Source organism: Nitrobacter vulgaris, from assembly GCF_002028545.1.
Classification (GTDB): domain Bacteria; phylum Pseudomonadota; class Alphaproteobacteria; order Rhizobiales; family Xanthobacteraceae; genus Nitrobacter; species Nitrobacter vulgaris.
Genome location: NZ_MWPQ01000040.1, coordinates 229,767 through 318,198, shown reverse-complemented (window position 1 = coordinate 318,198; position 88,432 = coordinate 229,767). Strand labels below are relative to the sequence as shown.

The window sequence follows — 88,432 nt, the reverse complement described above, 5'->3', positions numbered from 1 at the left end:
CGCCGCATCGCCACCAGATATGATCGTCTCGCAATCAATTTCCTCGCAGCCGTCTGCATCGCTGCGCTGGTCAGTTACTGGTTATGAGTCCGGACCCTAGTGCGACGCTGCTAATTTCCCTGACGTGTCGTAGATGAAATACCAAATTAGAGCCTGGAAAATAAAAATGCAGAGTAGATTGATCACTACGTCAATACCATGGGCTATGGAATTGTTTCGCCACAGCAGCTCTAAAATACGAACGCGCCATGGTAGGAGAAATGACGTTAAGTGCATGAAGAAAAGAGCGCAGCCGACCCAATAGAGAACTTCGATACCGGTCGCGGCTGTTTTATTGGCAGCATATTTTAAAGCGCCCAACAGGACGATGTTCTTCAAAATATCGAGCGCTGTTTTGCTGAATTCGCGCTTATCGTTTGCTGTCGCGAAGTCCGCGGCATCAAGCCTCCGAATCAATCGGTTCATCAGATTTTCCATCGTCGACTAGTAACCCAGCAACGCCAATACTGCCGATGGCAGCCCACGCGAAAGGTCTCCCCGCTGGGGAAAGCGTGGATTGTTTTTTTACCAAATCAGTGGGACTGTGAGGGCGGAGCGTGAGAACTCCCGCCAGCAGCCTAGCCGGGCTGCGCTGGCCCTAGAGCGGTGGCAGGGCGATCCTTGCCGGGATCAGACTTGCCAACGAGAACGAACGTGCCGATTGCCGTCGGCGCGACCGGCGTCACTATGCCGGGAGCGCGGCGGTTATACAAGACCCGCAAGGGAAAGGCCGTCGCGCATGGTCTCTAGCCATGTTCTCACCCTCCCGGCGCCAGCGACGCCCGCTGGCACCCGGCCGTGAGAAGCCGGTAATCTAGAGAAGCACCATGACAAACACGACCGATCGCCCAGCGACGTCCGCTGACGACCTCTACTATCCAATGGACGTTACACCCGAACAGTTCTTCCAGGCTTGGAGCCGCAGTGAGCGGGAGGCCTTGATCGAGCTGCTAATCGGCACTCTCGACACCACCGACGACTGCGACGAGGACCGCGCCGTCGACGACGGACCCTGCGACGAGGATCCGGACGCCGAGCCGCCGCTCGGCTGGACCGATAGGGAATCGCGATGGGGAAAGCCCGTCTTCACGGAAGGTGAGGACGAGCCGATTCTCGCCGCGGTGCCAGCAATCGATCAAGCGGAATGGGCCTCCGGCAACCAAGATGATCGCGAAGGTGATGGATGCGCCGATGACCGTGAGGACGTGTGCGAGGACGAAGGTGCGGAGCATGATGGCCGCGAGCCGAGTTTCGGCTGGTCTGACGTGGAGACTGCCCGCGGTCGCCATCCGAACCAGATGGGGGGTGATCAATGAGCAACGTGGTCACATTCCCAGGGAGCTCTACCGGCCGCGCACCGGCCAGCGAAAGCCCCAACAAGCCCTCGCAGGAAATGGCCTGGCGGAGCCGCGAACATGTTCAAAGCAGCATCAAGGAACACCGCGCGGCGTGGGATCGCTATGCGCAGGCGGTTGCCTGGGTGGCAGCAGTGGAATCGGGAAATCTGCCGGTAGGTCAGATCGAGGCCGCCAAACAGGACCTCGCGGAACTTCATGCTGAAATGGATTATTGCGCTCGAATGTTGCTCGTCTGCATGCCAACCGACGTGAAGGCGCTGATCGAGCTGCTTCTTTACCTGGAGCGAAATTTCACAATCCTACCGCAAGAGATCAGGCACGCTGGGGTGAGCTCGAACTCGCTCGCGTTCGACCTCTTACGCACTGTGCGGCTGAGCCTCCGAGAGGTGTTGAAGGCCAACAAAAGCTCATTGTAACGAGCGGCGGTGAGAAGCAAAGGAAGCCGCGATCGGCAGAGACTGGCGACACGCCGCTGGCCGCTCAGTCGGTGAGGCGAGGGCGCCGGGCTACGGCCCGGCGGCTACTTCGATTCACAAGTTAGCTTGCGCGTGTCTTGGCCGGCGGGTGCGCACCAGACCACTTCGCCGGTCCAATTGTTTAAGCGAAGGGCGGCGGGGCGGCCAGCACCGATCGCCTGCACGCTCCAATGCGAGGCGAGCATGATCGATGCGCCAATGATCAGCGCGGCGGAAACTATTGCAGCTGAGATATTCATCTATCTGACCGCGGTGTGTCGGGAGATACAACCACGCTGCAGCGATCGATGTCCATGCACACCGTGGCGGGGGCGCCAGTGCTTCCCACTTGCTTCCCAAGCAGCAAAACATGGGAAGCGTTTGCTATCCATCGCTTTGTAAACACAAGCCATTCTTAGTAGTTGACACATTTCCGGCTATCATATGGCCGTCGTCGCTGGCGTGGTCTTCTTCGCGGTGCGTGCGCTGTTGGCCCTGGTTCCAGCGTTGACGGCGACGTTTCCGATTAAGAAGTGGTCGGCGGCAGCGGCGCTCGTGGCAGCCGCTTTTTATCTTCTGCTGTCGGGCGCTGAGGTCGCGACCCAACGCTCGTTCTTTATGACAGCGGTGGTGCTGATTGCGATCATGGTGGACAGGCGCGCTATTACGTTTCGAACACTCGCGGTCGCGACGATGATCGTGCTTGCGATTGCGCCGGAGTCATTGATCCACCCGAGCTTTCAAATGTCGTTCGCGGCGACGCTCGGGTTGGTGGCGCTAGTTCAGGTCGGGATGCCGAAGATGCTTGCAACCCCCGATCACTCGCCGACGGCGAGGGCCGCTCTGTGGGGTGGACGCGAAATCGCCATGCTGGCGCTGGCGTCACTCGTGGCCGGACTCGCGACCACGCCGTATGTCGCGTTCCATTTCCATCGGGTGACGCCATACGGCATGGTTGCGAACCTGCTGGCGATGCCGGTGATCTCGGCGCTGGTGATGCCGGCCGGGCTTCTCGGACTTGCGGCCATGCCGTTTGGCTTCGACGGCGTGTTCTGGCGGCTGATGGACTTTGGCATCGAATGGATGGTCGCTGTGGCTCAATGGGTAGCGGCGCTTCCGGGCGCCATCGGTCATACGGCTGCTTTTGGAACGGGGCCGCTGCTCGCGGCGACCGCGGGCATCATTCTGCTCGGACTGTTGAGAACACCGCTGCGCTGGAGCGGCGCGGTTGTGGTCGCGCTGGCGATCGTGTGGTCATTTGCGGTGACGCCGCCGGATATCCTGATCTCCGCGGAAGGTCGCAATGTCGCCGTGAGGGGCGGGGACGGCCGGCTGCGCCTCATCAGTACGAGTAAGGACTCTTTCACGGTCAGGGAATGGCTTGCCGCCGACGGGGATGGGCGTGGGTCTGCCGACCCTACGCTGGCGGAAGGCGTCTCATGCGACGATGAGGGCTGCGTGGTCAAGGTGAGTGGAGGTGGACTTGTCGCGCTTACGCGGCGTCCGGAGGCGATGCAGGATGATTGTACGCGGGCGGAGCTCATGGTGACGCCGTGGCAGGCTCCGGAGGGGTGCCCAGCGCAGGTGATCGATCAAAACAGGCTGCGGCGTGAAGGCGCTCTTGCCTTGTGGCGAACCCCAAGTGCTTCAAGATCTGGTGCTTCAAGATCCGGCTTTGCTGTTGATGCCGTACGTCCTGTCGGCGTCGATCGTCCCTGGTCATCCGCTGCCGTCGATGAACAGTCGGCACAGCTGCAATCAAAACCGGAACCCCCGGCCGACGCCACGCCGGTGCCCGAGGATCTCCAGCCGGACGATTGAACGGCTTGTCCACGGTTGGAGCCTTTCGCTCCTGATGAAATCAGTACTTGCGGTAAATGCCGATCAGTCTGCCCTGGATCTGGACCCGATTGGGCGGAAGTATGCGAACTTCGTAAGCCGTGTTCGCCGGCTCCAGCGCGATCGAAGCACCGCGACGGCGGAAGCGTTTCAACGTCGCTTCTTCTTCGTCGATCAGGGCAACGACGATGTCGCCGGTATCAGCGGTCTGGTTCCGCTGGATCAACGCAAGATCGCCATCGAGAATTCCGGCATCGACCATAGAATCGCCGCGTACCTCAAGCGCGTAGTGTTCGCCGGTACCAAGCATGTCGGGCGGCACGCTGACGGTGTGGCTGCAGGTCTGCAACGCTTCGATCGGCGTGCCGGCTGCAATCCGTCCCATCACCGGTACGGCGACCGGACGTTCCACATCGTCGACGACAGCGCCGCCGCTGCGGCGGACTTTGCCCAGATTGCCTTCGATGACGCTCGGTGTGAAACCGCGACGGCCGCCGCCGCCGCTGGCGGCGAGTTCGGGCAGTTTGATGACTTCGATGGCGCGGGCGCGGTTGGGCAGACGGCGGATGAATCCTCGTTCTTCCAGCGCGGTAATCAGGCGATGGATGCCGGACTTCGAGCGCAGGTCGAGCGCGTCCTTCATTTCATCGAACGAGGGCGGCACGCCGGATTCTTTCAGCCGTTCGTTGATAAAACGCAGGAGTTCATACTGTTTGCGCGTGAGCATCCCGACCCAGTCCCTGGTTGATGGGTTCTTGCCAACTAGGGGACATCGGGCCTGCAGCCCTTATAACCCCGCGGCACGAACCTCGAAACAAATCATGAACATACACTATATGTTCGATATGTGTTCCGCAACCCTTTAATTTAAGGTCAACAAAGCGACGTTTTATGACAGCGAAAGCTTAATGATGGCGCAGGGCTCGCCTTTGCTTGCGGCCGGCGCAAATGGCGTGCGGATTACGAGAGCCTCTGCCGCAGCGAGTTTTCCCATCAGCGAGCTGTCCTGATGCCCGATCGGCGTCGCGACCGGCAAGCCGTCCGTCGAGGGTGTGAGTCGGGCGCGCAGATAATCCTGCCTGGCTTGATTGGCGCTAACATCGCTGCCGAGCAGCGCCGGTTCAATGCAGTGGTGCACATCTTCACGCCCCGATAGCGCGCGAATCAGCGGCACCATGAACAGAAACGCGCAGATGTAGGACGAGACGGGATTGCCGGGGAGGCCGATCACCCGCATCGGGCCTAGACGTCCGTGCATCATCGGCTTGCCCGGCCGCAGTGCGATCCGCCAGAACGCAATCTCCACGCCTTCCGCCTCCAGCGCACGCTTGACGAAGTCATGGTCGCCGACCGACGCGCCGCCGGTCGTAACCAGAATGTCGGCGCCGCTCTCGCGGGCGCGGCGGATCGCGGCGGTTGTGGCGTCCATTGTGTCGGCGGCGATACCGAGGTCGATCGCCTCGGCGCCTTCGCCTCGGGCGAGTGCGCGAAGCGCGTAGCCGTTGGACAAGATGATCTGGCCCGGACCGGGCGTCGCGCCCGGCAAGACCAGTTCGTCGCCCGTGGCGAGCATCGCTATTGTGGGACGGCGATGCACCGGCAGGTCCGGATAGTTCATGCCGGCAGCAAGGGAAAGATGGCGGTCGGTGAGATGGCTGCTGGCCCGGATCAGGACGTCGCCCTCACGAAAATCCACGCCGGCAGGACGAATGTTCTTTCCGGGAGCAGTGGCTTCCTTGACGATGACGTGGTTGCCGTCGCGTTCGGTGTCTTCCTGGATCACGACTGTATCGGCGCTGTCCGGCACTACGCCGCCGGTGAAAATCCGTAAGGCCTCGCCGGTTTGCAGCGCGCGCTCGAGCGGCCGTCCCGCAGCGATCTCACCGATCACCTGTAGCCGCGCTGGAATTGTCGCGATGTCCGCTGCGCGCACCGCATAGCCGTCCATCGCCGACATTGCGACCGGCGGCTGAGTCCGGCGCGAGGGGAGATCGCGCGCCAACACCCGGCGATGCGCGGATTCGAGAGCCACGGGTTCCTCCGGGAGCGGTTCGACTCCGGCAAGAACAGCCGCAAGGGCGTCGGCGACCGTCATCAGGGGCATGACCATTCTCCTAGAGCATTTTCCGGCCGTGCGATCAGCCGTAAGAAAATCCCCTCAATCAATAGCTTGCGCGTATTCTGATCGCAAAACCGGTATCCATTTTTGCGGAATACGCGCTAGGCGCGATGCGCCTGGCGGGCGCGTCAAACATCTACCGAACTCGCGGCTCGCATACAACGGTACTAAGAGCCAAAATGCCGCTTAACGAAGCGTTCGCGTGACGGCTATGGTTCTGAGGCGGTATCCGTCACAAGATAGTGGCCGGACTTGCCGCCCTTTTTCTCGACGAGGTGAATGCCCTCGATCCGGACGCCGCGTTCCACGGCCTTGATCATGTCGTAGATCGTCAGGCAGGCGACGGATACCGCCGTGAGGGCTTCCATCTCTACTCCGGTCGGGCCGGAGACTTTGACGCTTGCGCGGACGCGGCAGCCCGGAATTCTCCTGTCGGCCTCGATGTCGAGCGTGACTTTCGACAGCGCCAGTGGATGGCAGAGTGGGATCAAATCCGAAGTGCGCTTGGCGGCCATGATGCCCGCAATGCGCGCGGTGCCGAGCACGTCGCCCTTCTTGGCGTTGCCGCTTTCAATCAAGTCGAGCGTCGCCTTGGTCATGACGACCTGGCCCTCGGCGACAGCGACGCGCTCGGTTGCGGGCTTTGCCGAGACATCGACCATCCGCGCCTCGCCTTTGACGTCGATGTGGGTGAGGGCGAGTTTGTGTTTCCCGGCGGTCTTGTTTTTCTTGTCTGCCATGTCAATCAAATCCTGAGCTGGTTCTTCCCTCTCTCACGAGGGGAGAGGCTATTTTTTCAAGACCAGATTTTAACGTATAGTTTCAGCACTTTGTGAAGATTTTAAAATCTGGAAACGGGATAAAGCTACATATCGATAGCAAAACGGCTGATTGCTTTTTCAAGTTTCGACTTGCCTCTTTTGTAGAATTTAGATGTCGTTCTGGAAAGCAAAGAAAAGAATCTGAGGACAGGTTGTTCGAATCTGCTGATGCGCTCTTTGTGAACCCATCTATTGTCATGGCGACACGTGTCGTTGCCACGAGCTCCAGCAGGCCCTTCTGATCGGTTGCCGCCAATGCTGTCATGTCCCTGTTGAGCAAGGCGTTGAACGGTTGCTTCCGCGGCATCGTCATTTCACGACGGCAGTGGATCGTTTCGTGCGAACACCGATGAGATGCCGCTAGACCACACATTCGCTAGAAGGCCAAAATCTAATTGCCGTTGGCCGACCGTAGGATACGTCGAGCAGGGCAGGGTTGCTGATAAGGTTTGATGTTCGGCTGTTTTCATCGGCCGGACAAACGAAAACCCGTACGAGCCGCAGCATTGATTGAGAGAGGTATGGACGGCTGGTGGTTCTGAGGATTAATGTTGTTCCGGATACTGAAGGTTCTAATTTTAGACGCTTGTTACAAAAATGCGCTGATGCCCCGTTAATGTCAGTGGGTGTGGTCCGTGCTGAATGTGAGCAATATTGCGCTTCGCAATGCGGTTCGTGACAGCCGCATGATCTTAATTTCCGGCGGCACCTTCCGCATGGGATCTGACAAGCATTATCCGAAAGAGACGGCGGTGCACCGGGTTACCGTCGGCACTTTTTGGATGGACCGTGCTCCTGTCATCAATCGGCACTTCAGAGAGTTTGTGAGGGCGACCGGTCACAAAGTGGCGGTTGGGAGGTGGCTGCTGATTATCGTTCAGTTAGCAAGATGGTGAGTGTGGAAGTAGCGCGTCAATAGATTGGCCGGCCGTATTGCTGGCTGGTTGAAAAGTTCATCCAAAGGTACTCAAGAGAGGACAAGATGAGCAAGGACCATCAGAACACGTCGAAGATTGGCACCCTGGATCGTCGCAAGCTCTTGCTCGCCAGCACGTCGCTCGCAGCGGCGGCGCTCGGCGCTGCTGCGTCCACGCGCGTCGCTCAGGCGCAGGCGCAGCGGCATCCCCCGGCGCCGGCGGCCGGCCGCAAGCCGAACATCCTCGTGATCTTCGGCGACGACATCGGCGTTCCACAGATCAGCGCCTATACCATGGGCATGATGGGCTATCGCACACCGAACATCGACCGCATCGCGAACGAAGGCGCGATCTTTACCGATGCTTACGGACAGCAAAGCTGCACCGCGGGGCGAGCCTCGTTCATTCTCGGACAGGAGCCGTTCCGCACCGGCCTTTTGACTATCGGCATGCCGGGCGACCCGCACGGCATTCAGGACTGGATGCCGACCATCGCCGACGTCATGAAGACGCAGGGTTATGCGACCGGCCAATTCGGCAAGAACCATCTCGGTGACCGTGACGAGCACTTGCCGACCAAGCACGGCTTCGACGAGTTCTTCGGAAACCTCTACCACCTCAACGCCGAAGAGGAGCCGGAGGGCTACTTCTATCCGAAGGACGCTGAATTCCGGAAAAAGTACGGTCCCCGTGGCGTTATCAAATCTTCGGCGGACGGCAAGATCGAGGACACTGGTCCGCTGAACGTCGCGCGCATGCCGACGGTGGACGAGGAGTTCCTGGGCGCTGCCAAGGATTTCATCGGCCGTCAGGCGCGCGCCAACCGGCCGTTCTTCGTGTGGTTCAATTCAACGCGCATGCACGTCTTCACCCATCTTAAAAAGGAGTCCCTGGGCAAGACCGGCAAAGGCATTCATGCCGACGGCATGGTCGAGCATGACGGGATGGTGGGAGAACTGCTCAAGCAACTCGACGACCTCGGCATCGCCGACAACACCATCGTGCTCTACACGACGGACAACGGCGCCGAAATTGCGCTGTGGCCGGATGGCGCGATGACGCCGTTCAAGAGCGAGAAAGGCACAACATGGGAAGGCGGCATGCGCATTCCGATGATGGTTCGCTGGCCTGGCGTTGTGAAGCCCGGCACGCAAATCAACGAGCCCATTTCGCTGATCGACTGGATGCCGACGCTCGCTGCAGCGGCGGGTATTCCCGATCTCAAGGAGCGGATGAAGACCGGATTCCACGCCGGCAACAAGACCTTCAAGGTTCATCTCGACGGCTACAACTTCCTGCCGTTCCTCAAGGGAGAAACGAAGGAGCCGCCGCGCGACACGATCTACTACTTCGACCAAGGCGGCAACCTGAATGCGATCCGTTGGAATGATTGGAAGCTGAGCTTCGCGACAGCGAAAGGTAACATCGCAACAGGCGTTCGCGAGACATCAGCATGGGCGTTAATCACCAACCTGCGAATGGATCCCTACGAGAGAGGGCTTGAAGAAGGAGGTGGCGCCATCGAATTCCTTGCGCGCAACATCTGGCTGCTCGTACCTGTTCAGGCGAAGGTCAAGGAGTTCTTCAGCGACTTCGATCAGTACCCGTACCAAACAGGCAACTCACTCAATGCGGGCGGCATCAACTATGCGTTGCTGCGCCAGCAAGATGCGATGAAGCGGCTCAAAGATCTGGAAAGTATTAAGACACGCTGAGAGCCGAAATACCACATGCTGGCCGGGCAATGATGCCGGCCAGCATGTACGTTATTTGTCGAAGGGAACAAACCGATGGCTGATGCGAGCGTAGCGAGCCCTCCCACCGGTGCGGCGCCCGTAAAAGTGAGCTCATCCGCTGCCCGTGACGCCATCCTCGACCTGAAGGTGCGTATCGGCAAATCCGTCCTCGGCCAGGATCATCTGATCGAAAGCATGTTGATCGGGTTACTCGGCAACGGCAATCTTTTGATCGAAAGTCTGCCCGGCCTCGCGAAGACGCGCGCGGTGAAGTCCCTGGCCAAAAATCTCGCTGCTGATCTGTCGCGTGTGCAGTTCACGCCGGACCTGCTCCCGTCCGATGTCACCGGTGCGGAGATTTACGCGCAGACCGACAAGGGCGGGCAGTTCCAGTTTCAGAAGGGGCCGATCTTCGCCAACCTCGTGCTGGCAGACGAGATCAACCGAGCGCCTGCCAAGGTGCAGTCGGCGCTTCTCGAAGCGATGGAGGAGCGGCAGGTCACCGTCGCCGGCAAGACCTACAAGATGCCCGAGCTGTTCATGGTACTCGCGACCGAGAACCCGATTGAGCAGGAAGGCACCTATCCGCTGCCGGAGGCGCAGCTCGACCGGTTCTTGATGCACGTCGTCATCACCTATCCAGACGAGGACGTCGAGGGCGCGATCATCAAGCTCAACCGCGAGGAAGTCGCGCAAGCGTCAAAGGAAAAAGCAGCGGAGCCTGCCGCGGTGCCGCAGCAGGCAATCTTCGACGCGCGGCGCGAGATCGACGGTGTTTTCGTGTCGGATGCTGCGCAGCGCTACATGGTCGACATCATCTTCGCCACGCGGTTTCCGGCGCGCTACAAGGAGCCGCTCAGCAAATGGATTCAGGTCGGCGCGAGTCCGCGGGGCAGCCTTGCGCTCGACCGCTGCGCGCGGGTGCGCGCGTGGCTCGACGGCCAATCGTTTGTGACGCCCGATCATATCCGAGCGGTGATGCACGACTGCCTGCGGCACCGGCTGATCCTCACCTACGAGGCTTTATCCGAAGGCGTCACCGCCGATCAGGCCATCGACAAAATCGCGTCGCTGGTGGCGCCGGTGTGAGGAGCATGCGATGCCGGCAGCGAGCGCAGCGGCGGTTCCCGGCGTCTATGTCGATCTCGGCGAGTTGATCGCGCTGGAGCAACGAGGCCACCGGGTCTCGTTTCTTCCTCGTCAACCTGTCCACAGCCTGTTGTCGGGCCGATACGCATCGCGGATGCGTGGGCGAGGGCTCAACTTCGAGGAAATCAGAGACTATCGTCCCGGCGACGACGTGCGCTCGATCGACTGGAAGGTGACGGCGCGTTTACAGCAGCCCCACGTTCGCGTGTTCAACGAAGAGCGCGACCGCCAAGGCTTGCTCGTGGTCGACCAGCGGCTATCAATGTTCTTCGGTAGCCGCTTCGCCATGAAGTCAGTGACGGCCGCACAGGCTGCGGCGTTGGCCGCTTGGCGAATTCTCGCGGCGGGTGACCGCATTGGCGGCATCATTTTCAATGACTCGGAACTTGCCGAGGTGCGGCCGCAACGAAGCCGCCGGAACGTGCTCGAACTGCTGGGGCATATCGTTGGGCAGAACCAGGCGCTCGGCGTTGGGCGCGGCCTTTCGGGCGCACCGGCAATGATCAATCGTGCGCTCGACCGAGCGCGGCGGCTCGCGGTGCATGACTCGACCGTCATTGTCATCAGTGACTTCGATGGCGCCGACGACACGACCAAGCGTTTGGTCGGCGGCATGGCGCAGCACAACAGCGTGGTGGCGTTGCTGGTCCACGACCCGCTGCAAAGCGATCTGCCCTCATCGGCACGCATGACGGTCACCGACGGTGAATTGCAAATCATGCTGGAGGTCGGCCGTGACAGTGTTCGCAAAGGCATTCAGGAGGCGACTGACGCGCGGCTGCGTAACGTGTTCGCGTGGACGCGCGAGATCGGTGTGCCGGTGTTGCCTCTGAGCGCTGCAGAGAAAACCGCCCCTCAACTGCGCCGCCTGATGGGCCGTTTGCCGGGCGGCGGCGGCGGGGGAGGCGGAAATCCACCATCTCCGGAGGCGAGCCTTGGCTAGTTCTCCACAACCCGATCCAGTCGCCGGCCTGATCGACATTCCGCTGCCGCCGGCGATCAGTCTTTGGCCCCAGACATGGCCGCTGCGGATTGCGCTGGCCGTTGCCACGGCCGGCCTTCTCTTTGGTCTGTGGCGGCTGACCTATTGGTGGTATCGCAACCGCTATCGTCGAGCGGCGCTGACCGAGCTTGCGGCTATTCAACGCACGTGGAATCCGGAGAATCCTGCCGGCACGTCCATCGCGTTGGCGTCGTTGATCCGCCGCACCGCGCTGGCTGCTTTTCCGCGGGGACAGGTCGCATCGCTGGCTGGCCAGGCATGGCTGGCGTTTCTTGACCGAACCGCTAACACGCGAGACTTTTCCGAGGGTGTGGGGCGAGTGCTGGCGCGCGAAGCCTATCAGCCGATCGCTGACGATCCCCGCGCGCTTTTCGGTATTATCCGGCACTGGATCAAGGCGCACCATGCTTGAATTTGCCTGGCCTTGGGCCTTCGCCCTTTTGCCGCTGCCGTTGTTGGCCTGGTGGCTGTTGCCGCCTTATCGGGAGCGCCGCTCATCGGTCCAGATTCCGTTTTTCGCCCGTGTCGCCGAGGCGACCGGGCAGAAGCCGCAGCCCGGCGCGGTGATCTTGCGGCGCTTGCCCCTGCAGATGATTGTTGCCGTCATCATTTGGCTGCTGATGGTTTCCGCGCTGGCGCGCCCTCAATGGGTCGGCGATCCGATCACGCATAAAATCGCGGCGCGTGACATGATGTTGGCGATCGATATCTCCGGCTCGATGAGCCAGCCCGACTTCAAGGCGCCCGACCAGAAGATGCTGCAGCGGCTCGATGGCGTGAAGCAGGTCGTTCGCGACTTTATCGCCCGCCGTAAAGGCGATCGCATTGGCTTGATCTTGTTCGGGACGCGCGCCTTTGTGCAGGCGCCATTCACGCAGGATCTGCAGACTGTCCAGATGCTGTTAGATCAGACCGCAGTCGCCATGGCGGGCGAGCAGACGGCCATCGGCGACGCCATCGGCTTGGCGATCAAGACATTTGATACGAGCAAAACGAAGCAGCGCGTGCTGATCCTGCTCACCGACGGCAACGATACGGCAAGCCGGGTGCCGCCTGTGCATGCCGCTGAGATCGCCCAGCAGCGCGGACTCACGATCTACACGATCGGCGTCGGGGATACTGAAGCCTCCGGCGAAAACCGCGTCGATCTGCCGGCGCTCCGCGAAGTGGCGAGCACGACGGGCGGACGGTTTTTCCGCGCCGAGAACGGCGAGCAGCTCGGAGCGATCTATGCCGACATCGACAAGCTTGCGCCGGTAAAGGTGCAAACCGAGAGCTGGAGGCCGAAGCTGCCGCTGTTCCAGTGGCCGCTCGGTGTAGCCGTGGTGCTTGGTCTCGGACTTTGGACGGTATTGCTGCTGCGCGGCCTGACTTTCGGAGCGCCTAGCGATGCTTGAGCAGGCGGTCGAAGCATTTCATTTCCTTCGGCCGTGGTGGCTGCTCGCGCTCGTGCCAACCGGGCTGATCCTGGCGCTTATCTCACGGCGAGACAGTGTCGATCTGCAATGGCGAGGCGTCATTGCACCCAGCCTGCTGAAGCACATGATCGTTACGCCGCAGCGGCGGTGGCATATCAAACCCTCCTATCTTGTTGCGCTGGCGTTAGGACTAGGCGCCGTCGCGCTCGCCGGGCCGACGTGGCGGCGCGAGTTGCCGCCCTTTGTCGAGGACAAAGCGCCATTGATGATCGCGCTGGATGTTTCTGCATCGATGGGGCAGTCCGACGTTGCTCCGATGCGGCTGGAGCGTGCCAAGCAGAAGATCCTCGACATGCTTGCCGCGCGAGGCAGCGCCCGCACCGGCCTCATCGCCTACGCCGGCAGCGCGCATCTCGTCATGCCGCTGACCGATGATCGCCGCGTCATCGAGCCGTTTCTGGCGGCGCTGACGCCCGGCTTGATGCCGGTGCAGGGTAAAAACCCAGTCGCGGCTCTCGCACTTGCCGCAACGTCTCTTCAAGGCGAACCGGTTGCGGGGACTGTTCTCTTGGTAGCCGATGGCGTCGGAACCACGGATGCAAGCGAAATGCGAAAGGCCGCAGGCCGCAACGGCGTGGTGATGCTTAGCGTCAGACCGCCGCAGGACACCGCTGGTATCCCAGTCGACAACGTTGAGGTCACCGTCGACAAGTCGGACATCCAAGCTTTGGAGCGCCGTATCGACACCCAATTCGAGAGCGCCCAGGCGGAAGAAAGTGGAACGCGCTGGCGTGACGAGGGATTTTGGTTGCTTTGGCCGATAGTGCTGCTCGGTGCGCTCTGGTTTCGCCGGGGCATGACGGTGCAATGGGTCTTGGTACTCTTCCTGCTATATGGACACCCAGCCAAGGCGCAGCCCGCCGAAGCGCTGGCACGCTTCGCGAGCCTTTGGTTGACGCCGGATCAGCAAGGACGCATTGCCTTCGACCGCGGCGACTATGCGAGCGCGTCAAAACTGTTTGCCGATCCGATGTGGCGTGGAATCGCCGCCTATCGCGCCTACGATTTTCTGGCTGCCGCGGAGGCCTTTCGGAAGGTCGAGACGGTCGAAGGCCGTTTCGCACTCGGCAATGCCGAGGCACAAAACCATGCCTACGAGAAGGCGATCAAAGCCTACGACGACGTATTGGCGCAGCAGCCAGACAACGTCGCGGCAAAGACTAACCTCGCCATCGTCAAGAAAGCTTTTGAGGCTGCCGAGGAAAAACGGCGCAAGGATGAGCAACAAGACGCCGCCCCGCCTGATCTCAAGCCCGATGAAACCAAGATCGACGAAAAGCAGAAGGGTGGCAAACGCATAAAAGTTGCACCGAACGACATGACGACAGCTGGCGCCGCCGACGCCTGGATGCGTCAGGTGCAGACGACGCCGGCGGATTTCCTCAAACTGAAGTTCGCGATACAGGCGAACAGCGGCTCAACGCCGGTCGGGAGTTCGCCGCGATGAGAACACTGGCCGCATTCGCGCTATTTGCGCTGTCTGTCGCTAACGCAGATGCGCAACAAACTGTGGCTACTGAGCCGATCGTGCGCGCCAAGCTCGATCCCGCGACGGTCGTCGTCGGCCAGAGCGCGACGCTGACCCTCGACGTTCTGGTGCCCAACTACATGACAAAGCCGCCGGTGCTGCCGGCATTCCAGATCCGCAATGCCGTCACGCATGACGGGTCGACGATCAACATGTCGGAACAGGTAGACGGCGTGAGCTTTGCCGGAGTGCGGTACGAATTTCTGCTCTATCCGCAAGAGCCGGGCGCTTACGCCATTTCGGAGCGGTCGATGACAGTTACTTACGCGGTCGACCCTCCAGACTCGCGCGAGACGGTTGTGCGCATTCCGTCTTTGTCGTTCCAGGCAGTCATTCCCGATGCGGCGCAGGCGCTCGATCCATTCGTCTCCGCCCAACGGCTTGTTGTTCACCAGGAGATCAAGCCTTCGTCCGATCATCTCAAGGTCGGCGACTCCGTTGTCCGCACCGTCACGATCGAAGCCGACGGCACGCCGGCGATGCTGTTGCCGCCTCTGCCTCTTGTCCGCTCGCCTGTAGCCGAAGCTTATCCGGCACAACCGGAGTTCCAGGACAAGTACGATTCCCGAACCGGGGTGCTTGTGTCGCGCCGTATCGATCAGGTCACGCACATGCTGCAACAATCGGGTCAATTCAGTTTGCCGGCAATCGACATCGGATGGTGGAATGTCGGCGCAGGCAAAGTGGAGACGGCGCACCTGGACGCGATGTCATTCCAGGTCGTTGCTAATCCGGCCGCGCAAGGGACAATTTCCGACGGAGCCCGCGCGCGATGGAATTGGTCCGCCGTTCGCGATGGTATTGCCGAGCACTGGCTGCTGGCAGCGCTGATTGCAACCGCATTTGCCGTGATCGCCTGGTTCGCGCCGGCCGCGGCAAGATCGATCACGGCAGCGTATCAGCAGCGGCGGAAGACATATCTGCAATCCGAAGCCTGGTCGTTCCGTCGCCTTCGCCGCGTAGCAGGCAGCGGCGATGCTCGCACGGTGTACTTTGCAATGCTTGACTGGCTGCAACGGTTCGAACCCGTTGCGTCAGATCGCACGATCAAAGCTTTTAAGGCCGCAGCGGCCGATCCCGTGCTCGACTCCGAAATCGGATCGATCGAGCAACAATTGTTCGCGTCGCACCGCAACGCCGGTGAATGGTCGTCACGCCGCTTGCTGTGGCGAGTTGGGGCCGCGCGCCGCAACTTGCGTAGGCAGGTGGCCAGTCGCGGCGCAAAGCGGCAGTTGCCTCAGCACATCAATCCGATGGGTATTCCGAAAGCGTCAACCGAGAGTTGGCGCAAGCCGGCCAGATAATAGGGGCACTCACAATCTCACAAGCTCGAACGCAGGCTTTCTTCACCCAATCATCGTACTGTTTTCAAACGTTCAGGAGTTTCAAATGAGCAGGGAAGAAAAGAATAAGGGTCATGTTGCTGGCCCTAACGCGTCAACCTTCAATCGCCGCGCCATGCTGCTTGGCTCGTCATCGCTGGTCGTAGCCGCGGCACTGACATCGGAAGCCATGGCGCAGGCACACAGGACCAAGCCGGCGTCTCCATCAAATGGGCCGGCCGGTGGCAAGAAACCAAACATCCTGTTCATCATGGGCGACGACATCGGCTGGTTCAATGTCAGCGCCTACAACATGGGCGTTATGGGCTATCGCACGCCCAACATCGACCGGATCGGCAAGGAAGGCGCCGTTTTTACTGACTGGTATGGCCAGCAGAGCTGCACCGCTGGCCGCGCTGCTTTCATCACCGGACAGACGCCGGTTCGCACCGGCCTCACCAAGGTCGGTCTGCCTGGTGCAGAACTTGGTCTCGGGCCGCATGATCCCAGCGTCGCAGACGTTCTTAAGACATACGGTTATGCCACCGGCCAATTCGGCAAGAACCACCTCGGCGACCGCGACGAGCATCTTCCGACCGCGCACGGCTTCGATGAGTTTTTCGGCAACCTCTATCACCTCAATGCCGAGGAGGAGCCGGAGAACCCTGACTATCCCAAGAATCCGGAGTTCCGGAAGAAGTTCGGACCGCGCGGCGTCATCAAGTCGACCGCCGATGGCAAGATCGAGAATACCGGTCCGCTCAACACCAAGCGCATGGAGACGATCGACCAGGAGTTTCTTGACGCTGCCAAGGACTTCATCAACCGGCAGCACAAGGCCGACAAGCCGTGGTTCTGCTATTTCAACTCGACGCGGATGCACATCTTCACGCATCTGAAGGCGGCGTCGCAGGGCAAGACCGGCCTTGGCGTCTATCCGGACGGCATGGTCGAGCATGATGGCATGGTTGGCGAATTGCTGAAGCTCGTCGATGATTTGGGTATCGCTGAGAACACCATCGTCGTCTACACCACCGACAATGGCGCGGAGGCGTTCACGTGGCCTGACGGTGGGTCGACGCCATTCCGGGGCGAAAAAGCTACCAATTGGGAAGGCGCTTTCCGGGTGCCTTGCCTGATCAAATGGCCGGGCGTGATCCAGCACGGAACTGTGGTCAACGACATCTGCGCGCACGAGGACTTCATCCCGACGTTCGCGGCGGCCAATGGTGATCCAGACCTGGTCGAAAAGCTCAGGACGGGCTCAACGCTCAACGGTAAGAGCTTCAAGGTTCATCTCGATGGATTTAACTTGCTGCCCTTCCTCAAGGGCGAGGTGAAAGAATCGCCGCGCAAAGAGTTCCTCTATTGGAGCGACGATGGTGACCTGATGGCGTTGCGGGTGGGCAATTGGAAGGCGTCGTTTTTGGAGCAGAACACGGAGCTCACTCCAAAGGCTCCCATGGGACCGTGGACGGGCCAGTTCACCAAACTGCGCGCGCCCAAACTGTACAATCTGCGCGCCGATCCATTCGAGAAGGGCGATGACAGCATCAACTATGGCAAGTGGTTAATCGACCGGACTTTCCTGCTGGTGCCCGCGCAGGCTGTCGTCGCGAAATACATCGAAAGCTTCAAGGAGTTCCCTCCGCGCGCCAAAGCGGCAAGCTTCACCGTCGGCGATGTGATGGAAAAGCTGACAATAGGGAATCCGAGCAAGAACTGACCAGCACAACGGTTGGCGACGGACCGCGATACTGCGGTCCGTCGCGGGTATGGAATAGTGCCGATGTTCCGAGAAGTAGATTGCGGCGGTCAATGGCCTTGACGGTGTGGCGTTGTCGCCTGCCTGGGATCGGCTTCACAGTTCTAATCGAATTGGAGACGACACAGGCAAGCGAGATTTTCGCCGACCTCGTTCGCAACCGCGTGGTGCAGCCGCCATCCTCACCCGGACAGCGCTATAGCGTGCCGGGATCAGCTAACAAAAGGGGAGAAGGAAGCAAGACGAGGCTACGCATGCTTGAGCAGCGTGCGGGTTGCGGCGGTGACGTCGGCTTGCCGCATTAGGCTTTCGCCGACCAGGAAGGTGGAGATGCCAACCCGTTCGAGCCGCGCGAGATCGTCCGGCGTGAAGATACCGCTTTCTCCCACCATCAGCCGATCTTTCGGAATGTGAGGCGCCAGCGCTTCGCTGGTTTCGAGCGTCGTCTCAAACGTGCGCAGATTGCGATTGTTAACTCCGATCATCGGCGAACGCAGCTTGAGCGCACGATCCAACTCCTCGCGGCTATGAATTTCGAGCAGCACATCCATGCCGAGTTCGAGCGCAGCCGCCTCGATGTCTTTCGCTGCAGCATCGTCGAGCGCGGCCATGATGATCAGGATGCAGTCCGCTCCATGCGCCCGCGCCTCGACAACCTGATAAGTGTCGAACATGAAATCCTTGCGCAGCACCGGCAGCGACGTCGCGGCGCGGGCGGCGACCATGAAGTCGAGATGGCCCTGAAATGATGGCGCATCGGTGAGAACGGAGAGGCAAGCGGCACCGCCGGACTCATAGGCGTGGGCGAGGGAAGGCGGATCGAAGTCGGCGCGGATCAAGCCCTTCGAGGGCGAGGCCTTCTTGACCTCGGCGATCAGGGCATATTCTCCCTTGGAGAGCTTGCTGCGGATGGCTTGGACGAAGCCGCGCGGCGGCGAAGCGGCTTTTGCGGCGGCCGTGACGTCACTGAGGGAACGTGCGCGCTTTGCGCTCGCAATCTCCTCGCGCTTATAGGTTTCGATCCTGATCAGGATGTCGGCCACGTCACCGTCCTTACCCGTTGGAAACCGCAACCAGCTGCTTCAGCTTGTTCATGGCGCCGCCGCCGTCGAGTGATTTCGTGCCAAGCGCGATGCCCTCCTTCAGGTCTTTCGCCTTGCCCGCGACGATCAGGGCCGCCGCCGCGTTGAGCAGGGCGACATCGCGGAAGGCGCCGGGTTTGCCTTCGAGCACCCCGCGTAAGGAAATTGCGTTTGCTTCGGCGTCGCCGCCTTTCAGCGCATCGCCACCCGCGCGCGACAATCCCGCGTCCTCCGGCGTCACCTCGAACGAGCGGATACTGCCGTTCTCGAGTGCGGCCACGAAGGTCGGGCCGGTGAGGGTGATCTCATCCAAGCCATCCGAGCCGTGAACGACCCATACCGATTCGGAACCGAGGTTCTTCAGCACCTGCGCCAGCGGTTGCACCCATTGCCGCGAGAACACGCCAACCATCTGCCGCCTGACGCCGGCGGGATTGGACAGTGGCCCCAGCAGATTGAAGATGGTGCGGGTCGCGAGTTCGACGCGTGTCGGGCCGACATTCTTCATCGCGGGATGGTGCGATGGTGCGAACATGAAGCCGATGCCGGCCTCGTTGACGCAGCGGCCCACCTGTTCAGGGGTGAGGTCGATCTTGATGCCGAGCGCAGCGAGGCAGTCGGCAGCTCCGGATTTAGAGGATAGCGCGCGGTTGCCGTGCTTGGCGACGGGCACGCCGGCACCTGCGACAATGAACGACGCGCAGGTTGAGACATTCACTGAGCCTGAGCCGTCGCCACCGGTGCCAACCACATCGACCGCGTCCGTGGGCGCTTTGACTCGCAGCATCTTCGATCGCATCGCCGAGACCGCCCCGGTGATTTCGTCGACGGTTTCGCCGCGCACGCGCAGCGCCATCAAAATCCCGCCCATTTGCGAGGGCGTTGCTTCGCCGGACATCATACGGTCGAACGCGGATGCAGCTTCCTCACGCGTCAGAGTCGCGCCGGTAGCGACTTTTCCAATGAGAACCTTGAGATCGTCCATCGGATGCTTTCGGAATACGGGAGCGCGTCGGTCCCCGTCAGAAGTTGCTGGCGCCGATGATTTGCGCCACGGCCGCCTGGTTGATCGTGGTGCCAATCTCGCCTTCGAGCTTGACGATGTACTGGCCGACATATTCATCCGACAGGCTGCGCTGGATGCCCTCACGCAGCTTCTTCATCTCATCGGAGGCAAGATTGAGCGGCGGCACCGTCACGTCGGTGACGCGGAAAACGATCCATTCCTCGTGACCCGCGCCCGGAGCCTGGCCGGCTCCGCCTTTGACGACGCGGAATGCGGCGGCGACCACGGCGGCAGGCAATTCGGTCGTTGTGGCGTCGCGTTTAATAGCACTCGCGCTTTCGACCTTGAGACCGAGTCCGGCTGCCTCGTCGGCGAGCTTGCCGCCCTGGTCGAGCTTGCGGACCATGTCCGTGGCCTTGGTTAGTAGACGGCCGCTGATCTGGTCGTCGCGCCACCCCGCCTCGACCTTGTCCTTGACCTCGTCGAGGGTACGGTCGCGCGAGGGTGTGACGCCGAGAAGGTCAAACCAAACGAAACCATTATTACCGAGTTGCAGCGTTTCGTTGTCGACGCCGACATCGCTGGCGAATGCCTGCGCGATCAGGTCGACTCCCTGCGGAAGCCCTGTAACGGGTTTGCCGTCCGGTGCACGTCCCGACCGGTCGACGGCCTCGATAGTGACCGCGGTCAGTCCAAGCTTCTTGGCGGCCTCGATGACGGTTGCGCCGCCGCCGCGCTCGTCCTCCATTTTATTGTGGAGGTTGTTGATCTCGGAGCGCGCGCGTTCAACCGCGACATCGTGCTTCAGTTTTTCGGCAACGCTTTCGTACGTCGGCTGATTTCCTGGCTCGATGCGGCCGACCTTGATCAGCGCGACACCGAATTTGCCCTGGATCGGCTGACTGATTTCGTCGGTCTTCATCGCAAACCCTGCGTTGGCGATGGCGGGATCAACGATCTCGGATCTCGGGATCGTACCAAGGTCGATGTCGGACGCTGCAAGGCCGCGCTCCTTGGCGATATCGTCGAATGACGCGCCGCTGGTGATCTTCTCCCGTGCGGCCTGAGCGTCTGTGATGTTGGGGAACATGATCTGCCGGAGTTGCCGCCGTTCGGGCGTGGACAGCTTGTTCTTGCGTTCCTCATAGACCTTTCTGGTGTCGTCGTCGGACACCGCCGTCCATTTGGCGACCTCCTCGGGCGTCAGCATCACCAATGCGATCTTGCGATATTCCGGCGCGCGGAACTGCACCTTGTGGGCGTTGAAATAACTGGACAATTGGTCCGCCGTGGGAGGATCGATGCTTCCGGCCTGTGCCGCGCCGAGCTTGACGTAATCGATGGTCCGTTGCTCGTTCTGGAAGCGGTTCAGCGCCTCCAGCAACTTCGTTGAAGGTTCGACGCCGGCCGTCACCGTTCCCGCGATCTGGCGACGCAGCGTCGTATGCCGCTGCTCGGCGACATAGCGTTGCTCGGTGTACCCCAGCTGTCGGATCAGGCCGGCGAAGCGCGCCGGATCGAAGGCGTCATGAGCCCCCTTGAAGTTGGGATCGGTCATGATCTGGCGGCTGATTTCCTTATCCGAAACTGCGAGGCCCTTGCGCCGGGCGTCCTCATCGAGCGCAGCTTCCGCAATCACTTGCTGCAAAATCTGACGGTCGAGGCCGAGGGCCCTGACCTGATCGGGAGGCAGCGCGCGGCCGAACTGGCGTGCGATCTGTTGCAGACGGTCGGTGTAGATTTGCCGAAACTGCTCGGTCGAAATCTCGGTGCTGCCGACCGTAGCCAGCAACGACTGGCCGAAGCCATGAAAGATATCCGCGATGCCCCAGATGCCGAAGGCGACGATCAACAAGCCCATCACGATCGTCATGATGGCCTTGCCGAGCCAGTTTGATGAGGCGTTGCGTATTCCTCGAAGCATGGGTCCGTCTTTTGTAGGAGGGAAGCGGGTCGCACCTGAGCGGAAGCCGCGCGAGGGCGTCACCGAGTTGATAACGCATCATAAAGTGGCAAGCGCGCCGTCGCAACCTCAGTGGAACGCCTCGACCATAAGCCGCACCGGGTACCGGAGACTGGCCCCGGCCGATAACCTCTGCTAGCAAGGTCCGCCAACTTCGGCGTCGGATCGCCGGTATACCGAGGTGGCGCAACGTCAAAATCATCCATGAGAGATCCATGACCGGGCTGCGACCGCTGATTGCTGGAAACTGGAAAATGAACGGCCTCAAGGCTTCGGCCAGCGAGCTCGGCCAGATGATCGCAGGTGCGGACGGCCCCGCGCAAAAAGCCGATCTGCTGATCTGTCCGCCGGCGACGCTGGTATTGGCGTTTGTGGGTGCGGTCCAGGGCTCACCGGTGCGGATCGGCGGGCAGGATTGTCATCCCAAACCCTCCGGTGCTCATACGGGCGATATTTCCGCCGAGATGCTGGCGGATGCGGGCGCCACCGCCGTCATCGTCGGCCATTCCGAGCGCCGCGCCGATCATGCAGAGACCGACGCTCTGGTGCGGCAAAAAACCGAAGCCGCCTGGCGGGCGGGGTTGATCGCCATCGTCTGCGTCGGTGAAACCCAGGACCAGCGTGATGCCGGTCAGACGCTTGAGGTGGTCGGACAACAGCTTACGGGTTCGCTGCCGGACGGCGCGACCGCCACCAATCTCGTCGTGGCCTACGAGCCGGTCTGGGCGATCGGCACCGGACGCACGCCGACATCAGAAGATGTTCAGGAAGTCCATAGATTTATCCGCGAACAGCTCGCGGAACGGTTTAGCATGGAGGGGGCGAAAGTTCGTATCCTCTATGGCGGATCGGTGAAGCCGTCGAACGCTGCGGAGTTGTTGGCGGTTCCGAATGTAAACGGGGCGTTGATCGGCGGCGCCAGCCTCAAGGCGGCAGATTTCCTTGGGATCGCCCAAGCCGTTGCCTGACCGTTCATCTCGTGGTGCCCAGCGACCCTGCGGGGGTGACAACGTCGCGCCTGATCGTGTAGATACCGCCGAGTGTGGCGGTTCAGAAGTTCGCTTTCAGTGTCAGCGAGTCCGTCAGGCGAACTTCTCAAGCCCCGCAAGCAAGCCCCGCAAGATCGTGACTCCGGCTGGCGGGCGCGCGCTGTGATGGAAGGCCAAGATGCAGACCGTTGTTATCGTAATCCACCTGATCATCGTTTCGGTACTGACCATCATCGTGCTGCTGCAAAAGTCCGAAGGCGGCGGCCTCGGCATGGGCGGCGGCGCCGGATTTATGTCAAGCCGGGGCACCGCGAATCTGCTGACGCGTACTACGGCCTTCCTTGCGGCTGGCTTTTTCGTGACCAGCCTGTTCCTGTCATGGCTTGCGGGCGTCCATCAAAATCCGGGTTCGATCCTGGATGGAGCCCCAGCGTCGCAGTCCCAGCCGGCAGGAGGCGCGACCCCGGTAACTCCGCCCTCCGGCGGCGGCCTTCTCGATTCGCTGAAACAATCGGACCAGCCGGCCCCGCCGGCGCCCGCCGGTCCGCAAGCGCCGCGTTCGCAATAAAGCGGGGCATTGATGCAGAACCGGGATTACCGCTCTGCATCAAAAGCCTTTGCCAAGAGACTGCAATCGTTTGAATTTTGAAGTCACCCATAGCCGATCCGATTTCGGCTGACGGCTGGGATTGGTTTTGGCGAATCGTCTCGGGAGCCTTAAAGGTTGAGACCCATGGCGCGGTATATTTTCATCACCGGCGGCGTGGTTTCCTCGCTCGGAAAAGGTCTGGCTTCGGCAGCGCTCGGCGCGCTGTTGCAGGCGCGTGGCTACAAGGTTCGCCTTCGCAAGCTCGACCCCTACCTCAACCTCGATCCGGGAACGATGTCGCCCTACCAGCACGGCGAAGTGTTCGTGACTGACGATGGTGCTGAGACCGATCTCGATCTCGGTCATTACGAGCGCTTTACCGGGCGCCCCGCGACCAAGCAGGACAACATCACCACCGGCCGCATCTATCAGGACATCCTGACCAAGGAGCGCCGCGGCGACTATCTTGGGGCTACGATCCAAGTGGTTCCCCATGTCACCAACGCCATCAAGCATTTCATCCTCGACGGCAATGATGGCTATGACTTCGTGCTGTGCGAGATTGGCGGCACGGTGGGTGACATTGAGGGGCTACCGTTCTTCGAGGCGATCCGGCAGATCAAGAACGATCTCCCGCGCGGTGCTGCGATTTACGTTCACCTGACGCTGCTGCCGTTTATCCCGAGCGCTGGCGAGTTGAAGACCAAGCCTACGCAGCATTCGGTGAAGGAATTGCGATCCATCGGCATCCAGCCCGATATCCTGCTGTGCCGCACCGACCGGGAAATCCCCAAGGAAGAGCGCCGGAAGCTCGGATTGTTCTGCAATGTCCGGGAAAGCGCCGTGATCGAGGCGCGCGATGCAGATAACATCTATGCCGTGCCGGAAGTCTATCACGCCGCAGGCTTCGACGACGAGGTTCTGGCGGCGTTTGGAATCGAGCCGGCTGCGCCTCCGGCGCTGCAAGGCTGGCATGAGATCAACGAGCGCATCCGCAATCCGGAAGGAGCGGTGACAATCGCGATTGTCGGCAAGTACACCGGCATGAAGGACGCCTACAAATCGCTGATCGAGGCGCTGTCCCATGGCGGTATCGCCAACAAGGTGAAAGTCAATCTCGACTGGATCGAGAGTGAAGTGTTCGAAAACGAAGATGCCGCACCCTTCCTCGGACATGTCGATGGCATTCTGGTGCCGGGAGGTTTTGGCCAGCGCGGCGCCGAGGGCAAGATCAAGGCGGCGCGGTTCGCTCGCGAAAGGCGTGTACCGTATTTCGGCATCTGCTTTGGGATGCAGATGGCCGTGATCGAGGCGGCCCGCAATCTGGTTGGAATTGCAGACGCTAACTCGACCGAATTCGGTCCGACCAGCGAGCCGCTGGTCGGACTGATGACCGAATGGCTGCGTGGCAACGAATTGGAGAAGCGCGCGAAGGCTGGGGATCTCGGCGGCACCATGCGGCTTGGCGCCTATCCGGCGGCGCTTAGGCGCGGCAGCCGCGTCTCCGGAATCTACGGCGGGGCGCTGGAGATTTCCGAGCGGCACCGTCATCGCTACGAAGTCAACACGGCCTATAAGGACCGCCTGGAGCACCACGGACTACTGTTCTCGGGCCTCTCGCCTGACGGTGTGCTGCCGGAGATCGTCGAGTACGAAGATCATCCCTGGTTCATCGGTGTGCAATACCATCCAGAACTGAAGTCACGGCCGTTCGAGCCGCACCCGCTATTCGCCTCGTTCATCCAGGCAGCGGTGGTGCAGAGCCGGCTGGTGTAGCTAGAGCATCTCCGCTTCCGACCAAATTAGAAGCGACGCTCTAGATTGTTGTTTTGACGCGTTTTCTTCACGCGAACCGGTATCCACTTCGCTCGAAAACGCTATAGCTATTTTGCACACCCGGATGTCCGGTCGCCCTGACGCGCCATCGGCTTGCCGTTGATGAATACGCCATGGCCGCTAGAAGTGACCGAGCCGCCGCATCCGGTTCGGTCGCCGGTCACCGTTGCGGGTTTGCCGTTGATGAAGACGTTAGACGATCCCTCGATCAACGCGCCGCCGGTCGTAGAGTCGCCCTGACGTGCGGCGGGTTTGCCGTTGACCATCACGTCCTGACTTCCGCCGGTCACAACGCCCGACGATTGCGATGCTGGGTTTGGCGTCTGGCTCCGCGCCGGTCCCAGTTGAGCCGCACCGATAAAGGCATATGCAGAGACGGTAAAAACAATAAGGGGCAGTCGCATTTGGCCTCCGGGACAATGCCGCAAAGCTTATCAAACCGGTCCCGAGGGGGCTATGCTTCGCGCGCACGCTCGCATTCCGCGCATGCGGGTTGATCCCGCCGCTGCGGCCCCGCATGGTCCGCCGATAAAGGAATTCACCTTGAACCAGTCCGTCTCCGCAGCGCCCGTCGTCTCCGTCGGCTCCGTAACTTTCGGCCAGGACCAGCCCCTGTCGATCATCGCCGGCCCGTGCCAGATGGAAAGCCGTGCTCACGCAGTCGAAGTGGCCGGCGCGCTGAAGGAAATCGCCGCGCGGCTGAACATCGGCCTTGTCTTTAAGTCCTCGTTCGACAAGGCCAACCGCACCAGCGCTTCGGGCGCGCGGGGGATCGGGTTGAAGCAGGCGCTGCCGGTTTTCGCAGAGATTCGGTCATCGCTCGGATTGCCTGTGCTGACCGACGTCCACGAGGCAGCCCAATGCGCCGAGGTCGCGCAGGCGGTCGATGTGCTGCAGATACCTGCATTCCTGTGCCGGCAGACTGACCTTTTGCTGGCAGCGGCGGCGACCGGCAAGGTCATCAACGTCAAGAAGGGGCAGTTTCTGGCGCCATGGGATATGGGGAACGTGGTTGCCAAGATCACCGGCGGCGGCAACCGCAACGTGCTAGTGACCGAACGCGGCGCATCGTTCGGCTACAATACGCTGGTGTCCGATATGCGCGCGCTGCCAATCCTTGCGCGCACCACCGGCGCGCCCATCATCTTCGATGCGACTCATTCCGTGCAGCAGCCGGGCGGCAAGGGTACCTCGTCTGGCGGTGAGCGCGAATTCGTGCCGGTGCTGGCGCGTGCGGCGGTCGCGGTCGGCGTCGCCGGCGTGTTCATCGAGACCCATCCAGATCCCGATCATGCGCCGTCGGACGGCCCCAACATGGTGCCGTTGCGTGAGTTCGAGGCGTTGGTGCGAAGGCTGATGGCGTTTGATGCGCTGGCGAAGGCGACCGATCCGGCCCACCCGAAATGACATCGGTGCCCCCGGCAGCGGCCGAAAAGCACAGACTGCCGCCGCTCCTCAATATCATTGCTCTGGCCACCTTCGCGGCGAGCCTGTCGACGCGTGCGATGGACCCGGTGTTGCCGCATGTCGCCGACGATTTGTCGGTGACGGTCGCCACCGCAGCCGGCCTTTCGGCGGTCACCGCATTTTCGTTTGCAGTCGTGCAGCCGCTGATCGGCGCTGCAGCCGATATCTTCGGCAAGGGGCGGCTGATGTTGATGTGCCTGGTGCTGCTCGGCATTTCGAACGTCGTCGGCGCATTGTGCTCGTCCTACAGCGCGCTGTTCGCGACGCGCGTCTTTGCGGGGATAGCATCGGGCGGTGTTTTCCCGGTCGCGCTCGGCATGGCGAGCGACCTGGTGCCGGTGCCGCAGCGCCAGGTGGCGATCGGCCGGACCATCGCGGGTACGATGGGAGGCAACCTGCTGGGCGCCTCGTTTTCCGGCGTGATTGGCGATCTCGTCGGCTGGCGCGGTGTGCTTGTCGTGCTCGGAGCGCTGGTTTTTGCGGCCTCGATTGCTGTTGGGTTTGGATTTCACCGCGGCGACGCGATCGCAACCTCGCGGCGGATGAAGTTTGCCGATCTGCGACAAGGCTATCGGCAGATCTTCAGCAATTCCAACGCCAAGGTCTGCTACTCTGCTGTTTTCATCGAAGGCTGCTGCGTACTTGGACTGTTTCCCTACGTCGCGGCGTTTCTGTTCGAACTCGGTGAAACCCGGCTTTCGATCGCGGGCATCGTCATCGCCGGATTTGCCGTCGGCGGCCTGTTCTACACCATGACGATATCGCAGTTCCTGTCGCTGCTCGGCGTACGCGGCTTGATGATATCAGGCGCAATGATGGTGGCGGTGCAACTTGTCGCGGTAGCCTTCGGTCCGGACTGGCATATCCAGATGCTCAGCTTCATCCTGATGGGCTGGGGCTTCTACATGCTGCATGGCTGCCTGCAGGTGTTCGCCAGCGAATTATCCGAGCAGGCGCGGGCGACGGCATTGTCGCTGCATTCGTTCTTCTTTTACATGGGGCAGACTGCCGGTCCGATCGTCTATGGAGTGAGCCTTTCCTGGGCCGGAAAATTTCCCACGCTTGCCGCGAACGCCGTCGTCATCGCAATTCTCGGGTTGGCTTGTGCGGGGCTACTGACCGGGAGGGCCGCCTCACGCGCGCGTTAAAGAACCTCTGTCCGCTCAACCTCGGCCTCGGTAGGACGGGACGGCCTGATCGGGAATCCAGACGCCCTTCGGCGCCGTGCCTGTCTGCCAGAATACGTCGATGGGAATGCCGCCGCGCGGAAACCAGTAGCCGCCGATACGCAGCCATTTCGGCCTGACCGCGCTGACGATGCGCTTGCCGATTGCCACCGTGCAGTCTTCGTGGAAGGCCCCGTGATTGCGAAAACTCGCGAGATAGAGCTTGAGCGATTTCGACTCCAGCAGCCAGGACCCCGGCACATAATCGATTACCAAATGCGCAAAATCCGGCTGACCGGTGACCGGGCACAGCGCGGTAAACTCCGGCACCGTGAACCGCGCGACATAATTGGTGCCCCTCTGGGGATTGGGCACACGGTCGAGTTTTGCCTTCTCCGGAGAATCAGGCCACGCCACGGCGCGGCCGAGTTGCAAAGGAGACGATTTTGGCGAAGAGAGGAGCTTTCCTGGCATGATCGTCTCTGTCAAAGCGGGAGCAACAGAAGTGGAGCCGGTTTTGCATCGATTACGCTGCAAATAGATTTATTCGCGCATGATCTTTTCGCGAATCTCTGCTGATAGCCAATCCTGACGGGCTCGTCACGAGGGCGTCACGATTCACAGCCTTTCCCCCCCCCAAGCATTGCTGTAGAAGCAGCGCAAAATCTAGTGATTCAAGAGGTTCTTATGACTGCCATCGTCGACATCATCGGCCGCGAAATTCTCGACAGCCGCGGCAATCCGACCGTCGAGGTCGATGTGGTGCTCGAAGATGGGGCGATGGGCCGGGCTGCGGTGCCGTCCGGCGCGTCTACCGGCGCTTATGAGGCGGTCGAACTGCGTGACGACGACAAGAGCCGCTATAACGGCAAGGGCGTAAGGAAAGCGGTCGACGCCGTGAATGGCGAGATTTTCGATGCGATCGGGGGCATGGATGCCGAGCAGCAGGTGCAGATCGACGAGATTCTGATCGAGCTTGATGGGACCGCGAACAAGGGGCGACTCGGCGCCAACGCGATTCTCGGCGTGTCGCTGGCGCTCGCCAGGGCAGCGGCGGACTCTTTGGACATACCGCTGTACCGCTATGTCGGCGGCGTCACGGCGCGAACGCTTCCGGTGCCGATGATGAATATCGTCAACGGCGGTGTGCACGCCGATAATCCGATCGACTTTCAGGAATTCATGATCATGCCGGTCGGCGCCAAAACGTTCTCGGACGCGCTGCGCTGCGGTGCCGAAATCTTTCACACATTGAGAGCCGAGCTGAAGAAGGCCGGTCACAACACCAACGTCGGCGACGAGGGTGGTTTTGCACCGGACCTGCCATCGGCCGGTGCGGCGCTCGATTTCATCATGGGTGCGATCGTCAAGGCTGGGTACAGGCCGGGCGATGACGTGGCGCTGGCGCTCGATCCGGCTTCGACTGAATTCTTCAAGGACGGCAAGTATGTTTACGGAGGCGAGGGCAAGACCCGTTCGATCGAGGAACAGGCAAAATATCTCGCCAAGCTGGCCTCTGACTATCCAATCGTCTCAATCGAGGACGGTATGGCCGAGGACGATTTCGAGGGCTGGAAGATCATCACCGACATGATCGGCAAGACGTGCCAACTTGTCGGCGACGACCTGTTCGTTACCAACGTGACCCGGCTCGCCGACGGCATTCGAAATGGGCGTGCCAATTCCATTCTCATTAAGGTCAACCAGATCGGCACGTTGACCGAGACGCTTGCCGCTGTCGAGATGGCGTACAAGGCCGGCTACACCGCCGTGATGTCGCACCGCTCGGGGGAGACCGAAGACTCCACCATCGCTGACCTCGCGGTCGCCACCAATTGCGGACAGATCAAGACCGGATCGCTGTCGCGTTCGGATCGTGCCGCTAAATACAATCAGCTACTTCGCATCGAGCAGCAACTTGGCTCGCAGGCGAGGTACGCGGGCCGTGCGACGCTGAAGGCGTTGGCATAGCGCGACTACCAGGCGGAAGCAGCGGCGGACGCAGGATTTCCTTCAGAACGAGGACTCGCGCAGCATCTCGCCGCTTGAAACGGCGAAGAGGTTGCTCCGCTTACTGCACTGGGGCTTCGGAGACATGATCGCGCTTGGCAGGTCGCTTGACGCGATATGTGCCCCGGCCGACGGCCTGAAGCACGGCAGCGATCGCCTTGCGGTGGAGGGCTTCACCCTTGTCGACGTCAAAATGGCTGTATTGCCCGCCTTCGTTGAGGTTAGACAGGCTACCATGGAATTGCTTGCTTGCCTCGACCGGGCGCCCCCAGGCGGTGGGCACGTAGAAATTAATGATCCGTCGGACATTAGGTGGAACCCGGTCCGGCGCCGTCGGATCGAAGTTTACGATCAGCGCGACCGGAATTCTGCGCTCGTTGAGCTTGCGTGCCAGTGAGATCGTCGTATCCGCGCCGTAGGAATGGCCCATCAGGATGATCGGTTCACGGTTTCCGGCACGAAAATTAGCGGTAATGCTGTCGGCAAGCGAGGACCAGGACGTGTAGGACACGGCTTCGGCCTTCACGCCCGCTCTCTGAAGCTTCGCGGCCAGTTCGTCCATGCCTAGCGAAAATACGTTGAACAGGCCCCGCATAAGATAAACATGACCTGGCCTGTGTGGCGCTACAGTTTGCGCGAGGGCTGAATTCGCCATGAATCCGCCTAGCGCAAACAGGATAAGACCTCCGATTCCGGCACGCAGGCCGCGGCGAGCAGACGGACAATCAGTAGCCATCAATAAGTTCCATTTTGAATCGCTTGAAGACTCTATATTTCGCCTTCGCATTCTCTCGTCAATTGTGTGTTGCTAGAAATCTTGTGTGTTGTGATTGAAACGCCACAGATGGAGTGTTTCCAGGGAAGTATTCGAGGTCGAAGTTGGGTATCGTGTTCGCAGCCCGAAAATTTGCGTCGCTCTGCTTGGCTTGAAAAGACGACGACTACGGAAGTGGCGGGATGATCGCACGGCGGCATGTCTTTCATATTGGCGGATACGATCCGATTTCGCCGGAGCAGCAGCATCGTCGCTGTGAACGATCACTGTCGGTGTTTCAACGCACGTGGGGCGTGAGGGCCGAAATCGTAAGCGCGATCGAGGCGACGCCGGTTAGCGCGTCTTGGGTAATCGAGGCGTCCGGACCCAACTGGAACACGCGTACGTCCTATGAAATGTTGCGATGGGACGACTTGATCCTTGAGGATCACACGCGAGGCATGTGGTCGCGCCTCGGGCAGAGCCTCGTCACGCTGGCTGATTTCATTGTGACCGGCACACTGTTTCGTTTCATGTATGCAAGCTGGAAATACGCCGGCTTCTTTCTGTTTCCGTATCTGTATGTTGCAGGGTTCGCCGCGTGCGGCGCGGGCATCGGATACGGCCTGGTTCGACTAGCGGGTGTGACCGGGTTTGCAGCAGTCCTGCTGACTGCAGCGGTGACCGTGGGCGTGACGGCAGGTTTGCTGCACCTATTAGGCTGGCGATGGCCGATCAATCATGTGTTCGACGATTGGATCTTCTCGCGAGAGTTCGTCTACGGTCGGCGGCCGCGCATGGATGCCCGGATCGATCAGTTTGCGGGGCGAATCCTCGACCGGGTTCGCAACGCCGACGTCGATGAGATCGTCATCGTCGGCCATTGCCTCGGTGCCGCGCTCGTCATGGATTCGGTCGCGCGAGCGCTCAAGCGCGATCCTGAATTTGCCCGGTGCAGTCCTTCGCTGTGCATCTTGACCGTCGGCGCCACGATTCCGAAATTCTCACTGCATTCGCACGGTGGGTGCATTCGTGAGGCCACGCAAACCGTCGCCGACGAGCGCCGAATCCGCTGGACCGAATATCATGCCCGCGATGACGCCATCAGTTTCTATCGCTTCGATCCGGTGACATTGAAGCGCGTCAGCCGCGAGCGCTCCGACGGACGTCCGAACATCCGGCGCGTGCAGTTGCACGACATGATGGACAAGGCTAGCTTCCGGCGCCACCGGTTCAACTTCATGGTGTTGCACTACAAGTTCTTGATGGGAAACAGCGTGCGCGCCAACTACGACCATTGCCTCATCGTCTGCGGTCCGCTGTCGTTCGACGAGATCACGGCGCCGCGCGGCGGTGTCGACCGTTTCGGAGAGGACGGCTCGCTTCTGAAGCGCGCGTCATCCGAGGTGACCGCGGCCACGACCAGGCTGGCGGGCGCCGCCGTCGGCGCTGCGTAAGCGCGGCGGCGGCTGATGTCTTCGATCGCTCTAGGGCAGACGATATGGCTTATCGGCCTCGTCGCCTGGTTTATCATCCGCTATCCCTACGCCCGGCGGGCGCGGGGCACTGCGACGTTGCGGCGCGATGGTACCTGGCGAGAGCGCGCGCTTCTGGCGGCGTCTTTTGTCGGACTGTTTGCCATTCCGATGGTCAATCTCGCGACGGGATGGCCGCGCGCTTGCGCCTACGATCCGGGTTATGGTCTCGTTGTGCTCGGCGGCGTATTGTTTGCCTTCTCGCTTTGGCTGTTCCGCCGGTCACACAAGGATCTCGGTCGGCAATGGTCGGCCTCGCTCGAGGTGCGTGAGGGGCATAGGGTTGTTCGCACCGGTGTGTACCGGACGATCCGTCATCCGATGTATGCGTCGTTCTGGCTGTGGGCGATCGCGCAGGCCTGCTTGCTGCCGAACGTCGTCGCCGCCTTTAGCGGCATCGTCGCTGTGGCGGTACTGTTTTTCGCGCGTGTGCGCTTCGAGGAGCGAATGATGATCGAGATGTTCGGGGAAGACTATCGCCGCTACATGCAGCAAACACACCGTATCATTCCCGGCGTGTATTGACCGGAGGTCGAAGGCCCGGCCAAGTTCTTTGATGATTAAGTCTCTCGCAAGAGACTGCGCCCCGCAGCTTCTCCGCGTCGTCAGGTTGTAATCCAGCCGGCGTGAGTGCCGCACAACCATAGGATTTTCGATGGCATCCCAATCCAGCACCGCCGTTATCGTCGGCAGCCTTCGCAAAGAGTCATTTTCGCTGAAAATCGCCAAGGCTTTGACGACCCTCGCGCCGTCTTCGCTTCAGCTTGACGTCATCACGCTGAATGGATTGTCTTTCTACAATCAGGATCTGGAAGCGACGCCGCCGGCTGATTGGGTGAGTTTTCGTGATCGCGTCAGGAAAACTGACGCTGTCCTGTTCGTGACGCCCGAATACAATCGGTCCGTTCCCGGCGTGTTGAAAAATGCCATCGACGTCGGATCTCGTCCCTATGGGCAGAGCGTTTTCAACGGCAAGCCGGGCGGGGTTATCAGCAATTCGCCGGGTGCTATCGGCGGTTTCGGCGCCAATCATCATCTGCGCCAGTCGCTGGTTTTTCTCAACGTTCCGGTTTTGCAGCAGCCGGAAGCCTATATCGGCGGCATTGGTGATGCGTTCGATGAGAAGGGAGATCTCGTCAAGGCGTCACTGCGCGAGTTCCTCGCAGCCTATGTCAACGCTTTCGACACCTGGGTAGCTCGGTATAGAAAATAGCAACTTGGGTGCCCCTTGGTTGTTAGCGAAGCATTAACCGGACGACCGCATCGTCGAGCCATGGTTTCGCGCTCACGACTCATATCGCTGCTCACCGGCCTTGCTCTCTATGCGATGGCGGCAATGATCGTCGGCTATTTCGGCGTTAACGCCTATATCGGCAAGTACGGGCTGAATGCGCGGCAGGAGCTAGATCAGGAGATCGTTGCGCTGACGTCCGAACTGGAGCGGCTGAAGGCGGAGCGCGCAGAGGGCGAGAAGCGGGTCGCGCTTTTAAGGTCAAGCGGAATCGACCCCGACATGCTCGATGAGCGCGTCCGTTATCAGCTCGACTACGCCAATCCGCGCGATCTGATTCAGATCATCCGTCAGAAATAGGAACGCCGTTGGGAGCGCATTGCTCGCGGTATTCTATCCTTTTCGCAAAAGGCTTTTGTCTAATTTCAAAAACCGCTGATTTTCGGTCACGGAATTTCGTGGCGTATCAAACATCGGTAAGATCACGCGCTTTCAAGGTTGCCTGACTTGGGCTAGAGAGGGTGATCCTTTCTCGCATCCGGAATTGCCATGGTCGCATCCAAGAAGAGCGTCACGCAGGTGGTAGGCAACGGCTCGACTAGCCAGCCACCCCCCTCGTTCACGCGCGAGCAAGACCTTCACGCGTTACGCGAAATGCTGCTGATCCGCCGTTTTGAGGAAAAAGCCGGTCAGCTCTACGGAATGGGTGCGATCGGCGGCTTTTGTCATCTTTACATCGGCCAGGAGGCGATCGTCGTCGGAATGCAGATGTCGCTCGAGGAGGGCGATCAGGTCATAACGGGCTATCGCGATCATGGGCACATGCTGGCCTGCGGCATGGACGCCAAGGGTGTGATGGCCGAACTGACCGGGCGGCGCGGCGGCTATTCCAAGGGCAAGGGCGGCTCCATGCACATGTTCAGCAAGGAGAAGCGTTTCTACGGCGGCCACGGCATCGTCGGCGCGCAGGTGTCGCTCGGAACTGGCCTCGCCTTCGCCAACCGTTATCGCGGCAACGATCGCGTCAGTCTCACCTATTTTGGGGATGGGGCGGCCAATCAGGGCCAGGTCTACGAGAGCTTCAATATGGCGCAGCTCTGGAAACTCCCGGTGGTCTACATCATCGAAAACAACCGGTACGCAATGGGCACGTCCGTGACGCGCTCGTCGGCGCAGACGGATTTTTCCCGGCGCGGGGTGTCCTTCAACATTCCCGGCGAACAGGTCGACGGTATGGATGTTCGGGCCGTAAAAGCGGCAGGCGACAAGGCCGTGAAATGGTGCCGCGAGGGTAACGGTCCCTACATTCTGGAAATGCAGACCTACCGTTATCGCGGTCACTCGATGTCGGATCCGGCGAAGTACCGTACGCGCGAGGAGGTCGACAAGGTTCGACACGATCAGGATCCGATCGAACAGGTCCGCAACCGGCTGCTGGCGGCCAAGCTACCTGAGGACGATCTGAAGAAGATCGACGCGGACGCGCGCGAGATAGTCAATACGGCCGCGGACTTCGCGCAAAACGATCCAGAGCCCGACGCGTCCGAGCTTTACACCGATATTTATCGCTGAGCGCGCAAGCCTTTTTCGGAGCGATCATGCCAATCCAAGTTCTGATGCCCGCGCTTTCTCCGACCATGGAGAAAGGCAACCTCGCTAAGTGGCTGAAGAGGGAGGGCGAGACGATCAAGTCTGGCGACGTCATCGCGGAGATCGAGACCGACAAGGCGACCATGGAAGTCGAGGCGACCGACGAGGGCACGCTTGGCAAGATACTCGTTCCCGAAGGAACCGCGGACGTGGCGGTAAACACGCCGATCGCAACCATTCTTGCCGATGGCGAGAGCGCGGCCGATCTGGGCAAGATCGAAGCGAAGGCTTCAAAAACATCGGCCGATTCCGTCCAGGACGCTTCGAAGGAAGTTGCGGAATCACGTTCGCCGGTTGGCGAGGGCAAGCCGATGATCTCGGATCCGCAACGGCCTGCCGGACCGGCGATGGAGACTCCAGAGGATCCTGACATTCCTGCCGGCACCGAGATGGTGACCATGACCATCCGCGAGGCGCTACGCGACGCCATGGCCGAGGAGATGCGCCGCGACGACAACGTCTTTTTGTTGGGGGAAGAGGTCGCCGAATATCAAGGTGCCTACAAGGTGTCGCAGGGTCTCTTGCAGGAATTCGGCGCGCGGCGGGTGATCGACGCGCCGATCACGGAGCACGGTTTTGCCGGCGTCGGCGTCGGCGCTGCGATGGCGGGATTGAGGCCGATTGTCGAGTTCATGACCTTCAACTTCGCGATGCAGGCGATCGACCAGATCATCAATTCGGCTGCCAAGACGCTTTACATGTCCGGCGGACAGATGGGCTGCGGAATCGTGTTCCGCGGCCCCAACGGCGCCGCGTCGCGCGTCGCGGCCCAGCACAGTCAGGACTATTCGGCGTGGTACTCGCAAATCCCGGGCCTCAAGGTGGTCGCGCCGTATTCCGCCGCCGACTACAAAGGACTTTTGAAAGCCGCGATCCGCGATCCTAATCCGGTGATTTTCCTCGAAAATGAAATCTTATATGGACACACCGGTCCGGTGCCGAAACTCGACGACTATGTGCTGCCGATCGGCAAGGCGCGGATCGCGCGTGCCGGTCAGCACGTTACGCTGGTCTCGTGGTCGAACGGTATGACCTACGCATTGAAGGCCGCGGATGAACTCGCCAAGGAGGGCATCGAGGCCGAAGTCGTCGACTTGCGTACGCTGCGCCCGATGGACACCGAAACAATCGTGGCATCGGTGCGGAAGACCGGCCGCGCGGTGACCGTGGAGGAGGGCTGGCAGCAATCTGGCGTCGGCGCCGAGATCGCCGCGCGCATCATGGAGCACGCATTCGATTATCTCGATGCGCCGGTGACGCGCGTTTCGGGCAGGGACGTGCCGATGCCGTATGCGGCCAACCTCGAAAAGCTGGCGCTGCCGTCGGTGGCCGAAGTCGTCGCGGCGGCCAAGGCCGTCTGTTATCGGTGAGCGGGGTCAGTCATGCCGATTAACATTCTGATGCCCGCGCTGTCGCCGACGATGGAAAAGGGCAACCTCGCCAAGTGGCTCAAGAAGGAGGGCGACAAGGTCAGGTCTGGCGACGTCATTGCCGAGATCGAGACCGACAAGGCGACCATGGAAGTCGAGGCGGTGGATGAGGGCACCATCGCGAAAATCCTGGTGCCGGAAGGTACGCAGGATGTGCCAGTCAACAACGTGATCGCGGTGCTCGCCAGTGACGGCGAGGACGTGAAGGCTGCCGCCGGCGGCGGCGCGTCTTCGAAAAGCGAGCCGAAGGCCGAAGCAAAAGCAGAATCCAAAGCATACACGAAAGCTGTTAGCGGAGGTGCAACTCGAATCGCCGACCTTTCCTCCAGTGCGCCCGCGCCTAAGCCTGCATCGTCAGAAACTCAAGCGGCGCAGCGAGCGAACGGTCACGCCCGCATCTTCTCCTCGCCGTTGGCGCGGCGGCTCGCAAGCGAAGCCGGCATCGACCTGGCGCGCATTGAAGGCAGCGGCCCGCATGGACGTGTCGTCGCCCGCGACGTGGAGCAGGCGAAATCCGGCAAAGGCTTGAAGGCGTCGGCGACCACACCAGCAGGTGCGCCTTCGATCGCGCCTTCGATGTCGGACAAGCAAATTCTGTCGCTGTTCGAGGACGGCTCCTACGAACTCGTCCCGCATGACAACATGCGCCGCACGATCGCGCAGCGCCTGACCGCTTCGATCCAGAACGTTCCGCACTTCTATCTGACGATGGACTGCGACATCGGACGGCTGCTGTCCGCGCGCGAGGACATCAACGCGTCGGCGCCGAAGGACAAGGAGAAGAAGCCGCTCTACAAGCTCTCGGTCAACGACTTCGTCATCAAGGCGATGGCGGTGGCGTTGCAGCGCGTGCCGAATGCCAACGTCAGCTGGACGGAAGGTGGTATGCTTAAACACAAGCATTCCGATGTCGGAGTCGCGGTTGCGATGCCGGGCGGCTTGATCACGCCGATTATCCGCAAGGCGGAAGCAAAATCGCTCTCTGCGATCTCGTCCGAAATGAAGGACTTCGCCGCGCGGGCGCGGGCGCGAAAGCTCAAGCCCGAGGAATATCAGGGCGGCACCACGGCGGTCTCGAATCTCGGCATGTACGGCATCAAGGATTTCACCGCCGTCATCAACCCGCCGCACGCCACCATCCTCGCGGTCGGCGCCAGCGAGGAGCGCGCAGTCGTGCGGGGCGGCAAGATCGAGGCCGCGCACATCATGAGCGTAACGCTGTCCTGTGATCACCGCGCGGTGGACGGCGCGCTCGGCGCGGAGCTGATCGGCGCGTTCAAGACACTGATCGAAAACCCCGTGATGATGATGGTGTGATATGCGCAATAAAAGAAGAGCGCGTCAGCCAATTGGTGAGCGAGATTCTACGGCGCTCGCAAACAGAGTCATGAGACAGATTGAGACTATGGAGAAGGAAAAGGCCGCTCTTCGTCGTTACGAAGTTAGTAGCAGCGACAGACTTGAACTCGGGATGAAAACGTCGGGTTGGACGATATACTTAAGTAGACTTCGAACAGAACTTGCGTTGGCGAGGAAATGCAACTTTGTGTCGGCTGACGATATTGCGCGTGTTTGGAACGGCAAGGGATTTAAGACCGGCTACGGAAAGGTCTGGACAGCGCGGCTTGTGAAAATAGCCAAGACAGTCGTCGCCGACGCCGCAATTGAACAAATAACTACCAGGAAATAACTGATACGTCCTTCAACGTCATCATCATCGGTTCTGGGCCCGGCGGTTATGTCGCCGCGTCGCCCGCCGCAGAGCCGATGACGGGACTGGCGCGAATCGTGCGGTCTGCGCTTGGTAAAAGACGTGCAGGCTATAAGTCAGACTAAATCCTGTGAAGGAAAAAAGATGCGGACCTTCCTGATGTCTCTTGGTGTGGTTCTGGTCGCGGCGTCCGTGCAAGCAGCGGACATCAAGGGCGGCAAGGATCATCCGTTGCTGCCGCGTTATGACGGCTCGGAGATCACCCGGTACAAGCAGGAAGCGTTTACTGATTACAAGCTTGTGACCGCGCCCGTTAGAGATCACGGCGGAAAGGATAGGAATCCAAATTCCGTGACCCCGCTGGAGGGTAAGTTCACGCAGATCTCCTACAAGATGCCGGAAGGCCGCGCGGCATTGGAGGTGTTCCGCAACTACGAGCAGGCGATCAAGAAAGCCGGCTTCGAGACGCTCTTCACTTGCGAGCGCGAGGCATGCGGCGGGCGAAACTTCAGCCTCGCTATCGCCGGCGACCCGCTCTACATGCTGTTCGGAGACCAGCAGGCCGACCAGCGCTACATTGCCGCGCGACTCAAGCGGGCCGAAGGCGACGTCTATGCCTCGCTCTATGTCATCATGCACCGCTCGGGTGGTGGACCGCTCAAGGACCGTGCACTGGCGCTTCTCGAAATCACCGAAGTCAAGCCAATGGAGGAACGGATGGTGGTGGTGGACTCGTCCGCCATGCAGCGTGATATCATGGCACAGGGACGTGTCGCGGTTCACGGCATCCTGTTCGACTTCGACAAAGACACCATGCGTTCCGATTCGAAACCGCAGATCGAAGAGATCGCCAAGCTCTTAAATGAGCAGCCCAATATGAAAGTGCTGATTGTCGGGCATACCGATTCCAAGGGAGCGCTCGACTACAACCGCGACCTGTCGTATCGCCGCGCACGATCCATTGTTGAGACCCTTAGCCGCGACTATGGCGTCGTCGCGGCGCGTCTGACTCCACTTGGAGTCGGGATGGCCTCCCCGATGGCGACCAACCGCACCGAAGAAGGTCGTGCGCTGAACCGGCGGGTCGAGCTGGTAGACGCCACGAATTGAGGACAGAAAGCAGAAGCCATGCCTGATACCTCCTTCGACATCGTCATCATTGGCTCCGGTCCGGGCGGTTACGTCACCGCGATCCGTGCCGCCCAGCTTGGATTCAAGACAGCAATCGTCGAGAAGCAACATCTCGGCGGCATCTGCCTGAACTGGGGCTGCATTCCGACCAAGGCGCTGCTGCGCTCGGCGGAAATCTATCATTACATGCAGCATGCCAAGGATTACGGCCTGTCGGCGGAGAATGTGAGCTACGATCCGAAGGCCGTCGTGCAGCGCTCACGCGGCGTGTCCAAGCGCCTCAACGAAGGCGTCGGCTTCCTGATGAAGAAGAACAAGATCACCGTGATCTGGGGCGATGCATCCATCGATGCGCCCGGAAGGATCACGGTGAAGGCGGGCAGCGCCGATGCGCCGAAGGGCGTGCTGGGTGCGGGCAGCTATCAGGCCAAGCACATCATCGTCGCGACCGGGGCGCGGCCGCGCGTGCTGCCGGGGCTGGAAGGCGACCAGAAGCTGGTCTGGACCTATTTCGAGGCGATGGTGCCCGATCGCGTGCCCAAGTCCCTGCTCGTCGTCGGCTCCGGCGCGATCGGCATCGAATTCGCCTCATTCTTCCGCACCATGGGGGCCGAGGTCACAGTTGTTGAGGTGCTGCCGCAGATCCTCCCCGTGGAGGATGCCGAGATCGCCGGCCTTGCCCGCAAGCAGTTCGAGAAGCAGGGCATCAAGATCATGACCGGTGCCAAGGTGACCAAGCTCGACAGGAAGGCGGACAGCGTCGTCGCCACCATTGACGCAGGCGATGGCAAGCCGGTTACCGCCGAGTTCGAGCGGGTGATTTCGGCGGTCGGCGTGGTCGGCAATATCGAAAATCTCGGATTGGAAAAGCTCGGCGTGAAAACTGATCGTGGCTGCATCGTGATCGACGGCCATGGCAGAACCAACGTACCTGGCATTTACGCGATCGGCGATGTCGCGGGACCGCCGATGTTGGCGCATAAGGCCGAGCATGAGGGGGTCATCTGCATCGAAACCATCAAGGGGCTGAAAACGCACCCAATGGACAAGCTGCTGATCCCGGGTTGCACTTATTGTCACCCGCAAATCGCGTCTGTCGGCCTGACCGAAGCCAAGGCCAAGGAGGCGGGCAAGGACATCCGTGTCGGCCGCTTCCCGTTCGCAGGCAACGGCAAGGCCATCGCGCTGGGCGAGGATCAGGGGCTGGTGAAGGTCATCTTCGACAAGATGACTGGGCAATTGCTCGGCGCGCACATGGTCGGCGCGGAAGTCACCGAACTGATCCAGGGTTACGTGGTTGCGATGAACCTGGAGACGACCGAGCAGGAATTGATGCACACCATCTTCCCGCATCCGACGCTCTCGGAAATGATGAAGGAAGCGGTCCTCGACGCCTACGGGCGCGTGCTGAACATGTAAGAGCAATAGCGGGTTTGGACAGCAACCGCGCAGGCTCGGATTTAGCCTGCTCGGACTACCGCAAAACTGGACATTGCTCGGTCAGAATCCGCGCGAGTTATTGATTGAGGGTACATATCGCAGAGCAACAGAGCATGTTGCCCCGCGATATCGTTGTTGCCAGGTCGCAACACCAGCCGGTCATTTAACCCTACAAACAGGTGGCTCTTGCAGACGCCGCTATTTAGCCACACCCCTTCGTGAAGAATTTACCCGTCGGCTAAAAGGCTGGCGCTTTTGGTGGCTCGGACGTCCCGGAAGCGTCTTCAGAAAAAATGGCCGCTGGGAGGAGTGGGTTCGCGATGGACGTCGAGGCGGGCATCAAGGGCAGGCTGTCGAACCGTCACCTCGCGGAAGGTCAGAAGCGCGTGCCCGGCCGTTCGGGTTCGTATGGCGCGCGATGGATCGTTTCTCTTAACCCTGCCGGGCTCGCGATCGTTGTTGGCGACACGCGGATCGTAACGGCGGTCGGCCGGCCTTCTGACGTAAATTTGATTTTTGCCCGATGCCTTGACCGCGAGACCGAATGGCGGATCGGCGCGACTAATCCTACATCCGGCGAGCGCACAAAATACGCTCGGCAGTTTGGACAAATGTTTAGTGGTACCCTGACCTATTCGGGCGGGATGTTCGAGAAGTTGCGTTATGCGGATGGCTAGGAGCACAGCTTTTGCGTTGGCGTGGAGCGTGGCGTGCGTGAGCGCGTCGGCCTTTGCCTTCGATGGAACCGTGGCCGGACAGCAGGATGCCGCCGCGGCGCTTCCCGTAGCCTCTGCGCCCCTCGCTGGTGGGGAGACGCTGAAAAAGGCGGTGGCCCCGAGCGCGTCGTTGACAGCCCTGCAGTATGCGGCCGAGGGTGGGCACCCGATTGCCCAGTGGCGGCTGGGGCGTATGTACGCCAACGGCGATGGCGTCACCCAGGATGATCTACGCGCTTTCCAGTACTTCAGCCGTATTGCCAATGCGCATGCCGAGGACAGCCCTTCGGCACCGCAGGCCCCCGTTGTGGCCAATGCGTTTGTTGCGCTTGGACGCTATTACCTACAGGGGATTCCTAACTCGACCATCAAGCGCGACGCCGAGCGCGCGCGAGAGATGTTTTCCTATGCGGCCTCCTACTTCGGCAATGCCGATGCGCAATACGATCTGGCGCGGCTTTATCTGAAAGGGGTCGGAGCTCCTCACGATGTCAAGTACGGCGCTCGTTGGCTAGGTCTTGCGGCGCAAAAGGGCCAGCATCAGGCGCAGGCGATGCTCGGCAAGATGCTGTTTGTCGGCGATCAGTTACCCCGGCAGGCTGCGCGCGGGCTGATGTGGCTGACGCTGGCACGCGATGCCGCTCAGCCGGACGAGACCTGGATCACCGAGAGTTACAATAAGGCGATCGCGAAGGCTTCGGAAGACGACCGCGCCATGGCGCTGCAGATGCTGGAGCACTGGGTGCAGGGACGGCGGGACTAGCGCGGAAGTGCGGTAGCGGTCCGCCGTATAGCTCTGAAATCTCGAAAACAAGAAGACTGCGTCGCTAAGGCTGTCCGGCGGGGTCCAGCTCCAGATCGATCCAGACGGGAACATGGTCCGACGCCTTCTCCCAGCCGCGGACATGACGATCGATTCCTACTCCGCTGAGCCGGTCACTGGCCTGCGGCGACAGCAACAGATGATCGATCCGCAATCCGTTGTTCTTCTGCCAGGCGCCGGCCTGATAATCCCAGAAGGTATATTCCCCCGCGGCATCCGACACCGCTCGTAACGCGTCGGTCAGGCCCAGCCCGAGCAACGTCTGAAACGCTTGCCGTGTTTGCGGGCGAAACAAGGCATCATCGACCCATGCGGAAGGGTTGTACACGTCACCCGCTGTAGGGATGACGTTAAAATCGCCCGCAAGTACGAAGGATTCTTCGCTTTTCAGCTGCTCTTTTGAATACTCAATAAGTCGGGATATCCACTTGAGTTTGTAAGGATATTTATCGGTGTTCGGCGGATTTCCATTGGGCAAATAGAGACAGGCGATCCGGACGACCCCTTGTTTGAGTGAGACAACGCCTTCAAGGAATCGCGACTGTACGTCGTCGTCATCGCCGGCCAGCCGGGGCCGGGTTTCGTCGAACGGGAACTTCGATAGCAGCGCCACGCCATTAAAAGTCTTCTGACCGTGCGTCACCACATTGTAGCCGAGCGCCTCAATGGCTTCGCGCGGGAATTGTTCATCAACGCATTTGATTTCCTGGAGACAGACGACATCGGGCGCGGTCTCCCGCAGCCAGGCGAGCAGGTGATCCAGGCGCTGCCGGACCGAATTGACGTTCCAGGTGGCTATGCGCATGAGACGGTCCCGCGTGCGATGACCGACATGATCGGGCAATCCCGCGCAAAGGTCTTCTTTCGGCGGAGGAGCGGGTTAAACCCGCGCATGACATGAAAGCCTAGATCGAAAAGCTGGTGCCGCAGCCGCAGGACGCGGTGGCGTTCGGATTGACCACGCGGAACGACGCTCCGATAAGATCGTCAACGAAATCGACTTCGGACCCGCTCAGGAACGGGACGGAGGCTGGATCGACGAGCACCACTGCGGAATCTCGCGCGATCACCAGATCATCGTCCGCTTTGGCCCGTTCGATGTCGAATTTGTATTGAAAGCCCGAGCAGCCGCCGCCTTCGACGCTGATGCGCAACATGGCGCCGTTACCCTCGGATTTCAGGATTTCCCCGATCCGCCGCGCCGCGCGCTCGCTGACGGTGATGTTGGTTTCTGTCATCCTGCGACTCCGTATGAGATGGCGGATATTGTCCAATATTTTGAATTACCCGCAAGCCATAGTTAAGTGCCCGGACGACAGAATCAAACGATCGGAAGGGGGCAAGTGCCGTGGCAGTCGGAATGGCAGCTCCCCGCGCGCCTTTTGCCAGCGAGCCCGACCGCAGCCGCGGTCGGTTGTATGACGAGCCGCCGAGCCGGACCCGCAGCGCGTTCCGGCGCGATTGCGACCGGGTGATCCATTCGACGGCGTTCCGGCGGCTGAAACACAAGACCCAGGTATTCGTCTATCATGAGGGCGATCACTTCCGGACCCGGCTCACCCATACCCTCGAGGTGGCGCAGATCGCCCGCGCGCTGGCCCGGCAGCTCGGGCTCGATGAGGATCTGACGGAAGCGCTGGCGCTGGCGCATGATCTCGGCCATCCGCCGTTCGGCCACGCCGGCGAACGGGCGCTGGACCTCTGTCTCGGTCCGTATGGCGGTTTCGACCACAACGCGCAGACGCTGCGGATCGTAACCCTTTTGGAACACCGCTACCCGGATTTCGATGGCCTTAACCTCACCTGGGAAACGCTAGAGGGGATCGTCAAGCACAACGGTCCGCTGACGGATGCCGCGGGGAACGCCATTGGACGTTATCAGTGTCGCGGCGTTCCACTGGGTATCGTCGATTTCAACCGGACCTGCGATCTGGAGCTATGGAGCTTCGCCTCGCTCGAGGCGCAGGTTGCGGCCATTGCCGACGACATCGCCTATAACACCCATGACATCGACGATGGCTTGCGCGCCGGCTTGTTCGCTGTCGATGATCTTAAGGAAATGCCGTTAACTGACGGAATAATCGCCGATATCACACGCCGTCATCCGACGCTGGATCATGGCCGGCGCGGCGCCGAATTGGTGCGTGAGCTGATCTCCTATCTGATCATGGCCGTTTTGTCCGAGGCGGGCACGCGGCTTGCCGTTGCGCAGCCGCGGTTGGTCGATGACGTGCGGCGGCACTCTGCGCCGCTGCTTGCCTTTCCGACGGAGGTGGCAGAGGCCGAGACTCGGATCAAGGCGTTTCTCAAACAACGGATGTATCGCCATCTCCGCGTCGTGCGGGTGATGGACCAGGCCGAGACTATTGTTCGGGACCTGTTTGTACGCTACCGCGACGATCCGGCGGCGCTGCCTGCCGAATGGCTGCCGGAGAATGGCAACAACCGCGAATTCGATGCCGAAAAAGCGCGCAGGGTTGGCAATTTCATCGCCGGGATGACCGACCGGTTCGCTATCAACGAGCACAGGCGTCTTTTTGACTCGACTCCGGAATTGCGTTAGGCGGCGCGTATTCCAGGTCCACTCAAATCGCAGAAATCATGACCAATTCCAGTCCATCGCAGCATCTTTTCGCGGATGTGCTTGCGCGCGTGCTTAAGGCGTGCGCCGCGCTCGTGGAAGACGAAGCGCTGCCGGCCGGGCTTGATCTGTCGCGGATCGTGGTTGAGCCGCCGAAAGATGCCGCCCATGGTGACATGGCGACCAACGCTGCCATGGTTCTGGCGAAGGACGCCAAGACCAAGCCGCGCGATCTTGCCGAACGGATCGTGACAAAACTGCGCGCTGACGACTTGGTCGAAAACGCCGAGATTGCTGGTCCCGGTTTCATCAATTTGACCCTGAAGTTGCAGGTCTGGTCTAATGTACTGCGCGACCTGCTGCGCGAAGGCGAGGGCTATGGCCGCAGCGCGGCCGGCGCGGGCGAAAAGGTCAATGTCGAATACGTCTCCGCCAATCCAACCGGCCCCATGCATGTCGGACATTGCCGCGGCGCGGTGTTTGGCGACGCGCTGGCGAGCCTTTTGTCATTCGCCGGCTATGACGTCACGCGCGAATACTACATCAACGATGCGGGCGCGCAGGTCGACGTGCTCGCGCGCTCGGCATTCCTGCGCTATCGCGAGGCACTCGGCGAAAACATCGGCGAAATTCCGGAAGGGCTTTACCCCGGCGACTATCTGAAGCCAGTCGGGCAGGCGCTTGCCGACGAGCACGGCGACAAGTTGTTGAGGGCGCCGGAAGCCGAATGGCTTCCCATCGTGCGCGCCATCGCGATCGCCATGATGATGGAGATGATCAGGGGCGATCTCGACGCGCTGAACATCCGCCACGAGATGTTCTTCTCGGAGCGCTCGCTGATTGAGGGCGGTATGGACCGAGTCGCCGCCACCATCGATTTTCTGCGACAGAAGGGCGACGTCTATGAGGGTCGATTGCCGCCGCCGAAGGGCGCTCCGGTAGAGGACTACGAGGATCGCGAGCAAACTCTGTTCCGCGCCACAGCCTACGGCGACGATGTCGATCGTCCGCTGAAAAAATCGGATGGCGGTTACACCTACTTCGCCTCCGATATCGCCTATCACAAGACGAAATTCGACCGCGGCTTCCTCAACATGGTCGATGTCTGGGGAGCCGATCACGGCGGTTACATCAAGCGCGTTCAGGCAGCGATCAAAGCCGTTACCGCAGGCAAGGCGACGCTCGACGTCAAGATCGTGCAGCTCGTCAAGCTGTTGCGCAACGGCGAGCCGGTGAAGATGTCGAAGCGCGCCGGGGATTTCGTGACGTTGCGCGAAGTGGTCGATGAAGTCGGCTCCGACGCCGTCCGCTTCATGATGCTATTCCGCAAGAATGACGCGGTGTTGGATTTCGATCTTGCCAAAGTCATCGAGCAGTCGAAGGACAACCCGGTGTTCTACGTACAGTACGGCCACGCCCGCGGGTTCTCGATCTTCCGCAACGCGCGGGAAGTGTTCCCGGACCTTCCTGAAACAGATGCGGCGCGGAGGGATTTCCTCGGGGCGGCGGCTATGGAACGGCTGTCCGATCCGGCGGAACTCGGATTGCTGCGGCGGCTCGCGCTCTACCCGCGAACCGTCGAAGCGGCCGCGGTGGCACACGAACCGCACCGGATCGCATTCTACCTGTATGATCTTGCAAGTGAATTTCACGCGCTTTGGACGAAAGGGCGCGATTTGCCTCATTTACGCTTCATTATCAATAATGATGCACAAATAACCAGGGCACGGTTGGCGCTGGTTCAGGGTGTTGTCGCTGTTCTGGCATCCGGACTTGCCGTTCTCGGCGTTCACGCGCCGACCGAGATGCGATAGTGGTTTAGCCATCATGAAGGGGATCGTGATGGGCTTGATTGGCAGCTGTTTCGTTTAGAACGAGCGAGTTGGCGCCTTTCCGAAAGGGACGCGACATCACAATGGCTCATCGATATCAGGACAGACCTTTCCCGGAGGACGATGATTACGGGCGCGACGATCGGGGCGCGACAACTCCCCCCGAGCCGGATCCGCTTGCGGAACTTGCGCGTCTGATTGGTCAGACTGATCCCTTCGGCGATGTCAAACGAGTAGCACCGGTGGCTCCGGTGGATGATCCCGTAGATCATTTTGAGCCGCAGCCCACCGCAGAGGATGAGGTTCCAGCCAGTCCGCCGCAGTGGATTCAGAGGCGAATGGCCCAACCTGATCCTTCGCCGGAGCAGTTCGAATCCCCGCCGCATCCGGTTCTGCGGCGCGCGGCGGTTTATCCCGACAATCAGCATCAGCCGCCTGAGCCAGAGTCATATTATCAGGCTGACCGTTATGACGACGTGCTGTACGGGAGGCGGCCGGACGAGCAGCCGGCGTATGCGTATGGGGATCATGTTCCACGCGACGCGTATGAAGGCCAGTTTCCGCGCGAGACCTATACGGAAGCGCCATTCGGCTACGAGAACGGTTATGAGGAAGTTGATCCGGCGCCCGGGCGTCGCGGCAAAATGGCAACCGTGGTCGCGGTTTTAGTGCTCGCCGTGGTCGGTACTGGTGCGGCGTATGCTTATCGCACCTTTGTTGGAAATGCCCCGAAAGGTGAGCCGCCGGTCATAAGGGCCAACACCGAACCGAACAAGATTGTGCCTCAGCAGGCCACTTCCGGGGATGCCGTTGGCAAGTTGCTTCAGGACCGAATGTCCTCGGAGAACGGTACCGAGCAGATGGTGTCTCGCGAAGAGCAGCCAGTCAACGTTAAGGATGCCGTTAACGCCGGCCCGCGTGTTGTATTCCCGCCGTTGAACCAGAACGGCCATCCGCCGTCCGCAGCAAGCGTGGCTCCGAACATCAAGCCTCCCGCGACGGCGGCAAACGGAACAGTTGCTGGCGATGAACCACACAGGGTCAGGACCCTGACGGTCCGTGGTGATCCGGCCGATCTAACGGCGGCGGCCGTTGCGCGGCCTGAGTCCTCCGAATCTCGGCATACGACTCCCACGGGTCCTGCATCCGGGGCAAATGCGCCTCAGTCGGTGTCACCACAGGCTGCCGAACCGCGCACCCGAATAGCTTCGACCAATCCGACCCAGCAGGCGCCGGTCGTCGCCAGTACTGGGGGTTATTTGGTGCAGGTTTCCTCTCAGCGTAACGAGGCGGACGCGCGGGCATCGTTCCGGCACCTGCAGGGTAAATTCCCGGTGCTGGGATCGCGCGCTCCTTTAATCAAACGCGCAGACCTTGGCGCCAAGGGTGTCTACTATCGTGCCATGGTCGGTCCGTTCGGTTCCTCCGAGGAGGCCTCGCGTTTCTGCGGAAGCCTCAAATCGGCCGGCGGACAGTGCGTCGTCCAAAGGAATTAACGGCCGATTCCTTGACCGTCGCGGCCGATGAAGGCTAATCGGCCGCCATGAGTTCGCGCGCATTCATCACGGGAGCGTCAGGCCTAAGTCTGACAACGGAGGAGCGCGAATTCCTGCGCGAACAGCGCCCGTGGGGGTTCATTCTGTTCAAAAGGAATGTAGACAATCCCCTGCAAGTCGCTCGTTTAGTTCAGGAGTTTAGAGAAGCCGTCGAGGATAGCGATGCTCCTGTCCTGATAGACCAGGAAGGCGGCCGCGTGCAGCGGTTGGGACCGCCCCACTGGCCCGTCTATCCGGCAGGCGCGACGTTCGGCGTCCTCTATGACCGCGACCGCGACGCGGGGCTAAAGGCCGCACGGCTCAGCGCACAACTGATCGCGGCCGATCTCGCCGATCTCGGCATCACAGTCGACTGCCTGCCGCTGGCGGATGTTCCTGTACCCGGTGCGGATGCCGTCATCGGTGATCGCGCCTATGGCGCTGATCCTCACAAGGTCGCGACGATCGCACGGGCCGTTACTGAGGGACTAGAGCAGGGTGGTGTTCTGCCGGTTCTCAAGCACATTCCGGGTCACGGTCGGGCGACTGCTGACACCCATCACCGACTCCCGATTGTGGAAACCTTGAAAGACGATCTGGAGGCCTTTGATTTCGCTGCATTTCGTCCCCTTGCGGACCTGCCGATGGCGATGACCGCACATGTTGTGTTCAGTGCAATTGATGCCACCCAACCGGCCACGACATCTGCGACAATCATCGAACGGGTGATTCGCGGGACCATCGGGTTTCAGGGATTATTGATGAGTGATGACGTGTCCATGAACGCGTTGGCGGGATCGATCGCCCAGCGGACGAGAGCAATCGTTGCGGCTGGCTGCGACATAGTCCTGCACTGCAATGGCAATCTGGATGAGATGCGGCAGGTCGCCAGCGAAGCTCCGGAGCTATCGGGTTTTGCGCTGGACCGCGCCCGGCGAGCCCTGGCCAAGCGCAAGCCGCCGCAACCGTTCGACCGCGAAGCGGCGCGGGCGGAACTCGACGCGTTAACGGCAGCGGGGGCAGCGAGCGCATGAGCGCGGAAATTCTGTCGTTTGAAACAGGTCGGCCCACCGAGCCCGTCGTCATCGACGAGGTTGCGCTCGTGGTCGATGTCGAGGGTTATGAAGGCCCGCTTGACCTTTTGCTGGCGCTTGCCCGCCAGCAAAAGGTCGACCTGTCGAAAATTTCCATTCTGGCGCTTGCCGATCAGTATCTCGTTTTCATAGAGGCGGCCCGCAAGATTCGTCTCGAACTGGCCGCCGACTATCTGGTCATGGCGGCATGGCTAGCATTTCTGAAATCGCGCTTGCTGCTGCCGGAGCCCCCGACGCCGGATGGGCCCAGCGCCGGGGAGATGGCGACGGCGCTTGCCAATCGCCTGCGGCGTCTTGAGGCCATCCGGGAGGCGTCGAACCGCCTGATGAATCGTCAGCAGTTGGGGCGTGACATCTTTCCGCGAGGCAACCCGGAATCGATCGCTGAGATTCGCCATCCGAGATTCACCGCGACGCTGTTCGACCTGCTCTCCGCTTATGCCGTGCAACGGCAGCAGCGTGTATTGACGACCGTTCATATGGCCAAGCGAACGGTCTGGTCGTTGAGCGAAGCACGAGCCTCGCTTGAGCGTCTGGTCGGTCTCTCCGGCGAGGATTGGGGATGTCTCGACCAGTATCTGATGACCTTTGTTGTCGATCCGTCGCAGCGGGCTACCGTGTTCGCGTCGAGTTTTGCGTCTGCACTCGAATTGGTGCGCGAGGGTGTCATGGATCTGAATCAAAAAGAGGCCTTCGCACCGCTTTATTTTCGCAAGCGTGCGCGGCAGCCGGCACCCGATCCGATGGCGGGGCCGGACACCTCGACGCAGTAAGTGAAGAAGGAGAGCGAGCATGGCAAGCTTGGCGGAAATGCGCGTGGAGCAGCTCGAGGAATTTGAGTCGGAACGACCCGCAGCGCGTCCCGAGGAATTACGGTTGTTGGAGGCGCTGCTATTCGCTTCATCCGAGCCGCTGGATCAGGCCGCGCTGGCCAAGCGGATGCCCGACGGTGTCGACATCAAAATGGCCCTTGCCCAGTTGCAGGCGGACTACGCCTCGCGGGGCGTCAACCTGGTGCGCATCGCCAATAAGTGGACATTCCGTACAGCGGGCGATCTGGCGTGGCTGATGACGCGGGAAAGCACGGAAACCCGGCGTCTGTCGCGCGCGGCGATCGAGGTGTTGGCGATCATTGCCTATCATCAGCCTGTGACCCGCGCCGAGATTGAGGAAATTCGCGGCGTCGTCACCTCCAAGGGGACGCTCGACGTGCTGCTGGAGACCGGGTGGATCAAGCCGCGCGGCCGCCGCAAGACACCAGGCCGCCCGCTCACCTTCGGAACGACAGAGACGTTCCTGTCCCAGTTCAGCCTCGAAAATCTCGGCGACCTGCCGGGCCTGGAAGAACTGAAGGGAACGGGGCTGCTGGATTCTCGTCTGCCGGGCGGGTTCAGTGTTCCCACACCTTCCGACGATCCGACTTTGCGGGACGATGAGGAGCCGCTTGAGGCGGGCGATCTCGAACTGGCGCTAGTTCCGCCTCTGGATCCTGAAAGCGATAGTTCGAGCAGCGGCGGCTCGGCGCAGTAGGGTCTAAGCCTAGCTTGAGCTAGAGGCTCTCCGCTGCTGATCGGATCGGTCGCGGGTTCGATGTTTTTTTGGTCTGACGCGTTTTAGCCGCGATTTTTCGCGCGTGTTCCTCCGCCGCTTGCGTTGCCTGCTGGGCCTCCCCGCGCCGGCCGAACCCTCACCACCATAACCGTCACGCAGGTCGTCAGCGCGTAGTCAGGACCACCGTTCCATCATCAGATTCTGGTTGCCAGAATAGCCTATAAGTGTCTGAAAAAACGACGGGAAAAAACCGCCTTGCAGGGCTGCCGAAGGTGGTCTTCCGAGCCTCGATAAGCTATATGAATCCAAGTAGAAACCGACCGGAATCCTTCTTTGTCAGACACCGACGACACCAAACCCGGGGAGCCGCCGGCGCCTTCGGGCATTCGGCCCGTTTCGATCCTCGATGAGATGAAACGAAGCTATCTCGATTACGCCATGAGCGTAATCGTGGCGCGGGCGCTGCCGGATGCGCGTGACGGTCTCAAGCCGGTTCACCGGCGAATTCTCTACGCGATGTACGAGAACGGTTTCGAGTGGAATAAGCCCTATCGCAAGTCGGCGCGCACCGTTGGCGACGTCATCGGTAAGTACCATCCTCACGGCGACCAGTCGGTCTACGACGCGCTGGTGCGTATGGCGCAGAGTTTCTCGATGCGCGTGCCGCTGATCGACGGGCAGGGCAATTTCGGCTCGGTGGACGGCGATATGGCAGCGGCCATGCGCTACACCGAATCCCGCCTTACCAAGATCGCGCAATCGCTGCTCGACGATATCGACAAGGACACCGTTGATTTCCAGCCCAACTACGACAACAGCGAGAAGGAACCCTCGGTCCTTCCGGCGAAGTTTCCAAACCTTTTGGTCAACGGCGCCGGCGGCATTGCCGTCGGCATGGCTACAAACATCCCGCCGCACAATCTCGGCGAAGTCATCGATGCCTGCGTGGCGCTGATCGACAATCCCGCGCTGGGGATCGACGACCTCATCAACATCATTCCGGGCCCGGATTTTCCAACCGGCGGCATTATCCTCGGGCGGCAAGGCATCCGCTCGGCTTATCACCTCGGCCGCGGCTCGATCGTGATGCGCGGCAAGGTGTCGATCGATACGATCCGCAAGGACCGCGAAGCGATCGTGATTTCGGAGATCCCGTATCAGGTCAACAAGGCCAGTATGGTCGAACGTATCGCCGAGCTGGTGCGCGAGAAGAGGATCGACGGTATTTCGGACTTGCGTGACGAATCCGATCGAGAGGGTTTCCGCGTCGTCGTCGAGTTGAAGCGCGACGCCGTTCCGGAAGTCGTGCTCAACCAGCTCTACAGGTTCACGCCGCTGCAAACCAACTTCGGCGCCAACATGGTGGCGCTGGATGCGGGTCGGCCGCAGCTCATGAATCTGAAAGACCTGCTGACGCTGTTCATCGCGTTCCGCGAACAGGTCGTCACCCGCCGAACCAAATTCTTGCTCAACAAGGCGCGCGACCGCGCCCATATCCTGGTTGGCCTGGCCATCGCCGTCGCCAATATCGACGAGATCATTCGTGTGATCCGGGAGTCTCCCGATCCAACCACGGCACGTGATACCCTGATGTCGCGCGATTGGCCGGCGAAGGACGTGGCGGCGATGATCACGCTGATCGACGATCCGCGCCACCGCATGTCGCCGGACGGCACCGCGCGGCTGTCGATGGAGCAGGCCAAGGCTATTCTCGATCTGCGCCTGCAACGCCTGACCGCGCTTGGCCGTGAGGAAATTTCTGACGAGCTCGACAAGCTCGCCATCGAGATTGCCGATTATCTGGAGATCCTGCGGTCGCGCGCCCGCGTACAGGCCATCATCAAGAGTGAGCTTGGCGCGGTGAAGTCCGAATTCGCCACTCCGCGCAGGACGATTATCGTCGAACAGGAAGGTGAGGTCGAAGACGAGGACCTGATCCAGCGCGAGGACATGGTCGTGACCGTCTCGCACGCGGGTTATGTCAAACGGGTGCCGCTATCGGCCTATCGCGCTCAAAAGCGGGGCGGGAAGGGCCGCTCCGGAATGCAGACGAGGGATGAGGATTTCGTCAGCCGGCTGTTCGTGGCATCGACCCATACACCGGTGCTGTTCTTTTCATCTCGCGGACAGGTCTACAAGGAAAAGGTCTGGCGGCTGCCGATGGCGGCCCCGAATGCGCGCGGCAAGGCGATGATCAACATCCTGCCGCTCGAACAGGGCGAGCGCATCACCACCATCATGCCGCTTCCTGAAGATGAATCGTCGTGGGCCGACCTGGATGTGATGTTCGCGACCACCAGCGGAACGGTCCGCCGCAACAAGCTCTCCGATTTCGTCGATGTCCGGCGCTCCGGCATCATCGCGATGAAGCTTGGTGAGGGCGAGTCGATCGTCGACGTCCAGATATGTACTGAGCGCGACGATGTGCTGCTGACCGCCGCAGGCGGTCAGTGCATCCGGTTTCCGGTCACCGACGTACGCGTGTTCTCGGGCCGGACATCGATGGGCGTACGCGGCATCGCGCTGGCTAAGGGCGACCGGGTTATCTCACTGTCGATACTGCATCACTTCGACGCCACGCCGGCCGAACGCGCCGCGTACCTCAAACAGTCCGGCGCGATCCGCCGCGCTGCAACCGGCGAGGATATCGAGCCCGAGGAGGCGACGCCCGAGGCTGACGAGGCCGCACATACCGATCTCTCGCTGCCCGAAGGGCGCTATGTGGAGATGGGCGCCGCCGAGCAGTTTGTGCTCACTGTCACCGCACAGGGTTATGGCAAGCGATCGTCGTCGTTCGAATTCAGGGTTTCAGGACGTGGCGGCAAGGGTATCCGCGCGACCGATCCGACCAAACTCGGCGAGATCGGCCATCTCGTGGCTGGATTCCCGGTCGAAATGTCGGATCAGATCATGCTGGTGAGTGATGGCGGGCAATTGATCCGAGTGCCGGTGGAAGGCATCCGCATCACCAGCCGCGCTTCCAAGGGCGTTCGCGTGTTCAATACGGCGGATGATGAGCATGTGGTGTCGGTCGAACATATCCGCGAGGATGGCGAAAACGGCAACGGCGGATAGCGGGCTTTGCCCCTTTGCGCCAAATGCAAAGGCCGCTCGCGTCATGCGGGCGGCCCCTCCTTAGGCGATCAAGGAACGGAATTAAATCCGGATCAGCGATGCTCTGGCGTGACGAGCCGAGCTTCACGAACTACCGTTTTGGAGCCGGCGGCGCGAAGGCAGGACGTTTCGAAATTCGGCCAGGCTCGCTGTGAGCAGGTCGTTCCAACCGGGTGGATGTCCAGCCGGTCCGCTTTGGCGAGCGGAACGGGCGTGCTGGCGGAAACCTGGGGAGCAAAACCGGGAAGAACGGTGAGGGCGGCTGCGATGAACGCCGCGACCGCGACTGCGGAAAGAGCTTTGATCATGACGGTCCCCTGTAATTTGAGCCTGTCCGTTTGTTTTGGCGGCCCGTTTGTTGGGCGGATTGATAACCGACCCTGGTTTCGCGATATCTTCGCCAGCCATGAAAAGCGGTTTCATCATGCGAAGAATTGTTTCAACCTGGTCTTTCGGACGAAACAAAATCCTGAAATCTGTAATGATTTCAGTTGTCCCCTGACGTACGATAAGACGCGTACACCCCCGCAGCGGTTCGATCGGCGCCAAGAAATAAATATCGACGGAAGCCCCGAATATTGTGGAACCCGGCCTGCTTGCGGCCCCTGAACAGGCGCGCTAGAGGGGGTGATGCCACGCGTCGCGCTCTATCCGGGATCGTTCGACCCCGTCACCAACGGCCATCTCGACGTCGTCAGACACGCCGTCGTCCTATGTGACCGGCTGATCGTGGCTGTCGGCGTTCACCCCGGCAAGACGCCGCTGTTTTCGGCAGAAGAGCGTCTTTCGATGGCACGCTCGGTGTTCGAACCGATCGCGGTTGAAGCGGGCTGCGCCTTCGATTGCGCGACTTACGACGACCTCACAGTCGTAGCCGCGCATAAGGCCGGTGCCACGATTCTGGTTCGGGGCCTGCGCGATGGCACCGATCTCGACTATGAAATGCAGATCGCCGGTATGAACGAGACTATGGCCCCCGACGTGCATACGGTGTTCGTTCCGGCTTCGCCCGGCGTCCGCCCGATCACCGCCACACTGGTGCGCCAGATCGCAACGATGGGCGGCGATGTCTCAGCTTTCGTTCCGCAACTGGTCGCCTCGGAGCTCAAGACCAAATTCGCCGGTTGAATGAACCGATCTTCCTCTGATCCGGAGTTATCATGATTAGAATCCTTGGCCTCGTTGCCGCGCTGATGTTCGTGGTCCCCGCCCTTGCGCAGCCATTGCCGACCAGTCTCGACAAGCAGAACGCCATCGTGATCGACACCACGAAAGGCCAGATTGTCATCAAGCTTCGGACCGACATCGCGCCCAAACATGCCGAGCGCATCAAGCAGCTTGCTCGTGATGGCTTCTACAATAACGTTCCGTTCCATCGCGTCATGGATGGCTTCATGGCGCAGACCGGCGACGGCAAAAATTTCAACGGTACCGGTGGCTCGAAGTATCCGAACCTCCAGGCCGAGTTCTCCACCGTTCCGTTCAAGCGCGGCGTGGTCGGCATGGCGCGCGCGGGAAGTAATGACTCGGCGAATTCGCAGTTCTTCATCTGCTTTGACGACGCGTCCTTCCTCAACAACAAATATACCGTGGTCGGCGATGTCGTCTCCGGCATGGATGTGGTGGACAAGTTGAAAAAGGCGCCCGCCGGGTCGCGAAGCGGCACCGTCACCGATCCGGACAAGATGCTGAAGGTTCAGGTTGCCTCCGATATCAAGTGAGCGCAGCCCATGCGCTGGCTGACCGTAATGGTTGCGATCTGCATCGCCGGCGTATCACCAGATACGATGGCGCAGGACGGCGGCGTGGCGAATCTGGCCGCCATGTCCGCGCGCTTGAAGGGATGCTGGCAGCCGCCCGCTTTGCCGCGCGACAGTGCCGGCATGGAGATCACCGTGCAGTTCACATTCAGGCGGGACGGCAGCTTGTTGGGTCGGCCGCGGATTACTTACGAGAGGCACGACGCAACGGACGGAGAGCGTATCCTCTACCGGACGGCCGTGATGGAAGCATTACAACGCTGCGCACCGATGCCATTTACCTCAGGCATGGGCGAAGCGATTGCGGGCCGTCCCCTGACCATCCGATTTGACGATCGACGAACCCCTCCCAAAGCAAGAGAAGAGAAGAGAGCATGGCTGAAAACGAAAACACTTTGATCCTCGAAACCACGCAGGGACCCGTGACTATCGAAATGCGGCCCGATCTCGCTCCCGGTCATGTTGCGCGGATCAAGGAGCTGGTTCGTGAGGGGTTCTACGATGGTATCGTATTCCATCGCGTTATCGATGGCTTCATGGCGCAGACCGGATGCCCGCAAGGCACCGGTATGGGCGGCTCAGGCCAAAAACTGAAGGCTGAGTTCAACAGGGAGCCCCATGTGCGTGGCACCGCATCCATGGCGCGAGCGCAAAGTCCGGATTCGGGTGACAGTCAGTTCTTCATCTGCTTCGACGATGCGTCTTTCCTGAACGGGCAATATACTGTCTGGGGCAAAGTGATCGAAGGTATGGAGAACGTCGACAAGATCAAGCGCGGTGAGCCAGTGCAAAATCCTGACAAGATCGTGAAGGCCAGGATAGCGGCCGACGCTTGAGGCGATATTCCGACTCTTCAGACCGACGTGAAATGGCCGGATGCGTTCCGGCCATTGACGTTTCGGGCTAACGGGTTCAGTGACGAGTTACATCCGTCAGCTTGATAATTTCATGCGAACCGATCTCTTCGATTTCGAATTGCCGGCCGAGAGCATTGCGCTGCGTCCGGCGAGCCCGCGCGATTCCGCGCGGATGCTCGTGGTGCAGCCCGGGGCCGGTTTACGCGACCAACGGGTAAGAGATCTTCCAGAATGGCTGCGGCCCGGTGACCAACTCGTCGTGAACGATACGCGTGTCATCGCCGCTCAGTTGCATGGCCGCCGCATCGGTCGCGAGACTGAGCCGAGGATCGACGCCACGCTGATCAAGCGCCTCGACGGTTCTCGCTGGAGCGCATTGGTCAGGCCGGCCAAGAAGCTCATGACGGGAGACATCGTTCGCTTTGGCAACGAGGGACGGGTGTGCTTCCTCGGGCACCTCGATGCGCAGGTCGAAAGCAAAGGCGAGGAGGGCGAAGTGACGTTCGCCTTTTCGTTTCACGGACCCACGCTGGATCAGGCCATTGCCGATCTGGGCTCAACGCCGCTACCGCCATACATTGCATCAAAGCGCGCGCCCGACGACCGCGATGCTGCAGACTATCAGACGATGTTCGCAGCTCATGAGGGAGCCGTCGCTGCACCGACCGCGGGACTGCATTTCACGCCGGCGATCGAAGCGGCGCTACGCGAACGCGACGTGGGCCTTCATCGGATCACCCTGCATGTCGGTGCCGGTACGTTTCTTCCGGTCAAAGCCGAAGACAGCGCCGGGCATCGTATGCATTCGGAATGGGGTACGATATCCGCCGAAACCGCGGCCGCGCTGAACGCGACGCGAGCGAGCGGTGGTCGGATCGTTGCCGTCGGAACGACATCGCTTCGGCTTTTGGAAAGCGCGGCAGGCGACGACGGTCAAATCGCGCCGTTCACCGGGGAGACCGCGATATTCATCACGCCGGGCTATCGCTTTCGCGCGGTCGATATCCTGATGACAAATTTTCATCTGCCGCGGTCGACGCTGTTTATGCTGGTCTCGGCCTTTAGCGGTTTTGAAACCATGAAACATGCCTATGCTCATGCGATCGCGGGGGGGTACCGGTTCTATTCCTATGGCGACGCCTGCTTGCTGTTTCCGGACAGGTCGGACGCATGAGCCTCGCCAACCATTTCGAAATTCTCGGACGCGACGGCAGCGCTCGCACCGGACTTCTCACCACAGCTCACGGCGCGGTGCGCACACCGGCGTTCATGCCCGTCGGGACACAAGGCGCCATGAAGGGCCTCCAATGGCAAGAGGTGCGCGACGCCGGGACCGATATCGTGCTCGGCAATACCTATCACCTGATGCTGCGGCCCGGAGCTGAGCGGATCGACGAACTCGGCGGCTTGCAAAAATTCACGACCTGGGGCGGGCCGATGTTGACGGATTCCGGCGGGTTCCAGGTGATGTCGCTGGCCCAGTTGCGAAAGGTGAAAGAGCAGGGCGTGACGTTTCGCTCTCATATCGACGGTACCGCGATCGAACTGACGCCTGAACGCGCCGTCGAGGTTCAGCGGCTGCTCGGCTCCGACATCGCGATGCAGCTCGACGAATGCGTTCGGCTCCCCGCCGAGCGTACCGACATTGAGCGCGCTATGCAGCTCTCGCTGCGCTGGGCCGAGCGCAGCAGGCGCGCTTTCGAGGGCGCCCCCGCCGCCAACATGCTGTTCGGCATCGTTCAAGGTGGGGACAGCTCCGACCTGCGGCGCACGAGCGCGTGCAGGCTGACCGAGATCGGCTTTCACGGTTACGCCATCGGCGGTCTCGCGGTCGGAGAACCGCAGGCCATCATGCTCGCGATGATCGAGGAAACCGCGCCGTGGCTGCCGGTGGACCGGCCGCGCTATCTGATGGGTGTGGGGACGCCGGACGATTTGCTGGAAGCAGTCGCGCGCGGCATCGATATGTTCGATTGCGTCATGCCGACACGGAACGGACGCCACGGCATGGCCTTCACCCGCTTCGGCCAGATCAATCTTCGCAACGCCCGTCACGCCGACGACCCGCGTCCACTCGACGAAGAGAGTTCATGGCCGGCATCGCGAAATTATTCGCGCGCCTATCTGCATCATCTGGTGCGATCCGGCGAAACGCTCGGCGCGATGCTACTCTCCGGGATCAACATCGCATATTATCAGAGCCTGATGCAGGCTATGCGTACGGCGATTAAAGGAGGAACCTTTCAGCAGTTTCGCGAGCTGACACGCGAAGGCTGGGCGCGCGGCGATATCGCTATGCGCTGATGTCTGACTGCATCGGAAAAGATCGTATCAATTGCAGGCGATGCGTTGGACGACATGCTTGGTTACGAAGCCGTAACCGCATGTGTCGCAGCTCCACAAGTGGCCGATGACGTTGTCGGGCAAGTATGCGGATGCTTCCGCTGCAATCATCGAGTCGGCGCAAACCGGGCACGTCGGAAGATCGCTTCCGCGAGGCACGGAGTGCGGCAGGGCGGTCGACCGGATTTCAGCAATCGCTGGCATTCGTGACCTCCTTATGAAAATTAATCAGTCTGGACTTTCGGGCACGCTACACGCATCGTTTGACGATGTCGCAACACAAATGCGTTTCTTTTACGAATTCCAGTTCTGCAAGTATCGGGCTTGGCGCAACGTATTGCTGCCAGACTTTAGCCCCCGACACGCTGGCTGATCGTGATGAGCATTGTTCAACTACTCGAGGACGCTGACATGGATACAAAATCAAAGGTTGATGCACCGCACCATGCCGGCCGTGGCCGTGTGTTCGACAGCATTGTCGATACGGTTGGAGACACCCCGATCGTCCGGCTGCGCAGGCTGCCACAACAGCATGGTGTGAATGCAATCATTCTGGCCAAACTGGAATACTTCAACCCAGCCACGAGCGTGAAAGATCGTATCGGCGCGGCAATGATCGTGGCAATGGAGAAAGCTGGCAAGATCGATGCCGACACGGTTCTGATCGAACCGACCTCGGGAAACACTGGCATAGCGCTGGCGTTCGTTGCGGCCTCGCGTGGCTACCGCCTGAAGCTGGTGATGCCAGAGTCAGTCTCGACGGAGCGCTGCAAGATGCTGGCCTTTCTGGGAGCGGAAATCGTTCTGACGCCGGCGGCCGAGGGTATGAAAGGATCAATCGCCATGGCCGAGGAGCTGGTGCGCACGACTCCGCACGCCGTCATGCCGCAACAGTTCAAGAACCTCGCCAATCCGGAGATTCACCGGCTCACCACGGCCGAAGAGATATGGAACGATACCGGCGGGAACATTGATTGGGTCGTGGCTGGGGTCGGGACTGGCGGGACCATAACGGGGATTGGTCAGGCCCTGAAGCCCCGCAAGCCGTCCTTGCGCATCGTTGCAGTCGAACCCGAGGAGAGCGCGGTACTGTCGGGCGGACGGCATTCGCCGCACAAGATCCAGGGGATCGGCGCGGGTTTTGTCCCCCAAATCCTGGATCGTTCCGTCATTGATGAGGTCGTGAAAGTCGATAGCGCCACGGCATTGGAAACCGCCCGTGCCTTGGCGCGTAGCGAAGGCATTCCAGGGGGGATTTCGTCCGGTGCAGCTGTTGCAGCGGCGCTTGCCATCGGCCGGAGGCCCGGCAGCGAAGGCAAAACCATTCTTGCCGTCGTCCCCTCGTTCTCGGAGCGATATCTCTCGACGGCGTTGTTCGAGGGAATCTGACCAGAGTCTTTCACCGCTTCACGGAACGGTGAAAGACTCGATCTTTTTCTGACGTGCTTTTCTTCTCGCAACCGAATTGCACTTCGTTCGGAAGCGCTATACCGAAGACTGCGCTGAGATCAGGAACGGGACAGCGAGATATTGGCCCCCCTGAACTGACCGTCCGAACTGATGACCACGTCCTGCCGGTTGCCGTTCGTCTTCATCTTGAGCTTTGCCGTAAATGCGGGAGCGCTGACGTCGACGTTAAACTGGCCGTTACCGGCCCGTCCTTCGAGGGTTCCGCTAACATTGCGGCTGGTCTCGCGCCACTCTCCCGACAGAACGCCGTTACGAGCGAGCACATTGCTTCTGAGTTCGAATTTGTAACTGTCGCTGGCGCATAGCAGCGTCTGATTGAGGCCCTGGGCATCGCCACTCACGGCATAGGTGGCCTTGCAGCGGATCTTTTCGGTTGAGCCATCCTCGAGCTGGATACTGCCACGTCCGGTCCAGACACCCGCCAAGCCTTCAAACGGCCCCGCTCCAGCGGAGCTAGCGGATATCGACAGCATCACCACAGCGCCGAGCGCGCACGCGGCGGATAATCCTCGTGACATGATCCCCCCAAATCCCATTTGCATCATCCCATTATTACTGACGCGAAGCTTCCCAGCGCCCGCTACAAGGAACTCCTCCGGACGCTCCATTCCACTTCCCCGATCCAACATTACCGTTGAGCTGTCCGTTGGCGTAAGCGCCGCGGATGGATACCTTCACGTAACCTTGGTTTCCGACACTGCCGGTGATGTCAGCGCCTGCCGCCGAAACCTTACCGTCGGTAACGGTCAGAGGATATTGCGCCACCGGGTCGCAGGTGCCCGTCTTGGTGACGATTTTGACGTTCCAAAGCCCGTCATAAGTTTTTCCGGCAAGCGCCGGGGAAGCCAAGCCCGCAATCAGGCCACATGAAAAAAGAACAGCATGAATGCGAACATGACGCATGAACTAATTCCTCGATTTTCGTGATCGCCGCGTTATTCCGGCAGATTGTGTCCAAAATAGCGGCAGGGCGGATCGCGGCCGATAGCTTGAGGCCAGCGTCAGGTTCGCGCGCACGAAATAGTGTCTCGGCCGATATTGGCCAATCACTAATCAATTCAATATATTACCTCCGCGCATCAGTCGCGCACTTAAAGAAACTCCTGACCCGCCACTGTTGCTGTCCAGCAAAACCGTAACGAATCGGGCAGTTTATTGACCTTGAAACGCTCATACTCAGTTTCGGTGAGGAAGAATAGAGATCTTCAAAAGACGCCGTATCGAGGCTGGATATGACGATATACGGCTGCCGGCAAGCCAGAATTTCAGATGCTGTTCGTTGAGGATAGCGACATGCGGGCCCTATGCCTTCGACGATTGGCAACTAGAGATTACCCACCGTGTTGCTTCAAAGGAGTTCAAAGGAGAGAATATATTCAATCCGACCGAGGCCTAAAGTCAGGAGGTTTCTGGTCGGGAATACTCAAGGCCTCGCATGAAGGATGACGCACAGAAGAGCCTGCTGCAGTGGCTGGCTCCCGAATTCGCAGCGAACGGTCTGCTGCGGGACGAACCTTGGGTTCAGGCCTGTGCACATGAAGCTGAGAACATGTTCGCGGTCAGGCCATTGGCGATCGCGGCTGTGACCATGGTCGTGGCCGAACCTTTCGCGATCGATTATCTGCGGCAAGCTCCGGTCCTCGTCGTCGCGGCGGCGCAGGGCATGGAGTGTTTTCGCCCAAGCGAACGAGAATTTATCCAGCAGGACTGGCAAGCGATTGTTCATGATCGCCCAAAATTGCGCGATCTCTTGAGGTATTATGGACTTATCCGGCCCTTACGCGCGCTAAAAGGGCAAGCGTTTCGTGCTGGTCCCACCGAATATCAGACCATTCAGAATTTGTGCGATATCCCGCCCTCACCACTGGCGCAGGCAATTCCATCCGCGATCCGCAAGCAGCACAACTGGTTGCGCGCGCTGGGGGAATGGTCCGAGGCAATGTGTCGTCGTGAGCAGAGTGCGAAGGCCCTCTTTGACTGGGCAGTGTGCGCGATGGGTGATCATACGGCGAGCACGGCTGGTGGTTCCCTGGATCAGGCGTCCGCTGTTGCGGATTATGCGGCATTTCATATCGGCCGGTTCAATCGGCGCTGGAGTTATGAACGCGCTTACCGAGCGGCGCTCGAGTGGCACGATGAGCTCGCGCAAGCCAGCAGCGAGAAGGCGTACCTTCTGACCCACAAGATCGGGTGGAACGAGGTCATCGACTATGGAGACCTGCCGCGCAGGAGAATCATTGATGGGTACGAAATTGTAGCGCTTCAGTCAGGCGCGGCGCTTCACGCCGAGGGCGCGGAAATGCATCATTGCGTTGCGAGCTACGCAGGAAATGTCATACGCGGCTTCAGCCGAATTTTCTCGGTGCGCGGAGACGGCCAGCGGCTTGCGACGTTCGAGGTCAGTAAATCAGGCTTCCTGCTTGCGTCGGGCGAATTTCTTCAACTGCCTGCAAGAAAACGCTCGCCTTACAAGCTTATTCAGATCAAGGGACCATACAATTCCGAGGTCTCCCAAGACGTTGAGAAGGTGATTCAGGCGTTTATCTCCAGCCTGAACCAAGCCGCCCCAACGGTCGGTTGAGCAGTTTTGTCCCAGGTTCAATAATCCCAGGTCCAATAATAATGACAAAAGGCCCGCCATCCACGCGTGAGGGAGGCGGGCCAGGTCGAGTGAAGTCGGACGGTACCCGGCCAAGGGACCGCCCGGATCGGGCAATGCGCTGAGAGGCAGATGGTTCCTGAGATCGTGTACGATCTACTGCTGTCCCATCATCGACCAGATCGTCAGCATGACTAAGACGATCGCGATGAATTGCAGTACAACCCGGGTTTGCATCAGGTATTGCGAGCGCCACGGATTGCCGCCGCGCATCATGTTTACGAGGCCTAGCACCAATACGGCCGCGACGGAAGCCAGCGCGATCGGGATCATAATTTGACTTAGGAATTCTGTCATGCCGGTAAAGTCTCACGCTGTTTGATCGATTTAATAAACTGTACAAGAGGGAAGGGTTCCGCAACCGGAACCTTCTCGCCCCGTCAAAGGAAGTCGAGTTTGGCGACGATTTATACGACGCGGAGGCCTGAATTGCGACAAGGCTGGCGCGGATTATCGCCGTCGCTCTTGACCTCCAATCGTAACGGCGGCGCTGGCGCGTCGAACGTCTCGCCAAGGAGCGAAGCCTCGGAACTATCGCGCTCGCGCTCGGTTGATGCTTCAAACGGAGCGATCAAAGGGAGCGATTGATGGCGAATATTAGCGGCGACGCGGAAAATGAAGGCGCACTCCGAAATGCATCCGATCAGGTCAAGCGCGCCACGCGAGACTTGGCTGCTAACTTAACGAAATCCGGCTCAGCCGCTTACGATCACGGCTCCGATCTCGTCGCCAGAAGCCCGGGGAGTGCTCTCCTAACGGCAGGGATTATTGGTTTCGCGCTGGGCGTGATCTTGACCAAAGGCTCTCAGACGCCCCGGAACAGTCTTCAACGATATTACGATCGCTACACTCGTTAGCCGGTCTCGAGGCTCGCACCTCCAGTAGGGGCGATTACGCGACTTGGGCACGGGTCGGTATGCGAGTCCGCCCCAATGTCTATAGTGGTGCTAAACCGGCGAGAGACGCTGCAATCCCTCATCTGGACAAGTGCCGGGTGAATGCCGCTACGGCTCCAGTTACTGGTGATCAGGCGGTGTTGATAGCCGCGATGAGGCCCATGGCTACGCTCGAACCAATCCCAGGCGAAAGCGAGAACAAACATGATGGTGCAGCCCACGGCGCACGGAACAAGGAACGGGCCTAAGTCCCTAGACTCGAAAGGCTGGTCATGAAATGGCCCAGCCCGAAAACGAAGGCGGATAGGATGACGGAGCAGACGATAATTCGGCTCATTCTCGGATCGGATGCGAGGTGATTTACTAGTATAGTACCCGTTCGGCCTTGGGTTCTCATAGGGCTAAGATACGCGGCCTCAGACGCCATCCACGACAGCCTCAAACAAATTTCCTCCGCGGACAAAGCAAAAAGGGCCGGCACCTGATGCCGGCCCTTTTTGCTTTCAGAACCGCGAGGTTCGAGAGTAATCAGTATCCCGGGGCAAGCGGAGCGCCCATCGGAGCACCCCAGTTGAAGCGGTAGTTCAGACCGATCTTGATGGTGTGCTGGTCGTTGTGGAGGTTGCCCCGAACAAAACGCGGGCCCGGGCCCACGAAGTTCACAGTGCCGAGATCGTAGTACTGGTACTCGACCTTGCCTGACCAGTTCTGGGTGAACAGGTATTCGAAGCCGCCACCAAGGGTGTAGCCGTCACGGCCGCCGTTGCCGCCGAAGCCGTTGCTAAAGCGAGAGTCAGCCCAGCCGTAGCCGCCCTTGAAGTACAGCAAATTCGGACCCCAAGTGTAGCCGATTCGGCCGGTGACCGATCCGAGGCCACGGTTGGCGAAGGTACTGCTGGTATCGAGGAAACTGTAATTGGCTTCGATACCGAAGACCCAGTTCGGCGAGAACTGCGTGTCATAGCCGATCTGGCCGCCGCCCATGAACACGCCGTCGTTGTTGTTGACAGCACCGGGTAAGAAGATGCTGTTCGAGGAGTTACCGAAGGCACCGCCGATGTGACCGCCGATATAGAAGCCGGTCCAATTATAGATCGGAGCGGGCGGTAAGGGCGGTGCTTTGGTGTAGGGATGAGCTGCTAAATCAGCGGCGGACGCAGCCGACGCGCTGATCAGCACGGCTGCGGTCGCTAGAAGAATCTTCTTCATGAGGTAGCCTCAAAGCTGTAATCGATCGATACCGCTCAATATAACGGTAGGAGCTCGGGTGCGGCTGTAGCGTGTCTGCCACACACGGTTGAATTGTTGACGACCCGCTGCTGCAAAAAAAAGCCGCGCCATCGTGGGCGGGACTAAGGCTTCGATCTTGGACCGGACAGTTGCCAGCCTAGACAAACAGGCACAGATCAAGTCGCGCCATCTTAGAATAGGCGCTTGGATCTTGTCGTTGGCAGCCTTGAGCGGAATTGTTTTCCTAGCCGTGCGGTGGTGGTTTAGAACGTTCCCGCTGCCGAAAATGAGCGGTGGAATCGCGGGCTTGGTTGGTGAGCGCGGAGGGACTCGAACCCTCGACCCCATGATTAAAAGTCACGTGCTCTACCACCTGAGCTACGCGCTCACATGTCGCGCTGTGTAGGGGGCCAGTCCGCGCTGGTCAATAGCGCCCGTGCCTGCGCGGGATAATGCACAACACAATTAACCCATCTAAATCCAGGTCTTAGAGACAAAACTTTTCAGCAGCCTGCAAACGGCGGATGCCGGCCGGATCAGGTTGTTTCGCGCTGAATCTCGGAGCCGACGGGCGACGACCCGCCTGTCGGCATTGGCGCCGGCCGCAGTCCGATCAATTCGGCGCTGCGGATACGGGCATTGCGCCAGAATGAAAACTGGTTGATGCGTGATGTCTCAAGGATGGCAATGGCGACCGCTGACAGGAACGGCAGGCTCTGGAGCATCAGCACGCCTGCAAAGATGTAGATTTCGGTGACTTCCTTGTGCTGGTTGGATGCGATCAGCACCGCGGCCCCGACCAACAGGAGAACGCCGATCACCGCCTCCCAGAATGCTTGAAACTCAATCGACATCCGCGACAGCCCACCCTTCGAGGTCCGGGCGAAGGCAAGGTGCTCCGTGATAAGTCCCTGTGCGACCGCTCGCGATACGGTCCATTGCACTGACATGGCCGCTACCATCGCTCCCAACATCTGCGCAGTTTTTATCGGCACGCGAAGGCGGTACAGCGCCAGAAAATGGAGCAGAGACACAACGAACGCAGCAATGATTGGCAATGTCAGGATCTTGTCGGGGATGGCGATGTCGGCGAAGGCGACGATCGGCACCCAGATCAGGTTCAGGATCGCAACCACGACGCCGAGGCTTTCAGCGCCCAGCCAGTTGAGCCAGCCCAGGGTAAATTCGCGTTTCTGTTCTTGCGACAGGCGGCTCGCGCCCGGCAGAAAGCGACGCCAGTGCTTCTTGACGATCTGGAAGCCGCCATACGCCCAGCGATGCCGCTGCTTCTTGAAGGCTTCGTAGGTGTCCGGGAGCAGGCCGTAGCCGTAACGGGTGTTGGTGTAGTGCGTGACCCAGCCATGCTGGGCAATCGCGAGCCCGAGGTCAGTATCCTCGCAAATCGTGTCTCCGGCCCAGCCGCCGGCCATGTCCATCGCGGCACGGCGGATCAGACACATCGTGCCATGAACGATGATCGCGTTGGCTTCGTTGCGCTGGACCATGCCGATGTCGAAGAAGCCGGCATATTCTCCGTTCATGACGTAGTGCATCAACGAGCGGTCACCGTCGCGGTGATCCTGCGGCGCCTGAACGAGACCGACGCTGGGATCGTTGAAGGCCGGCACCAGATCCTTCAACCAGTCGGACTGCACCACATAGTCGGCATCGATGACGCCGATGATCTCGGCGTCAGCGGCGGTGCGCTCCATGGCGATGCGCAGCGCTCCCGCCTTGAAGCCCTCAACCTTTTCGGCGTTGATGAACTTGAATCGTTCACCAAGCGCGCGGCAGTGATCCTGGATGGGTTGCCAGAAGGCTGGGTCGGGTGTGTTGTTGATGATGACGACGCATTCGAAATTCGGATAGTCGAGGCGCGAGACTGCGTCGAGCGTCTGCTTAAGCATCTCGGGCGGCTCGAAATATGCGGGCACGTGAATCGAGACTTTGGACAGCGGTGCGTCGGTGGCCGCCTGGACGGCCACCGCCTCCTTGGTAATCAACCGCCGCGGGCGCTCACCGAATGCCACTGTCGCGATCTCCTCGATGCGGGCCATCGCGATCAGGATCAGCGGTACAAGCAAAATCAACCCGAGCATTAGTGCGAAAGCCGAGCCCAAAACGAAGTAATGGCCGGTCCAGTAGGCGAAAACCGTCGCAACCCAGGCGCCGACTCCGTTGGCGGCTGCCGACAGCAGCACAGCCTGCATCACGGTGGGACGGACGAGCCGCAGAATGGGCAAGGACAGCAGGACGCCGATCAAAAGTGCGATGCCGGCAAGTTTCCAGTAGGCTTCATTGACGACAGGGCCGCTCCAGGAAAATTTCGGTTCGCGATCCGCGTTGAGGATGCCCCAGTACGGGCCGACGCCACCTTCGAAAAACTTCCAGGGCTGGTCGATGGCTTCGACAATGTTGTACTCCATGCCGATCGACTGGGCCTTGGCCACAAAATTGCGAAGCGTGGCCGCTTGCTGGAACGGCCCAGGATCAGCGCTCTTGAGATTATATCCGGCGCTCGGCCAGCCGAACTCGGCGATTACGATCCGTTTGCCGGGAAAGGCGTCGCGCAGCTTTTGATAGATGATGAGAGCCTGATCAACGGCCTGCTTGCTCGAAAAGCCTTCCCAATAGGGCAGGATGTGTGCGGCGATGAAGTCGACCGACGATGCAAGTTCAGGATGCTCGAGCCAGATGTTCCAGATTTCACCTGTCGTAACCGGTATATTTACGGAACCTTTTACGCGCTGAATGAGCTTGATGAGATCTGAAACCTTTTGGTCACCTCGATAGATCGTTTCGTTGCCGACGACGATGCCATTGACGTTACCGTTGTGTTTGGCGAGATCGATGGCGGCGAGCATCTCGCGCTCGTTACGCTCGACAAACTTATCGATCCACGCGCCGACCATGACCTTGAGGCCGAATTCATTGGCAATGGGAGGCACAAGCTCCACGCCGCCGGTCGACGAATACAGGCGGATCGCGCGGGTCAGGGGCGCCAGCGCCTTCATGTCGGACCGGATTTTCTCGCCGGTAGGGATATTATCGACGTCCGGATGAGCGGTGCCTTCGAAGGGCGCGTAGGAGACGCTGCTCAGAACACCCTTGAAGTCAGGAGCCGGCTGCCTGTCCTGAAGAACTCCCCAGAGTGCAGCATGTGCAGCGGTCACAAGTAGTAGAACGGCGACGACGGCGCGCATCGCGACTAAACCATGAGGGGCGTGCCTGCCAGAAACGCGGACCTGCCCCTAGGCCCGACCGACACATCAGCAGACATAATTCTGCGACATAATTTTACAACTGGTATGACGCCGTGGCGTTTTGAGGGCGGTTCCGCGCTTTAGCCTCGAAAATCCAGTATCGTTCTTGGCGGTCGCAGCGGCAATTATTTCTTCGGCGCGGCGGGAGCTGGAGCCGGCTTCGGCGGAGGGGGAGTCGCGGGCGCGGGATTAGCTGCCGGGGAAGAAGCCTCAGCGCCAGGCTCGGACGGTTGTGCATCCGGATTGATCCAGCAGGTATGAACGCGGCCGCTCAGCGCATCTGGCGCTTTGGGGTCAATAGGTCCGAACCGGACCAGACAACGGAATGCCGCCTGGACGTGACCACCCGGACATCCGAAGCGATCGTAGAGATCGAGATGACGGAAGGCCGTATCCAGGTCATCGCGCCACATTAGAAGAACCACGCGGCGGCCGAGCCAGACGCATTCCGGATTTCCCGCCGGACCATCAATGACGCGCGCGGCTTCGACGAATTCGTCGGTTTTGCGCTGACTGTCTTTGGCGCCGTCGGCTCCATTTGTCGCGCTCCCCGCGGCTGGCTTGTTTTGATCCTGGGCTCGAAGATCGCCGCTTTGCGCGATCGCTCCGCCGATGCTGAACAGCAAGGCGAAGCCGGAAACGGCAAAACCGCGCAACAACGCTTTCTCAAACCCAAATAGCATTCGACGCATGAAAGTCCCCCGACTCTTGCCCGCCGCAACCGCGCAATCAGATGACGGGCAAATTGGTCCCCAATGCGGCGAGGCGCCCCGGTCGCTCCATCAGGATTCCCAAATGACGGAGATTTTGGATTTTGTCCAGCAGACGAGCGGCTTGACTGCATCGGGGTAACACGTGGCCTGAATGATTGTGGTCGGAAGGCGCTCCTCTTGGCAGAAAGGCCCCGACAAGCTAATCGGACGACTCTTGCGGAGGATAGGGCCGATTTCATTTCGTACGCCACTGGCGCTTCTCATCATTTCGCTAGGTTTGATCGCGGCAGTGTGGTGGTGGCTCGCCGCGCCGATCCAGCTTGCGCGGGCTCCGATCGACCCGGCAGCGAAACTGGAATGCGTATCCTATGCACCGTTCCGGGGTCAGCAGACCCCACTGGTCGCCACAACTGAGATTGCGCCTGAGCAGATTGCTGAAGATCTTGCCCAATTGGCCAAGATCTCGAAGTGCGTCAGGACCTACTCGATCGAAAACGGCCTCGACCGGCTGCCCGCTCTTGCCAAGAAGGTTGACCTCAAGGTCATCCAGGGCATCTGGCTCGGCAATAACCGGCTGAAGAATCTCGCCCAAATCAACATCGCGATCCGTCTTGCGAAGGAGTATCCCGACGTCATCACCGCGATCGTGGTCGGCAACGAGGTTCTGCTGCGCGGGGAAATGACGGCCTCCGATCTGACAGCGAACATCCGGCTGGTGAAGTCACAGGTGACGGTGCCGGTAACCTATGCGGATGTCTGGGAATACTGGTTGCGCAACCGCGAGGTCTATGACGCTGTCGATTTCGTTACCATCCACATCCTGCCCTACTGGGAGGATTTTCCGATTCGCGCGCGTAACGCAGCCGCGCATATCGGCGCCATTCGAAAGCAAGTCGCCGCGGCCTTTCCCGCCAAGGAAATCCTGATCGGCGAAACCGGATGGCCGAGCGCCGGCCGGATGCGGGAGGGCGCGCTGCCCTCTCGGGCCAATCAGGCGCGTGTGGTGTCCGAAATTCTCGACATGGCGCAGCGCGAAAAATTTCGCGTCAACCTGATCGAGGCCTACGACCAGCCATGGAAACGCCAGCTTGAGGGCACGGTCGGCGGCAACTGGGGCTTGATCGAGGCCACCCGGCGTATGCTGAAATATCCAGCCGGCGAACCCGTCCGCAATTTCCCACTCTGGAAGATCCAGATGGCCACGGGAATGGGATTGTGTGTCCTTGTTTTCGCGGTCGCCATGTTGACGTTGCGGCGGAAGCCTTGGAAACCGCGGTGGATGTCCTGGATCGCGGTCGCGGTCTCGGCGACCTCGGCGGGAATCCTGCTCGGAGTTGCCGCAGACAAGCTGTGTCAAGAGAGTTACGGACTAGGCAACTCGCTGCGCTGGGGTCTGCTGCTGGCGGCGGGAGTCGTCTCTCCGTTGCTGGGTGCGAACGCCCTGATGTCGGGACGCGCGCTGCCGACGTTCGTCGAATTGATCGGTCCCCGCCCGGGCCGCACCGGCTCGGTGCTGACGGTGATGCTGGGAATTACGCTGCTCGTAACCACCTTGATCGCGGCGGAGACGGCGCTTGGCTTCGTCTTCGATCCACGGTACCGGGATTTTCCCTTCGCTGCGCTGGCAATGGCCGTGGTGCCGTTCTGGGCGTTGGCATGGCTCAATCGTCCGCTCGTCGGCGTTCGACCCGTCGCGGAATCGGTTTTTGCCGGTCTACTGATGATTGCTGCGGTTTATGTCGGATTTAACGAAGGTCCGAAGAACTGGCAGTCGCTTTGGACCTGTCTGATATACGCCGTGCTTGGGATTACGCTGTGGCGGGCGCGGGCCGCGCAAACCCCAGAATAAGCAGGCCGATTGCAAGACCCGAAAGGCCGACATTATAGAGTACGATTCCGACGCCGGCGGCGACGAGCCCCGCGGTCAACAGCACGATCGACGGCCGGATCACGTGCAGCACTGCGACGACCAGCGCCGTAATGCCGAAGACATGGTTGCGAAACAGATACGTTGCGACGCTCCGGCCCCTGCACAGCATGGTTTGCAGGCCGGCGTCGCAAGCCAGTGATACCGTAGACAGCTCGATCGCAAGATAACGAAGATAGAGCGCGTAACCGACGCTCAAGAAGCCCACGATCAGCAGCCATTGCACCTGATAAGGCGTCAGTCGGAACGGATCTTTTTTCATCGCGTGAATATGATCCGGATCTGTGGACCCCACAACCCGAAATCCGGCCCTTGCCGGATGCATCAGTGTGAAACGGAAGAACCGAATGTCGACGGCTTTGGCGGCAGGGGCAAGGGCGGGGGTGGAGCCGGTGCTTCGACGCTTGTCGACTTCCGGCTATACCGATGTCGCGACGCGTGCGCTGCCTTCGGCCTTTTTGTTGCGAGGGCAATATCATTGTCTTTGCTGTCTTCGAGAAGGCGCTGGCCGTCGAAAACGGCGGTATCGCAGGTTCTGCCGTTCTCGGATAGCACAGCGCAAATCCTCGCCGCGGCTGCCGCGTCGGCCAGCGGCCCGGCGACCAGACGCATCTGCGTGCCGCTCCCGTTATTGGTTTCCTTCAGCACGATGATCGGATGCAGCGGAGTCAGTTCTTTTGCCTCTAATTTCAGAAGGCCTTGCCAAAGCGCTCGCAAACCTTTGATCGAACTCGCGCTTCCGAGATTGACGCCGAAATCGGTGCGCGGCGCCGGAACGGGGCTAGGATAGGAAGGTGGCTGCACGGCATCTGCGATCGTAGGAATGGAGGCAGCTACGATTTGCGCTTCCTTATGATGAAGGTTTCGCGCGGGTTCGGATTCGGTCCCACGGGTTGCTGCTTGGTCTTGTCCGTGAGGCAATGTTGCGGTCGGATCATGTGCGGTCGAGGCTGGCTGTGCTGCGGCTTCAGGCGTGATGGGTGTCGCGACTGCCCCGGACTTCTCCGTTTCAGGCGTGGTCGGCGTGGACCGCGAACCTGCGGTGGGAGAGGGTGCTTGCTGAATGTTTGCGGACCTCGATGAAGCATCCGCGGGGGAGGGGGTGGCGACCAGGAGCTTCACCGCCGCCGCGGTGGTGGAAGCAACCGGTGCAGAGAGAGGCGCATCCGTAGAAGCATTTCTGGTTGTCGATGCGTCTAAACCCGATGAGTCCGGTTTTCTGGCTGGATCGGGCTCAATAGCCGGCGGCATGGAGGCCGTAATCGTTACGGCGTCGGTTCCTCGCGCCGCGTTCCGGCTAATGGAGCCGGTGACGGATTCGAATCCCTGTTCGAGCGCGGCGATACGGGCAAACAGCCGGTCGCGATCACCGTTCAATGTGTCGATAGCGGACGAAAGTCGTCTTATTTCCTTCTTGGCCGCTTCCGCAATCTCCAAATGCGACGATTGCTTTGCGAGATCGGTGGCGACGACTTGGTGGGGCCGGATACCGGCACCGGAATTGTAAGCCAGGAGAGCGACGATTACGGCCCCGACTGACCCGACGCCCCAGAATCCGAGCCGCAATAAAGCGCGGCGGTCGAATCCTTCCTCTTCGGCAAGAAAGCCGCCCGGCCAGCCACCGCTTTCGGTGGTCTGCACGCCTTCGGCTAAACCATTCTGATTCTTCGCCATAACGATGACGCCGGGCCCCCGCTCCGAATCATGTCCGGATGTTAACAGGAAACCTGCTCGATCTCAGGGAGGTTGGCGGTTTTCACTTTCGACAAAAAAAGCTTAATGACGGCGACGTTTGATGCGCTAACCACGAGGATTCGAATGAACGGCCGGAGTTGTCTGACCATCGTGCTTGCAGCGGGTGAGGGGACACGGATGCGCTCCTCGCTGCCTAAAGTGCTGCATTCGGTCGGGGGGCAGACGCTGTTGTCGCATGTGTTGGCGGCCGCGCCGGGCGGACCGGGAACGTTGCTGGCGGTTGTTGTTGGCCCTGGCCATGAGGCTGTGGCCGATGAAGCGAGGCGGGTGCGGCCCGATGTCATGGCGTTCGTCCAGGACCAGCGCCTGGGAACAGCACACGCTGTCCTTGCGGCGAAGGAGGCTATCATCCGCGGCGCCGACGATCTGCTGATCGCGTTCGGCGACACGCCGCTGATCTCGGCCGATACGTTCACCCGCATGCGAGCGCCGTTACAGGCCGGTGCGTCGCTGGCCGTGCTTGGCTTTCATGCCCGCAATCCTACGGGGTACGGTCGGCTGATCGTGACCGATGGCCGGCTTACGGCGATCCGCGAGGAAGCGGATGCCAGCCATGACGAACGCCGCGTTACGCTTTGCAACGCTGGCGTCATGGCGTTCGACGGCAAGACAGCGCTGCAAATCATTGAAAAGATCGGCAACACCAACAGCAAGGGCGAATACTATCTCACCGACGCCGTCGGCATCGTCGGCGAGCTTGGTCTGACGGCGGCGGTGATCGAAACCAGCGAGAACGAAGTGCGCGGCATCAACACCAAGGCTCAATTGGCCGAGGCCGAACAGGTCATGCAGACACGATTGCGCACGGCGGCGCTCGACGCTGGAGTGACGATGGTGGCTCCCGAGACGGTCTTTCTTTCCGCTGACACCTCATTCGGCAAGGACGTGACCATCGAACCCTACGTAGTCATTGGGCAAGGCGTGACTATCGCCGACGGCGCGGCTATTCACGCATTCTCGCACTTGGTGCAGGCGTCAATCGGCAGGAACGCTTCTGTCGGTCCCTACGCCCGGCTGCGGCCGGGAACGTCGCTGGGCGAGGGCGCGCGGATCGGGAATTTCGTCGAGACCAAGGCCGCCGTTCTCGAAGCCGGAGCCAAGGTCAACCACTTGACTTATATCGGCGATGCCTGTGTCGGGGCCAACGCGAACATCGGTGCGGGAACCATTACCTGCAACTATGACGGCTTTAACAAGCACCGCACCGAGATCGGCGAGGGCGCCTTCGTCGGCTCCAATTCGTCCCTGGTCGCGCCGCTTAAGATCGGCGCCGGAGCTTATGTGGGATCGGGTTCGGTCATCACCAAAAACGTGCCTGACAACGCGCTTGCGGTCGGCCGCGGCCAGCAAAGCCTGCGCGAGGGCTGGGCAAAGAGATTTCGCGAGATGAAGCTGCTCGCCAAAAAGCCAAAGAGCGGTTGAAGAAGGAGCCACGGCGAGCAGGCCCCGGAGAACCGAAGATTCACTCGTCTTCGAATTCGGAGAATATAGCCCGCGTGAGGCGCCAGCCGCGCGGCTTCGCCCGCTGTGGCTTCTCATCCGGGGTATGCCGGACGATCTTCGGCTTTGCGGCCGTGCTGCGGAAAGGCGGTGGCCAATGGGCAAGGCGGGATGACGTTTGCGCAAGCGAGCGGGTGGATGCTCGGGAAAAGCGATGCAGTCCGGTGCTCTTGAAATCGCGTGTGTCGCTCACGTTCCATGGCTCCTCTATCATGGAATCTTTCTGCATAAATATTGCGCGTTCGTTAAAGAAGGCCGCAAAATCGAATGGTGGCCGACTCGCCATGGGAGGGGGCGCAGGGCGGAATGCTCAAAGCCTGGACGATTGGTGTGCGGCGATAAAATCCGTCGCGAAGCGTCGGAAAACAGCATAATGTCTGGAATGCCTGCTCCGGTGCCCCGCTTATCGACAGCGATCCCAAAATCAGCCTACCTCACCGCACATTCAACGCATGTGCGCTCATTTCCATTTGGCGCACGGTTTCCGGTTGTTAGAGAGGAAAAAACGACATGAACAGCGAAATGAAGATTAAAATTGTGTTGGCAGTCATTCTCATCGTCGCAACATTGCTAGGCCTCAACGCGCTGATCGCGGCTGTTCAGAAAAACGATCATGGGGCGACCCATACGAGCAATGTCTGGCAGCAGGAACTGCCGCTGCAAGCCGAAAAGATCTGGAAGGCCTGATATTTGTTAGGTGAGGATCCGGGAATTGATGAACCGTATGCTCCACGAGGGTAACAGCCTCGGGTGGTTGAATCAGGCCCTTCCGGGCCTCCGTTTCATTTCCGTCTCGATCTCACCTATAGCCTGACGCAAGGCGAAAAGTGCTTGCTCATCTACCTCGAACGCGATGGAGCCAAGTTCGGTCGTCGCCAGTTCTATCGCGTAGCGACCATCAGGCCGGATCAAAGGGCGTGAAGCCTTTACCGTAACGATGCTCAGTTGATCGGGGAAATTCAATACGTCCATCGGGAGACCCTCGGATAGGACGAAGGGAAAAGGCGCCCAGATCCCGATCATGCCCTTTTCTTGCGTGAGGAGTCGAGAGGGGTGGAAGCGAGATTTTATCGGATCTCATGCTTCGCAGCCAGTCGCTCGCGGTATGCTTCCAGTCCGCGTCGCCAATCCTGCCCGGGTTGCCATTCGCCCCTTTCGTCCATGGCGCCGGACTCCAGCATTGCGGCTGCGATCTCCCAGTGGCGGTCCACCCACCCCTGAATTTCCGATTCAGTCATCTGGTGAGACCGGCAGATTCGTTCAGCCATCGCTCGGGCAAGCGGTTCGATGTTTGATGACATGGACATCTTGATAAATGTTGTTAGGTGCTGCGCGACAAACGGTGCTCTATCTAGATCATGATCCCAATGGAAACCGGCTTTTTGGGCAGGATCATGTTCGATCAAAAAGACGCTCACTCAATGTAGTCGGAACCAGAGTTTCGACCCATTGCGAAGAATGTGCGCATCCGCATCCGCTTGACGCGGGGGTGACCTAGTTTACCGGTGACCTTTTATCTCGCTGCACCATGTCGAGGATGGTTTGCAGCATTTGCGCCGCCTTCCGGTTGGTCAAATCTCCTTTGGAATGCGCTGCTATTCCTTGTTCCAGCATATCCGACGCCTTCTCAGTTGAGATAATTCCGCTCTCGATAAGACCCCAGAACGCGAACTGAGCCAGCGTGAATGCTGCGATTGCAGAACTTTCAGCTTCGTTCTCAAGGTTTTCTTCTGCCATTTAAATCTCCTATGCTATGTGCTGAAGAACAAGGTTGAAATCTCATGCCCGCCAACGGAACGTGTAAAGGACTGAAGTTTTTCGTGCATGAAGGCGACGGCGTTGTAAGACGTGAGTTATGCGACGAAAGCTCCGACGGGTCACGCCTATCGAATGGCACATCATAACTTTCCCGAGGTCTCGTGTACTGGCAGAGTTTCATGGCGGTGTTTGGTGTCCGATGCCGGAACGCCAAAGCCGATGATAAGTGGGCTCACGAAACTATCACTCACCAGTAAGACTCGTCGGACGGTGAGTAACGGAAATTCTAGATGAACCGTGCCCTTCGGCTGATTTTGTTCCTCGTTCTCGTGGTCGGTGGCGGTTTGGTTATCGGCTTTCTGACCATGCCGGGCGCATGGTATGCTGGCCTTGCCAAGCCGTCATTCAATCCACCCAATTGGCTGTTCGCGCCGGTCTGGACCGTCCTCTACATCCTCATCGCGATCGCCGGCTGGCGCGTATGGCACGCCGATGCTTGTGGGTGGCCGATGCGGCTTTGGTGGGGACAGCTCGCTTTGAATTTCATATGGTCTCCGGTCTTCTTCGCTGCTCACCAGATCGGGATCGCGCTCGTCATAATCCTTTTGCTGCTCGCCGCCATTTTCGCCTTTATCGCCACGGCATGGCGGCTGGATCGGGTTGCGGCATGGCTGTTCGTGCCCTATGCCGCGTGGGTTGCCTTCGCCTCGCTCCTCAACGCTTCGCTTTTTGCGCTGAACTGACCGAATGGGCCGGGTCATCACCGTCAACGATCGGATGCAGAGCGGCTATCGCTATCGGTTGATGGCACCGTCCGGCCGTAATTTCGATCCTGCCTTCCGGCCCGAACTCACGCCGAAGCAGATGCTCGAACTCGGCGTGTTTTGCGGCAAATATCTGACCGATTGCCGGGACGAGTTTCCCGCGAACTGGTTCGCGCGGGCCAAGCTTTCACCCTCGGGCCGCGATTGTTCGCTCAATTATTTCGGCGTCGATGCCAGTCAGCCGCTTTCGGTCTGGCGAAGGAAAGGCTGGATTCATCCCGACGACCCGCGTGGTTGGTTTCAGTGGTATTGCCGCTATTACATTGGACGGCGCATGCCGGACGAGGACGCGCGCCAGATCGGCCGCTGGAAGGCGATGCGGCGGCATGTCTCTCAAGTCAGGAAGCATCGCGAGCCGGGCGATCCCATGTGCCGGCCACGCCAACGGCAGGCGCTCTTGCATTGGGCCTATGACAGCCGGAAAATCTAGAAGGCATCCACACGGTCCTGCGCAACCGGCTTTATGTCGGCTGGTTCGAAGGGAACGCGCTGGTCTGAAAAATGGCTCCCGGGCTGGATTTTATTCCTTGTCCATCTTGGCAATGTGTATTGCCTTGACACGCGCCACGCCGAACATGGTCCAGGTGACGGACGCGATCGACAAGAATGGATGTCGAGGAACGTTACTGAGCAGCTTCGGCTCGTGCGGCCACATCTGCGATTCCGGATCTGCATCGGCTCATTCGTTCAGCAAGCCTGTTGAATAGTTCAGCGTTGTTGGTCGGTTGTACAGAGAAGCTTAAGGACGCACCCTCTTTCAGTGAGATGAAAGATGAGTCGTCCAGAAAGATAGAACAAGGCATGGCATCGACATCGTCGGTCTGTGCAACTGAAAATTCCTGTGAATGCGCGAGCGTTGCGCTGATAATCAGCGCAATCGCACTTAAGAAAAACTGTCTCATTTTCGGATGCCCTCAGCCCTGCAGCAGACCTGCCTCTGCGCCGTCCGCAGGTAAACAAAGAACCAATCAAAGTCCCTGTAAGCGCGGTGAATAGACCCGCAGTGGCGGCAGATAACGGAGAAAAGATTAATGTTAGACGCTTAACAACAGGTTCTATTTGACCTCGGACGACACGCGCCAGATGCAGCGCGCGTTGGCGAAAAAGCCGGTGAGCCCATCATGCCCACGTCGATCGACTTGGGCTTGGCGACTAGAGCGGCAGGTTTCCGGCTCGTCGCGGTTAGGCGGGAGCGATGGTGAAGAGGAGGGCGGCGTCGGCGGCCGATGTCCCAATTGCATTTGAGCAATCAGCATAGCTGCCGTGGCCGCTCGAACACGGGTTTCGTTTTTCAGAAAATTCCGCTGCTGTCACATCAGATGCTTCGCTCGGGAAAAGCGCTCCGCTCGCTTTTTCCGGCTTGACTGTCTAGGACATAGTTCTCATTTTGTTCTCTTTGGTCAAGCCGCCCAAACTGCGTTTCCCACGGCATTGGAGCGTACACAGGAAGGGTGCAGGCCTTTCGTCGTCAGTGATGTGCGAAAGGTGTGCTGGTCGCTTACGTGCCTTGCCGAAACGATCTTCAAGGCGTTCGTTTCGCCCATAATCACCTGACCTCGGATGAAGCCCGGAGCATTGCGAATGGCGCATCGGTTGATCTGAATCAATTTGGACGGCGACCGCCAGGCAAATAATCAGTCCCTCGAAGTCGTGAATGGCGTTCAAGTATGTATCTAAAGGGTGCGATCCTAATCTTAGGAGGCCCAAAGTCATGTTACTTAATCGGGTTCTCGTTGCTGGAGGTCTAGTCGCGGTCTTTCTGGTTTTCACCCTAAGTATGGCTTACCGATGAAAGCCCCACGGCTATTAATCTAAAAGCATCGTCGAGCGACGCTCCGTCCGCTGCTGACGACAGCTGTCATCTAACAATCGCTGTTCGACGTCCTTCCATTTAGGGCGCGGGCCATATAGGCGCTCGGCGCCGGCGTGGCTGGCGGAACGTTTCTGGGCCGCGTGGTTTATCCAGCCGATGCAATTCGAGGAATGGTATCATGAAAAAGCGGGAACCATTTCCGGACGACGTGTTGGAGCGCGAAACGCGAGCTATCCAGGCCATTGATGCAGCCCACAAACTGCCGAGCGGTCCGGCGCGGATCGAGGCTCTTAAGGCGGCGGCAAAACTTCGTCCCGGTGACGCAGGATCCCAGGCGACCGGAACAAGCTGAATCTGTTTGGCCGACTAATGGATCGACCGGGCGATATGGTTTTCCGGTTGCTTATTTGTGTGTTGCCGCGGTCATCCACGCCGCTCGTTTTTGCACGCACCAGTCCTCGCCTGTCTATGCGGCTGGCTAAGGGCAGCCGATACAAAACCCCGTCAGACGACGGCAGCCACGCGCTGGCCGGTTGCAGCTCATGCCGGCGCTGAGGATCTAAGCGGGAACGCTGAGACTGAGTTGGGCCTGCAAAAAGGCCCGCCAGTGGTGAGAAGACGCGGCGGGCCAATTCGGGTTCGGGGATCATGAAGCTGTGGGTCAACCCGTTCCTGTGATTCAATACAGCCGAAGCAAAGTTGTTCCCCGGGGTTTGATACTGGAGGTGGGGTTGACGACGATGTGACTGCCGCATTGCGCTAGATCAAATAATGCGCCTGAAAGTGATGCTTGAATAATGCTTACGCTACGGGCCCGCCCTGGGCCCTGTTTCTCCTCTGGACTGACCCGGCTGCCTTAACCAGCGGCTGGGTCTTTTTGCTTTTACCGGATCCTTCGCCAGTTTCCGCTTTCCCAATTGCGCCCCTTCTTACCTTCCGGGTTACAGATCGGCGGCGGCTTCTCGCCAAATATAGCGTCGCAAACATAGGTAGATTGCGATAACAGATGAAGTTACGGGGCTAGGTTTGTAACCATTCGAGGGCCTTTACCCTCTCTCCACTGGCGAAGACCCTAATCTCAGGATGTGCAAAGTGTTGTGCTATCGTGGGGGCGATTTTCAAAAAGGCATCGTCCGTAACAATGGCAACGCGATCAATGTTGCGGTGGTGGTCGTGTACGAATCTAAAATGCTCAATAAGCGCGCCGAAACTGTCCCATCCGGGAAAGGATGCTGCCTCAATTAGCAATCCAGTCAGCTTGCCTTTCTCGCGGATATAGGGGTCTATCTCTCCGGAAATTTCACGGAAATCTTCAGCCGAAAGTGCGCCTTTCGGCTCCACAACCAGCACGCCAGCATCGCTGAGAAGCTCGAACCCGATCACTGGACGTTTTCCTGTTTCCTCCGGCTAGCCCCGGATTTGGGACATGAGGCGACGATTGGCCTTGATCTAGGTCAAACGGAAGTGAGTTTCGCTCGCGAGCCACGATGCCGCTGAGTGACGATTCTCAATCTCGGGATCTTCGTTGATCATGCTTCGAGGCACCTGCGCCATCTAAGGACGAGAAGGTCTAGTATCTAACGCAACATCGAATCTAAGCCGATCCAGCACTTGCCGAATGTTAGGGCAGATAGCGCCGCCGCTGTGTTTGCATTTTAGCGCCATCTCCTCTTGTGAAAACGAGAAGGACTTTTCCGATCCGCTGCCCTCAACGTGGGCTTCGATGCCGCATTCGGGACATTTGATTGTGTCGGTGTCGCTTTGCATTTTTACATCCGAGAACAAAGAGTCGAGCCACAACTAAAAATCAATTCCTTCGCGGTCGGCAACTGCAAGCCATGCCGTTTCGCCTTCAGGGGTGATTTTACAGACAGGCATTGGGGCCTTGGATCTTGATCCACACTGGCCACGTAGCCTCTGGCTAAGAGCCGTTTAAGTGTATCATAGCCGGCTCTCTTCATCACGGTCAGGCTGATGCCGCTCTTGCTTCGGTAATAATCGGCTAGAAGACGAGCACTGTGGCCGCGAACCCGGCGAGGACGCCGAACCTGACGTCGACGATGAACACAGTCTCGGCTGGGGCATGGGTGACGTCCAAGAGGGCGGTGTTGGAGCGTCGTCACCAACCTTGGGGAAGGCATCGGCGCCGTCCGAAAGAAGCGGGCTGCGTCGCTGACAGGTGGGAAGGTACTGCGCTGGTGCGAGGTGCTGGCGTAGTACGAGTCACGCGCGAAGGCTTGCCTCGGAAACGTGGCGGGCTACTTCCAAAAGCGGGGAGAGATGGCGGGGAAGGCTGTTTTGATCTTTTGAAAAGAACAACAAAATCAGCTACTTTTCGCTGAAAAATGGCTCCCGTTTCTGAACGCTTATAGAACAATGTGCCTCGCCCCAAGCGCTGATTTCCGGCGCGTTCTTGAGGACGTTCGCGAGCTTCGGCTCGCCGCCTGAAGCGCCATCCACCAAAAGTGTTTAGGTATCAGTTGACGAATCGGCGCGAATCGAGTGTAAAGTGGTTCATAAACACGGGACGGGAGAAACCGGCATGTCAGGGGAGAGGTTCGGCGAGTTCGTCCGCCGCGCGCGTGAAGCCAAGGACATCGGCTTGCGCGAAATGGCGAAGATGATCGGGGTGAGCCCGACCTATCTGTCGAAGGTGGAGCGGGACGAGTTCGCGCCACCGGCCGAGGACAAGGTCAAGGCGATTGCCCAGATCATCGGCTGTGACGTGGACGAGTTGCTGGCGCGGGGCGGCCGCGTGGCGAGCGACCTGTCGGACATCATCAAGCGCCATCCGGTGGAACTGGCGGCGCTGCTGCGGACCACGAAGGGATTGAACACGGAAGATATCGCCCGGCTGGCCCGCAACGCGCAGAAGGCCAAGGACAAGTGAGCGCCTGATAGGGCGATGACGGTTTTCGAAGATGCAGATGAGGATCGGCGATCAATGACCAAGTTCGTTTCCTATGTGCCCGACGAGGCGATCGAAAAGGACGCGCAGGCGCTTCTCGCCGAATATGCCCATGCACGCGGCGTCACGATCGAGGCGCCCATCGCGATCGACGACATCATCGAAAAGCACCTGAAGATCGGGATCGAGTTCGACGACACGCACCGGCTGTTCGGCGTGCCGCGTTCGGGCATCGGCTTCGATCCCGATATCCTCGGCGCCATCTTCTTCGAGCAGAAGCGGATCGTGATCGACGAAAGCCTCGACCCGGACGAGAACCCGGCCAAGGAAGGGCGCTATCGCTATACGGCCGCCCATGAGGTCGGCCACTGGCGCCTGCATCGCGGGCTGTTTGGCAAGGACCCGGCGCAAGGTTCGCTGCTCGACGACGCGGCACCGCCTAGCGTCATCTGCCGGACCAGCCAGGCCAAGGCGCGGATCGAATTGCAGGCCGACCTCTATGCCTCTTGCGTGCGGATGCCGCGCAAGCTGGTCTTCGCCGCTTGGGACGAAGCATTCCCCGATCGCAAGCAGCGGGTGCTTCAGCCGTCCGAATCGATCGACCATCCCTTCGTCGAGATCGCGCGCTTCGAAAGCCGCATTCCCGGCGCTGCCTTCACCGAAAGCGACGATAAGGCGCTGGAAAGCTTCGCCAAGCCCTTCGCCGAGAAGTTCCTTGTTTCGCCGATCGCCATGCGCATCCGGCTCGAAAAGCTCGGGCTGTTGCACCGCACGGTGCCGCTTCAGCGGCTTCTGTCCGATGGCTCGTGAACCCTTTTTTTGAGGAGATCGTCAAGTGTCAACTGAACGAGCGATCCGCGAGCAGCCGAACCGGGCAGACGCCGCATTCGAGACGCGCGATTTCTATCTCGCCTGCTTCCTGCGTTGCATCGGCTACGCGCTTGTGAACCTGCGCAACGAGGGCCGGCGCAAGGTGTTCGTATTTCGGGATCGCGCCACACGGCGCGCCGACGTGATGGCCTTCTATGGCGACGCGACCAGCGTTCGGCCGCTGGCCTTCGCCTCCACCATCAAGGACATGAAGGGATTGCTGCACAATGGCTGAACCCGAAACCAACTCGCAGTTCCAGGGCGCCAGGAGCGGCCAGGTCCGCGAAGCCCTCGACTGGCTCGAAGGGCTTGTCGTCGATGGCTTGAAGCACGGCTTCTTCGACTATTCGATCGCCTGCGAGGTCGCCAACGGCGGCAAGCGCCAGCTCGTGATCCGGGCGGGCAAGAGCCACAAGTTCACGATCCCCGAGAACGAGGTGCCGCGCTGAAGCGGCGCAAATCGTAGAACGACCGACGATCCCTGAGACGGGGACGCCAGAAGATGCAAATCCCTTTGGGCACAACGTCATCGGTGGGAATCCGAGACCGGAGGCCAGGAGCACGGAGCGGCGGAACCGCACGTGAGGTCGTCGATGAAACGTCTCGATGCTGCAAACGACAATGACGCGGGCAAGCAGATCGCCCGAACCCGGCAGATCTGGCAACCGCGCACTGGGCGCGACCTCACGGACGAGGACGCCCGCCAGATCATGCACAATGTCACCGGCTTCTTCGGCGTGCTCGCCGAATGGTCGCGCGCCGAAAGGCTTGCCGCCGCCAATGACGCCGCTGCGCCCGCCAAGCCGAACGATGGCGAGGTGCGCCATGACCGCTGAAACCATCGCCAAGGCGCTCGGCGGGCACCGCGCGGGCGCAACATGGATGGCCCGCTGCCCGGTGCATGAGGATCGGAACCCGAGCCTTTCGATCAATGCCGGCAACGACGGCAAGGTGCTGGTGCGCTGCCATGCCGGCTGCGACCAGCGTGATCTGATCGCCGCCCTTCAGGAGCGCGGCCTGTGGCAAACGAAAGGGCGGGTTTCCGGCATCACTCGCGATCCTCGGCGCCGGCCCGCTGACGAGCCTGACGCCGACGCCCTTAAGCGCAGCGCGGCGGCGCTGGCAATCTGGCAGGCATCGCACGCGGCCGAGGGAACGCCCGTCGCAACTTACCTGCATTCGCGTGGGCTCGACCTTCCGGCTTCGTCCGCTCTGCGTTTCCATGCCGGCCTGAAACATCCCTCGGGGGGCGTCTGGCCCGCGATGGTGGCGCTCGTGACACATGGCGCCACCGGATCGCCAATCGCCGTTCACCGCACCTTTCTCGCACGCGACGGCGGCGGCAAGGCGCCGGTCGATCCGCCGAAAATGATGCTCGGGCCTTGTCGCGGTGGCGTTGTGCGCCTCTGCGAACCCGACGATGTTCTGATGGTCGGCGAAGGGATCGAGACCTGCCTTGCCGCAATCCAAGCCAGCGGCAAACCGGCATGGGCCGCGCTTTCAACCTCGGGCCTTCGGTCGCTTGATCTGCCGCGCGACGTTCGCGACGTGATCGTGCTCGCCGATGGCGATGAACCCGGCGAAGCGGCGGCGCAGCATTGCGCGCGGCGCTGGAAGCGCGAAGGGCGGCGCGTTCGGATCGCCCGCCCGCCGCAAGGCATGGATTTCAACGATCTGCTCAAGGCCCACAATCCCTCTCTTACGGAGGGCGCGCGATGAACTCCGACGCCATTCTTGAATCCCACCAGTTGATCGCCGACGCCATCGCCGACGCCGAAGAAATTCCCGATCCGCTGGCGGGATTGGCCGAGAAGACGGTGAACGATCCCGGTGCGCCCTTCATGCCCGAGGCGCTGGAGGCGCTGGCCGCGCTCAAGTCGGACAACCGCGCCGCCTTCGAGGCGCTGCGGGCGCAACTGAAGAAAGCCGGGTGCCGGGTGACGGCGCTCGATGACGCCATCGCCGAAGAAAGCGGCGTTACGGGCGGGCGCGGGCCGACGCAGGCCGATATCCTGATCGGCCTCGCCCAAACCTCCGAACTGTTCCACACAGCGGACGGCGCCGGCTTCGCCGACCTCGACATCAACGGCCATCGCGAAACCTGGCCGATCCGCGCCAAAGGTTTCCGCCGCTGGCTCGCGCGGCGCTTCTTCGAGGATACGGGCGGCGCGCCGAGTTCGGAAGCCTTGCAATCGGCGCTGAACGTGATCGAGGCCAAGGCGCATTTTGATGCGCCCGAGCGGCAAGTTCATATCCGCGTCGGCGGGCTCGACGGGCGGCTCTATCTCGACCTTGGCGATGAGGCATGGCGCGCCATCGAGATCGACGCCACCGGCTGGCGTATCGTTGACGATCCGCCTGTTCGTTTCCGGCGCGCGTCCGGCATGAAGCCAATGCCGAACCCGGTCGGTGGTGGCTCGATCGAAACCTTGCGCTCGTTTCTTAACGTGCATACCGACGCCGATTTCGTGCTGGTGGTCGCCTGGGCACTCGCCTGCTTGCGCAATAGCGGTCCCTATCCGGTGATCGTGCTGTCCGGCGAGCAGGGATCGGCGAAATCGACCTTCTCGGCGATCCTGCGGGCGCTGCTCGATCCGAACACCGCACCGCTTCGGGCCTTGCCGCGCGAGGACCGCGATCTGTTCATTGCCGCGAGCAATGGCCATGTGCTGGCCTTTGACAATGTGTCGGGCCTGCCCGCCTGGATATCGGACACGCTTTGCCGCCTCGCGACGGGCGGCGGCTTCGCGGTGCGCCAGCTATATTCCGATCAGGATGAAGTGCTGTTCGACGCGGCGCGCCCGGTGATCCTGAACGGGATCGAGGATATCGTCACAAGGCCCGACCTTGCCGATCGCGCCGTGTTCCTCACGCTGGAACCGATCCCCGAGGAACGTCGCCGCCCCGAGCAGGAATTATGGGCCGCTTTCGAGGCCGAACGCCCGCGTCTGCTTGGCGTGCTGCTCGATGCGGTAGCGAAGGGCCTGGCCGAGTTGCCGCGCACAAAACTCGACAAGCTGCCGCGCATGGCGGATTTCGCCTTGTGGGCGACGGCTTGCGAAACGGCGCTTTGGCCCTCGGGCACATTCTGGTCGGCCTATTGCGGCAACCGCGACGAGGCGGTGGATGGTGTCATCGACGCCGATCCGATCGCCGCCGCCGTGCGGGCCTTGATGCAGGCGCGGACGGAGTGGACGGGAACCGCCTCGGACCTTCTGGGTGCCCTTGCCGAGATGGCGGGCGAGCGCGTCGCCAAGTCCAAGACATGGCCCGATAGCCCTCGGGCGCTGGCGGGCCGGTTGCGCCGGGCGGCGACGTTCCTGCGCAAGGTCGGCATCGACATCGGTTTCGAGCGCGAAGGCCGGGCGCGAACGCGGATGATACGCATCATGACTGCCACGCCGGAATCCCGAGGCGCGCAACCGTCCGCACCGTCCGCACCGTCCGTCGATCCGGTGAAAGCCAATGTTGGCAACGGCTTCGAAACCCGACACCTGCGGACGGTCGGCAATCCAGCGGACGGTTCAAGGGGCGAGAACGACGCAACCGTCCGCGCCAACCTGTTGAAATCCAAAGCCGAGGCCGATGCGGACGGTGCGGACGCAAGCCGACCGAGCCAATCCGCGCCGGAAAATGCAGGTTGGAGGACGAGGCTATGAGCGCCGTCCAAGCCCTCAAGGCGGCGCGCGATGCGGGCGTTCGGATCGGCGTCGATGGCGATGCCCTGACGCTGGACGCCGACGCCGCGCCGCCTGCGGCCGTGCTGGACCTGCTTTCGCGTCACAAGCAGGGCGTGATCGCCCTGCTGCGCACCGGCAGCGACGGCTGGTCGGGCGAGGACTGGCGGGCTTTGTTTGACGAACGGGCGGCAATCGCCGAGTTCGATGGCGGGCTGCCACGCGCGTCCGCCCAGGTCCGTGCCTTCGCCTGCTGCGTCGCCGAATGGCTCAACCGCAATCCGATGCGCTCGCCGCCCGGCCGCTGCCTCGGGTGCGGTGGAAGCGACCACGCCCACGACGGGCTGCTGCCCTTCGGGACCGAACCGACCGGCCATGCCTGGCTGCATTCGCGTTGCTGGGACGCATGGCACGCGGGCCGGAAGGCCGAAGGCGTTGCCGCCCTTTCAAGCTTTGGAATCTCTGTGAGGACATCGCAATGAGCACGAGGAAGCCCGCCGCCGACGCGCCGAAAACTGTGGTCGCCGACGATCCCGACGATTGCAAGGGCCGGCTGAAAAACATCGGCGGATCGCAATCGGACCACTGGAACAACACGCTCGCCAATCAGGCGGTGCAAGCCTTGTGGATGAAGAACTCAAGCCAGGATGAACGCGACAAGCAGTTGAGCGCCACGGTCGCCGCGCTGATCGGCATCGCGCCAAAGGACGAGTTGGAAGGCATGATGGCGGCGCAACTGGTCGCCGCGCACAACGCCGCGATGGAATGCTACCGCCGCGCCATGATCGGCGAACAGACCTTCGAGGGCCGGCGCGAGAACCTCGCGCAAGCCAACAAGCTGTCGCGCACCTATGCGGCGCTGCTCGAAGCCCTCAACCGCCATCGCGGCAAAGGCCAGCAGAAGGTCACGGTCGAACACGTCCACGTCCATGCGGGCGGCCAGGCGGTGGTCGGCATGGTTGCTACCCCGCCCGGTCAACCGGGGGGTGGGGACGCCAGCAAAATCGAGGAACAACCCCATGCAAAGCAGATTGCCAATGCACCTGAGCCCGCGTTGCCTTGCCCGAACCCGCAACGGGACGCCGTGCCAGTCGCCCGCGATGGCGAACGGGCGCTGCCGGATGCACGGCGGCAAGGCACCGGGCGCGGCCAAGGGCAATAGAAACGCCCTCAAGCATGGCCGTTATACCGCCGAGGCCATCGCCGAGCGGCGGGACCTGATGGCGCTTGTGCGCGACATGAAGGGCCTGGTCGAACAGGTGGACGGCGAGGAATGAACCGGGACGGCTTTTCTTTCAGGCGCGCCCGGTTAGGTTCTTCCCGGCGCTTGGCGTATGCGGGCGGCGGCAGCGCGGGCTTTCGCCAGCGGCAGACCTGCGAACCCGGTTCGCACCTTGGGTTCTCAGGTTCGCACTTGGGTGCAAACGGTTCGCATCCGTGCCAATACTCAATTTTGACTTGAACGATTGAAGGATTCGCCCGCGACGATGGATAAACGGAGCCTCACCGAACGCGATATCTGCACGAAGTTCATCCTGCCGGCCGTCAAGCGGGCCGGCTGGGACGAGATGGTGCAGATTCGGGAGGAATATGCGTTTACGAACGGGCGGATCATCGTGCGCGGCAAAATGACCTATCGCGGCAAGCGAAAGCGGGCCGACTTCGTTCTCTACTACAAGCCGAATATCCCGATCGCGCTGATCGAGGCGAAGGACAACACCCATTCGGTCGGCGACGGGATGCAACAGGGCCTCGACTATGCCGCGACGCTGGATATCCCGTTTGTGTTCTCCTCGAACGGCGACGGCTTCGTGTTCCACGACCGTACCGGCCGGAGCGCCACCATCGAAACCAACCTCGGGCTCGACGCATTCCCGTCGCCGGCCGATCTGTGGGCGCGCTATCGGGCCTGGAAGGGCCTCGACGCGCAAGCCGAGCAGATCGTGCTTCAGGACTATTTCGATGACGGCAGTGGCAAGGCCCCGCGCTATTATCAGGTGAACGCCGTCAACGCCGCGATCGAGGCCATCGCCAAGGGCCAAGACCGGGTGCTGCTGGTCATGGCGACCGGCACCGGCAAGACCTACACGGCGTTTCAGATCATCTGGCGTTTGTGGAAGGCGGGCCGCAAGAAGCGCATCCTGTTCCTCGCCGACCGCAATGTGCTGATCGACCAGACGATGGTGAACGACTTCCGCCCGTTCGGCGCGGCGATGGCGAAGCTCTCGACCAACGCCAAAACCATCGAGCGGCAGGACGGCACAACGATCGATCTGACGCTGGCGCTCGACAACAAGCGCCGCATCGACACCGCCTTCGAAATCTATCTCGGGCTCTATCAGGCAATCACCGGGCCGGAGGATCGGCAGAAGCTCTATCGCGAGTTCTCGCCCGGCTTCTTCGACCTGATCGTGATCGACGAATGCCATCGCGGCAGCGCTGCG

86 protein-coding genes, 1 tRNA gene and 4 pseudogenes (1 of these 91 running past the window's edge) are annotated in these 88,432 nt (G+C 60.4%); 62 read left to right on the top strand and 29 right to left on the bottom strand.

Annotated features, from left to right (window positions below):
• A pseudogene (locus B2M20_RS19095) lies at window positions 1-87 on the top strand (IS5/IS1182 family transposase); the annotation flags it as partial.
• A gap of 9 nt (window positions 88-96) precedes the next feature.
• Here B2M20_RS19095 and B2M20_RS10735 read toward each other — a convergent pair.
• Window positions 97-465 (bottom strand): hypothetical protein, encoded by a 369-nt coding sequence (locus tag B2M20_RS10735; protein WP_158081528.1) that lies wholly within the window; start codon window positions 463-465, stop codon window positions 97-99.
• Window positions 466-866: 401 nt separating this feature from the next.
• Here B2M20_RS10735 and B2M20_RS10730 point away from each other — a divergent pair, with 401 nt between their 5' ends.
• The 3 genes and pseudogenes from B2M20_RS10730 to B2M20_RS10715 form a co-directional block, all read left to right on the top strand.
• Window positions 867-1,355 (top strand): hypothetical protein, encoded by a 489-nt coding sequence (locus B2M20_RS10730; RefSeq protein WP_079447010.1) that lies wholly within the window; start codon window positions 867-869, stop codon window positions 1,353-1,355.
• A complete protein-coding gene (locus B2M20_RS10725) occupies window positions 1,352-1,813 on the top strand; it encodes a hypothetical protein (RefSeq protein ID WP_079447009.1) in 462 nt (153 codons plus the stop codon). The genes B2M20_RS10730 and B2M20_RS10725 overlap by 4 nt, the downstream gene beginning before the upstream one ends.
• A 468-nt stretch (window positions 1,814-2,281) precedes the next feature.
• Window positions 2,282-3,673, top strand: a pseudogene (locus B2M20_RS10715) (ComEC/Rec2 family competence protein); the annotation flags it as partial.
• Between the two features lie 40 nt (window positions 3,674-3,713).
• Here B2M20_RS10715 and lexA read toward each other — a convergent pair.
• The 3 genes from lexA to moaC form a co-directional block, all read right to left on the bottom strand.
• On the bottom strand, window positions 3,714-4,418 hold the full coding sequence (lexA, locus tag B2M20_RS10710) for a transcriptional repressor LexA (protein ID WP_079447006.1): 705 nt from the start codon (window positions 4,416-4,418) through the stop codon (window positions 3,714-3,716).
• A 162-nt stretch (window positions 4,419-4,580) separates the two neighbouring features.
• Window positions 4,581-5,795: a molybdopterin molybdotransferase MoeA gene (locus tag B2M20_RS10705; RefSeq protein ID WP_079447051.1), complete on the bottom strand. Its 1,215-nt coding sequence runs from the start codon at window positions 5,793-5,795 to the stop codon at window positions 4,581-4,583.
• A 224-nt stretch (window positions 5,796-6,019) separates the two neighbouring features.
• Window positions 6,020-6,550, bottom strand: coding sequence for a cyclic pyranopterin monophosphate synthase MoaC (gene moaC, locus B2M20_RS10700; protein WP_079447005.1), 531 nt, complete (start codon window positions 6,548-6,550; stop codon window positions 6,020-6,022).
• 767 nt (window positions 6,551-7,317) lie between these two features.
• Between moaC and B2M20_RS10695 the strand changes: the two are divergent.
• From B2M20_RS10695 to B2M20_RS10655, 9 genes and pseudogenes are all read left to right on the top strand, one after another.
• Window positions 7,318-7,473, top strand: a pseudogene (locus tag B2M20_RS10695) (formylglycine-generating enzyme family protein); the annotation flags it as partial.
• Window positions 7,474-7,613: 140 nt separating this feature from the next.
• On the top strand, window positions 7,614-9,263 hold the full coding sequence (locus B2M20_RS10690) for an arylsulfatase (RefSeq protein WP_079447003.1): 1,650 nt from the start codon (window positions 7,614-7,616) through the stop codon (window positions 9,261-9,263).
• A 75-nt stretch (window positions 9,264-9,338) separates the two neighbouring features.
• The gene (locus tag B2M20_RS10685) at window positions 9,339-10,373 is read left to right on the top strand and encodes an AAA family ATPase (protein WP_079447002.1); all 1,035 of its coding nucleotides are present in this window, start codon (window positions 9,339-9,341) and stop codon (window positions 10,371-10,373) included.
• Window positions 10,374-10,383: 10 nt separating this feature from the next.
• Window positions 10,384-11,376, top strand: coding sequence for a DUF58 domain-containing protein (locus B2M20_RS10680; protein WP_079447001.1), 993 nt, complete (start codon window positions 10,384-10,386; stop codon window positions 11,374-11,376).
• Complete coding sequence (locus B2M20_RS10675; RefSeq protein ID WP_201789017.1) at window positions 11,369-11,848, top strand: DUF4381 domain-containing protein; 480 nt, start codon at window positions 11,369-11,371, stop codon at window positions 11,846-11,848. The genes B2M20_RS10680 and B2M20_RS10675 overlap by 8 nt, the downstream gene beginning before the upstream one ends.
• Window positions 11,841-12,833, top strand: coding sequence for a vWA domain-containing protein (locus B2M20_RS10670; RefSeq protein WP_079446999.1), 993 nt, complete (start codon window positions 11,841-11,843; stop codon window positions 12,831-12,833). The genes B2M20_RS10675 and B2M20_RS10670 overlap by 8 nt, the downstream gene beginning before the upstream one ends.
• A complete protein-coding gene (locus B2M20_RS10665; RefSeq protein ID WP_079446998.1) occupies window positions 12,826-14,361 on the top strand; it encodes a VWA domain-containing protein in 1,536 nt (511 codons plus the stop codon). The genes B2M20_RS10670 and B2M20_RS10665 overlap by 8 nt, the downstream gene beginning before the upstream one ends.
• Window positions 14,358-15,746, top strand: coding sequence for a BatD family protein (locus tag B2M20_RS10660; protein ID WP_079446997.1), 1,389 nt, complete (start codon window positions 14,358-14,360; stop codon window positions 15,744-15,746). The genes B2M20_RS10665 and B2M20_RS10660 overlap by 4 nt, the downstream gene beginning before the upstream one ends.
• A gap of 85 nt (window positions 15,747-15,831) precedes the next feature.
• On the top strand, window positions 15,832-17,490 hold the full coding sequence (locus tag B2M20_RS10655) for an arylsulfatase (RefSeq protein ID WP_079446996.1): 1,659 nt from the start codon (window positions 15,832-15,834) through the stop codon (window positions 17,488-17,490).
• 287 nt (window positions 17,491-17,777) lie between these two features.
• Here the strand turns inward: B2M20_RS10655 and trpC are convergent, their stop codons facing one another.
• The 3 genes from trpC to B2M20_RS10640 are packed head-to-tail and all read right to left on the bottom strand — an operon-like array spanning window position 17,778 to window position 21,541.
• Window positions 17,778-18,572 (bottom strand): indole-3-glycerol phosphate synthase TrpC, encoded by a 795-nt coding sequence (gene trpC / locus B2M20_RS10650; RefSeq protein ID WP_079446995.1) that lies wholly within the window; start codon window positions 18,570-18,572, stop codon window positions 17,778-17,780.
• A 10-nt stretch (window positions 18,573-18,582) separates the two neighbouring features.
• Window positions 18,583-19,596, bottom strand: coding sequence for an anthranilate phosphoribosyltransferase (trpD, locus tag B2M20_RS10645; protein ID WP_079446994.1), 1,014 nt, complete (start codon window positions 19,594-19,596; stop codon window positions 18,583-18,585).
• Window positions 19,597-19,633: 37 nt separating this feature from the next.
• Entirely contained in the window at window positions 19,634-21,541 is a 1,908-nt protein-coding gene (locus tag B2M20_RS10640) for a peptidylprolyl isomerase (RefSeq protein WP_079446993.1), read from the bottom strand.
• A gap of 254 nt (window positions 21,542-21,795) precedes the next feature.
• On the opposite strand from B2M20_RS10640, the gene tpiA reads away from it, so the two are divergent.
• The 3 genes from tpiA (at window position 21,796) to B2M20_RS10625 (ending at window position 24,934) form a co-directional block, all read left to right on the top strand.
• Window positions 21,796-22,548 (top strand): triose-phosphate isomerase, encoded by a 753-nt coding sequence (tpiA, locus tag B2M20_RS10635; protein ID WP_079446992.1) that lies wholly within the window; start codon window positions 21,796-21,798, stop codon window positions 22,546-22,548.
• Window positions 22,549-22,747: 199 nt separating this feature from the next.
• A complete protein-coding gene (secG, locus tag B2M20_RS10630) occupies window positions 22,748-23,137 on the top strand; it encodes a preprotein translocase subunit SecG (RefSeq protein ID WP_079446991.1) in 390 nt (129 codons plus the stop codon).
• A gap of 165 nt (window positions 23,138-23,302) precedes the next feature.
• Window positions 23,303-24,934 carry a CTP synthase gene (locus B2M20_RS10625; protein ID WP_079446990.1) on the top strand — a complete coding sequence of 544 codons (1,632 nt, stop codon included), beginning with the start codon at window positions 23,303-23,305 and terminating at the stop codon, window positions 24,932-24,934.
• Window positions 24,935-25,041: 107 nt separating this feature from the next.
• Here the strand turns inward: B2M20_RS10625 and B2M20_RS10620 are convergent, their stop codons facing one another.
• Complete coding sequence (locus tag B2M20_RS10620; protein ID WP_139372882.1) at window positions 25,042-25,398, bottom strand: PAAR domain-containing protein; 357 nt, start codon at window positions 25,396-25,398, stop codon at window positions 25,042-25,044.
• Between the two features lie 139 nt (window positions 25,399-25,537).
• Here B2M20_RS10620 and kdsA point away from each other — a divergent pair, with 139 nt between their 5' ends.
• Together kdsA and B2M20_RS10610 are read left to right on the top strand one after the other, a co-directional pair.
• Window positions 25,538-26,401: a 3-deoxy-8-phosphooctulonate synthase gene (gene kdsA, locus B2M20_RS10615; protein ID WP_079447050.1), complete on the top strand. Its 864-nt coding sequence runs from the start codon at window positions 25,538-25,540 to the stop codon at window positions 26,399-26,401.
• Complete coding sequence (locus B2M20_RS10610; RefSeq protein ID WP_079446989.1) at window positions 26,398-27,609, top strand: MFS transporter; 1,212 nt, start codon at window positions 26,398-26,400, stop codon at window positions 27,607-27,609. Before kdsA ends, B2M20_RS10610 begins: the two co-directional genes overlap by 4 nt.
• A gap of 15 nt (window positions 27,610-27,624) precedes the next feature.
• Here B2M20_RS10610 and queF read toward each other — a convergent pair whose 3' ends face one another.
• Complete coding sequence (gene queF / locus B2M20_RS10605; protein ID WP_079446988.1) at window positions 27,625-28,101, bottom strand: preQ(1) synthase; 477 nt, start codon at window positions 28,099-28,101, stop codon at window positions 27,625-27,627.
• A gap of 213 nt (window positions 28,102-28,314) precedes the next feature.
• Here queF and eno point away from each other — a divergent pair, with 213 nt between their 5' ends.
• The gene (gene eno, locus B2M20_RS10600) at window positions 28,315-29,598 is read left to right on the top strand and encodes a phosphopyruvate hydratase (protein WP_079446987.1); all 1,284 of its coding nucleotides are present in this window, start codon (window positions 28,315-28,317) and stop codon (window positions 29,596-29,598) included.
• A gap of 100 nt (window positions 29,599-29,698) precedes the next feature.
• Here eno and B2M20_RS10595 read toward each other — a convergent pair whose 3' ends face one another.
• Window positions 29,699-30,373 carry a thioesterase domain-containing protein gene (locus tag B2M20_RS10595; protein ID WP_079446986.1) on the bottom strand — a complete coding sequence of 225 codons (675 nt, stop codon included), beginning with the start codon at window positions 30,371-30,373 and terminating at the stop codon, window positions 29,699-29,701.
• Between the two features lie 221 nt (window positions 30,374-30,594).
• Between B2M20_RS10595 and B2M20_RS10590 the strand changes: the two genes are divergently transcribed.
• The 11 genes from B2M20_RS10590 (at window position 30,595) to B2M20_RS10535 (ending at window position 41,998) form a co-directional block, all read left to right on the top strand.
• Window positions 30,595-31,848, top strand: coding sequence for a hypothetical protein (locus B2M20_RS10590; protein ID WP_079446985.1), 1,254 nt, complete (start codon window positions 30,595-30,597; stop codon window positions 31,846-31,848).
• A gap of 15 nt (window positions 31,849-31,863) precedes the next feature.
• Window positions 31,864-32,451, top strand: a complete 588-nt coding sequence (locus tag B2M20_RS10585) for a protein-S-isoprenylcysteine O-methyltransferase (protein WP_079446984.1) — start codon at window positions 31,864-31,866, stop codon at window positions 32,449-32,451.
• A 130-nt stretch (window positions 32,452-32,581) separates the two neighbouring features.
• A complete protein-coding gene (locus tag B2M20_RS10580) occupies window positions 32,582-33,139 on the top strand; it encodes an NADPH-dependent FMN reductase (RefSeq protein WP_079446983.1) in 558 nt (185 codons plus the stop codon).
• 60 nt (window positions 33,140-33,199) lie between these two features.
• Entirely contained in the window at window positions 33,200-33,517 is a 318-nt protein-coding gene (locus B2M20_RS10575) for an FtsB family cell division protein (protein ID WP_079446982.1), read from the top strand.
• 189 nt (window positions 33,518-33,706) lie between these two features.
• Window positions 33,707-34,729, top strand: a complete 1,023-nt coding sequence (gene pdhA, locus B2M20_RS10570; protein WP_079446981.1) for a pyruvate dehydrogenase (acetyl-transferring) E1 component subunit alpha — start codon at window positions 33,707-33,709, stop codon at window positions 34,727-34,729.
• Between the two features lie 26 nt (window positions 34,730-34,755).
• Complete coding sequence (locus B2M20_RS10565; protein ID WP_079446980.1) at window positions 34,756-36,177, top strand: pyruvate dehydrogenase complex E1 component subunit beta; 1,422 nt, start codon at window positions 34,756-34,758, stop codon at window positions 36,175-36,177.
• A gap of 12 nt (window positions 36,178-36,189) precedes the next feature.
• Window positions 36,190-37,554: a pyruvate dehydrogenase complex dihydrolipoamide acetyltransferase gene (locus B2M20_RS10560; RefSeq protein ID WP_079446979.1), complete on the top strand. Its 1,365-nt coding sequence runs from the start codon at window positions 36,190-36,192 to the stop codon at window positions 37,552-37,554.
• 538 nt (window positions 37,555-38,092) lie between these two features.
• Window positions 38,093-39,058, top strand: coding sequence for an OmpA family protein (locus B2M20_RS10550; RefSeq protein ID WP_079446977.1), 966 nt, complete (start codon window positions 38,093-38,095; stop codon window positions 39,056-39,058).
• Between the two features lie 18 nt (window positions 39,059-39,076).
• Window positions 39,077-40,498: a dihydrolipoyl dehydrogenase gene (gene lpdA / locus B2M20_RS10545; protein ID WP_079446976.1), complete on the top strand. Its 1,422-nt coding sequence runs from the start codon at window positions 39,077-39,079 to the stop codon at window positions 40,496-40,498.
• Between the two features lie 341 nt (window positions 40,499-40,839).
• The gene (locus tag B2M20_RS10540) at window positions 40,840-41,196 is read left to right on the top strand and encodes a hypothetical protein (protein ID WP_079446975.1); all 357 of its coding nucleotides are present in this window, start codon (window positions 40,840-40,842) and stop codon (window positions 41,194-41,196) included.
• Window positions 41,183-41,998 (top strand): tetratricopeptide repeat protein, encoded by an 816-nt coding sequence (locus B2M20_RS10535; protein ID WP_087881154.1) that lies wholly within the window; start codon window positions 41,183-41,185, stop codon window positions 41,996-41,998. Before B2M20_RS10540 ends, B2M20_RS10535 begins: the two co-directional genes overlap by 14 nt.
• Before the next feature lie 64 nt (window positions 41,999-42,062).
• On the opposite strand, the gene xth is transcribed toward B2M20_RS10535, so the two are convergent.
• Window positions 42,063-42,863 (bottom strand): exodeoxyribonuclease III, encoded by an 801-nt coding sequence (gene xth, locus B2M20_RS10530; protein WP_079446973.1) that lies wholly within the window; start codon window positions 42,861-42,863, stop codon window positions 42,063-42,065.
• A 100-nt stretch (window positions 42,864-42,963) separates the two neighbouring features.
• Window positions 42,964-43,296, bottom strand: coding sequence for an iron-sulfur cluster insertion protein ErpA (gene erpA, locus B2M20_RS10525; RefSeq protein ID WP_079446972.1), 333 nt, complete (start codon window positions 43,294-43,296; stop codon window positions 42,964-42,966).
• 110 nt (window positions 43,297-43,406) lie between these two features.
• Between erpA and B2M20_RS10520 the strand changes: the two genes are divergently transcribed.
• The 7 genes from B2M20_RS10520 (at window position 43,407) to gyrA (ending at window position 53,726) form a co-directional block, all read left to right on the top strand.
• Complete coding sequence (locus B2M20_RS10520) at window positions 43,407-44,621, top strand: deoxyguanosinetriphosphate triphosphohydrolase (RefSeq protein WP_173815978.1); 1,215 nt, start codon at window positions 43,407-43,409, stop codon at window positions 44,619-44,621.
• Window positions 44,622-44,659: 38 nt separating this feature from the next.
• Window positions 44,660-46,453, top strand: a complete 1,794-nt coding sequence (argS, locus tag B2M20_RS10515) for an arginine--tRNA ligase (RefSeq protein ID WP_079446970.1) — start codon at window positions 44,660-44,662, stop codon at window positions 46,451-46,453.
• A gap of 101 nt (window positions 46,454-46,554) precedes the next feature.
• Window positions 46,555-47,967 (top strand): SPOR domain-containing protein, encoded by a 1,413-nt coding sequence (locus B2M20_RS10510; RefSeq protein ID WP_079447049.1) that lies wholly within the window; start codon window positions 46,555-46,557, stop codon window positions 47,965-47,967.
• 47 nt (window positions 47,968-48,014) lie between these two features.
• Window positions 48,015-49,040, top strand: coding sequence for a beta-N-acetylhexosaminidase (nagZ, locus tag B2M20_RS10505; protein ID WP_079446969.1), 1,026 nt, complete (start codon window positions 48,015-48,017; stop codon window positions 49,038-49,040).
• Window positions 49,037-49,873 (top strand): segregation and condensation protein A, encoded by an 837-nt coding sequence (locus B2M20_RS10500; RefSeq protein ID WP_079446968.1) that lies wholly within the window; start codon window positions 49,037-49,039, stop codon window positions 49,871-49,873. Before nagZ ends, B2M20_RS10500 begins: the two co-directional genes overlap by 4 nt.
• A gap of 19 nt (window positions 49,874-49,892) precedes the next feature.
• Window positions 49,893-50,630, top strand: coding sequence for an SMC-Scp complex subunit ScpB (gene scpB / locus B2M20_RS10495; RefSeq protein WP_079446967.1), 738 nt, complete (start codon window positions 49,893-49,895; stop codon window positions 50,628-50,630).
• Between the two features lie 354 nt (window positions 50,631-50,984).
• Entirely contained in the window at window positions 50,985-53,726 is a 2,742-nt protein-coding gene (gene gyrA, locus B2M20_RS10490; protein ID WP_079446966.1) for a DNA gyrase subunit A, read from the top strand.
• 92 nt (window positions 53,727-53,818) lie between these two features.
• Here gyrA and B2M20_RS10485 read toward each other — a convergent pair whose 3' ends face one another.
• Window positions 53,819-54,073, bottom strand: a complete 255-nt coding sequence (locus B2M20_RS10485; protein WP_079446965.1) for a hypothetical protein — start codon at window positions 54,071-54,073, stop codon at window positions 53,819-53,821.
• A gap of 322 nt (window positions 54,074-54,395) precedes the next feature.
• Here B2M20_RS10485 and coaD point away from each other — a divergent pair, with 322 nt between their 5' ends.
• The 6 genes from coaD to tgt all read left to right on the top strand — a co-directional run bounded on the left by coaD (window position 54,396) and on the right by tgt (window position 58,686).
• Window positions 54,396-54,893 carry a pantetheine-phosphate adenylyltransferase gene (gene coaD, locus B2M20_RS10480; protein ID WP_079446964.1) on the top strand — a complete coding sequence of 166 codons (498 nt, stop codon included), beginning with the start codon at window positions 54,396-54,398 and terminating at the stop codon, window positions 54,891-54,893.
• Window positions 54,894-54,925: 32 nt separating this feature from the next.
• Window positions 54,926-55,486, top strand: a complete 561-nt coding sequence (locus B2M20_RS10475; protein ID WP_079446963.1) for a peptidylprolyl isomerase — start codon at window positions 54,926-54,928, stop codon at window positions 55,484-55,486.
• Between the two features lie 9 nt (window positions 55,487-55,495).
• Entirely contained in the window at window positions 55,496-55,924 is a 429-nt protein-coding gene (locus B2M20_RS10470; RefSeq protein WP_079446962.1) for an energy transducer TonB, read from the top strand.
• On the top strand, window positions 55,900-56,361 hold the full coding sequence (locus B2M20_RS10465; protein ID WP_079446961.1) for a peptidylprolyl isomerase: 462 nt from the start codon (window positions 55,900-55,902) through the stop codon (window positions 56,359-56,361). Before B2M20_RS10470 ends, B2M20_RS10465 begins: the two co-directional genes overlap by 25 nt.
• A 112-nt stretch (window positions 56,362-56,473) precedes the next feature.
• Window positions 56,474-57,556 (top strand): tRNA preQ1(34) S-adenosylmethionine ribosyltransferase-isomerase QueA, encoded by a 1,083-nt coding sequence (gene queA / locus B2M20_RS10460; RefSeq protein ID WP_079446960.1) that lies wholly within the window; start codon window positions 56,474-56,476, stop codon window positions 57,554-57,556.
• Window positions 57,553-58,686: a tRNA guanosine(34) transglycosylase Tgt gene (gene tgt / locus B2M20_RS10455; RefSeq protein WP_079446959.1), complete on the top strand. Its 1,134-nt coding sequence runs from the start codon at window positions 57,553-57,555 to the stop codon at window positions 58,684-58,686. Before queA ends, tgt begins: the two co-directional genes overlap by 4 nt.
• Before the next feature lie 27 nt (window positions 58,687-58,713).
• Here the strand turns inward: tgt and B2M20_RS10450 are convergent, their stop codons facing one another.
• Window positions 58,714-58,929: a hypothetical protein gene (locus B2M20_RS10450; protein ID WP_079446958.1), complete on the bottom strand. Its 216-nt coding sequence runs from the start codon at window positions 58,927-58,929 to the stop codon at window positions 58,714-58,716.
• Between the two features lie 207 nt (window positions 58,930-59,136).
• On the opposite strand from B2M20_RS10450, the gene cysK reads away from it, so the two are divergent.
• Entirely contained in the window at window positions 59,137-60,114 is a 978-nt protein-coding gene (cysK, locus tag B2M20_RS10445; RefSeq protein WP_079447048.1) for a cysteine synthase A, read from the top strand.
• Between the two features lie 119 nt (window positions 60,115-60,233).
• Here the strand turns inward: cysK and B2M20_RS10440 are convergent, their stop codons facing one another.
• Together B2M20_RS10440 and B2M20_RS10435 are read right to left on the bottom strand one after the other, a co-directional pair.
• The gene (locus B2M20_RS10440) at window positions 60,234-60,731 is read right to left on the bottom strand and encodes a hypothetical protein (protein ID WP_079447047.1); all 498 of its coding nucleotides are present in this window, start codon (window positions 60,729-60,731) and stop codon (window positions 60,234-60,236) included.
• A 16-nt stretch (window positions 60,732-60,747) separates the two neighbouring features.
• Window positions 60,748-61,098: a hypothetical protein gene (locus B2M20_RS10435; RefSeq protein ID WP_079446957.1), complete on the bottom strand. Its 351-nt coding sequence runs from the start codon at window positions 61,096-61,098 to the stop codon at window positions 60,748-60,750.
• 532 nt (window positions 61,099-61,630) lie between these two features.
• Here B2M20_RS10435 and B2M20_RS10430 point away from each other — a divergent pair.
• Window positions 61,631-62,776: a PcfJ domain-containing protein gene (locus tag B2M20_RS10430; RefSeq protein ID WP_079446956.1), complete on the top strand. Its 1,146-nt coding sequence runs from the start codon at window positions 61,631-61,633 to the stop codon at window positions 62,774-62,776.
• Between the two features lie 174 nt (window positions 62,777-62,950).
• On the opposite strand, the gene B2M20_RS10425 is transcribed toward B2M20_RS10430, so the two are convergent.
• From B2M20_RS10425 to B2M20_RS10400, 5 genes are all read right to left on the bottom strand, one after another.
• Window positions 62,951-63,151 carry a twin transmembrane helix small protein gene (locus tag B2M20_RS10425; RefSeq protein WP_079446955.1) on the bottom strand — a complete coding sequence of 67 codons (201 nt, stop codon included), beginning with the start codon at window positions 63,149-63,151 and terminating at the stop codon, window positions 62,951-62,953.
• 1,127 nt (window positions 63,152-64,278) lie between these two features.
• Window positions 64,279-64,959: an outer membrane protein gene (locus B2M20_RS10415; RefSeq protein ID WP_079446953.1), complete on the bottom strand. Its 681-nt coding sequence runs from the start codon at window positions 64,957-64,959 to the stop codon at window positions 64,279-64,281.
• Between the two features lie 333 nt (window positions 64,960-65,292).
• Window positions 65,293-65,368 (bottom strand) — tRNA-Lys (locus tag B2M20_RS10410).
• Window positions 65,369-65,516: 148 nt separating this feature from the next.
• Window positions 65,517-68,183: a glycosyltransferase gene (locus B2M20_RS10405; RefSeq protein WP_079446952.1), complete on the bottom strand. Its 2,667-nt coding sequence runs from the start codon at window positions 68,181-68,183 to the stop codon at window positions 65,517-65,519.
• A 185-nt stretch (window positions 68,184-68,368) separates the two neighbouring features.
• Window positions 68,369-68,935 (bottom strand): beta-1-3, beta-1-6-glucan biosynthesis protein, encoded by a 567-nt coding sequence (locus B2M20_RS10400; RefSeq protein ID WP_079446951.1) that lies wholly within the window; start codon window positions 68,933-68,935, stop codon window positions 68,369-68,371.
• Between the two features lie 244 nt (window positions 68,936-69,179).
• Between B2M20_RS10400 and B2M20_RS10395 the strand changes: the two genes are divergently transcribed.
• Window positions 69,180-70,805 carry a glycoside hydrolase family 17 protein gene (locus B2M20_RS10395; RefSeq protein ID WP_173815982.1) on the top strand — a complete coding sequence of 542 codons (1,626 nt, stop codon included), beginning with the start codon at window positions 69,180-69,182 and terminating at the stop codon, window positions 70,803-70,805.
• Here B2M20_RS10395 and B2M20_RS10390 read toward each other — a convergent pair.
• Together B2M20_RS10390 and B2M20_RS10385 are read right to left on the bottom strand one after the other, a co-directional pair.
• Window positions 70,765-71,145 carry a hypothetical protein gene (locus tag B2M20_RS10390; protein ID WP_079447045.1) on the bottom strand — a complete coding sequence of 127 codons (381 nt, stop codon included), beginning with the start codon at window positions 71,143-71,145 and terminating at the stop codon, window positions 70,765-70,767. The genes B2M20_RS10395 and B2M20_RS10390 overlap by 41 nt on opposite strands.
• A gap of 62 nt (window positions 71,146-71,207) precedes the next feature.
• Entirely contained in the window at window positions 71,208-72,557 is a 1,350-nt protein-coding gene (locus B2M20_RS10385; protein WP_079446950.1) for an SPOR domain-containing protein, read from the bottom strand.
• A gap of 144 nt (window positions 72,558-72,701) precedes the next feature.
• On the opposite strand from B2M20_RS10385, the gene glmU reads away from it, so the two are divergent.
• Window positions 72,702-74,060: a bifunctional UDP-N-acetylglucosamine diphosphorylase/glucosamine-1-phosphate N-acetyltransferase GlmU gene (gene glmU, locus B2M20_RS10380; protein ID WP_079447044.1), complete on the top strand. Its 1,359-nt coding sequence runs from the start codon at window positions 72,702-72,704 to the stop codon at window positions 74,058-74,060.
• 40 nt (window positions 74,061-74,100) lie between these two features.
• Here glmU and B2M20_RS10375 read toward each other — a convergent pair whose 3' ends face one another.
• Window positions 74,101-74,331, bottom strand: a complete 231-nt coding sequence (locus B2M20_RS10375) for a hypothetical protein (protein WP_079447043.1) — start codon at window positions 74,329-74,331, stop codon at window positions 74,101-74,103.
• A 317-nt stretch (window positions 74,332-74,648) separates the two neighbouring features.
• On the opposite strand from B2M20_RS10375, the gene B2M20_RS19770 reads away from it, so the two are divergent.
• Window positions 74,649-74,825, top strand: coding sequence for a hypothetical protein (locus tag B2M20_RS19770; protein WP_173815977.1), 177 nt, complete (start codon window positions 74,649-74,651; stop codon window positions 74,823-74,825).
• A gap of 72 nt (window positions 74,826-74,897) precedes the next feature.
• On the opposite strand, the gene B2M20_RS10370 is transcribed toward B2M20_RS19770, so the two are convergent.
• From B2M20_RS10370 to B2M20_RS10360, 3 genes are all read right to left on the bottom strand, one after another.
• The gene (locus B2M20_RS10370) at window positions 74,898-75,110 is read right to left on the bottom strand and encodes a hypothetical protein (RefSeq protein WP_139372881.1); all 213 of its coding nucleotides are present in this window, start codon (window positions 75,108-75,110) and stop codon (window positions 74,898-74,900) included.
• A gap of 95 nt (window positions 75,111-75,205) precedes the next feature.
• Window positions 75,206-75,376, bottom strand: a complete 171-nt coding sequence (locus tag B2M20_RS10365) for a hypothetical protein (protein ID WP_244553486.1) — start codon at window positions 75,374-75,376, stop codon at window positions 75,206-75,208.
• 256 nt (window positions 75,377-75,632) lie between these two features.
• The gene (locus tag B2M20_RS10360) at window positions 75,633-75,875 is read right to left on the bottom strand and encodes a hypothetical protein (protein WP_079446948.1); all 243 of its coding nucleotides are present in this window, start codon (window positions 75,873-75,875) and stop codon (window positions 75,633-75,635) included.
• A 311-nt stretch (window positions 75,876-76,186) separates the two neighbouring features.
• On the opposite strand from B2M20_RS10360, the gene B2M20_RS10355 reads away from it, so the two are divergent.
• Together B2M20_RS10355 and B2M20_RS10350 are read left to right on the top strand one after the other, a co-directional pair.
• On the top strand, window positions 76,187-76,639 hold the full coding sequence (locus B2M20_RS10355) for a TspO/MBR family protein (RefSeq protein ID WP_079446947.1): 453 nt from the start codon (window positions 76,187-76,189) through the stop codon (window positions 76,637-76,639).
• A gap of 4 nt (window positions 76,640-76,643) precedes the next feature.
• Entirely contained in the window at window positions 76,644-77,150 is a 507-nt protein-coding gene (locus tag B2M20_RS10350; RefSeq protein ID WP_079446946.1) for a hypothetical protein, read from the top strand.
• Between the two features lie 193 nt (window positions 77,151-77,343).
• On the opposite strand, the gene B2M20_RS19090 is transcribed toward B2M20_RS10350, so the two are convergent.
• Complete coding sequence (locus B2M20_RS19090; RefSeq protein WP_139372880.1) at window positions 77,344-77,622, bottom strand: hypothetical protein; 279 nt, start codon at window positions 77,620-77,622, stop codon at window positions 77,344-77,346.
• A gap of 1,089 nt (window positions 77,623-78,711) precedes the next feature.
• Here B2M20_RS19090 and B2M20_RS19530 point away from each other — a divergent pair.
• Complete coding sequence (locus B2M20_RS19530) at window positions 78,712-78,885, top strand: hypothetical protein (protein ID WP_158081527.1); 174 nt, start codon at window positions 78,712-78,714, stop codon at window positions 78,883-78,885.
• A gap of 668 nt (window positions 78,886-79,553) precedes the next feature.
• Here B2M20_RS19530 and B2M20_RS10345 read toward each other — a convergent pair.
• Window positions 79,554-79,916, bottom strand: a complete 363-nt coding sequence (locus B2M20_RS10345) for a SpoIIAA family protein (RefSeq protein ID WP_079446945.1) — start codon at window positions 79,914-79,916, stop codon at window positions 79,554-79,556.
• A gap of 1,159 nt (window positions 79,917-81,075) precedes the next feature.
• Here B2M20_RS10345 and B2M20_RS10340 point away from each other — a divergent pair.
• From B2M20_RS10340 to hsdR, 11 genes and pseudogenes are all read left to right on the top strand, one after another.
• Window positions 81,076-81,423: a helix-turn-helix domain-containing protein gene (locus tag B2M20_RS10340; RefSeq protein WP_079446944.1), complete on the top strand. Its 348-nt coding sequence runs from the start codon at window positions 81,076-81,078 to the stop codon at window positions 81,421-81,423.
• 75 nt (window positions 81,424-81,498) lie between these two features.
• Window positions 81,499-82,251: an ImmA/IrrE family metallo-endopeptidase gene (locus B2M20_RS10335; protein ID WP_244553485.1), complete on the top strand. Its 753-nt coding sequence runs from the start codon at window positions 81,499-81,501 to the stop codon at window positions 82,249-82,251.
• A 25-nt stretch (window positions 82,252-82,276) separates the two neighbouring features.
• Window positions 82,277-82,546 carry a DUF5659 domain-containing protein gene (locus tag B2M20_RS10330; RefSeq protein WP_079446942.1) on the top strand — a complete coding sequence of 90 codons (270 nt, stop codon included), beginning with the start codon at window positions 82,277-82,279 and terminating at the stop codon, window positions 82,544-82,546.
• Window positions 82,539-82,760 carry a hypothetical protein gene (locus B2M20_RS10325; protein WP_079446941.1) on the top strand — a complete coding sequence of 74 codons (222 nt, stop codon included), beginning with the start codon at window positions 82,539-82,541 and terminating at the stop codon, window positions 82,758-82,760. The genes B2M20_RS10330 and B2M20_RS10325 overlap by 8 nt, the downstream gene beginning before the upstream one ends.
• A gap of 144 nt (window positions 82,761-82,904) precedes the next feature.
• On the top strand, window positions 82,905-83,147 hold the full coding sequence (locus tag B2M20_RS10320) for a hypothetical protein (RefSeq protein ID WP_079446940.1): 243 nt from the start codon (window positions 82,905-82,907) through the stop codon (window positions 83,145-83,147).
• Window positions 83,137-84,030, top strand: a complete 894-nt coding sequence (locus tag B2M20_RS10315; protein WP_079446939.1) for a DUF7146 domain-containing protein — start codon at window positions 83,137-83,139, stop codon at window positions 84,028-84,030. Before B2M20_RS10320 ends, B2M20_RS10315 begins: the two co-directional genes overlap by 11 nt.
• Complete coding sequence (locus B2M20_RS10310; protein ID WP_079446938.1) at window positions 84,027-85,970, top strand: hypothetical protein; 1,944 nt, start codon at window positions 84,027-84,029, stop codon at window positions 85,968-85,970. The genes B2M20_RS10315 and B2M20_RS10310 overlap by 4 nt, the downstream gene beginning before the upstream one ends.
• The gene (locus tag B2M20_RS10305) at window positions 85,967-86,470 is read left to right on the top strand and encodes a hypothetical protein (RefSeq protein ID WP_079446937.1); all 504 of its coding nucleotides are present in this window, start codon (window positions 85,967-85,969) and stop codon (window positions 86,468-86,470) included. Before B2M20_RS10310 ends, B2M20_RS10305 begins: the two co-directional genes overlap by 4 nt.
• Window positions 86,467-87,150: a hypothetical protein gene (locus B2M20_RS10300; protein WP_079446936.1), complete on the top strand. Its 684-nt coding sequence runs from the start codon at window positions 86,467-86,469 to the stop codon at window positions 87,148-87,150. Before B2M20_RS10305 ends, B2M20_RS10300 begins: the two co-directional genes overlap by 4 nt.
• Window positions 87,086-87,265: pseudogene (locus tag B2M20_RS10295) on the top strand (HGGxSTG domain-containing protein); the annotation flags it as partial. The gene B2M20_RS10300 and the pseudogene B2M20_RS10295, both read left to right, overlap by 65 nt.
• A gap of 210 nt (window positions 87,266-87,475) precedes the next feature.
• On the top strand, window positions 87,476-88,432 hold the beginning of the coding sequence (hsdR, locus tag B2M20_RS10290; RefSeq protein ID WP_079446935.1) for an EcoAI/FtnUII family type I restriction enzme subunit R. It continues 1,482 nt past the right edge of the window; the window shows 957 of its 2,439 coding nt (coding positions 1-957); its start codon is at window positions 87,476-87,478; its stop codon lies beyond the right edge, outside the window.

Bases quoted from the DNA above. Each gene is read 5' to 3' on its own strand.
- B2M20_RS10735 (WP_158081528.1), bottom strand. From the start codon at position 465: ATGAACCGATTGATTCGGAGGCTTGATGCCGCGGACTTCGCGACAGCA.
- B2M20_RS10730 (WP_079447010.1), top strand. From the start codon at position 867: ATGACAAACACGACCGATCGCCCAGCGACGTCCGCTGACGACCTCTAC.
- B2M20_RS10725 (WP_079447009.1), top strand. From the start codon at position 1,352: ATGAGCAACGTGGTCACATTCCCAGGGAGCTCTACCGGCCGCGCACCG.
- lexA (WP_079447006.1), bottom strand. From the start codon at position 4,418: ATGCTCACGCGCAAACAGTATGAACTCCTGCGTTTTATCAACGAACGG.
- B2M20_RS10705 (WP_079447051.1), bottom strand. From the start codon at position 5,795: ATGCCCCTGATGACGGTCGCCGACGCCCTTGCGGCTGTTCTTGCCGGA.
- moaC (WP_079447005.1), bottom strand. From the start codon at position 6,550: ATGGCAGACAAGAAAAACAAGACCGCCGGGAAACACAAACTCGCCCTC.
- B2M20_RS10690 (WP_079447003.1), top strand. From the start codon at position 7,614: ATGAGCAAGGACCATCAGAACACGTCGAAGATTGGCACCCTGGATCGT.
- B2M20_RS10685 (WP_079447002.1), top strand. From the start codon at position 9,339: ATGGCTGATGCGAGCGTAGCGAGCCCTCCCACCGGTGCGGCGCCCGTA.
- B2M20_RS10680 (WP_079447001.1), top strand. From the start codon at position 10,384: ATGCCGGCAGCGAGCGCAGCGGCGGTTCCCGGCGTCTATGTCGATCTC.
- B2M20_RS10670 (WP_079446999.1), top strand. From the start codon at position 11,841: ATGCTTGAATTTGCCTGGCCTTGGGCCTTCGCCCTTTTGCCGCTGCCG.
- B2M20_RS10665 (WP_079446998.1), top strand. From the start codon at position 12,826: ATGCTTGAGCAGGCGGTCGAAGCATTTCATTTCCTTCGGCCGTGGTGG.
- B2M20_RS10660 (WP_079446997.1), top strand. From the start codon at position 14,358: ATGAGAACACTGGCCGCATTCGCGCTATTTGCGCTGTCTGTCGCTAAC.
- B2M20_RS10655 (WP_079446996.1), top strand. From the start codon at position 15,832: ATGAGCAGGGAAGAAAAGAATAAGGGTCATGTTGCTGGCCCTAACGCG.
- trpD (WP_079446994.1), bottom strand. From the start codon at position 19,596: ATGGACGATCTCAAGGTTCTCATTGGAAAAGTCGCTACCGGCGCGACT.
- B2M20_RS10640 (WP_079446993.1), bottom strand. From the start codon at position 21,541: ATGCTTCGAGGAATACGCAACGCCTCATCAAACTGGCTCGGCAAGGCC.
- tpiA (WP_079446992.1), top strand. From the start codon at position 21,796: ATGACCGGGCTGCGACCGCTGATTGCTGGAAACTGGAAAATGAACGGC.
- secG (WP_079446991.1), top strand. From the start codon at position 22,748: ATGCAGACCGTTGTTATCGTAATCCACCTGATCATCGTTTCGGTACTG.
- B2M20_RS10625 (WP_079446990.1), top strand. From the start codon at position 23,303: ATGGCGCGGTATATTTTCATCACCGGCGGCGTGGTTTCCTCGCTCGGA.
- B2M20_RS10620 (WP_139372882.1), bottom strand. From the start codon at position 25,398: ATGCGACTGCCCCTTATTGTTTTTACCGTCTCTGCATATGCCTTTATC.
- B2M20_RS10610 (WP_079446989.1), top strand. From the start codon at position 26,398: ATGACATCGGTGCCCCCGGCAGCGGCCGAAAAGCACAGACTGCCGCCG.
- queF (WP_079446988.1), bottom strand. From the start codon at position 28,101: ATGCCAGGAAAGCTCCTCTCTTCGCCAAAATCGTCTCCTTTGCAACTC.
- eno (WP_079446987.1), top strand. From the start codon at position 28,315: ATGACTGCCATCGTCGACATCATCGGCCGCGAAATTCTCGACAGCCGC.
- B2M20_RS10595 (WP_079446986.1), bottom strand. From the start codon at position 30,373: ATGGCTACTGATTGTCCGTCTGCTCGCCGCGGCCTGCGTGCCGGAATC.
- B2M20_RS10590 (WP_079446985.1), top strand. From the start codon at position 30,595: ATGATCGCACGGCGGCATGTCTTTCATATTGGCGGATACGATCCGATT.
- B2M20_RS10585 (WP_079446984.1), top strand. From the start codon at position 31,864: ATGTCTTCGATCGCTCTAGGGCAGACGATATGGCTTATCGGCCTCGTC.
- B2M20_RS10580 (WP_079446983.1), top strand. From the start codon at position 32,582: ATGGCATCCCAATCCAGCACCGCCGTTATCGTCGGCAGCCTTCGCAAA.
- B2M20_RS10575 (WP_079446982.1), top strand. From the start codon at position 33,200: ATGGTTTCGCGCTCACGACTCATATCGCTGCTCACCGGCCTTGCTCTC.
- pdhA (WP_079446981.1), top strand. From the start codon at position 33,707: ATGGTCGCATCCAAGAAGAGCGTCACGCAGGTGGTAGGCAACGGCTCG.
- B2M20_RS10565 (WP_079446980.1), top strand. From the start codon at position 34,756: ATGCCAATCCAAGTTCTGATGCCCGCGCTTTCTCCGACCATGGAGAAA.
- B2M20_RS10560 (WP_079446979.1), top strand. From the start codon at position 36,190: ATGCCGATTAACATTCTGATGCCCGCGCTGTCGCCGACGATGGAAAAG.
- B2M20_RS10550 (WP_079446977.1), top strand. From the start codon at position 38,093: ATGCGGACCTTCCTGATGTCTCTTGGTGTGGTTCTGGTCGCGGCGTCC.
- lpdA (WP_079446976.1), top strand. From the start codon at position 39,077: ATGCCTGATACCTCCTTCGACATCGTCATCATTGGCTCCGGTCCGGGC.
- B2M20_RS10540 (WP_079446975.1), top strand. From the start codon at position 40,840: ATGGACGTCGAGGCGGGCATCAAGGGCAGGCTGTCGAACCGTCACCTC.
- B2M20_RS10535 (WP_087881154.1), top strand. From the start codon at position 41,183: ATGCGGATGGCTAGGAGCACAGCTTTTGCGTTGGCGTGGAGCGTGGCG.
- xth (WP_079446973.1), bottom strand. From the start codon at position 42,863: ATGCGCATAGCCACCTGGAACGTCAATTCGGTCCGGCAGCGCCTGGAT.
- erpA (WP_079446972.1), bottom strand. From the start codon at position 43,296: ATGACAGAAACCAACATCACCGTCAGCGAGCGCGCGGCGCGGCGGATC.
- argS (WP_079446970.1), top strand. From the start codon at position 44,660: ATGACCAATTCCAGTCCATCGCAGCATCTTTTCGCGGATGTGCTTGCG.
- B2M20_RS10510 (WP_079447049.1), top strand. From the start codon at position 46,555: ATGGCTCATCGATATCAGGACAGACCTTTCCCGGAGGACGATGATTAC.
- nagZ (WP_079446969.1), top strand. From the start codon at position 48,015: ATGAGTTCGCGCGCATTCATCACGGGAGCGTCAGGCCTAAGTCTGACA.
- B2M20_RS10500 (WP_079446968.1), top strand. From the start codon at position 49,037: ATGAGCGCGGAAATTCTGTCGTTTGAAACAGGTCGGCCCACCGAGCCC.
- scpB (WP_079446967.1), top strand. From the start codon at position 49,893: ATGGCAAGCTTGGCGGAAATGCGCGTGGAGCAGCTCGAGGAATTTGAG.
- B2M20_RS10485 (WP_079446965.1), bottom strand. From the start codon at position 54,073: ATGATCAAAGCTCTTTCCGCAGTCGCGGTCGCGGCGTTCATCGCAGCC.
- coaD (WP_079446964.1), top strand. From the start codon at position 54,396: ATGCCACGCGTCGCGCTCTATCCGGGATCGTTCGACCCCGTCACCAAC.
- B2M20_RS10475 (WP_079446963.1), top strand. From the start codon at position 54,926: ATGATTAGAATCCTTGGCCTCGTTGCCGCGCTGATGTTCGTGGTCCCC.
- B2M20_RS10470 (WP_079446962.1), top strand. From the start codon at position 55,496: ATGCGCTGGCTGACCGTAATGGTTGCGATCTGCATCGCCGGCGTATCA.
- B2M20_RS10465 (WP_079446961.1), top strand. From the start codon at position 55,900: ATGGCTGAAAACGAAAACACTTTGATCCTCGAAACCACGCAGGGACCC.
- queA (WP_079446960.1), top strand. From the start codon at position 56,474: ATGCGAACCGATCTCTTCGATTTCGAATTGCCGGCCGAGAGCATTGCG.
- tgt (WP_079446959.1), top strand. From the start codon at position 57,553: ATGAGCCTCGCCAACCATTTCGAAATTCTCGGACGCGACGGCAGCGCT.
- B2M20_RS10450 (WP_079446958.1), bottom strand. From the start codon at position 58,929: ATGCCAGCGATTGCTGAAATCCGGTCGACCGCCCTGCCGCACTCCGTG.
- cysK (WP_079447048.1), top strand. From the start codon at position 59,137: ATGGATACAAAATCAAAGGTTGATGCACCGCACCATGCCGGCCGTGGC.
- B2M20_RS10440 (WP_079447047.1), bottom strand. From the start codon at position 60,731: ATGGGATTTGGGGGGATCATGTCACGAGGATTATCCGCCGCGTGCGCG.
- B2M20_RS10435 (WP_079446957.1), bottom strand. From the start codon at position 61,098: ATGCGTCATGTTCGCATTCATGCTGTTCTTTTTTCATGTGGCCTGATT.
- B2M20_RS10430 (WP_079446956.1), top strand. From the start codon at position 61,631: ATGAAGGATGACGCACAGAAGAGCCTGCTGCAGTGGCTGGCTCCCGAA.
- B2M20_RS10425 (WP_079446955.1), bottom strand. From the start codon at position 63,151: ATGACAGAATTCCTAAGTCAAATTATGATCCCGATCGCGCTGGCTTCC.
- B2M20_RS10415 (WP_079446953.1), bottom strand. From the start codon at position 64,959: ATGAAGAAGATTCTTCTAGCGACCGCAGCCGTGCTGATCAGCGCGTCG.
- B2M20_RS10405 (WP_079446952.1), bottom strand. From the start codon at position 68,183: ATGCGCGCCGTCGTCGCCGTTCTACTACTTGTGACCGCTGCACATGCT.
- B2M20_RS10400 (WP_079446951.1), bottom strand. From the start codon at position 68,935: ATGCGTCGAATGCTATTTGGGTTTGAGAAAGCGTTGTTGCGCGGTTTT.
- B2M20_RS10390 (WP_079447045.1), bottom strand. From the start codon at position 71,145: ATGAAAAAAGATCCGTTCCGACTGACGCCTTATCAGGTGCAATGGCTG.
- B2M20_RS10385 (WP_079446950.1), bottom strand. From the start codon at position 72,557: ATGGCGAAGAATCAGAATGGTTTAGCCGAAGGCGTGCAGACCACCGAA.
- glmU (WP_079447044.1), top strand. From the start codon at position 72,702: ATGAACGGCCGGAGTTGTCTGACCATCGTGCTTGCAGCGGGTGAGGGG.
- B2M20_RS19770 (WP_173815977.1), top strand. From the start codon at position 74,649: ATGAACAGCGAAATGAAGATTAAAATTGTGTTGGCAGTCATTCTCATC.
- B2M20_RS10370 (WP_139372881.1), bottom strand. From the start codon at position 75,110: ATGGACGTATTGAATTTCCCCGATCAACTGAGCATCGTTACGGTAAAG.
- B2M20_RS10365 (WP_244553486.1), bottom strand. From the start codon at position 75,376: ATGACTGAATCGGAAATTCAGGGGTGGGTGGACCGCCACTGGGAGATC.
- B2M20_RS10360 (WP_079446948.1), bottom strand. From the start codon at position 75,875: ATGGCAGAAGAAAACCTTGAGAACGAAGCTGAAAGTTCTGCAATCGCA.
- B2M20_RS10355 (WP_079446947.1), top strand. From the start codon at position 76,187: ATGAACCGTGCCCTTCGGCTGATTTTGTTCCTCGTTCTCGTGGTCGGT.
- B2M20_RS10350 (WP_079446946.1), top strand. From the start codon at position 76,644: ATGGGCCGGGTCATCACCGTCAACGATCGGATGCAGAGCGGCTATCGC.
- B2M20_RS19090 (WP_139372880.1), bottom strand. From the start codon at position 77,622: ATGAGACAGTTTTTCTTAAGTGCGATTGCGCTGATTATCAGCGCAACG.
- B2M20_RS19530 (WP_158081527.1), top strand. From the start codon at position 78,712: ATGAAAAAGCGGGAACCATTTCCGGACGACGTGTTGGAGCGCGAAACG.
- B2M20_RS10340 (WP_079446944.1), top strand. From the start codon at position 81,076: ATGTCAGGGGAGAGGTTCGGCGAGTTCGTCCGCCGCGCGCGTGAAGCC.
- B2M20_RS10325 (WP_079446941.1), top strand. From the start codon at position 82,539: ATGGCTGAACCCGAAACCAACTCGCAGTTCCAGGGCGCCAGGAGCGGC.
- B2M20_RS10320 (WP_079446940.1), top strand. From the start codon at position 82,905: ATGAAACGTCTCGATGCTGCAAACGACAATGACGCGGGCAAGCAGATC.
- B2M20_RS10315 (WP_079446939.1), top strand. From the start codon at position 83,137: ATGACCGCTGAAACCATCGCCAAGGCGCTCGGCGGGCACCGCGCGGGC.
- B2M20_RS10310 (WP_079446938.1), top strand. From the start codon at position 84,027: ATGAACTCCGACGCCATTCTTGAATCCCACCAGTTGATCGCCGACGCC.
- B2M20_RS10305 (WP_079446937.1), top strand. From the start codon at position 85,967: ATGAGCGCCGTCCAAGCCCTCAAGGCGGCGCGCGATGCGGGCGTTCGG.
- B2M20_RS10300 (WP_079446936.1), top strand. From the start codon at position 86,467: ATGAGCACGAGGAAGCCCGCCGCCGACGCGCCGAAAACTGTGGTCGCC.